We start from the raw sequence: 115,343 nt of genomic DNA on the forward strand, positions 1-115,343 counted from the left end.
GACATCAGGTTGAGTGGTAATCAGTGTGGTAATCGGCAGTTCGCCAATCAGCTTACTATCATCATCAATGACGTATAACGCATCGGTTGCTTCTGGCAGTTCGCCTTTCATGCGTAAGTAGCGCAGGACAACGTCCACATCCACATCACCACGAATGGTGATTACGTCGGTGTTCATCAATCCGCCAGCGGTATCCTCAGGGTAGGATAGCGCCGTTTCGACTCGTTGACGGTCAGCGGTGTCCATCTGGGATAGAACTTCACGTGAGACGTCGTCAGGCAAGCTACGCAGTACGTAAGCCACATCATCAGTGTCCATGCCTTCCGTCGCTTCTGCAAGCGCTTCTGGGGCCATTTTGGACACGAGACTGTCTTTGACGTCTTCGTTTAGCTCGTCAAGAATCTCACCGTAGTCTTCTGGGTCAGTCAGTTGCCAGAGTACTTCACGACTTTTACGTGGAGAGGCTTCTAAAAGGTGGGCGATATCCTCAGGTTCCATGTCCTGCAATTGGCGACGAACATGGACAAAGCGGCCGTTTTCCAGCGCTTCTGTGACTTCTTGGAGGGCTTGGTGAGCTTGGTCGAATTCTATTTGCTCTGCCATTCATTCCCCCTAATTCCTGATATTTACAATGCTTTGAATAATAACTTAATTCTAGGCACCTTTTAATAACAACTTATGAAAGTCGACAAAATTATTTATCGGAATTTAAGTAGGAAGGGGAAGCGATGTGGAATATTTGGGTGTTAAAAATAAAAAAGCGAGTGAATCACTCGCCTTCATCAAACTTATCTTCAATCAAATGACAAACCGCATCAAGGGCTTGCTCTGATTGATCGCCAGTGGCGTGGATCGTCACGTATTGCCCTTGGGCGGACTCAAGCATTAATAGCCCCATAACGCTATCAGCGGTGGCTGTTTTATCTTCTTCGTTGTCGATCGTAATGATCGCATCGTAGCTTTGTGCCAGTTCGACCAGTTTTACCGCAGCGCGAGCGTGAAGCCCTAAGCGGTTTTGGATCAATACCTTACGACTTAATTCCACCGTTATTCCTTAACGTTTTTTTCCAATGAAGTGTGGCGAATTTGTACCTGATGGCCTTTGTCAGCGAAGAACTCACCAATTTTTTGCGTGAGATACACTGAGCGATGTTTACCACCAGTACAACCAATCGCGACAGTTAAGTAACTGCGATTGTTTTTTTCTAGCAGAGGCAACCAAGTCTCGATAAAACTTTCAATTTGATACTTAAGATCGAGTACAGATTGATGTTGCTCTAGGAAGGCTCCAATCGGGGCATCTAGACCTGTAAGAGGGCGCAATGCTGGTTCCCAATGCGGGTTTGGCAAGAAGCGCACATCAAACACGTAATCGGCATCAGAGGGTAGTCCATATTTGAAACCGAAGGATTCGAATACCATCACCAGATCTTTTCGATCTCGCCCTTCAACGCGCATACGTACGGTTTCGCTCAAGTCATGCAGGGATTGACCACTGCTGTTAAGCACTAAGTCCGCGTGTGCTTTTAAGGGCATCAGTATCTCGTGTTCTAACTCAATGGCTTGATCAAGAGATAAGGATTGAGCGCCAAGCGACAGCGGATGGATCCGTCTGGTTTCGCTGTAGCGTTTGAGTAAGGTCTCTTTGTTCGCATCTAAGAACAGCACCGTTACGTCTAACTCAGTTTTGAGTTTTTCGAGAGTGGTGTTCAGCTCTTTGAGTTTCTTTGGGATATTTCGAATATCGATACTTACGGCAACGTTCTGTTTACTGTCGGATACCGACTTTACAAACGCATCAAGCAAGTTAACTGGTAGGTTGTCTACGCAGTAATACCCTAAGTCCTCAAGTACGCGCAGGGCAACACTCTTCCCGGCACCGGAGTGCCCGCTAACAACAATTAATCGCATGGTGATCGCCTCGATTACTGATGAATCATAATGTCGTAGAGTTCTTCATCGCTCTGAGCTTTGCGCAGCATTTTTAACACTTGCTTGTCGCTCAAGCGTTCAGCCATAGAGGATAGTGTTTTGAGGTGTTCTTTGCACTGTTCTTCTGGAACCAGAAGCGCAAAGAGAAGGTCTACAGGTCGGTTGTCGATCGCATCAAACTCAATCGCTTCATCACATTGAAGTAATACGGCAATGGCTTTATCGCTGGATGACATTCTTGCGTGAGGGATAGCAATACCGTTGCCGATACCCGTACTACCCATCTTTTCTCTGCTGAGCATACACTCAAACAGTTCGGTTGAATCTTGGCCCGTGTTTTCAGCAACAATTTGGCTGATCATCTCTAGGGCTCGTTTCTTACTTGTACAATGGACTGCACTTTTGGTGCAGTCCAGTGACAGTATCTCGCTCAATTGCATGATTAATGACTGTTTAGTTTTTCTTTGTGCTTGTTAAGTTGACGAACTAATTTATCCACCAGCGAATCAATTGCTGCATACATACTTTCGTCATTCGATGACGCGTGGATTTCGCCCTGATTTATGTGAAGCGTAGCTTCCGCGATTTGGTTAAGTTTTTCAACTTTTAGTACAACTTGTACTTGGTTTATATGGTCGAAGAATCTATCGAGCTTCTGAAACTTTGATTGAACATAGTCTTGCATTGAATCGGTAAGATCAACGTGATGGCCTTGAATATTGATTTGCATAGACTTTCCTTTTCAGTTGGTGCCTTAAAGTAGGCGTTTACGCTGACTTGAAGGGGCGATACCCAAGGATTCACGATACTTCGCGATCGTACGTCTTGCGACTTGAATCCCTTGGTCAGCCAGAAGAGCAGCAATCTTGCTGTCACTCAATGGTTTAGCGGTATTTTCCGCTGCGACCAACTTTTTGATGAGCGCGCGAATTGCTGTGGACGAACATTCTCCGCCATTGTCTGTACTGACATGACTAGAGAAGAAGTACTTCAATTCAAAAATGCCACGTGGTGTGTGCATGAACTTCTGTGTAGTCACACGAGAAATCGTGGATTCATGCATGTCCACTGCCAATGCTACATCGTTAAGTACCATTGGTTTCATGGCTTCTTCACCATACTCGAAGAAATCTTGTTGATGTTCAACAATACATCTTGCAACTTTGAGAAGCGTCTCGTTTCTGCTTTCTAGGCTCTTAATCAGCCATTTTGCCTCTTGCAAATTGCTGCGAATATACTGGCTATCGGCACTGTTGCCTTTACCCAGTTGCGCATATTGTTGATTTACTTTTAGTTTTGGGATGCTGTCAGGATTAATGGAAACCGTCCATTTGCCATGATCTTTAAAAACGGAAACGTCAGGAATAACGTATTCGGTATCATCTGGAGTAATACGGTTGCCAGGTCGAGGGTCCAATTGCTGAATCAGCTTTAACACTTCACGTAGGTCTGCTTCTTTCAGTTTGGTCTCTTTGATGACGAGCTTGTAATCGCGATTACCAAGATGATCGATATGATCGCTCAGCACCATTTTCGCTTCAGCGAGCCACGGTGTATCTTCTGGGAAGGTCGCTAATTGCAGTAATAGACATTCTTGAAGGTTGCGAGAGGCAACGCCAAGGGGGTCAAATTGTTGAATGCGTTTGCGAACGGCTTCGATTTCATCAAGTTCAACATCTTCGTTGTCGAAGCTTTCATGAATTTCTTCTGGAGAGAGCGTGAGGTAACCGTAGTCGTCAACCGCATCAATGATGGCTAACGCGATGGTGCGGTCGGTTTCGCTAAATGGCGTTAAGTCTAACTGCCACATCAGGTAATCGTGCAGCGATTCAGTGGTTTCACCTTGATAGACCGGCATATCGTCATCAAGCGCTAAGCCTGTGCTGCCAGTGTTCGCGCTGTAAACATCGTCCCAAGTGGTGTCGATTTCTAGCTCAGAGCTGATTTCAGATTTTTCAATCACGTCTGAGCTATCAGGAACATCAATCTCGGCAGTTTCATTGGCACTGTTGTCTGCAGCATCGAGTGCTGATTTGTCTTCACTATTTGCTTGAGGTTCTTCTTGGCCTTCTTCAACTTCCAATAAAGGGTTGGAGTCCAAGGCTTCTTGGATTTCCTGTTGAAGGTCGAGCGTCGACAATTGCAACAAACGAATCGCTTGTTGTAGCTGCGGCGTCATGGCTAACTGTTGACCTAGCTTGAGTTGTAATGAAGGTTTCATTCAGTGTTACTTACCTTGTAATGCTCAGAATCTTACCGTTCCTAATGTAATCATAGACGGAATTGTTCACCGAGATAAACTTGTTTCACCTGCTCGTTATTGAGAACCTCATCCGGAGTTCCTGAAGCAATAAGGTGTCCTTGACTTACGATATAGGCTTTTTCACAAACGTCCAAGGTTTCACGAACGTTATGGTCAGTGATTAACACACCAAGACCACGATCGCGCAAGTGTTCAATGATTTTTTTGATGTCGTTAACCGAAATTGGGTCAACACCCGCGAACGGTTCATCCAACAAAATGAACTGAGGGTTTGCTGCCAATGCACGAGCGATTTCTACACGGCGGCGTTCACCACCTGATAGTGCCATACCCGCACTGGTGCGTATGTGCTGTATGTGGAATTCTTCCAATAAATCTTCAAGCTTATCTTGGCGCTCTTCTCGAGTTAACTCTTGGCGAGTTTCTAGGACGGCCATGATGTTGTCTTCAACCGATAACTTACGGAATATGGAAGCTTCTTGTGGCAAGTAGCCGATACCTAGGCGCGAGCGACTGTGCATCGGTAGGATACTGATGTCTTGATCGTCGATAGTGATGATGCCTTCATCACGAGGTACCAAGCCGACAATCATGTAAAACGATGTGGTTTTACCTGCGCCGTTTGGACCCAACAGTCCCACAATTTGACCAGACTCGACTTCGAGGCTCACGTCCGTAACGACCTTGCGTTTCTTGTAGCTTTTAGCAAGATTCTTTGCGCTCAGTACTGCCATATTAGTTCTCGATTTGGTTCGGTTGCAGGATGGTGGTAACGCGCTCATTCTTCGAGCTGTCAGCAACAAGCTTCTGTTGACCAATTTGGTAGCGAATTGATGAGCCCTTGATGGTGTTACCGTCTTGGGCTAGCTGTGCTTGGCCTTTCATGGTCAATTCGTCAGTAGAAATACGGTAATCCAATTCAGTAGCTTGACCACTGAGTGTTTTACCATCGTCCATTAATTGAGAGAAAGTGGCAGGTTTACCAAATGCTTGAATTTGTTTGATCGCTTCCGTTTTCGGGTCACGAGTTACAACAATTCTGTCAGCATCGATATTGATGCTACCTTGCTTAAGAGATACATCACCTTTAAAGGTCACCTGGTTACTCTTCATGTCCACCTGCTGGGTGTCTGAATTAATGTAAACCGGCTGTTGCGTATCCGACTTAAGTGCCAACGCTTGTGGCGCTGCTAATACCAATGCCAATAGGCTAAGGTGTAACGGTTTCATATCGACCTTGAACTTCATCTGTCAGAGTCGCAGTGTGGGCTTTTAAGTTGCCTTGCATTGCGCCTCCGGTAGTTTCAAATTGTGGTCCAACCAACATTACTTGTTGATCGGCTTTAAAATCACGATTGCTTAAGTTGATGACCAGCTTGTCTGTTGCCATGGTGTCAAAGCTTGCGTCAGGCAATAAGTTTTGCATGAGAACTTTGTCGTATAACGTCAGGATCTGGTCTTCATCAAGTACTGCTCTTGTTGCAGTGACCTTCCACTCAACAACGCTACCTTCACGGTAAACCATCAGTGTTGGGCTATTAAAAATCGTATCTCCACTCTTGGCGTAATGATCCAAGCTGTTAGAGCGAATGATGTAACTGCGGACACCATTTTCACCATAAGTGATATTTTCTAGTCCAGTACCACTGAACATAGGCAGTTCTAAATTAGGTGCAACCTGTATATCTTCATCGCCTTTTGGTGTCAGCAAATAATAACCACACCATGCGACAACGAAGATCAGGAGCAAATAAATAAGGCGAGTAAAACTCATAAAATAAAGGCCTTTATCTTAGCTCAGTACTTCCCTGACCATTGCCTTAATCTGTTAATCAAATTGTGTAAACATTTGTTGATGGATGGATTACATCACACCCGCTTTCAACAAATCGTGCATATTCAGCGCACCAACAATCTTGTTGTTGTCGCACAAGATCAGAGCATTGATGTTTTTATCTTGCATGAGATTCAAACCCTCAACAGCTAACATTTCTGGATGAGCCGTTGTTGGGTTTTGAGTCATCACTTCACCGATTGCTGTGGTGTGAATATCAATACGTTTATCCAAAGTACGACGCAAGTCACCATCAGTGAATATACCAAGCATAGCATCGTGCTCATCGACAATCGCGGTCATCCCTAAGCCTTTCTCTGAAATCTCAAGAAGTGCGTCGCGAATCAATGCATCTGGCGCAACTTTTGGTAGTGCATTACCAAAGTGCATAATATCAGACAGCTTGAGCAGCAATTTTCTTCCCAACGCACCACCAGGGTGTGATAGAGCGAAGTCTTCTGCAGAAAAACCACGAGCTTGAAGCAGGGCAACGGCAAGAGCATCGCCCATGACCAAAGTTGCTGTTGTGCTGCTCGTTGGTGCAAGACCAAGTGGGCAGGCTTCTTGCGGAACGGTGATTTGCAAATGCATATCCGACAATTTGGCCATGTTCGACTCAGGCTTGCCTGTCATGCTGATAATTTTGATGTTCAGACGTTTCAATACTGGGAATAGAGATAAAATCTCGTGAGACTCACCAGAGTTAGAAATCGCAATGACGATATCGCCTTCACTGATCATTCCTAGGTCACCATGCGCAGCTTCACCAGGGTGAACAAAAAACGCGGAGGTGCCTGTACTTGCAAGGGTCGCAGCAATCTTGTTGCCAATGTGACCTGATTTGCCCATCCCCATAACGACGACTTTGCCATTATTGGAAAGAATCAATTCGCAAGCTTGTTCAAACTGCGCATCAAAATACTGGTCCAGTTGTTGAAGTGCGGTCACTTCAATATCAAGAACTTGTTTAGCAGCAGCACGAAAATCAAATTGAGTGGACATATCAGAGCTCCAATTTGTCTTTACTTATTATGTTATTAAGCGGCCATGTTTGCGAATAGGTACACTTGGTAGCCTAAGAAACACACAAACAGGATTGAACCTTCTAAACGGTTGATACTGCGAGATTTACCAAGACACATTGCCACAAGCAGTAGCGATACGCCGAGCATAACCCAAAAGTCACGACCCATCGCAAATTCACTTAGCATTGAAGGATTGATGATGCCCGGTAGGCCCATTACCGCCAAAATGTTGAAAACGTTTGAACCGATGATGTTACCCACAGCCATATCGTCTTCGCCCTTTAGAACGCCTGCTAGAGATGCAGCAAGCTCCGGTAGGCTAGTGCCGATAGCAATGATAGTAAGGCCGATAACGAGATCACTCATACCAAAGTGTTTTGCAATGATGACGGCGTTGTCGACTAACATGCTTGCTGCCAAAGGTAGAAGTATCAGACCGATCACAACCCACATAACGGCTTTTGGATTACTTACACCTTCAGGGACTTCTGATTCTTGTTCATCGACAAAAGCATCGCCCGCTTTTTGTTCTTTGCGGCTGATTTGCAACATGGCAAATAGGAACGCAGCAAAGAGTACAAACAGCAATACGCCTTCGTAGAAACCTAGGTGGTTATCCCAAAGTAAAATACCAGCCAGCACGGTTACTGCTATCATCAATGGCAATTCTCGACGAACCACAGCCGAGCTGATGGAAAGTGGTTTGATGATGGCGGTGATACCAAGAATTAAAGCGATGTTGGCGATGTTCGAGCCAAGAACGTTACCGACAGCTGTGTCGGTTTTACCGTCCCATGCTGCGGTTGCAGAAACCATCATTTCTGGCGCAGAAGAACCCATCGCCAAAATGGTCATGCCGATCACTAAAGGTGAAATACCGACGTTGCGGGCCAGAGCTGCAGAGCCAAAAACAAGTTTATCTGCACTCCATACAAGTATAACAAGACCGACGATAAGCAACGCTACGGCTTCGACCATGATGATTCCTAAGTAATAAAAATAAGTGAAATGAGTAACCGCTAATTTTGACCTTTCACAGCCAAAAATGGAAGATAAACAACAAATAAATTAAAGGTTAGTAACGAAATTGTGTTTAATTGTTGCTCGATCGCGTGTTGTATTTGATACCGCTTATCTGGAGTTGAATTTAAACACCTTCCTTTGATTTCGTCATATTTTATGAAGAATTGCTTGAATTTGGTCGGCTTTATTTAATTGAACAGTGCTTTTAATTCAAGTTCAATGTGCTTATGATTGCAGCCTAATAAGTGTACCGAAGTCACTTTAGGATATTCTCGACGTAATATCTTGAAAACAATCGGGGTTGAGTTGGCTGATGACTCTGTGAGTCAAACTCACAAACAGTAGAAGAGATAGTATGTCGAACAACGATTTAGTTACCGTTAACAATCTCACTTTTTCACGAGGCGAACGTAAGATCTTTGATGGCGTTGATTTACACGTGCCAGAAGGGAAAGTGACGGCCATTATGGGGCCATCGGGGATCGGTAAAACGACACTGTTACGCTTAATTGGCGGTCAGTTGTACCCCGAACAAGGTGAGATCTGGTTTGATGGCGATAACATTCCAACACTCTCACGTAAGAAGCTTTACCATGCTCGAAAGAAGATGAGCATGTTGTTCCAATCAGGCGCTCTGTTCACGGATTTGAACGTTTTCGATAATGTTGCCTTTCCTTTACGTGAACATACAGAACTCTCTGAAGAATTTATCCGTACTATGGTGCTGCTTAAGCTTGAAGCCGTAGGTCTACGTGGTGCCGCAAAGTTGATGCCAAGTGAACTTTCTGGCGGTATGGCTAGGCGAGCTGCTTTAGCACGCGCGATTGCGCTCGATCCCGACCTTATCATGTATGATGAACCGTTTGTTGGTCAGGATCCGATCACCATGGGCGTATTGGTTGAGTTGATCAGTAATTTGAATCGAGCGCTAGGTCTGACTTCGATTGTCGTTTCACACGATGTACCAGAAGTGATGAGTATTGCGGATTGGGTTTATTTGATGGCCGATGGCAAAATCATTGCTTTTGGTACGCCACAAGATCTGAAAGACAATCCAGATCCACGTGTGCAGCAATTCTTGTTGGGTGATGCGGATGGTCCGGTACCGTTCCGATTTCCCGCTCAAAGTATCGAAAAGGATTTATTTGATGGTCGATAGTTTTATTCAATTTGTCGCTTCATTAGGAAGACGCACGTTGGCCATCTGTGAAGCCTTTGGCCGTGCGACACTAATGTTGGTTGGTGCTTTGGTAACCCGACCACAACCGGTCAAAAACTTCCCGTTATTAGTGAAGCAGCTTTACTCCGTTGGTGTGCAGTCTCTGGCTATCATTGTCGTATCGGGTTTGTTTATCGGCATGGTGTTGAGTTTACAAGGCTATGTCGTGCTGGTGGACTACGGTGCGGAAGGCAGTCTCGGGCAAATGGTCTCTCTATCGCTATTGCGTGAGCTAGGGCCTGTGGTAACCGCCTTGTTATTCGCTGGGCGAGCTGGGTCTGCATTAACCGCAGAAATCGGCTTGATGAAAGCCACTGAGCAGCTTTCGAGTATGGAAATGATGGCGGTAGACCCGCTTAAACGCGTTATCGCTCCTCGTTTTTGGGCAGGTGTGATTTCCATGCCACTGTTGGCGATGATCTTCATGGCTATTGGTATCTGGGGCGCTCAAATTGTTGGCGTTGATTGGAAAGGCGTTGACCACGGTAGTTTCTGGGCGGCAATGCAGTCGTCAGTAGAATTAGGCCAAGATATTGGTAACAGCATGATCAAATGTATCGTGTTTGCGATTACCGTTACTTGGATCGCTCTTTTTAATGGCTATGACGCGATTCCGACTTCGGAAGGGATCAGCCGAGCAACGACGCGCACGGTAGTGCATTCTTCTTTAGCAGTACTGGGACTAGACTTTGTACTGACCGCATTGATGTTTGGGAATTAATCATGCAACAAACACGTAAAACTGAATTATGGGTTGGCAGCTTTGTATTGGCAGGAATTTGCGCGATTCTTGTGATGATTTTTCAGGTTGCTGACGTAAAAAGCATTGGCTCTGGCAATACTTATACCCTGAAAGCTGAGTTCGATAATATTGGTAGTTTAAAAGTTCGTTCACCAGTGAAAGTTGGCGGCGTTGTGGTTGGTCGTGTGAGTGATATTACACTTAACCCTGAAAGCCTACTTCCAATTGTGAGCTTGTCGATTAACAGTCAATACAATCAATTCCCAGAAACTTCTAGTTTACAAATTTTGACTTCTGGATTGATTGGTGAGCAGTACATTGGCTTAGTTCCGGGTTTCATCTTTGATGATGAAGAAATGTTAGTTGATGGTGATACCATCGAAGACACCAAGTCTGCCTTAGTTTTAGAAGACTTAATTGGACAGGTGCTATACAGCATCGGTGGCTCCGGCGATTCTGGCAAAACGAGTAAGGAATAACCCATGTTCTCTAGATTATTACTTTCTTTCGTAGCGGCATTTACTGCTTTTGGTGCAGTGGCTGCAGAAGTAGACAAAACTCAGCCTTATCAAATGATGAGACAAGTTGCGGAAGTGACATTTGATCGTTTGAAAGCTGAACAGCCACAAATTAAGCAAGATCCGAATTTGCTTAAGACTATCGTTGAAGAAGAGCTGATGCCTTACGTCAACGATCGCTATGCGGCATTAAAACTGCTTGGTCCGAACTTAAAAGGCGCGAAGCGTGAAGACGTTGGTGAGTTTATTAAGGCATTTCGTTCTTACTTGGTGACGTCTTACGCACAAGTCTTAACGCAATACACAGACCAGCAAATCGAGTTTGGCCCTGAACCTAAGTTAGACCCATCTAAGCGCATTACAAGCATTAAAGTGGATATCATCGACGCTCCGCGTCCGAACATCAAACTTGAGTTTAAATTGCGTAAAGATAAGAAAACCGGTGAATGGTTAGCATTCGATATGGTTGCAGAAGGTATTAGCTTACTTTCAAGCAAGCAATCGGAGTGGAATACAAAGATTCGTCAAGACGGTATCCTAGCGGTAGCAAAAGATCTTGAAAAATTGGCGGCACAGCCAATTCGTTTCGAGGCAGCAAAGTAATGGCGCAGTCTCATTCTCAGTGGCATTTACAATCAGATATTCTTAAGCTTACAGGGGCGTTGGATCGAGATACCGTGCCTTCTTTGTGGGCCGTTGCGCAGCGATGGCAGCCATCTCAAACCGAGCTAGAATGCTCGTTAGAAGAGATTGAGCGCGTCGACTCTGCGGGAATGGTGATGTTAATCCACTTATTAGAGCATGCAAAAAAACAAAACTGTCATATAATGCTCAGTTTCGTGCCGGCGCAATTGCGCACTTTGTTTCAGCTGAGCAACGTTGAATCTTTAGTGGCCAAACATATACAGAATTATCAGGGGTAAATTGTGGATAGCGCAAAAGTACAACAGTTACTAGAAGAAGCACTAAACCTTCAAGAAGTGCATGTAAAAGGTGAAGGTAGCCACTATGAGGTGGTTGCTGTTGATGCTTGTTTCGATGGAATGAGCCGCGTTAAGAAGCAGCAGTTAATTTACGGTCCTCTGATGGATTACATCCAGCGTAACGACATTCACGCGCTATCGATTAAAGCGTTCACTCCAGAAGAGTGGGCTCGTGATAAAAAGCTAATGTCGCTTTAAGGTTTATTGATGGAAAAGTTTCGAGTTATTGGGTCAGATAAACCACTGGTTGGTGAAGTGACCATTTCAGGTGCAAAAAACGCAGCACTGCCGATTTTATTTGCGTCTATCTTGGCTGAAGAGCCAGTAGAGGTGGCGAATGTGCCACACCTTCGTGATATCGATACTACTATGGAACTGCTTAAGCGTTTGGGCGCAAAAGTAAGCCGTAATGGTTCTGTTCATGTCGATCCAAGCAGCATCAACGAATACTGCGCACCTTACGACTTGGTGAAAACCATGCGTGCATCAATCTGGGCACTTGGTCCGCTGGTGGCTCGTTTTGGTAAAGGTCAAGTTTCTCTACCTGGTGGCTGTGCGATTGGCGCTCGTCCTGTTGATTTACATATCACAGGTCTAGAGCAGCTTGGCGCAACGATTACACTAGAAGATGGTTACGTAAAAGCAGAAGTGGACGGTCGTCTAAAAGGCGCTCACATTGTGATGGACAAAGTGAGTGTTGGTGCAACGATTACTATCATGTGTGCGGCAGCGTTAGCGGAAGGTACCACAACGCTAGATAATGCAGCGCGTGAACCTGAAATCGTTGATACAGCAGACTTCCTAAACAAGCTTGGTGCAAAAATTTCAGGCGCGGGCACAGACACCATCACTATTGAAGGTGTTGAGCGTTTAGGTGGCGGTAAGCACAACGTTGTGGCTGACCGTATCGAAACGGGTACGTTCCTTGTTGCTGCGGCTGTTTCTTGCGGCAAAGTTGTGTGTCGTAACACCAACGGTCACTTGTTAGAAGCGGTACTTGCGAAGCTAGAAGAAGCGGGCGCATTAGTAGAGACTGGTGAAGACTGGATTTCTGTAGATATGACGGATCGTGAACTGAAAGCGGTAAGCATTCGTACTGCCCCACACCCAGGTTTCCCGACTGACATGCAAGCACAATTCACGCTATTAAACATGATGGCGAAAGGCGGCGGCGTAATTACTGAAACGATCTTTGAAAACCGTTTCATGCACGTACCTGAACTGATGCGCATGGGCGCAAAAGCGGAAATCGAAGGTAACACAGTCATCTGTGGTGACGTAGATTCTCTAAGTGGTGCGCAAGTAATGGCCACTGACCTACGAGCTTCGGCAAGTTTGGTGATTGCAGGTTGTATCGCGAAAGGCGAAACCATCGTTGATCGTATTTACCACATCGATCGTGGTTACGACAAAATCGAAAATAAACTGTCTGCTCTTGGCGCAAATATTGAGCGCGTGAGTGAGGCGGGGTAAACTGCATCGCAGTTGACTTCGATATAAAGAGAGCCGAAACTCAGGTTTCGGCTTTTTTATGTCGCGCTCTCTTTCATAGCTGATGACTATGTCCAAAGAACCAACAATAGCTGTATCTGGCGTAAAGCCGGTTCCTGGAGAACAACAATGATTGCACTATTACGTGTATTTGCTGTCGCAATTTTCGCAATTGTGATGTTTATTGGTGGTTGTGGTTACTGCCTATTAAGTCCTCGAAATCCTAAGCACGTTTTCACTTTTGGCCGCTTGTTCGGCAAGATGTCTCGTGTGTTCGGAATCAAATTAGAATTACGAATTCCTGAAGATGCTTACTCTCGTGGTCAGCATGTTTACATCGCGAACCACCAAAATAACTGGGATTTGTTTACTGTATCTTCAGCAGTGACACCAAAAGTCGTGACGGTAGGTAAAAAAAGCTTAGCGTGGATGCCACTATTTGGTCAGCTTTACTGGCTAACGGGTAACATTTTAATTGACCGTGGTAACCGTTCTAAAGCTAAGGGCACTATTGATCAAGTAGTTGATAGCATTAAGCAGAGTGACGTTTCAGTATGGATGTTCCCAGAAGGGACGCGCTCACGTGGCCGTGGCTTACTGCCATTTAAAACCGGCGCATTCCATGCTGCTATTGGCGCAGAGGTGCCAATCATTCCGATCGTGTGTAGTTCAACTGATCACATTAAATTGAACCGTTGGAATAACGGTCATGTGATCATTGAAATGCTGCCACCAATCAGCTCTGAAGGCTATGGCAAAGAAGGCGTTCGTGAACTTGCAAACACCTGTCGCGATCAAATGAAAGCGAAGCTAGAAGCGCTGGATGAAGAAGTAAAACAGCGTAATGCCGCTTAAATTGAAATAGAACACTGCAACAAAAAGACAATAAAAAACGGGTAGCCTAAGCTACCCGTTTTTTTATGTTTCTTAGCAAGCGCAATTATTTACGAACGGCGATTGCTTCAATCTCGATGCCAACATCTTTTGGTAGGCGAGCTACTTCGACACAAGAACGTGCTGGGTAGTTTGCTACTTCGTGCTCATCGAAGAACTTGCCGTAAACTTCGTTCACAGTACCGAAGTCGTTTAGGTCTTTAACGAATACCGTCATTTTTACGATGTCAGTGACTTTAAGGCCTGAAGCTTCAACCACTGCTTTCACGTTTTCTAGAGATTGACGTGCTTGCTCTGCGATGTCCGCAGACACTTCACCTGTTGCTGGGTTTACTGGGATTTGGCCAGAAGTTAGAACCATGTTACCTAGATCTACGCCTTGAACGTAAGGACCGATTGCTGCTGGTGCAGACTCAGTGTGAAGTACTTTCGTCATTTGAATTGTTCCATCTGTTTAGGGGAATAAAGAGTGTACTCAAACAATTTGAGCGTTCTTAAGAAGAATCAGTGTGCCTTTAAACATGAAGCACGTAAAGAGCAAAATACCCCGCAGGGCGGGGTATCAGTCAATTTATCGTTAGCAAGAATTGAAGCGGGAAATTAACGTTCAGTGACGATCTCACGAGCGAAGACTTTCTCACAGTATTTACACTTCAGACGGATTTCTTCCTTCTTCTCGAATACTTGGAAGCTGCTCGCAACTGGTTCGTTATGCGTAATGCAGTTCGTGTTTGGGCACTCAAATACGTTGTTGATACGTTCAGGAAGCTCTAGTGCCAGCTTTTTTACCACTTCGTAATTTTCGATTTGGTTAACCGTAGCGTGTGGTGCGTATAGTGCCAATTTGCTTGCTTGCTCTTCGTTGATGAACACGTTCTCGATCTTCAACAAGTCTTTATGACCTAATGCGGATGATGGCAGATTAAGGCCAATCGTCACGCGTTGAGAAGAGTTGTGCATATCGAACAATTTCAACACTTTGATACCAATTTGGGCTGGAATGTGGTCGATTACTGTGCCGTTTTTGATTGCTTCTACCTGCAATTGAGTTTCTTTAGTCATGTCTTTTTCTCCCTCGATTACAGTGTTTCGTTAAGAACCAATGCCAACAATGCTTGGCGCGCGTACACGCCATTTTCTGCTTGTTGGAAGTAGTAAGCGTGCGGTGTTACGTCGACGTCTGTGGTTATTTCATCCACGCGTGGCAGTGGGTGTAGCACTTTCAAGTTCTCACGCGCACCTTCTAGTAGTGCCGCTGTTAGGATGTAAGCTGACTTGATGTGCGCGTATTCAGATTCATCGAAACGCTCTTTCTGTACGCGTGTCATGTACAGAATGTCTAGTTCAGGAATCACGCTTTCCATGTCTGTATGCAGGCTGTATTGAATACCTGCTTCATCGAGTTCTTCACATAGGTAATCAGGCATCGCGAGCGCTTCAGGTGCCACAAAGAAGAAGCGAATGTTATTGAACTTCGCCAATGCTTGAGTCAAAGAATGCACGGTGCGACCGTATTTTAGGTCACCAACGAACGCAACGTTCAGGTTGTCTAGACGACCTTGTGTTTCTGCAATCGTGTATAGGTCGAGTAGCGTTTGTGTTGGGTGTTGGTTGGCACCGTCACCAGCGTTAATCACAGGAACGCCGTTAGAGAACTCGGATGCCAAGCGCGCTGCACCTTCTTGAGGGTGGCGCATAACGAATGCATCGACGTAAGAAGAGATCACTTGAACTGAGTCAGACAGTGTCTCGCCTTTTTTCGCCAGAGAGGTGTTACCACCGTTATCAAAACCAATAACATCGCCACCAATACGTTGAATCGCTGTTTCGAATGACAGACGAGTACGTGTGGATGGCTCAAAGAAACAGCTCGCTACAACCTTGTTTTTAATCAGTTCTGGACGAGGTTCTTTTTTTAGCTGACCTGCAGTTTCTACAATCAGTTCCAGTTCTTCACGTGAAAGCTCTGGAATAGAGATGATGTGCTTCTGGTAAAGCGAGTTCGCCATGATCTTCTTCCCTATAACAGTGGTGACTATCCCCAAAATTACCCTGATGGAATTTCGGACATAAAAAAACCTCCCCAATTGGGGAGGTTTTAAAATTCAATAGAATTAACGAAAATAACAGCACGTAAGCGTAGTCGCTTAGCTAGAGCAAATCGCGTTTTTACGTCAGCAATCGGCGTGGTCATTTCATAATCCTCAGACAAATTGCCGAGCATTATACGCTTAACTTTCGTGAGCGCAAGCGATTACATCATGGTTTTTGTTACCATTTTTAATGCTTTGGTTTAGCTGCCTAACGTTGCCACCATCACGGCTTTAATCGTGTGCATACGGTTTTCGGCTTCGTCGAATACGATAGAGTATTCAGACTCAAACACCTCTTCGGTGACTTCAAGCCCTTTCATTCCGTATTTCTCTGCTACCTCTTTACCCACAGTCGTTTCATCGTTGTGGAAGGCTGGCAGGCAGTGCATGAACTTCACATGAGGGTTACCCGTTTGCTTAATCACATCCATATTGATTTGGTAAGGTGTCATCAGTGCAACACGCTCATCCCAAGCTTCAGCAGATTCGCCCATGGAGACCCAAACGTCGGTGTATAAGAAGTCACAGCCTTTAACGCCTTCTTCAACGTTTTCAGTCAGCGTGATCTTCGCGCCAGTTTGTTGGGCTATCTCTTGGCAAGTTGCGACTAATGCTTCTTCTGGCCAGAAGGCTTTTGGCGCTACAAGGCGAATGTCCATGCCCATTTTGGCTGCGCCAACCATGAGTGAGTTACCCATGTTATTACGAGCATCACCAAGGTAGGCAAACGTCATCTCATGCAGTTGTTTACCGCGCCCGCGCCCGTGCTCTTGCATGGTCAGGAAGTCAGCAAGAATTTGGGTAGGGTGGAACTCATCAGTCAAACCATTCCAAACAGGGACGCCTGCGTAAGTACCGAGCTCTTCAACAATAGATTGACCAAAGCCACGATACTCGATGCCGTCGTACATACGACCAAGAACGCGTGCGGTGTCTTTCATGGATTCCTTATTACCAATCTGCGAACCAGAAGGGCCGATGTAAGAGACCTGAGCGCCTTGGTCAAAGGCAGCAACTTCAAACGCACATCGGGTACGAGTAGAAGATTTCTCAAAGATTAGCGCGATGTTTTTACCTTGAAGTTTCTTCTGCTCTGTTCCTGCATATTTAGCTTTTTTCAGCTCTGCGGACAGTTCGAGCAAGAACTGGATCTCTTTAGTTGAGAAATCCAATAGCTTCAAAAAGTTGCGATTACGTAAATTGAAAGCCATAGCTCGTCCCTTAGGTCGTTTGGTTAATAAAGAATAAAAGCATTAAAACATATAAATGCTTTTATTGTGAATAATTATTTTAATTAAAAACAAAAAAAGGTTGATACATTCACATCAACCTTAGTCTCAATTGGTTTTATTTGGTGGGAGAGGTTTCTCAAATATCGTCACGTTCGATTGGGCAGCTCATACAGCGTGCACCACCACGACCGCGACCAAGCTCGTTACCCGGAATAGTCAGGACTTCAATGCCAGCTTTGTCGTACTTCTCGTTAGTGTAGACGTTACGTTCGTAACCAATCACAACACCAGGTTTCACCGTCAGTACGTTGTTGGCATCGTTCCATTGCTCTCGTTCAGCTTCGTAGCTGTCACCACCCGTTGTGATGATCTTCAATTGATCTAAGCCAAGTGCCGATTCGATGGCATGCAGATAGTTGTGTGATGCTTCGACATGCATTTCACCGTTGCCTTTAGGTGTTAGGCGCCAAGTATCTAAATCTTTACGCATGATTTCTGGGTATACCGAGAAAGTGTCCACATCCATGTGCGTCATGACCGTATCAAGGTGCATGCACGAGCGGTGTTTTGGTAGGTCGATAGCAATCACTTCTTTCGCCTGACCAGATTTAAATAAACTCGCCGCTAAGTTTTCTACACCTTGTGGGGTTGTACGCTCAGACATACCAATCAAAACGGCACCTTTACCGATAACCAGTACATCACCGCCTTCTACGTTTGCGTTGTCATAGTGAAGGTCTTCATCACCGAAGTAATTAATGAAATCTTGACCTGCGAAAGTTGGGTGCCAACGGTAAATCGCGCGCAGATGGTTGGTCTCACGTTGTCGCGCAGGCATCATCATTGGATTAAGAGAAACGCCGCCGTATACCCAACATGATGTGTCGCGGGTAAAGAGGTGGTTCGGAAGAGGTTCGATAACGAAATCCAATGGACGCTTCATTTTTGGTAGCATCGAAGAGGATTTGATGGGTAGTTCAGAGTAGGCCAAACCACCAAGAAAGATAGTCGCAAGATGCTCGTCATCCATTTCTGCAAAGTATTGACGCAAATCACGAGCAAATGTTGGACCGTAGCGGAAATCGGAGATTTGAGTATTCAACAACCATTGTTTTGCTTCAGGAACGGCAAGTGTCTCTACGAGCAAATCGTGTAGCAGTAGCACCTCGACATTTTGCTCTCTTAGTGTACGGGCAAATGCATCGTGCTCTTCCCCTGCAGCTTCTACCGCGAGCACATCGTCAAATAACAGTTCGTGACAGTTTGATGGGGTGAGGTGGGTGAGGGCACGCTCTGGGCGATTCAATAACACTCGTCTAAGTTGACCAACTTCTGATCCAACATACAGCTTGCTCATTTTGTATCCTTACAAATTTTCCAGCCATTAGTTATGACAAGCTTGCCGCAAAGATGCAAGTCCTAGAACTTACTCTATATGTCGATATCTTGCCTTTTATTAGCGATATATTTTGTAAATTAATGCTTTGCATTTTTAAATTCTATATTTAGAGCTTTGTTCATAGTATTTAAAAAGTGCGTTTTTATTCTTTTTACTCGCTTTCAATAGACTCACATTGTTAGTGCATAAAACACGCATAACTATTCTCAAATATGCATTTTTAAAGCTTTCTTTATTCGCTTGCATTTTTAATTGCCTTGTTGGTGTATTCACTTCATAGCCATAAACACGCAATGCACTCTCCTATCTCGACGAATTTACTTGATTAGGATCTTCTGAATATTAAAGATTTCTTGTTTTTGTTAATTTTTTGTTTCTGTGAGCGAGGTTTCGATTTTTGAGAAAGAATATTCGCTAAGAATCCAAGCCGTTTGGTGTTTGTTTGTGGCTTTTCATCGCAATCCGTGCCATATTTCACCGCATTAACATACTCAGTCTTGAGTATAGTGTTTTCATCAAGTAACTAATCTGGAGCCAAAACATGTCTCACGAAGATGAATATCTATCAGTAGAAGAATTAATTGAGATTCAAAAGGAAGAGACTCGCGATATCATTGCAGCATTGCTAGAAGACGGCAGCGATCCAGATTCACTATACGAAATCGAGCACCACCTATTTGCAGAAGACTTCGACACGCTAGAGAAAGCGGTTGTGGAAGCATTCAAAATGGGCTTTGAAGTGCTTGAAGCTGAAGAAACAGAAGATGAAGACGGTAACAAACTGCTTTGTTGTGATGCAACAATGGAATCTGCACTAAACGCAGAAGCGATTGATGCACAGGTTGAGAAGTTGATTCACCTTGCAGAAAAATACGACATCATTTACGACGGTTGGGGTACTTACTACGAAGGCGAAGATGCGCTTTACCCAGACGAAGATGATGAAGACGAAGAGTAATCGACTCATTCATTCTAAGAAGCCAGCGTTTATCGCTGGTTTTTTTTGTGCCTTAAAAATGATAACCGAGGGTGACCATAAATAATTCTCATTGAGTTTGTAGGCTTACTGCCTATAACCCTAAGCCACTTGAGTATATAATGCATGAAAATTGATCTAGCTCAAGGTGTATATGCAACTCTCACTCGCCGGTTTATGGCAAGTCTCTCCACTGACGGACCTTTCTATCCCACAGGATGACATTACTTTCCCTGCTCCTTTGAGTCAGGTGTTGCCTGCAGAACTGACTGAAGAAGCGATTCGTCAGCAAGAGTGGCACCTGATGCACGACATTGAAGTGGACGAATCCATGATGGCATTTCCAGCGGTAGAAATGGTGTTGGGTGGTGTGGATTACCATGCAGAAGTGCGTTTGAACGGAGTCGCATTGTTCGACTGTGACGGCTCACAAAGCGTGTACAAAAAAGACATTCGCCCATTCATGCAGATGGGGCGCAACCGTTTTGAGATCCTGTTCCTTGAGGAAGAAGAAGATCTTCTGTTGGATGAGGATAAACCAGAGTTGTGCTCACTTGCGGATCATGAATACCAAAAGAGTGATGAGCGCTTGGGGGTATGGCAAGAACCGTATCTACAGTTCATTCGCAATGTTCGTTTAGACCGCGTGGCTACCGAGCAGATTTGGCACCACGGTGGTGGTTGTGAGTTTAAAGTCGACTTGTACTATCAAACTTTTGCGCCGGGTCTAGTATCGGCATCGGTTAAGTTTAATGGCATGACTTACCATATTCCTATTGATGTCCGAGCGGATCATGCGAGTGCTTTATTCCAGATCGAAGCGCCAAAGTATGCCGATCTTAACGATCCCGATCCAAAAGATCTCTACGAACTCGTAGTGGAGTTGGATGGGCAACGCCAAGCATTTACAGTGGCACTTAGCCAAGAGCTCTGTGTTACCCATCTTGTACTTTAAGTTTGGGGATAAAACGCTATAACGTCTTAAGCATCACGACTTCACATGCATCATGCCCTGTTTGTCCTAGCGGGGCATCGAGATGCTCAAAGCCTAGCTTTTCATACAAGCCTACCGCTTCTCTTAGACATTCTGTCGTTTCTAAATAGCACTGCTGATACCCAAACTGTTTCGCTAGCTGTAAGCTCAATGCGACGATGCGTTTAGCTAAGCCGTGCCCTCGTGTTTGAGGTAAGAAGTACATCTTTTGCAGCTCACACACATTTGGCTCACCAGCTAAAGGTGCAAAGCCGCCGCCACCCACAATCTTGCCTTGGTACTCTACTACCCAGTAGGCTGCGCCTTGTTGGTCGTAAACTGAGTACATGTCATCAAGCGTTGGATCGGCCACACCATAACCTTTATCTGCGGTTAAACCGTATTCTGCAGAGACTTTACGAATCACGTCCGCAACTTGCGAGTTATCTGCTTTGGTAAGAGGTCGAAGAACGTATTCCTCAGCCTGGCACACTTTCGTTAGCCCTTTTAGGTAAGTCTCTAAACCAAGTTTGATTTGCTCTTGCTCGCTGTCATCCAGTTGGGTAAGCAGTTGTTCAAAGAAGCTGTTTTGCTGTTGGTCTAGTAGCGATAACGCCTGTTGACCTTGCTCTGTAAGCGCCACAAGTTGACTGCGTTTGTCTTTCGGGTTTTCGATACTCTCAACTAAACCTAATTTGATCAGCCCAGTAACGGTGCGGCTTGCATTGGACTTGTCGACATTGAGCTGTTGTGCTAGTTGATTGATGGTCAACGGCTGCAGTTGGATCTCACCTAACGCGTGCGCTTGCACTGGAGTGAGAGCGACGTCGCCACATTGCTTATCGAGCATACCAAGCAATCGGACGGCTTGACGGGAATAGTGTCGGAGTTGACGAGCATTCATTATCACTTACCTCTAAAAATAAAGTTGCGTACCGCAACTAAATTAATTGCGGTACGCAACTTTGTCAATGGTAAATGTCATTTTGCTCGTTAGGAGGCGTATTGAGCCTCCATGTTTAAGCGTGTTGGTGCAGACAGAACTGTGGTGCTTGGTTATCTGATCTACGCATCCATACTTTCTCGTGGAAGTAGTACGCTACTGTATTCAAGCTTGGCTCTAGCATTGCCATGATACCGCCGACAAACGCATCACCTGTTAGTAAGTAAACTACGGTAAAGGCAACACTGAAGTGGATAGTGGCAAAGCTTGCGGTTTTTATTTTGGTCATCCACTGACGAGCTTTAAGCGCAGGGACTTTTGCCCATGCTTTTTCATGAAAGTAGAAAGCGACAGTGTTCACTGAAGGCTCAATCATGGCAATTAAACTACCAATTAGAATGTCGCCAGTAAGCACGTAAGCGACACTAAACGCGATAGTAAAATGGAGTGCTGCAAAGGTTAGTGTCTTTTTCATGATAATTACTCAATTGTTGTGTTGTTTCGATAGGTCTATTATTGAGAATTATTATCATTAAATCTAATGGGCAGTTAAGATTAGTTTGATAGGTAAAAACTATTAAATATGAGGCAGAGTAGGAGAGAGTAGTGAATATCTTTGAAAGCTTTCCGAGCAATAAAATGCAAAAAGGGTTGATGCTTTCACACCAACCCTTTGATTCTTTTATTCTAGCTTTTAGCGATTAAAGTGCAGCGATCGTTGTCTTCTGCTCTTCCAGCTTAGCTAGTGTCTCTTTGTAACCTTCAAGCTTCTCACGCTCTTTAGCAACAACCGCTTCAGGAGCTTTCGCTACGAAGCCTTCGTTACCTAGTTTGCCTTCGATACGCTTGATTTCGCCGTGAGTTTTCTTGATTTCGCCATCTAGACGAGCAAGCTCAGCGTCTTTGTCGATCAGACCCGCCATTGGGATCATCAGCTCAGACTTAGCAACCAAGGCTGTTGCACACGCTGGCGTTTCTTCGTCAGCAGCAAGTACGCGTACAGATTCTAGTTTCGCTAGAGACATCAGAACTTGTTTGTTTGCTTCTAGACGCGCTGCGTCTTCTGCGTTTGCTGCTTTCAGCATAACGTCAAGCGGCTTACCTGGGTTGATGTCGTATTCAGCACGTAGGTTACGGATGCTGGTAATGAACGCTTTCACCCATTCAATATCGTCTAGCGCTTCTTGGTTGAAGTTTGCTTCGTCGAATTGAGGCAGTGCTTGCAGCATGATTGTCTCACCTTCTACACCTTCAACTAGTGGCTTGATGCTTTGCCAGATAGTTTCAGTGATGTAAGGAATCACTGGGTGAGCTAGACGTAGCGTCTTCTCAAGAACTGTGATTAGTGTACGGCGAGTACCACGCTGTTGCGCTTCAGTACCTTTCCATAGAACTGGCTTAGTAAGCTCTAGGTACCAGTCACAGAATTGGTTCCAGATGAATTCGTAAAGCGTGTTAGACGCCATATCTAGACGGAAGTTGTCGATATGGTTGTTGAACGCTTTCGCTGCAAGTTCAAACTGAGACTCGATCCACTTGTCCGCTAGTGAGTATTCAATCTCACCACCGTTGAAGCCACAATCTTGCTCTTCTGTGTTCATCATTACGTAACGGCTTGCGTTCCATAGTTTGTTACAGAAGTTACGGTAACCCTCAAGACGCTTCATATCCCAGTTGATATCGCGACCTGTTGATGCCATTGCTGCAAGAGTGAAACGTAGTGCGTCTGTACCGTATGCTTCGATACCGTTTTCAAACGTCTTACGAGTGTTCTTCTCGATTTTCTTCGCTAGCTGAGGCTGCATCATGTTGCCACAACGCTTCTCTACTAGAGACTCTAGGTCGATACCATCGATCATGTCGATTGGGTCAAGTACGTTACCTTTCGACTTAGACATCTTGTCGCCGTTTTCGTCACGGATTAGACCAGTAACGTAAACTGTCTTAAATGGTACTTGTGGTTTGCCGTTTTCGTCTTTCACGAAGTGCATGGTCATCATGATCATGCGCGCAACCCAGAAGAAGATGATGTCGAAACCAGTTACTAGTACGTCTGAAGGGTGGAATACTTTCAGATCGTCAGTTTGCTCTGGCCAACCTTGAGTACCGAACGTCCATAGTGCAGAAGAGAACCATGTATCCAGTACGTCTTCGTCTTGGTGAAGTTCAATGACTGACTCTAGGTTGTTATTCTTACGAACTTCTTCTTCGTCACGACCTACGTAAACATTACCTTGGTTGTCGTACCAAGCTGGGATGCGGTGACCCCACCATAGCTGACGAGAGATACACCAGTCTTGAACGTCACGCATCCAAGAGAAGTACATGTTTTCGTATTGCTTAGGAACGAATTGGATGTCGCCATTTTCTACTGCTTCAACCGCTGTTTTTGCTAGAGGCGCAGTACGTACGTACCATTGGTCAGTTAGCATTGGTTCGATAACCACGCCACCACGGTCGCCGTAAGGAACTTGTAGATCGTGATCTTTCACTTCTTCAAGTAGACCTAGCTCATCTAATTCAGCAACGATAGCTTTACGAGCAGCAAAACGCTCCATGCCGTGGTATTTAGCTGGTAGCTCTGTGCTGTACGCGTCGCTTGCTTCGCCGTTCGTGTTGAACACCTCAGAAGCAGCACGGATATTCGCGTCGAAAGTCAGAATGTTGATCATTGGTAGCTGGTGGCGCTTACCAACTTCGTAGTCGTTGAAGTCGTGCGCAGGTGTGATTTTCACACAGCCTGTACCTTTTTCCATATCTGCGTGCTCATCGCCCACGATTGGAATGCGACGTTCAACGATAGGAAGGATGATGTCTTTACCGATAAGATCTTTGTAACGTGGATCTTCTGGGTTAACCGCAACACCAGTATCGCCTAGCATGGTCTCCGGACGAGTCGTAGCCACAACGATGTAGTCTTTGCCATCCGCTGTTTTAACGCCATCTGCTAGTGGGTAGCGGAAGTGCCACATGTTGCCTTTAGTGTCTTTGTTCTCTACTTCTAGATCTGAAATCGCTGTGTGTAGCTTTGGATCCCAGTTAACTAGACGCTTACCGCGGTAGATTAGGTCGTCTTCGTATAGACGTACGAACACTTCTTGAACGGCGTTAGATAGACCATCGTCCATCGTAAAACGCTCACGGTCCCAGTCTACAGATGCGCCAAGGCGACGAAGCTGCTTAGTGATAGTACCGCCAGATTCGCCTTTCCATTCCCAGATTTTGTCGATGAAAGCTTCACGGCCGTAATCGTGTTTTGTTTTGCCTTCTTCTGCAGCGATCTTACGCTCAACAACCATCTGAGTTGCGATACCTGCGTGGTCCGTACCTACTTGCCAAAGAGTGTTTTTACCCTTCATGCGCTCACAACGGATAAGTGTATCCATGATCGTATCTTGGAACGCGTGGCCCATGTGTAGGCTACCAGTGACGTTCGGTGGCGGGATCATGATGCTGTATGATTCTTTAGTAGTGTCACCGTGTGGCTTAAAGTAGCCTTGCTCTTCCCAAGTCTGATACAGAGCTTGTTCAATTGAAGTTGGGTTGTATGTCTTTTCCATAGCGCTCTTTTAATGGATACGTTGATGGTTGAATCTAAGTCAATCTTTATAAGTGAGGGATCTTAACAAGATCGCCTTAACTATAAGGATTGACCGTTAAGGATATTGAATTTCGATCGTTTGCAGTTGATAACCTGCTTGACGGTAAATTTTATACCTTTCTCTTGCGACCTGTTTAGCTTTTTCTTCGCAAGGCACGAAGTCTACCACTTGAGCAAACTTGTTCGCAAAGGTTGTCTCATTTTCCGCCAAATTAATTACCAATTGACGATTCCAATTAGGTTTTACACCTTCATGGCCGATCTCAATATTGGTGGCGTATTTCGGTCCTTCACCTACGAGATTATGAGCCATGAACTTATCTGCATCAATTTGCCAAAAAGCCTCGGCCAGTTGTTCGGCGTGCGACTTGTCTTGGCAGTTCAAATACACTTTAGCTCCTTGGCGAGCAAAGTGCTGAGCCAGGAATACGATGTATTGTTCAAAGCCCGTCTTTGTTGCTTGAGGGCTCTCTTCTTTAATGATGTAGAAGGTTGCAGTTTGCATCATTCTCTCACTTGCCATTGGTCTCATCCTTAGACCATTTTACATTCCTATTCTCTCTCAAGAAAATCGGGGTAATAAAAAAGGGCCTTGCGGCCCTTTTAGATAGTGTTCAGAAATTACTCTTCTGTCTCTTGGCCGCTGCGGTTCAAAAGGAATTGGACAAGCATTGAGACAGGACGGCCCGTTGAGCCTTTCGCTGCGCCTGACTTCCAAGCTGTACCCGCGATATCGACGTGTGCCCAGTTGTACTTCTTAGCAAACTTAGACAGGAAGCAACCTGCAGTGATAGTGCCAGCAGGACGACCACCAATGTTTGCCATATCAGCAAATGGACTCTTCAGCTGCTCATGGTACTCGTCTGCCATTGGTAGACGCCATGCACGGTCACTTGCTTGTTCAGAAGCGTTTACTAGCTCATGAGAAAGTGGGTTGTGGTTAGAGATTACGCCGCTGATGTGGTGGCCTAGTGCGATAACACAAGCTCCCGTTAGCGTTGCAACGTCTACTACGCAGTCTGGTTCGAAACGCTCTACGTAAGTCAGTGCGTCACAAAGAACAAGACGACCTTCCGCATCCGTGTTCAGAACTTCTACAGTTTGACCAGACATGGTTGTTAGGATGTCACCTGGACGGTAAGCGTTGCTGCCTGGCATGTTTTCACAGCCTGCTAGAACACCAATAACGTTGATTGGTAGGTTTAGCTTCGCTAGCGCTTTCATTGTACCGAATACAGATGCTGCACCACACATGTCGTACTTCATCTCATCCATACCTTCACCAGGTTTTAGAGAGATACCGCCTGAATCGAACGTCAGACCTTTACCGACGAGAACGATAGGTTTTGCTTCTGACTCTGGGTTACCTTTGTATTCGATAATCGACATCATAGATTCGTTCTTCGAACCACGACCTACTGCTAGGTAAGATGTCATGCCCAGTTTTTCCATCTCTTGCTCACCAATGATCTTGGTGGTTACGGTTTCGTAATCGTCAGCAAGGCGACGAGCTTGAGAGGCTAAGTAAGCTGGGTTTGCTACGTTTGGTGGCATGTTGCCAAGATCTTTTGATGCTTTCACACCAGAAGAAATAGCTAGACCATGGGTGATTGCTTTTTCACCTAGGTTCAGTTCACGACGCGTTGGTACGTTGAACACTAGCTTACGCAGTGGACGACGAGTTTCTGGCTTAACGCTCTTGAACTGGTTAAATGTGTAAAGACCATCTTTAGTCGCTTCAACTGCTTGACGTACTTTCCAGTACGTATCGCGACCTTTAACGTGCAGTTCAGTTAGGAAACATACTGCTTCCATTGAACCGGTTTCGTTAAGTGTGCTGATCGTCTTTTGAATGATTTCCTTGTACTGGCGCTCGCCGAGTTCACGTTCTTTACCACAACCTACAAGTAGAACGCGCTCTGACAAAACACCTGGTACTTGATGCAGTAGTAGCATCTGACCAGGTTTACCCTCTAGATCACCACGGCGAAGTAGTGAACTGATGTAACCGTCACTGATTTTATCAAGTTGTTCGGCTACTGGAGAAAGGCGACGTGGTTCAAACACACCAACAACGATACATGCGCTACGTTGTTTCTCTGGACTGCCACTTTTAACACTGAACTCCATGCGTACTCCTACATCCTGAAGACAAATTGCTCTAAATGTTAGATAATGATCGCTTACTTGTTGAATTTAAGCTCAGGTCTTACCAACAGAGCTGATTTAAGCGCTAACATCTAGTTTATAATTTTTAAAAAAATAAATGGTTCAACGGGAAACTATAGTGATTCGACCAAAAAAACAAGTTTTGTATAGGTAATTTCAGCGTGATTATTGTTAGATATTTGATCCGCGAAACACTCAAGAGCCAATTTGCGATTTTCTTCGTACTTTTTTTGGTGTTTGTGAGCCAGAAGTTTATCAGTGTTCTTGCTGATGCTTCGGACGGGGATATTCCTGCTGGATTAATTTTCTCAGTGGTTGGTTTAAACATGCCAGCCATGGGTTTATTGATGCTGCCATTAAGTTTGTACATCGGCATATTGATCACCTTTGGTCGCTTGTATGCGGAAAGTGAGATCGTGGTAATGAATGCCACCGGTATCGGGAATAAATTCTTGGTACAGGCGGCATTGTACTTAGCTCTGATTACATCAGGTGTTGCTGCGTTTAATGCGTTGTGGTTATCGCCTTGGTCTCAGGACCGTGTCGAGCAACTGTACGAGCAAGTCGCGGCAGAAAACAGCGTTGACCTGCTAAAGAAAGGCCAATTCCAAGGAACGCCAGATGGTTCGTCAGTCGTGTTTATTGACGACATCAAAAACAGCACGTTAAGCAACGTGTTTGTTGCACAGATGCGCCCTCGCGATTCCATTCTACCAAGCGTGATGTTCTCTTCTTCAGGCGATGTAAAAGAACTGTCGGATGGCCGTCAGATCATTACGATGCATGAGGGCACGCGCTATGAAGGTGTGCCGACTCGCGTGGAATACATGATCACCAAGTTTGATGAATATGAAGGCTTGATTGGCCAGCGCGAAGTGAAGCAAAAAGGTCGTGATTGGGAAGCTTACCCAACCGCAGATTTGATCGGCCACCCCGATCCAGAAGCGCAAGCAGAACTGCAATGGCGAATTTCATTATTTGTGTGTATTCCGCTGTTGACGATGTTGGTTATTCCGCTTTCCGCGGTCAACCCACGTCAGGGACGTTTCGCCAAAATGGGGCCTGCCATCTTGATTTACTTGGCGTACTTCCTTGCAATTAGTGCAACGAAATCTGCGTTAGAGGATGGTGCTATACCTGCTGCTATTGGCATGTGGCCTATTAATGCGATGCTGCTTTTGGTCGCTATCCTGGCGAACATGATGGACAGTGTTCCTGCTCGTCGAATGAAAGAAAAATTCCGTAAGAAGAGGCTCGCGTAAGCTGTGTTCAAACTCTTAGACCTTTACATCGGTAGAACGATAATCTCTACCACGGCTTTGGTGTTAGCGACCTTTGTTGGTTTGTCTGGCATCATCAAATACGTAGAGCAGCTGCGTAAAGTCGGCCGTGGTGCATACGACTTAATGCATGCCCTCTACTTTGTGTTACTAAGTATCCCTCGCGATGTAGAAATGTTTTTCCCGATGGCTGCGTTGTTGGGGGCATTAATTGGCCTTGGTATGTTGGCTTCCAGCTCCGAGCTCGTAGTAATGCAAGCAGCCGGCTTTTCTAAGTTGGATATCGGTTTATCAGTGCTTAAAACCGCGGTTCCATTAATGCTAATCGTCATGACGCTTGGCCAATGGGGCGCACCTGAAGCACAAAAAATGGCACGTGATCTACGAGCGTTTGCTTTGTCTGGCGGTAGTATCGTTTCTGTTCGGGCTGGTGTTTGGGCTCGTGATGCCAATGATTTTATCTTTATCGGCAAAGTTGAAGACGACAAACTCTATGGTTTGAACATGTGGCGTTTTGATGATGATAAAAACCTACAGAAAGTCATTTTTGCTGAAGAGGTTGATTACCAACAAGACAACAATTGGCTGATGCGCTACGTGCAAGTTACTGACATGGAGAATGAAAACGTCATTACCAAGCGTGATTTGGAACAAATGGAGTGGCACACCTCATTAGCACCAGACAAACTGGCAGTCGTGACGGTAAAACCAGAAGAGCTGTCACTAAGTGGCTTGTATGACTATGTGACATACCTGAAAGCATCAGAGCAAGATGCTTCACGTTATGAACTGGCATTTTGGCGCAAGCTATCTCAACCGCTTTCTATCGCGGTAATGATGTTGATGGCACTGTCATTTGTATTCGGTCCATTACGTAGTGTGACCATGGGGGCAAGGGTGCTTTCGGGGGTGGTTGCTGGCTTTACTTTTTACATATCCAGTGAATTCTTTGGTCCTCTAACCTTGGTATATGGCATCCCGCCAGTATTCGGTGCACTGGCTCCAAGTCTCGTATTCTTAGCTATTGCGGTATCTCTGCTCAGAAGAAAGCTATAGATTCCCAAAGACAGTAAACATAAAAAAGGAAGGCGCCATGCCTTCCTTTTTCTATTTTGCTTCTGCCATTTAACTATTTAGCTTTCGGTAATACCACGACTTCAGTTTTTGCCCAAATATCATGGAAACCACGTTTCTGTGGGTCAATGGGCACAGTGAGGTTAGCTAAGCCGAAACCAGAGGTTGCTAGGCGAATCAGTGCCTGAGTTACAGAAATAGCTGAGCCATCTTTGCTGTTTCGGATCTGCATCTTCCAAGCTCGCATGCCTAGTGTTTGACCTGCTCGTGTCCAGAAGAAGACAAAGAAATATACCCAGACTGTCGCCAAGTAAAGGGTAAATAGCGGGCTTAATACAGGGTGCTTTCCTAGCATATCCGCTGCATCTGCATATTCTCCATAGCTCAATAATCCTGCTGCATTTAACGCAAAGACGATTGCCATCACTACGCCGGCGGCCATCATTTCAATTGCTAAGATAATCAGCATATCGTAGAACAACGCCGCTAATCGGCGAAATAAGCCCGCTGGTGGAAGAGTTGTAGAAGTCGTCATAGTTCCATCACTTACCTTTAAAATTGTGCGTCAGGATATAGATTCCGCTTGTCGGTGAAAAGAGAGCTAACGCACAGAGTCTCTAATTACGAAGAAATCACCATAGCAGAAGACACTTTATATCCATCGTCTAACTTAACAAAGCTATCCAGTTCAAACTTCGCGTCACCTAACCTGTGAAATCGTCAAACATACGGTACCTTGCTTAGAACATGAGATTACGAATGACGTGATAGAGGTACAAGATGATCGTGATTACCGGCGCGAGCAGTGGACTAGGTGCGCAACTAGCTAAGTTGTATGATGCTCAAGGCGAAGAAACACTGTTAACTGGACGCAGTGAAGAGAAGTTGGCGACTCTTTCTCAACACCTATCTAATAAAGCTCAAGTGCGTAGTTGTGATTTGGTGGATACATCCCAAGTCGAGAATTTGTTTAATGAGCTGCCTAAAGCGCCTTCTACTCTGATTCACTGTGCTGGAAGTGGGTATTTTGGTTTATTAGCTGAGCAAGACCCGCAAGAGATTCAAAAGCTGATTGAAAATAACCTCACTTCGGCGATTAATATTCTTCGAGAGTTGGTCAAACGTTATCAAGAGCAGCCAGTAAATGTTGTGATGGTGATGTCGACAGCAGCACAGCAAGCTAAGGCACAAGAATCGACCTATTGTGCGGTGAAGTGGGCTGTCAAAGGTTTGATTGAATCCGTTCGTATGGAGTTAAAAGGCAAACCAATGAAAATTATCGCTGTGTATCCCGGAGGTATGGCGACGGAATTTTGGGAGACGAGCGGTAAGTCTTTAGACACCAGTAGCTTTATGAGTGCAGGTGATGCAGCGCGGATGATTCATGGTGCGCTTTCTAATATTGGTAATGGTTACGTTTCGGATATTACAGTTAACCGTTTATAGGGCTGAGAGGGAGGTCTTGTTATCAGGTGATATGGCAGACTGAACTGTGATGAGATCTTCTTTGTCACACTTTGTGGCGAAATTATCAGCAAACGATAGTTATTTAAGGTTTTTCTGCTTGCGCAGGTCAAAAGCTTACGTATAATGCCAATCATCAAAGGGCAAGAGCCCAGAGATGCCGGTGTGGTGAAATTGGTATACACGACGGATTCAAAATCCGTTGCCTTCGGGCGTGGCGGTTCAAGTCCGCCCACCGGTACCATACATAGAAAGGTCGCTTTTATAGCGGCCTTTCGTCGTTTTGGGCGTTTGGAAATGGCGGAAGAAAGTTAGCGTTGCCTTCACGGTGGCGTCAGGAGTGCCTGCCCAGTTAAGTCGCCCACCGGTACTATATATAGAAAGGTCGCTTTTATAGCGGCCTTTCGTCGTTTTGGGCGTTTGGAAATGGCGGAAGAAGGTTAGCGTTGCCTTCGCGGTGGCGGCAGGAATGCCTGTCCAATCAACTCTGCCCACCGGTAGCATATTTTAGGACAGAGCCTCGACGAAAGCTGGGGGCTTTGTTGTTTCTGGTTATCCAAAATAAAAAAGCGCGAGGGTATGCCTCGCGCAAACTACTACATGGTGATAGTAGGAACAGCCTATAGAGCTGTGAACAAGGTGTTCTGTGTATTCGGAGTCCAATCCGACTGTGATACATGCGGAATGTTTACGAGGTAGCGAAGACCTTGGTAAGTCACGACATCATCTGCTTCATAAGCAACGTTTAGTGTCCAGTTAGTTGCAGGATCAGCATTTGTCCAAAGGCTAGACGTTGAAGACGGTGCCCAATCCTGTTGTGCGACGTGCGTTGTAACCGCTTTATAAACAGTACCTGAATGTGTTACGTAATCACCAGCAACGTATGCCTGACCAACTTGCCAAACTGGTGTGTAGTTATCCATGGTATCGAAAACGTATCCTGCTTCTTTTGCGATTTGGATAAACTTAGCCAGCTTAGGTAAGTTTTTGGTTGCTCCCATGCCGCGTTTGCCATCTTCGAATAAGAACTCATGTGTTAACACGATAACTTTGTCTGCGTGTAGCGGAGTACCACAAGGGAATTCTTGTGTTTTGGAGTTGATAGGGTTGATCGTCGTTGGCGCGCAACTGTTTAGGGCCGCATCAACATAACCTAGAAACGGTTCTGCTTCCGTCAAACTATTTGCTGGCATTGCAATGCCCCAGTTCTCCGGTGCCCAGTCAAGATCCCAACCATGGGTTTGATATCCCTTATTCGCTAAGATATTTTGAACTTCAATCGAGGCCTTAACGCTGTTTGACGGGTTGTCAGTGTCACAGACGTAGCCAGGTTCCCAAGGTTTTAAGTCATCAGAGGTTGCACATAAGCCATCTGCTTTAAAATTTTTTGTTACACGCCAGCCGTTGGTATATGGCAATCGAGCAAACTCTTCACCGCGATAGTTTGGGTAACTGGAAATATTTGGTAGGTATCGCTCGAGTACAGCTAAGTTTTCGGCAAATGTTAGAGCGTCGTAGACAGGATCTTGGTAAGAGTTAATTTGATGATCGCCCGTCGCATTACATTCTGCACCACTGTTAGGGCCAAATTCTTCCACGCAGTTATGGATCATATGGGCATAACTGTGGTTCGCTACGATATGCCCTGTATCGAGAGCCAGTTTCAAAGCTTCTAAAGCGCGGTCCTCATTTTCATCACCAATCCCATCTAGGTGCCAAGCATTAAAGTAAAAAGTGCCTTTAACCCCTTGTTCATTAAGCACATTAATCACATCGATTGACGCGTTAATAGGGCCGTCATCAAAGGTTAAATATATCGTGCCTTTTGGGTCTGCTTGGGCAAACGAATATTGAGATAGAGCAGTGCCTAAGAGTGTAACCATAGCCAGTTTATTTAATTTCATTCTTTATTCCTTTTAAGAAATTAATTATGACGTTGTCAGTAGTAATATATTGATAGTTATAAATATAAATTTTGTTTTTTATTATTCTGTTGGCTTTTATCCTAGACCTAAATAATTAATAAAAAATAGAGCGTATTTTCTAAAGTGAGATTTAGTTCACGAACAATGCAACCGGTTGCGCTTTTTTGCGTTGGTTATTTTTGCTACAGTTTTTGTAGATTGAAAATTACACAACGGGAGTAAGGCTATGAAAAAGATCCTTTTATGCTGTAGCGCTGGGATGTCGACCAGTATGTTGGTTAGAAAGATGGAGCAAGCTGCTGAAAAGCAAGGTATTGTATGTAAGATTGATGCGTTGTCTGTGAATGCGTTTGATGAAGCAATCAAAGAGTACGATGTTTGCTTGCTTGGACCTCAAGTTCGATTCCAACTAGAAGAATTGCGAAAAACAGCTCAAGAGCACGGTAAAAATATAGAGGCAATTTCCCCACAGGCTTATGGAATGATGAAAGGGGAAGAAGTATTAAAGCAAGCATTAGAACTTATTAACTAATTCAATAGTTTAAAATAAAAAGAACAATCATCAAATATTGATATTTGATGTGGGGTTCTTTTGTCTAAAAATAAGGATGGACTCTATGAAGCTTTATGATGCGATTATAGGAATAGTCGAAAAGCATATAGCCCCAATTGCAGCAAAAGTGGGTAATCAACCTCATGTTAGAGCAATGAGAGACGGATTTATCGTGGCAATGCCGTTTATTATTGTAGGTAGCTTTATCTTAATATTTGCTTTTCCACCATTTGAAGAAGGGACTTCGTTTACTCTAGGTCAAATATGGTTGGACTTTGCGACGACGCATTTCGATACCATTATGATGCCGTTCAATATGTCGATGGGAATCATGACGATATTCGTCTCGCTAGGGGTCGCCTATAGCTTGGCGAAAGCATACAAAATGGATGGGATAACCAGTGCTGTTTTGTCGCTTATGAGTTTCTTATTAATTGCAGCTCCTGCTAAAGACGGCGCTTTGGCAATGAATCATATGGGAGGAACGGGGATTTTTACTGCGGTAATGAGTGCTTTCTTTTCTGTCGAGCTGTACCGCTTTATGAAAAAGCATAACATTACGATTCGCATGCCAGAGCAGGTGCCTCCGGCTATTGCACGATCCTTTGAGGTATTGCTACCTGTCTTAGCGATTTTCGTTACGCTTTACCCTCTGAGTATTTTTGTTCAAATGCAATACGATATGTTGATTCCTGATGCGGTGATGGCAATGTTCAAACCATTGATCAGTGCTTCAAATACGTTACCAGCGATCATTGGCGCCTTGCTTGTTTGTCAGTTATTGTGGTTTGCGGGCATCCATGGAGCGGCGATTGTCGTTGGTCTTCTGTCTCCCATCTTCCTTACTAATATCAGTGCTAACATCGACGCGTTTGTTGCTGGCCAACCTATTCCAAATGTATTCACTCAGCCATTCTGGGACTTCTACATCTTTATTGGTGGTTCGGGTGCAACATTAGCGCTGGTAATGCTTATGTCCTTCAGTCGTTCAGCTCACCTCAAAAGTATTGGACGTATGAGTGCAGTGCCTGGTTTCTTCCAAATTAACGAACCGGTTATTTTTGGTAGCCCTGTGGTGATGAACCCTATTCTATTTATTCCATTCGTATTCGCGCCTATCTTGAATGCCACCATTGCGTATTTTGCTGTGCACCTTGGTTTTGTTGGCATGGGGGTGGCAACAACACCTTGGACTACACCAGCTATTATCGGTGCATCGTGGGGTAGCGGTTGGACATTCTCACCTGTGTTGCTCGTGATAGGGCTACTGATTCTTGACCTGTTTATCTACTTGCCGTTTTTCAAGATGTTTGAAAAGCAAGTATTAGAACAAGAGCTTCCAACAAGCAAAGAAACAAAAGACGCGGAACAACCATCCGGTGAAGGCGTAACAGCATAAAGATGATTGGGCTGTCATTCGATAGCCCTCCCTTTCGGAGAGAAGACATGGAACAAGAATTAGTCGTGATGGAAATTATCTGCAACGCGGGTGAAGCCAGAAGTTTGAGTTATGAGGCATTGCGCCTATCGAGAGAGAAAAACTTTGCAGTAGCGGAAGAAAAGCTTTCTCAAGCGAAAGAGTGCATTAACAAAGCGCACCTGATTCAAACGCAATTGATTGAAGAGGACCAAGGAGAGGGCAAAGTGCCAATGACCTTGGTTATGGTGCATGCTCAAGATCATTTAATGACGACCATCTTAGCGCAGGAAATGGCGGTAGAAATCGTCGCATTGAACAAGCAAATTTCTGAAAAGTAAGGAAGCGACGATGCCGAGAAATGCAATCAAGCTCGCCATTATAGGTGGCGGCAGTAGTTACACTCCGGAACTTGTTGAGGGTGTTATTAAACGTTTGGAGTTCTTACCTGTTAAACAGATGCACTTTGTTGATATTGAGTCTGGGGCGGAGAAGTTAGAGATCATCACTGGTTTAGCGCAACGTATGGTCGATAAAGCTGGTGCTGACATTGAAATTAAAGCGGGTTTTGATCGTCGTGAAGCAATCAAAGGTGCGGACTTTGTTATGACGCAATTCCGTGTTGGTGGTTTAGCTGCGCGAGCGAACGACGAGCGTATTCCTATTGAATATGATGTTATCGGTCAGGAAACTACAGGACCGGGTGGTTTCGCCAAAGCATTGAGAACCATTCCTGTAATTCTCGATATTTGCAAAGATATTGAAGAATTAGCCCCAAATGCTTGGATGTTGAATTTTACTAACCCAGCAGGTTTAGTCTCTGAAGCGGTGAGTAAATATACCAAAGTGAAGAGTATTGGACTTTGTAATGTGCCTGTTTCGATGGAAATGATGATTGCCGAGATGATGGATTGTGAACCAAAAGAGCTGCAACTTGAGTTCGCTGGTTTGAATCACTTGGTGTGGGTACATAAAGCATGGCTTAGAGGAGAGGATATTACTCAAACAGTACTAGAGAAGGTTGGAGATGGTGCCAACTTCAGTATGAAGAATATTTGGGAGGAACCATGGGATCCTGCATTTCTTAAAGCGTTAGGGGCGATTCCTTGTCCTTATCATCGTTATTTCTATCAAACAGATGCCATGCTAGCGGAAGAAAAACAGAGCGCGGGTGAACAAGGCACGCGTGCTGAACAAGTTATGGAGACCGAATCGGCACTATTTAAGCTGTATCAAGATCCTAACTTGGCTCATAAACCAAAAGAGTTAGAAGAGCGGGGAGGAGCTTACTATTCCGATGCATCATTGAACCTAGTGGACTCGATTTATAACAATCGCAATAGTATTCATGTGGTGAACGTACTAAACAATGGCGCAATTAACGGTTTACCTGACAATGCTGTGATTGAATGTAGTGCAGTTATTGGTAGTTGGGGGGCAAAACCGCTCGCAGTAGGGGAGCTCTCGACCAACATAAAAGGACTACTTTACCAAGTTAAGGCTTACGAGCAATTAGCGATTGAAGCTGCGGTTGAAGGGAGTTATGACAAAGCACTTATGGCGTTGACCAATAATCCGTTAGTGCCTGATATTGGGCGAGCGAAATCCATTTTGGACGACATATTGAAAGCGAATGCACCTTACCTTCCTCAATTTAAACTGACAATGCTGTAAAAAGGGATATCACCAATGAAAGTGATTTTTAACGCTGATGACTTTGGCTTAACGCCCGGAGTGAATAACGGAATCATCAAAGCACACCAGCAAGGTGTGGTTCGTTCGACCACCATGATGGTAGGGATGGGGGCCGAGAAGCATGCCGTCGAATTGGCGAAACAAAATTCTAACTTGAAAATTGGTATACACCTTCGTTTTACCGCTGGTGCTCCAATTACGGGGCACCCTAATCTTACCAATGGTAAGGAGCACTTTGTTAGTTATGCCGAGTTATGGAAAAAACAAGATTTCGATTTAAAGGCTGTGTATGAAGAAGCGCAAAGCCAAATAGAGCACTTTCTTGCTTTAGGCTTATCATTGAGTCATCTAGATAGCCATCACCATGCGCACACTCACCCTCAATTGCTCCCTGTTATAAGAGAACTTGCTACAAAATATCGTGTACCTTTACGCGGAAGTGGGTTGTGCCATGTCAGGAATCCTGTTCGATATTTCTTTACTGATGAATTTTATGATCAAAGTGTAAGTCTCGATGGGTTGCTAAGGGGCTTGCTCAGATTAAAGCCTCAGTACGATATTGTCGAAGTGATGTGTCATCCCGCAGAGGCCGATCAACCTCTAATACTTAGCAGCGGTTACGCGCTGCAACGAGAATTAGAGCTGCAGGTTCTGACCTCCCCGATACTTAAGCAAGAACTTGTTCAACATGGTATCGCAGTCACGGATTACTCTGAGCTTATTTCTTCTCACAAAGTTGCCAGTGTATGATTTAGGCCGCCGGCGTCGAACCCTATAATCACCTTACGACTTGCTGGTGGCCGCTTTATCTAGGTTATCTCTTCGAATAAAACATGCAGTTGGATTAAATAGCAATATGGCAAGGATAAAAGATGTCGCAGAACTCGCTGGAGTAAACCGTTCCACCGTTTCTCGCATTATTAATGGCGAAGGCAAGTTCCGTGAAGAGACAAGAAAAAAAGTCGAAGCGGCCATGGCGCAATTAAATTATCGCCCAAGTGCGATTGCCCGCTCCCTAGCGACTTCATCAAGTAACATGGTTGGTTTATTGGTGACGTACTACACAGGTGGATTTTTCGGGGAGATGATGGAGCAAGTTCAAACGGAACTAGACATCCATAAGAAGTTTTTGATTACCGCACAAGGTCACCATTCCGCAGAAGGAGAGCGAGAGGCTATTGAGCGTTTTAATGATCTTCGCTGCGATGGTTATGTGCTTCACAGCCGTTATTTGTCTGATGATGATTTGCGTGAACTAGCAAAGTTACCAACGCCGTTTGTATTACTTGATCGTTATGTAGAAGGTATTGAAGAGCGGTGCGTCACGTTCAATCATCATGATGCGAGTCGAATAGCGGTAGAGCACCTTATCTCGGGGGGGCACAGGCACATTGCTTGTATTACCGGCCCTTCACAGCGTCATAATAGCTTACTTAGAAAGTTAGGTTATGTAGATGCGATGAAGAGTGCGGGCATCGAAATTGATGAAAGCTGGTGTGAAGAAGGTAACTACGGCCGTCAAAGTGGTTATGATGCAATGGCTTCTATATATAGACGGCATCCTGAAATAACCGCGCTTTTTTCTTGTAGTGAGGAGATGACGGTTGGGGCGATGCAATTTCTGCATGAACATAAGATATCTGTCCCAGAACAAATTTCGTTAGTAAGCTTTGATAGTGTCGACCTATGTGAAAGTCTCTACCCTACGGTATCTGCGGTTCATTTCCCAATTAGTGACATGGCGAGAGTGGCAGTGCAAACTCTTATAGGGCTAGTCAAAGATCAACAAATAGAAAGCAAGCCTATCTTTGAAGCTCAACTGAAAATACGTAAGGCCGATAGGTCTTTATGGTAAGTGCTAAAGGTTGAGTGGCCTATAGCCTACTCGTTATTGTCTATTGATGGTAAGCACATCGACGCTTTATACATCGGCCTTATTGATGAATTCATTTACAAAATCCACTACTATTAAAGGCTTATCAAGAAGAACTAAGTCAGTAGTGGAAAAGTGGCAACAATTAAACTTACAGTGGATCGTATTCAGCCCGGCTTACATATCCGTCTCCCACTCAAGTGGAACGAGCACCCCTTCCTATTAAATAGCTTCAAAATCAAAGACCAAGAACAAGTTGAGATGATCCGACACCTTGGAGTTAAGTTTGTTTATTTTAACTCAGAACAGAGCGAAGTATCGCCTCTACCAGCGAATCAGCCGCAAGTAGAAGTAAAGAAGGACGACACTTTAGAGCTGGAAGCTCAGAAGTTATGGCAAGAGAAGCAAAAGCGCATCGAAAAGCTTAGCGCTTATCGCCGTCGAGTCATTCAATGTGAGAAAGAGTTCGAGCGTTCCCTCGCCCGTATGCGCTCTGTGATGACGAAAATACGTAACCGTCCCGCCGCTGCTGTTGATGAAGCCAAACAATTGATTGACGATATCGTTGAGAAGTTGATGTGCGATGATAATGTCACATTACATTTAATGAATGGCAAAAATGAATTTGAAGATATCTACTTCCATTCGTTGAACGTTGCTGTCATTGCTATGATGATTGGACGTGCAAAAGGATACTCCGCAGAGCAGCTTAAAGCGCTCTCTTTTGCAGCGCTCTTTCATGATATGGGCAAAATTAAAATCCCAACGGCTATTTTACGTAAACAGTTGCCGCTCACTGAACCAGAAAGTAACTATCTTAAGCTGCACACCAAGTACGGTTTGGATATGGCGAATCAAATTGATGACTTTCCTGAAAGCGCGAAAAGAGTCATAGCCCAACATCATGAGATGAGAGATGGCTCGGGTTATCCTAAAGGGCTAAAAGGGGATGATATCGATGAGTTGGCTCAAGTGATCATTGTGGCGAATGCTTTTGATAATTTGTGCCATACGCCAGTCCCTTCCGAACAAAAGATACCTTATACCGCGCTCTCTCATTTATATAAGAATTGCAAACATCTATATAAAGAAGAAAACCTTAATATCTTGATCAAGTTTATGGGCGTTTTTCCACCGGGAACGGTAGTACAACTTTCCAATAATATGGTGGGGTTGGTGATCTCAGTAAATGCGTCACACTTGTTGTTTCCTAATGTCTTAGTTTATGACCCTTCAGTTCCGCGTACACAAGCGCCGATTATTGACCTTGCATCAAAAGACTTAAAAATCGTAAACGCGATTCATCCATCCAAACTGCCCGAAAAAATTAGGGAGTACCTAAATCCAAGATCTCGGATTTCCTATTTCTTTGACAGTGATGAGTAGTTATCCACAGGTTTTTGTGGGTAATCTGTAGAAATCTTGGGTGTTATTTATGGGTATTTTTCTGGTTGGATGGAAAGTATCCACTTGGCATGTTTTTTTAGAAAAAATGCATTTTTAGTCTTGCCAAAGAAAATCTTCTCCCTATAATGCGCATCCATCGACACGGCAGACGCCACAAGGCTTCAGCAGAGTCGAGGAGGTAAAAAACTTCTGAGAAAATAAATTGAAAAAAGTGTTTGACACTCTCAATTATCTCGCTAGAATTCACCTCCGCTTTGAGAGAAAAACTTCTCGCAAAGCAAGCTCTTTAAAAATATAGACCTATCAATCTGTGTGGGCACTCGTTGATGATAATCCAATTAGAAACTTCGGTTTCAAATTAGGTTTCAATGAACTGAGTGACCAATCAAGACTTCTTTTGGCAACATTAGGGGACTTGGCACAGTCAATTCATTATCATTCTGTTGGAATGATAATAGCTTTAAAATTACTTCTTACTTTCGAGTAAGGATGAGTTTTGAAGTCAGTATTCGTTGAGCCGAACAAAATCTTAAATTGAAGAGTTTGATCATGGCTCAGATTGAACGCTGGCGGCAGGCCTAACACATGCAAGTCGAGCGGAAACGACTTAACTGAACCTTCGGGGAACGTTAAGGGCGTCGAGCGGCGGACGGGTGAGTAATGCCTAGGAAATTGCCCTGATGTGGGGGATAACCATTGGAAACGATGGCTAATACCGCATGATGCCTACGGGCCAAAGAGGGGGACCTTCGGGCCTCTCGCGTCAGGATATGCCTAGGTGGGATTAGCTAGTTGGTGAGGTAATGGCTCACCAAGGCGACGATCCCTAGCTGGTCTGAGAGGATGATCAGCCACACTGGAACTGAGACACGGTCCAGACTCCTACGGGAGGCAGCAGTGGGGAATATTGCACAATGGGCGCAAGCCTGATGCAGCCATGCCGCGTGTGTGAAGAAGGCCTTCGGGTTGTAAAGCACTTTCAGTCGTGAGGAAGGTAGTGTAGTTAATAGCTGCATTATTTGACGTTAGCGACAGAAGAAGCACCGGCTAACTCCGTGCCAGCAGCCGCGGTAATACGGAGGGTGCGAGCGTTAATCGGAATTACTGGGCGTAAAGCGCATGCAGGTGGTTTGTTAAGTCAGATGTGAAAGCCCGGGGCTCAACCTCGGAATAGCATTTGAAACTGGCAGACTAGAGTACTGTAGAGGGGGGTAGAATTTCAGGTGTAGCGGTGAAATGCGTAGAGATCTGAAGGAATACCGGTGGCGAAGGCGGCCCCCTGGACAGATACTGACACTCAGATGCGAAAGCGTGGGGAGCAAACAGGATTAGATACCCTGGTAGTCCACGCCGTAAACGATGTCTACTTGGAGGTTGTGGCCTTGAGCCGTGGCTTTCGGAGCTAACGCGTTAAGTAGACCGCCTGGGGAGTACGGTCGCAAGATTAAAACTCAAATGAATTGACGGGGGCCCGCACAAGCGGTGGAGCATGTGGTTTAATTCGATGCAACGCGAAGAACCTTACCTACTCTTGACATCCAGAGAACTTTCCAGAGATGGATTGGTGCCTTCGGGAACTCTGAGACAGGTGCTGCATGGCTGTCGTCAGCTCGTGTTGTGAAATGTTGGGTTAAGTCCCGCAACGAGCGCAACCCTTATCCTTGTTTGCCAGCGAGTAATGTCGGGAACTCCAGGGAGACTGCCGGTGATAAACCGGAGGAAGGTGGGGACGACGTCAAGTCATCATGGCCCTTACGAGTAGGGCTACACACGTGCTACAATGGCGCATACAGAGGGCAGCAAGCTAGCGATAGTGAGCGAATCCCAAAAAGTGCGTCGTAGTCCGGATTGGAGTCTGCAACTCGACTCCATGAAGTCGGAATCGCTAGTAATCGTGGATCAGAATGCCACGGTGAATACGTTCCCGGGCCTTGTACACACCGCCCGTCACACCATGGGAGTGGGCTGCAAAAGAAGTAGGTAGTTTAACCTTCGGGAGGACGCTTACCACTTTGTGGTTCATGACTGGGGTGAAGTCGTAACAAGGTAGCGCTAGGGGAACCTGGCGCTGGATCACCTCCTTATACGATGATTACTCACGATGAGTGTCCACACAGATTGATACGGTTTATAAGTAAGAGACGATACTGGGTCTGTAGCTCAGGTGGTTAGAGCGTTCGCCTGATAAGCGAGAGGTCGGTGGTTCGAGTCCACTCAGACCCACCAATTTCCTTGGAAATTGGCACACAGTATCACACTGATGGGGCTATAGCTCAGCTGGGAGAGCGCCTGCCTTGCACGCAGGAGGTCTGCGGTTCGATCCCGCATAGCTCCACCATCTTTAAGTGTTCTTGAAAAAGAACCTTTAAAAATGGTTTCATTAAGAAATCTAGCTCTTTAACAATTTGGAAAGCTGACAAAACAATCTTTAAGATTGTTTGTAAAGTTCTCAATGTTTGTCTTTATGACAAACACCAAAAAACACATTCAAGTGTTCTTGGGAATATCACTTTTACAGTGATTATTCGAAATTGAGTCCGGCAAAATCGAACTGTCTCTCGCTCATTCAAATAATGAGAGACAACTTTGGTGATTTGAACATCAACTCGAAACTCCTTCGGGTTGTATGGTTAAGTGACTAAGCGTACACGGTGGATGCCTTGGCAGTCAGAGGCGATGAAGGACGTATTAACTTGCGATAAGCCCAGATTAGGTAGTAAAAACCACTTGAGTCTGGGATTTCCGAATGGGGAAACCCACTTACATAAGTAAGTATCGCTGCGTGAATACATAGCGCAGCGAGGCGAACCGGGGGAACTGAAACATCTAAGTACCCCGAGGAAAAGAAATCAACCGAGATTCCGAAAGTAGCGGCGAGCGAAATTGGACTAGCCCTTAAGCTTTATATGCGTTAGACGAACGGTCTGGAAAGTCCGGCAATAAAGGGTGATAGCCCCGTAGTTGACAACGCACATTCAGTGAAATCGAGTAGGGCGGGACACGTGATATCCTGTCTGAATATGGGGGGACCATCCTCCAAGGCTAAATACTACTGACTGACCGATAGTGAACCAGTACCGTGAGGGAAAGGCGAAAAGAACCCCTGTGAGGGGAGTGAAATAGAACCTGAAACCGTGTACGTACAAGCAGTAGGAGCACCTTCGTGGTGTGACTGCGTACCTTTTGTATAATGGGTCAGCGACTTATATTCAGTGGCAAGGTTAACCATCTAGGGGAGCCGTAGCGAAAGCGAGTGTTAACTGCGCGACTCAGTCGCTGGATATAGACCCGAAACCAGGTGATCTAGCCATGGGCAGGTTGAAGATTGAGTAACATCAATTGGAGGACCGAACCGACTAATGTTGAAAAATTAGCGGATGACTTGTGGCTAGGGGTGAAAGGCCAATCAAACCTGGAGATAGCTGGTTCTCCCCGAAAGCTATTTAGGTAGCGCCTCGGACGAATACTACTGGGGGTAGAGCACTGTTAAGGCTAGGGGGTCATCCCGACTTACCAACCCTTTGCAAACTCCGAATACCAGTAAGTACTATCCGGGAGACACACGGCGGGTGCTAACGTCCGTCGTGGAGAGGGAAACAACCCAGACCGCCAGCTAAGGTCCCAAATTATTACTAAGTGGGAAACGATGTGGGAAGGCTCAGACAGCCAGGATGTTGGCTTAGAAGCAGCCATCATTTAAAGAAAGCGTAATAGCTCACTGGTCGAGTCGGCCTGCGCGGAAGATGTAACGGGGCTAAGTAATAAACCGAAGCTGCGGCAATGAAGTTTACTTCATTGGGTAGGGGAGCGTTCTGTAAGCCGTTGAAGGTGTGTTGTAAAGCATGCTGGAGGTATCAGAAGTGCGAATGCTGACATGAGTAACGATAAAGGGGGTGAAAAACCTCCTCGCCGGAAGACCAAGGGTTCCTGTCCAACGTTAATCGGGGCAGGGTAAGTCGACCCCTAAGGCGAGGCCGAAAGGCGTAGTCGATGGGAAACGGGTTAATATTCCCGTACTTCTTACAATTGCGATGGGGGGACGGAGAAGGCTAGGTGGGCCTGGCGACGGTTGTCCAGGTTCAAGTGCGTAGGCTGAAGAGTTAGGTAAATCCGGCTCTTCTTAAGGCTGAGACACGACGTCGAGCTACTACGGTAGTGAAGTCATTGATGCCATGCTTCCAGGAAAAGCCTCTAAGCTTCAGATTGTAAGGAATCGTACCCCAAACCGACACAGGTGGTCGGGTAGAGAATACCAAGGCGCTTGAGAGAACTCGGGTGAAGGAACTAGGCAAAATGGTACCGTAACTTCGGGAGAAGGTACGCTCTTGATGGTGAAGTCCCTTGCGGATGGAGCTGACGAGAGTCGCAGATACCAGGTGGCTGCAACTGTTTATTAAAAACACAGCACTGTGCAAAATCGTAAGATGACGTATACGGTGTGACGCCTGCCCGGTGCCGGAAGGTTAATTGATGGGGTTAGACTTCGGTCGAAGCTCTTGATCGAAGCCCCGGTAAACGGCGGCCGTAACTATAACGGTCCTAAGGTAGCGAAATTCCTTGTCGGGTAAGTTCCGACCTGCACGAATGGCGTAATGATGGCCACGCTGTCTCCACCCGAGACTCAGTGAAATTGAAATCGCTGTGAAGATGCAGTGTACCCGCGGCTAGACGGAAAGACCCCGTGAACCTTTACTACAGCTTGGCACTGAACATTGACCCTACATGTGTAGGATAGGTGGGAGGCTTTGAAGCACAGTCGCTAGATTGTGTGGAGCCGTCCTTGAAATACCACCCTTGTAGTGTTGATGTTCTAACGTCGACCCCTAATCGGGGTTGCGGACAGTGCCTGGTGGGTAGTTTGACTGGGGCGGTCTCCTCCCAAAGAGTAACGGAGGAGCACGAAGGTGGGCTAATCACGGTTGGACATCGTGAGGTTAGTGCAATGGCATAAGCCCGCTTGACTGCGAGAATGACAATTCGAGCAGGTGCGAAAGCAGGTCATAGTGATCCGGTGGTTCTGTATGGAAGGGCCATCGCTCAACGGATAAAAGGTACTCCGGGGATAACAGGCTGATACCGCCCAAGAGTTCATATCGACGGCGGTGTTTGGCACCTCGATGTCGGCTCATCACATCCTGGGGCTGAAGTCGGTCCCAAGGGTATGGCTGTTCGCCATTTAAAGTGGTACGCGAGCTGGGTTTAGAACGTCGTGAGACAGTTCGGTCCCTATCTGCCGTGGGCGTTGGAAGATTGAAGGGGGCTGCTCCTAGTACGAGAGGACCGGAGTGGACGAACCTCTGGTGTTCGGGTTGTGTCGCCAGACGCATTGCCCGGTAGCTAAGTTCGGAATCGATAACCGCTGAAAGCATCTAAGCGGGAAGCGAGCCCTGAGATGAGTCTTCCCTGATACTTTAAGTATCCTAAAGGGTTGTTCGAGACTAGAACGTTGATAGGCAGGGTGTGTAAGCGTTGTGAGGCGTTGAGCTAACCTGTACTAATTGCCCGTGAGGCTTAACCATACAACACCCAAGGGGTTTTGATGGACTCAATGCAAGAACGATTGAATGTGTAAGAACTTAGAAACAGCTTTCCGAATTAAAGAATTTGCTTGGCGACCATAGCGATTTGGACCCACCTGACTTCCATTCCGAACTCAGAAGTGAAACGAATTAGCGCCGATGGTAGTGTGGGGTTTCCCCATGTGAGAGTAGGACATCGCCAGGCTTTAAATTTAGTTTTTTCCTTTTTAAAAAGGTGAAGACAAAAGTTAAGAGAGCCCGTTTGTAAAAGCGGGCTTTTTTAGTCCTCACGGACACAGATAATGTGCTGATATGGCTCAGTCGGTAGAGCGCATCCTTGGTAAGGATGAGGTCCCCAGTTCGATTCTGGGTATCAGCACCATTTACTGTTTGTTTTACGCTTTAAATCAAAGCTTAAAACAAAACGTAAAGAATTTTGCTTGGCGACCATAGCGCTTTGGACCCACCTGATTCCATTCCGAACTCAGAAGTGAAACAAAGTAGCGCCGATGGTAGTGTGGGGTTTCCCCATGTGAGAGTAGGACATCGCCAGGTTCTTATTTAGACTCAAGAGTCTAACCAGTGCGGAGCGGTAGTTCAGTTGGTTAGAATACCGGCCTGTCACGCCGGGGGTCGCGGGTTCGAGTCCCGTCCGCTCCGCCACTTATTCCAGACCTCAGCAGAAATGCTGGGGTCTTTTCGTATTTACGATATTATTTTGGTCTGCGACCAACGAGTCCCGCTCGTGTGCGAGTCCAATTGAGCGCAAGCTCAGCCGCTTCAACACTTATCTAGAAATTCAGTCTTCGTGCTAGCTTTCACCGTTTTAGGGAATATGATTTTCGTTTATAGGAAAGTAAGGCTCGCAAGGTTTTGTCTGTAGCCTACAAGCCCAACTATTTATTCAGATATACGCCCCTAGTCTATCCACCCTTATTGAAAATCTACTCTGTCATTTGGTTATGTTTGAGATGCCCTCTAATGCTTTATCTATCAAGGAATGGGGCATTCAATAACACCAAGCTTATGACCCATCAAATGGTTACCTTCTTCAATAATAGCTATCTTTGTTGGTGTTCTCTTATCGGTATCACCGGCTAACCCTACTGGGTCATCACTTCTCATATTTACGCTGAAGAAAACTTTGTTTGCTTTACTCTTATTTGCCAGAAGGATTAACCTAGTAAAGGTTCTTATGGGAGTACAACCTAATGATGCAGCAGATAGAAAGTGAAACGCTAAGAGTCTTATTCGAAAGCCTGTCTTCTCAAGATGGGATTGCCGTTATTAACCCTGCGACTGAGCAAGAACTGATTCGCTTAAAGCCTAGCTCTTTGGATGAGTTAGATGCGCAAATAGAAGCGTGCAAATCGGCTCAAGTTGAGTGGGCAAAACTCAGCGCTAAAGCACGTTCCGCTTCCCTAAAAAAGTGGTTCCAATTGCTTGTAGAGTATACGGAAGACATCGCGAACATCATTACCTTAGAACAAGGTAAACCCCTTACTGAAAGTCGTGGAGAAGTCGCATACGGCGCATCTTTTGTTGAATGGTTCGCAGAAGAGGCTAAACGCACTTATGGTGAGGTTATTCCAGCCCCAGCGGTAGATAGACGCCTCTCTACCATCAAACAACCTGTCGGCGTGTGTACAGCGATTACACCATGGAACTTCCCTATTGCAATGATCACTCGAAAAGCGGCTCCTGCTCTGGCTGCGGGATGTGGGATGATCATTAAACCTTCTGAATTAACGCCTTTGACTGCTCTGGCTGTGGTGGAGCTTGCTCATCGGGCTGGTATCCCTAAAGCTCTATTGTCTACCGTTGTTTCTGAACAGGCGGCAGAGTTCGGTTTGGTATTAAGTACCGATCCTCGTATTAAGAAGATCTCTTTCACTGGTTCGACACGTGTCGGTAAGATCTTAATGAAACAAGCAAGTGATACGGTTAAAGCCGCTTCTATGGAATTGGGTGGTAACGCACCTTTTATTGTTTTTGAGGATGCAGATTTAGAAGCTGCTGCGAATGGCTTAATTGCTTCCAAGTTTCGTAATGCTGGACAAACCTGTGTGTGTACCAACCGCTTGTATGTACATCAGAGTGTGAAAGAGGCGTTCTTAACTAAGCTTCTTGATAAAGTGGCAAGCCTGGCGGTCGGTAATGGTCTTGAGGAAAATACAACTCTTGGCCCTGTTATCACTATGGCTTCTAAGCATCGTCTAGAGGCGGTAGTCGATCAGGCATTACAAGAAGGAGCAACAATACTTAACCAGCCTCAAAAACTCACTGGGTGCTTTATGGAGCCTGTTATCTTAGATGATGTCGAACAAGGTATGGCGATCGTGCAACAAGAGTTGTTTGGTCCGGTTTTGCCAGTCATTAGTTTTGATGACGATGAACAAGTGCTCTCGATGGCGAATGACACCGAGTATGGTTTAGCTTGCTACTTCTATACCGATTGCTTGAAACGCATTATCCGATTTAGTGAAGGTTTGGAATACGGCATGGTAGGGATAAACGAAGGGATTATCTCTACGGAAGTTGCGCCGTTTGGTGGTATCAAAGAATCTGGCATTGGTCGTGAGGGTGCTAAACAAGGTATCGATGAGTACCTAGAGACGAAGTATATCTGCCTTGGAGGTTTGAGCTAACCTTCTCACGAGACAAAGACGGAAGCTGGGTATATCACCTGGCTTTTTGTTTATTGAGATAAAGGTAAATGAAGAGGGGAACTGTGAGTTTTCTTCAGATGCAAAAAAGCCGCATCAAGTGATGCGGCTTTTTATAATATGGCTCCTCCTACTGGACTTGAACCAGTGACCTGCGGATTAACAGTCCGTCGCTCTACCAACTGAGCTAAGGAGGAATTATCTTGTTTAAGAATAAATGGTGCCGACTACCGGAATCGAACTGGTGACCTACTGATTACAAGTCAGTTGCTCTACCTACTGAGCTAAGTCGGCACATTTTCGTTAATAAGTAATCGACTTACTAACTGAAAGATGGCTCCTCCTACTGGACTTGAACCAGTGACCTGCGGATTAACAGTCCGTCGCTCTACCAACTGAGCTAAGGAGGAATTATCTTGTTTAAGAATAAATGGTGCCGACTACCGGAATCGAACTGGTGACCTACTGATTACAAGTCAGTTGCTCTACCTACTGAGCTAAGTCGGCGTGCCGTTATTCTTTTTATTGTTCGTGTAAGACACCAACAATTTCAAATTGTGGTGCCCGGAGGCGGAATCGAACCACCGACACGAGGATTTTCAATCCTCTGCTCTACCGACTGAGCTATCCGGGCGACGAGGTGTATTAAAAGGCTTTTCCGCTTTCACGTCAACAATAAAATTTAAATAAAATATCGTTTGATGAATTTGTGCTCGGAGTGGGCTGTTTTTATGCGTTTTTAACAGGAATGCACCATATTTTAAGCCTTGATTATGATAGGAGCATGAGTTCGCTTGCTAAATAAATACCATAAAAACAAAAAAGCACGTCCGAAAACGTGCTTTTTATTGAACAATTGACTTTAAACTAGTGCTTTACTGAGAACTTGTTCACCCAACCTTCAAGCTCATTCGCTAAAGACGCCAATGTTTGTGTGCTTGATTGGCTTTCTGTGACTACCGTGTTGAGCTGGCTACCGCTTTCTTCGATAAGGTTAATGCGATGCGCAATATCATCACTTACCTGAGTCTGCTCAGCGGCTGCTGTTGCGATTTGCTGGCTCATGGCCGTGATGGACTCTAATGCAGTTACTATCTGTTGTAGCGCTTCTGAGGCGTTCATAGACTCGGTTACTGTGCTTTCGCTAGTTTCGGCACAAATCTCCATCGTATGGATAGCGTTCCGTGAACCTTCCTGAAGGTTAGAAATCATCTGTTGAATCTCTTTTGTGCTGTCTTGTGTGCGTCCTGCTAGGTTGCGAACCTCGTCTGCTACGACGGCAAAACCACGACCTTGTTCGCCTGCCCTAGCAGCTTCAATCGCTGCGTTTAATGCGAGCAGATTGGTTTGCTCTGCAATATCACCAATGACATCCAACACTTTTACAATGCTGTTTACGTCCTGATCTAGGTCTGCCACGGCTTTGCTTGCTGTGTTTAGTTGCGTTGCTAGGCCCTGAATGTTGTCTACCGTACTGTGGATTAATGATTGCGTGTGCTGGCTCTGTTTATCGGCTTCGTCCGTGTTATGCGCGGTATCACTTGCAGAACTGGCGACATGATTGGCTGAAGAGGCCATTTCTGTCATCGCGGTTGCGATCATAGCTGTTGATTGTTGTTGAGACATGGTCAAATCAGCAATAGAGTTAGAGCGCGATTCTACCGCTGATAGCTCTGAACGTAATGCGTGCATTGATGCGTCTAGGTTGGTGACCATCTTAGCTAACGATTGACTCATCTCTTGCACCGCACCATAGATGCTGTTTTTAGGAGCGGTGTATTCAAAGCTGGTCTGGATATCACCTTGAGCGACGGCCTGAACCGCTTCACGAACGTCATTCGGCTCACCACCAAGAAGGTTAAGCATCTTGCGAATAGAGATGATCAAGCCACCTAGGATTGCGCCAGCAATAACAAGACATAGGGTTAGCTGCCATTGTGCAGTAGACCAGAAACGTGCATTTACTTCATTGAATCCAATGCCGGTACCTACAACCCAGTTCCAATGTGGTGTTTTTTCTGCAATCGAGTGTTTTTCTTCGATGGTGCCATCAGGCAATTTTTGTGTCCAGGTGTATTCAACGATTTGGCCTGTCTTACGACCTAGCACGTCCAAGATCAGCTGACCGACACTATTGCCATCACCGTCTCGAAAGTCATGGAAGCTAGTGCCATGCAATTGAGGGTCTAAAGGGGCTGCCACAAATAACATGTTCTCATCAGCAACATAAACGTATTCGTTGTCTTTGTAGATATTGTTGCGAAGTAGGCGAGTCGCGAGTGCTTTAGCCTCATCTTCAGGCATTTTGCCTTCTACCGCCATTTTCTCCACTTCAGTTAGAATGCTATAAGCACTCTTGAATAGCTCAGTCACTCGAGCTTTGTTATCAAGGTTACTTGCGACGCGAAGTGTCCAAAGACCCGTTGCAGTTAATGCAAGCAGGGCAATCAATATGATGGCCGATAATAAATAGGCTTGAGTTTTTAATTTCATAGTTAGCTCACAAAGCGTGTTCGTACTATGCAATGCATAGCTTATAAAGGGGTGTAATAATAAATTCATATTATTGAACTTGTATACACGCGCCTATCTGCGAGTGATGAAACTATGATTTGGATTAAATTTTTAGCGTGAAATAAGTGTTTTATATCAAATGAACTAGACGTTAATAGGGGTGTTTCTTGAAGGCGTTGAGGGAGAAGTTTCGACGGAACTAGAAAATAGGGGGAGAGTTTTGGATATTGCAGATAAGAAAAAAGCCAAGTCCGAAGACTTGGCTTTCTAAATTGGCTCCTCCTGCTGGGCTCGAACCAGCGACCTGCGGATTAACAGTCCGTCGCTCTACCAACTGAGCTAAGGAGGAACTATTCTGTTTGTGTCTTACTGTAAGCAAGTGCACCAAATATGGTGCCTCGAGGCGGAATCGAACCACCGACACGAGGATTTTCAATCCTCTGCTCTACCGACTGAGCTATCGAGGCAAAAGAATGGTGCCGACTACCGGAGTCGAACTGGTGACCTACTGATTACAAGTCAGTTGCTCTACCTACTGAGCTAAGTCGGCACACTTTATTCTTTTTAGAAGAGTTAGACTCTTCATTTTTAGAATCTCATTTACATGAAATTCTAGAAGTTGGCTCCTCCTACTGGACTTGAACCAGTGACCTGCGGATTAACAGTCCGTCGCTCTACCAACTGAGCTAAGGAGGAACTATTCTGTTTGTGTCTTACTGTAAGCAAGCGCACCAAATATGGTGCCTCGAGGCGGAATCGAACCACCGACACGAGGATTTTCAATCCTCTGCTCTACCGACTGAGCTATCGAGGCAAAAGAATGGTGCCGACTACCGGAATCGAACTGGTGACCTACTGATTACAAGTCAGTTGCTCTACCTACTGAGCTAAGTCGGCGTACCGTATTCTTTTACTAACTGTTCGTGCTAGGCACCAACAATTTAGAAATTGTGGTGCCCGGAGGCGGAATCGAACCACCGACACGAGGATTTTCAATCCTCTGCTCTACCGACTGAGCTATCCGGGCAACGGAGCGCTATTAAACGGATTTTCCCGCTTTGCGTCAACCACTTTTTTTAAATAATTTCAAAAAAGTGGTTGTTCGAACGCTTTTTATTCAACTGTCGAGAAAAAGTTTACCCTGCGTTAAATTCCTTTTTGAAATTTGTAACTTTTTCTAGGTATCGGCGTGCTTCAGCGTTCGGGTGTTTCTTTGTTAACGCCCAATAAACTTGATTTGGCTGTAAAGAATTTAAATCTTTCATTGCACGTTTGCGATCGGTGCGATGGAAAGTGTTCAAAACACCACCAGTTCCGCCGTTGTAAGCGGAAATCATGCTGTACTCCAAAGATGTTGGATGCTGGACATCTTTCAAATAACGATTTTTTAGAATGTAAAAGTAAGCCGTTCCGGTATCAATATTGTTTTCTGGGTTAAACAAATATTCAGGACTAGGCTGACCTGACCGGTTCTTCACCAATTTAAAAACATCACGGCCTGCTGTTTTTGGAACTACTTGCATCAAACCATAGGCGTTGGCCCAGCTTACTGCATACGGGTTAAAGCTACTTTCGGTTTTGATGATGGCGTAAATTAGATCTTCAGGGATGTCGTATTTTTTCGACGCACGACGCACGATATCTGCATATTGGTAACTGCGTTGTGAGAAATGGTCTTCCACCATTGGAATTTCAACGTAGTAGGCTTTTTTAAAGTCAACGTCTTTGGTTTTTACTTGGTTAGCAATCAAGTAATCGGCAAAGCGATTCGCGCGCCATGACCATTGAATGGGCTTTTTGTCTTGATCAACGACCTGATTGTAAAGAAATGGCTGTCCTTCTAATTTGATCTCTTTAGAAGAGAATAGATCGACATTGGCTGGATCATCTGGGGTTAAAAGGGTTGTGATGATAGCGTTCTTGAGGTGTTGTTGTGGTTCGGTTGGAGAAACCGTCTCGATAGTAATCACACCTTTTTGGAAATCGACTTCGGCACGGCTCAAATAGTTATCGATATATTTGACGTAATTGCTTTTACCCGCGACTTTAACTTCGCGTTGACCCCATCGCTTTTTGATGTTGCCAGAGAAACTACTGATCAGTGAATCTAAGGCATCGGTGTCTTTTTCAAACTGTCCTGGTAGTTCTGCTAGATTGTTGGCAAAACGGTTGGTCGGCTCGTAATCGACGTCATAAATCTTTTCTACGAACTCACGGCTACAACCTGCCATTAAAAGGGCAGTAGCGATAAAGGCGATTTTTTTCATAACTATTGAGATGGCTTTGTGGTCTCTAATATAAAAATGACACCACAAGTTTGGTTGTGATGTCATTGTTTTAAAACAAGTTTGATTTATTCGCTTGGTGGCGTGTAGCCCTCAATGTGAACCTCTTTGCCTTCGAAAAGGAAGTTCACCATTTCTGTTTCAAGCTGTTTACGGTGCTCTGGATCCATCATGTTGAGCTTCTTCTCGTTGATCAACATGGTTTGTTTCTGTTGCCATTGAGCCCAAGCTTCTTTCGAGATGTTATCGAAAATGCGTTTACCTAGTTCACCTGGGTAAAGTTGAAAGTCTAGACCTTCGCCTTCTTTCTTTAGTCGAGCACAAAAAACAGTGCGGCTCATAATGACTCCTTGCAATTAATTAACGAAGTTCGTGGGGTAGTGCTTCCAGTAGCAGTTTTACTGGTGCAGCTAAGCCGACTTCTTCAGGTTTAGATAAGTTATACCAAAGACCTTTGTTACCTGCCATCACCACATTGGGTTGCTTTGACAGGTCAATCAAAATCGGCGTGATATCGAGGTGATAATGACTGAATGTATGACGAAACGTAATCAGAGTTTCTTGATGTCTAATATCGTCGGCTTGAATACCACGTTGTTCCAGTAGTAATTCAATATCGCTCTCTACATCAATATGCTCCGTTTGTGGGAAACAAAAGAGTCCGCCCCAAATACCCGTCTGCGGTCTTTGTTCTAGCCACACTTCGTGACTATCACCATTTTTGTTATGCAGCATAACGAAACGTGTCTGCTTAACAGGCTTGTCTTTCTTCGGCTTCTTACCCGGGTAATCAAGCACATTACCTTGTTTCTTTGCTACACAAAGTTCGTTGACCGGACACAAGGTGCACTTAGGCTTACTGCGGGTACATATCATGGCACCCATATCCATCATGGCTTGATTGTATTTATCGACGTCAATCTTTGGTGTATGCGTTTCTGCGATTTCCCACAATTGGTTTTCGACTTTCTTTTGTCCCGGCCATCCATCAACAGCAAAGCAGCGTGAAAGCGTGCGCTTTACGTTGCCGTCCAATATCGCATGTGGCTGTTTATAGACAGAGGAGAGTACTGCGGCTGCGGTTGAACGACCAATACCCGGCAGTGCGTTCATTTGCTCAATATCTAATGGAAACTCGCCATTATATTTATGGGCGACTTCTTTAGCCGCTTTATGAAGATTGCGAGCACGTGCGTAATAACCTAAGCCGGTCCAAAGGTGCAGTACTTCATCTTGCTCAGCATTCGCGAGATCGACGACAGTCGGAAAGCGCTCTAAAAAACGCTGGTAATAAGGAATAACCGTAGTGACCTGAGTTTGCTGAAGCATGATTTCAGACAACCAGACACTATACGCGGTCTTGTTTTGTTGCCATGGAAGCTCTTTTCTTCCATATGCGTCATACCATTCTAAGATGGCGTTTGCGAAAGGTGTCACGACTTGCTCTGTATTCTATTATTGGTTAGTAGCAAAATTGCACCACAGATTGTGGTGTAAGTACAACAGATAAACTGTGGGGATATTGTGTCTCGTTTGTTTGCTTTTGGGCTGCCATAGTCCGATAGCTCAACAAATACTTGCACCTAAGTGAATTCTTTGGATAATCCCCGCTTTGATTAATCAATGTGCAGGCAAAATCAATGAGTGAAGTAACCACTAACGAATACAACGAAGACGGAAAAATGATCCGTAAAATCCGCAGTTTCGTGCGTCGCGAAGGTCGTCTAACCAAGGGCCAAGAAAATGCGATGAACGAATGCTGGCCAACAATGGGTATCGATTACAAAGCAGAACTTCTTGATTGGAAAGAAGTATTTGGTAACGATAACCCAGTAGTGCTTGAGATCGGTTTTGGTATGGGCGCTTCATTGGTTGAAATGGCAAAGAACGCGCCAGAGAAAAACTTCATCGGTATTGAAGTTCATAGTCCAGGCGTTGGTGCTTGTCTTGCTGATGCACGCGAAGCGGATATCACGAACCTACGTGTAATGTGTCACGATGCGGTAGAAGTATTCGAACACATGATCCCAAATGGTAGCCTAGCAACGCTGCAATTGTTCTTCCCAGACCCATGGCACAAAAAGCGTCACCACAAGCGTCGTATCGTACAACTGGAGTTCGCTGAAATGGTTCGTCAGAAGCTTATCCCTAACGAAGGTATCTTCCATATGGCGACTGACTGGGAAAACTACGCTGAACACATGATTGAAATCATGAACCAAGCACCTGGTTTCGAAAACATTGCAGAAGGCGGTGATTTCATCCCTCGCCCTGAAGAGCGCCCACTGACTAAGTTCGAGGCTCGTGGTCACCGTCTAGGTCACGGTGTATGGGATATTAAATTCAAGCGCACTGCATAACTAAGGAGCCAGTAGATGTACCACTACGCGATATTAGCGAATCCGGGTCACAACCGTATTTACTTTGATAGCGCAATGACCATTGCATGTTCCGAGCTAAAAGCAATTTTGGCTTCTGAAGGTGTTGAAGTGACTGAAATTGGCAACAAAGACGTCGGCTTACCTGCTGCGCTAGTGTTCTCTTGTGAAGAAGCGTTAAGCGGCCAACAATCCGGTAAGATTGCTGCGTCTTCGATCTACTACGCATTGTTTGAAGTGCGAGAAGATGGTTTGTTACGTCCGATTCAGGCGCCTGCATTCAATACTTTCCCTGAGAGCATGAGCCAGATCCTACGTTACACCGGTAAAACGAATGAACAGTTTACGCGTTTGATGGTGAACTTAGGCGTGAGTGCGTCCAATACGGATAGTGCTCAATTAACGCTGATGGATCCAATGTGTGGTAAGGGTACAACTCTGTTTGAAGGTTTGATCCACGGCTTGAATGTAGTGGGTGTGGAGATCAACCAGAAATGGGTACAAGAGATCCAAACCTTCATCGTTAAGTTTATGAAAAACGGTCGCTTCAAGCACAAAGTGAGCAAAGAAAAGCGCACTTCTGGTGGTAAGAAGGTGGCCGATGGTTTCGTGGTTGAAGCCGCGTCAGAGAAAGAAGAGTACAACAAAGGTAACCTTCAGACGATGAAGCTGTATTCAGCAGACACGCGAATTGCCGATCAAGTTGTTAAGAAGAACTCTGTTGATGTGATGGTGTCTGATTTGCCTTACGGTGTGCAACACGGTAGCAAAAACGCAAAAGACAGCAAATTGAACCGTAGCCCTCTGGAGTTGCTACAAGAAGCTCTGCCTGCATGGAAAGTGGTGCTGAAAAAGCAAGGTTCGGTCGTGCTGTCTTTCAATGAGTTCACTCTGAAATGGAAGGACGTGGCGGCATTATTTGAAGAGCAAGGGTGGAAGGTACTTTCAGAAGAGCCTTACATCGGTTATCTTCACCGTGTTGATCAGTCCATCAACCGCAACATCATTGTGGCAATAAAACCATAATCGACTTGAGTCGAATAAATTCCATGGAAAAGCCAACGTCCGCGTTGGCTTTTTTTACCTCTGAACTCAGCCATTTGGGTTCTTGTGACAAGAAGGTAGAAGATGAAACCTACAGCGCAAATTTTGACAGACATTCTAGCGGAAGTTCGCCCTTTAATTGGTCAAGGCAAAGTCGCCGACTACATTCCCGCATTGGCAAAAGTACCCAATACCAAACTGGGTATTGCGGTATACACCAATGAAGGTGAAGTGATTAAAGCGGGCGATGCAGAAGAGTCGTTTTCGATTCAGTCGATCTCAAAAGCGTTGAGCCTGACTCTGGCTATGTGCTTGTACAAGCAAGAAGAGATCTGGTCTCGTGTAGGTAAAGAGCCTTCTGGTCAGGCGTTTAACTCGATGATCCAGTTAGAGATGGAGCTGGGCATCCCACGTAACCCATTCATTAACGCCGGTGCTATTGTGGTTGCTGATTTGCTGCAAAGTCGTCTCTCAGCGCCGCGTCAGCGTCTATTGGAATTTGCTCGTCAGTTATCTGGTGATACTCATATCGTGTATGACAAAGTCGTAGCGGCTTCAGAAATGATGCATGGCGACCGCAACGCTGCGATTGCTTACCTGATGCGCTCATTTGGTAACTTTGAAAACGAGGTTATTCCGGTATTGCAAAACTACTTCCATGCCTGCGCTTTAAAGATGAGTTGTGTGGACTTGGCAAAGACCTTTAGCTACTTAGCGAATAAAGGCACATCGGTACAAACGGGTAAATCAGTGGTCTCGGCGGTGCAGACAAAACAGTTGAATGCGCTATTAGCCACGTGTGGTTTGTACGATGGTGCTGGTGAATTTGCATACCGCGTTGGTATGCCGGGTAAATCTGGTGTCGGTGGTGGCATCATCGCTATTGTCCCAGGTGAGATGACGATTGCAGTATGGTCTCCGGAGCTTGATGCTTCGGGTAACTCGTTGGCAGGTACTAAAGCGCTTGAGTTACTTTCAGAGCGTATTGGTCGTTCGATTTTCTAAGGAAAAGAAACGAGAAGCGAGAACGGATCGCGTCCTTTGGAATCGCTTCGTTTTAGAGGCTTTAGAGAAAGAAGTGTTACGACGAATAAAAGAAAGGGTTGGCGTTTGTGCGCCAACCCTTTGTTATTTTTAGCAGAGACAAAGGCTGTATTGGCTTGGTCGAATATATCCATAGCCGTTTCAGCGAATCTCTCGGAGTGAAGCGTTCTTTAGGACACAGTCCGTTCCCAAGTCTCGAATCTGCTCTTATTCCTCTTCCACCATAAAGGCTTCAAGCAAATCATTTAGGAACAGCTTACCTTTCTCGGTAATTTGCCAGTGAGTCTCTGTTTCACTCAGATAACTCATCTCAAGCGCCCAATCGATAGTCTCTTGAATTGAGCTCAACGGAAGACCTGTCGTATCGATGTAGTCTTGTTTCGGGCACGCTTCCATTAAGCGGAAACGGTTCATAAAGAACTCAAACGGACGATCTTCATCAGCCACAAGCTGTTCACTATCTAGGTACGGCTTCACCATGTTTTGGTATGCCATCAAATAGCCACGTGGGTGTTTGACCTTAGTGGTACGAACGATGCGACCATCAGCAAAGCTCAGCTTGCCGTGTGAGCCACAGCCAATGCCAAGGTAGTCACCAAAGCGCCAGTAGTTCAGGTTGTGCTGACACTGATAGCTAGGCTTGCTGTAACCAGAAATCTCGTACTGAACGTAACCTGCCGCTGCGAGTTTCTCATGACCTTGTTCGAAGATATCCCACAAGTCATCGTCATCTGGCAAAGTCGGTGGCTTGTAGTAGAACATGGTGTTTGGTTCGATGGTCAGCTGATACCAAGACAGGTGCGGTGGCGCCAACTCAATCGCTTTGTCCAAATCTGCTAAGGCTTGTTCGATGCTTTGATCTGGTAAGCCGTGCATGAGATCGAGGTTAAAGCTGTTCAAGCCGATTTGGTGCGCCAGCTTAGCGGCATTGACGGCTTCGTCTTGACCGTGAATACGCCCCAAACGCTCAAGCTTCTGTTGCTCAAAGCTTTGCACACCGATAGAGATGCGCGTTACGCCAGCCTTGCGGTAACCAGCAAAGCGTTCTGCTTCGATGGTGCCTGGGTTGGCTTCCATGGTGATTTCTATTTCAGGCTTGAACGGAATACGCGCTTCAATGCCTTTAAGTAGACGCTCGATGCCTTCTGCCGAAATCAAACTCGGCGTACCACCACCAATGAAGATTGAATGCAGTGGACGTGGCGCTTCGTTAAGACGGTATTTCTCAATGTCAGTATCCAAGTCTTCAAGAAGGGCATTGATGTACTCTTCTTCTGGGATCTCGGCTTTGAGTGCGTGAGAGTTAAAGTCGCAATAAGGGCACTTTTGTACACACCACGGGATGTGTACATACAAGCTCAGTGTTGGGGGCGTTAACATGGTCTAATTCGCTCGTGATTACTGAGACACTTGCTCAGACAGTTGAGCAAACAACGACTTGAGTGCTTTACCGCGGTGAGACAGTTGTTTTTTACGTGCTGGCTCAAGTTCGGCTGACGCGCAGTTGTCTTCAGGTACGAAGAAGATTGGGTCGTAGCCAAAGCCATTTTCACCGTGTGCTTCAGTTAGAATGCGACCTTCCCACTTACCGTGACAAACGATAGGGGTTGGATCGTTCTCATGACGCATCAAAACCAATACGCAGTGGAAACGAGCGGTGCGCTCTGCTTCTGGTACGCCTTCCATTGCTTTAAGTAGCTTTTCTAGGTTCTCTTGGTCTGAGGCTTTTTCACCTGCATAACGTGCAGAGTAAATGCCCGGAGCTCCTTTCAAGAAATCAACTTCTAAGCCTGAGTCGTCCGCAATCGCAGGAAGACCCGTTTCTTGTGCTGCATGGCGAGCTTTGATGATCGCGTTTTCGATGAAAGTAGTGCCAGTTTCTGCTACTTCAGATACGTTGAATTCACTTTGCGCTAATACTTCAAAACCGAAGTCAGACAGCAGATCTGCCATCTCACGAACTTTGCCTTGGTTGCCTGTTGCTAGCACTATCTTTTTCATGGTCGTCTCTTTCTGTAGCGATAAAGGGAGAACGCAGTGTTCTCCCCGATTAAAATGGTTCTAGGGTCTGTTGACCTTTCGCGGTTAAATTTTGTTCGAGATAAAATCGTTTTAGGTGAGGCAAGGAGTGTGTCGCCTAGTCACTCTAAGCAAATACTCCTTAACAAAGCATAAAACGATTTTAGCCGAACCCTTTGGGCTGCGTTTGTTGGTCATTTCTACTGCGTTATCGACTTCTCATGTAGGCTAGCTACATAGCAAAGTCTCTGCCTTGTATAAATACCCAACAATTCGCTGCAAAAATCAGCTCTAAAGGTCAACAGACCCTAAGGCTATGATGTTCTAAAAGCTTTTAGATCATCACAACCCAATTACTCTTCGACATAAAATTTCTGGGTGAATTTAAGCTTACCTGAGCCTTTGTTTCCAGCTTTAACGTCAATATCGAAGGTAAAAGTTTCTTCGTTGGTAATGCCAAGTTCAGCTAAGTAGTAAATCGCATTACCTTCTTTTACTTCTCGGAAGGTGAGTTTCTGCGTTTGGCCAATCAAGTTCTTCGCTTGGCCACTGATTTTTGCGTCAACTGTTGGTTTACCTAGTGAGGCGCTGTCTAATACGCTGATGTTCACTACTGCATTATAGCCATTACGCTTGATGTCGTAGCTACGAGCGATCTTTGACGTCAGAAAGGTAGAGTTAAACGCAACATAGTGAACTTCGATGTCTTTCATGGTTTTGAACTGACCTGCCATGCTTGGTAAAGATAAAAGGCTGATCAATAGGGCGGTAATCCATTTGCTCATTATTACTTCCTCGAATCGATATTCGTTATTTAATTTGATACGAAAATCGTAAATAAAAAGCCATCAAATGATGGCTTTAATTTCGCTTGGTATTTGTATTGGAGATTCTATCCGAATTTGCTTATGACGTCCCAGTTCACCTTTTTCTATGTGAACCAAGCCCTTAGCAACTTTGAATTGTTTCGCCAAAAACTTAGTTAGGTGTGCATTCGCTTTACCATCGACAGGCGGTGCGGTGATGGCAATTTTAAGCTCTTCACCATGCAAGCCGACGACCTTGTCGCGGCTCGCTTTTGGTTGAATATAGAGTTTGAGAATGACATCCTCGCCATCGAGCCAAACGGCGGCTGACATTATAGTTGGTACCAGATTGGACCAATCACGTCACCCATTAGGAAGTTCGCGAATTGCAGACCGATAAACAATACGAGTACGCTTAAATCAAAACCACCCATCGCAGGTAGGATACGGCGAATTGGTGCGAGCATTGGCTCTGTTAATTGATGGAATACGTACTCGATTGGGCTGCGACCTTGGCTTACCCAGCTTAGAATGGCACGGATCAATAGAACCCAGAATAGCAAGCCACCAGCGGCTTTAACTAATGATAACAAACCTAGGAATAGGAAATCGGCACTGAAAGAAACCGAACCACTTGATGCAATCAGGATCAATGCAACGAACTTAAGTACACACAGTACGTAAGCAAAAAGCACTGTCGCTAGATCGATACCACCGACAGAAGGGATGACTCGACGTAATGGCCCCACAACTGGCTGTGTTGCTTTGACGATAAACTGCGAGAATGGGTTGTAGAAATCTGCACGGGCAGCTTGCAACCAAATACGCAAAATGACGACCATGATGTACAGGTCAAATAGGGTTGAGATGAGAAAACTCATTGAATTCATAAGGTACCCTTAACAAGTAAAGAACGACACGCCCTAGTTGTGCCGTTCAGATAATTAAAACAGTTTTTCCATTTCTTCAGCGCGAGCAACCGCAGCTTGCATTGCTTTCGCCACAATATCAGACAGTTGATGTTCGTTGAACGTGCGCAGAGCTTCTGCTGTTGTACCACCTTTTGATGTCACGTTCTCGCGCAGTGTAGAAAGCTCTGTTTGCGGATTTTCCACTACCATGCTTGCAGCACCCAGTGCCGCTTGCTGAACTAACATGCGTGCGGTGTCTTTATCGAAGCCTTGAGCAATCGCTTCAGCTTGCATCGCTTCCATAAATAGGAAGAAGTACGCCGGTGCACTGCCTGCTGCTGCAATAACGTTGTTGATGCCCGATTCTTGCCCAACCCAACACACCTTACCGCATGCTTGCATTAGTTCTGTTGCGAAGGCTTTGTCTTGTTCTGATACAGATTCAGGCGCATATAGACCACTCATACCCAAACCAAGTTGGGATGGTGTGTTTGGCATCACGCGAACCAAGTTGAGCTTATTCGCTAACATGTCATCCAAACGTGAACAGTTGATGCCTGCTGCGATAGAGATAACCAGTTTGTTGCTGAAGTCGATAGATTGCAGTGGTTTACACACTTCCTCCATCATTTGTGGCTTCACAGACAATACCACCACGTCTGCTTCCGTTGCAGCTGCGATGTTATCGCTGGTGGTACGGATACCAAAGTCTTGCTCAAGAGGTTGGCGGCGCGTCTCAGATGGCGCGGTTGCGACAATGTTTTGAGCAGGGTAGCCATTAGCGACGAGACCCGAGACAATGGCTCTCACCATGTTCCCTGCGCCGATGAAGGCAATCTTTTTATGTTCCATATGTCTGATTTCCAAATATAAATTCTTACAAATTGTTGTGCGCACGGGTGTATAATTGCACCACTTTGCTCTGACTGCCCAAAGAAAGGCCGTCAGACTCAAATTCACAGTGTCTGGCAACAACGCGCTTTTATTGCTGTTTGCCGTAGTCTCGTGCGCCAAAAATAGCGGTGCCGATGCGAACCATAGTACTGCCCGCTTCTATAGCAGCATCCATATCACCGCTCATGCCCATAGAGAGCGTGTCGACATCTGGGTACTGCTGAGCTAGCTTGTGCTTAAGTTCAGATAATTGTTTGAACGCTCGCAGTTGTGATTCGTAATCTGGCACGTTAGCAGGAATCGACATCAACCCTCTTAACGTGAGGTTTGGAAGGCGAGAAATCAACTCAGCCAGCTCGAATATTTCTGCATCGCTGACGCCAGATTTAGAATCTTCACCACTGGTGTTTACTTGAATCAGCACTTGTAACGGTTTTAGCTCACTTGGGCGCTGGTCATTTAAACGTTGAGCGATCTTAGCGCGATCAATGGTGTGAACCCAATCGAAATGTTCAGCGACAGGACGTGATTTATTGGACTGAATTGGCCCAATGAAGTGCCATTCGATTCGATAATCTGGATAATGCTCGGCAAAGTGCTGAACTTTACTGACGCCCTCTTGGACGTAGTTTTCACCAAACGCCACTTGGCCTGATTGGTAGGCTTCGAGAACCGCCTCGACAGGTTTAGTTTTGCTTACTGCTAAAAGTTGCACTGACTCTGGAGAACGGCCACATTTTTGTTCGTCGTGTCGAATTTGAGAGGTGATATGTTCAATGTTTTGTTGAATACTACTCATAGCTGTACTTTAGACTTAAGGATTTTAAATGGATATCACTGAGTTACTGGATTTTAGTGTAAAACATAATGCTTCGGATCTACATCTTTCTGCAGGTGTACCACCAATGGTTCGTATTGATGGTGATGTGAGAAAACTGGGCATTCCAGCGTTTACACACCAAGAAGTGCACCGTTTGGTTTTTGAAATCATGAACGATGCGCAGCGCAGTGAATTCGAAGAAAAACTCGAAGTCGATTTCTCATTTGAATTGCACAATGTTGGCCGTTTTCGTGTCAACGCCTTCAACCAATCTCGTGGCTGTGCGGCGGTGTTCCGTACCATCCCAAGTAGCATTCCAACACTGGAAGAGCTAGAAGCGCCAGAGATCTTCAAAAAGATTGCTAACGCAGAAAAAGGTTTAGTACTGGTTACCGGTCCAACAGGTTCGGGTAAATCGACAACCTTGGCTGCCATTGTTGACTACATTAACCGTAATCACAACAAGCATATCCTTACAATTGAAGATCCTATTGAATTTGTTCACAACAACAATAAGTGTTTGATCAACCAACGTGAAGTACACCGTGATACGCATAGCTTCCAAAATGCGCTTCGCAGCGCGCTACGTGAAGACCCGGATGTCATTCTAGTTGGTGAGATGCGTGACAAAGAAACCATCAGTTTGGCGCTGACGGCTGCTGAAACGGGTCACCTTGTTTTCGGTACGCTGCATACTAGCTCAGCAGCGAAAACCATCGACCGTATTATCGACGTATTCCCAGGTAGTGACAAAGACATGGTGCGTTCGATGCTGTCGGAGTCGTTGCGTTCGGTTATTGCGCAAAAGCTGCTTAAGCGAAATGGTGGAGGCCGTATTGCTTGTCATGAGATCATGATGGCAACGCCAGCAATCCGTAACTTGATCCGCGAAGATAAAGTGGCGCAGATGTACTCGATCATTCAAACCGGTGCGGCACATGGCATGCAAACCATGGAACAAAATGCCCGTCAGTTGATGGCTCAAGGTATGGTATCGCGTGAAGAAGTCGACAAGAAAGTCGAAATCGAAGCGCAGCAATTCTCGTAACGATCACATAGGTAATAGCGAACCCGGAAGATGGATCTGAATAAATTTCTCGAAGGCATGCTGGCGTTAAAAGCGTCGGATCTTTATATCACGGTTGGTGCGCCGATCTTATTTCGTGTGGATGGCGAACTGCGTCCGCAAGGGGATAAGTTGAGTGAAAATGACGTAGCCATGCTGCTCGATAGTGCAATGGATCCAGAGCGACGTCAGGAGTTTCGTAAAAGTCGAGAATCAAACTTTGCGATTGTCCGAGATTGTGGCCGCTTCCGTGTTAGTGCTTTCTTTCAGCGAGAATTACCTGGTGCGGTGATTCGTCGTATCGAAACCAACATTCCTACGTTTGAACAGCTTAAGTTGCCTTTAGTGTTGCAAGATCTTGCGATAGCGAAACGTGGCTTGGTGCTGGTGGTTGGTGCTACAGGTTCCGGTAAGTCGACCACTATGGCGGCGATGACGGGTTACCGTAACAGCAATAAAACAGGTCACATTCTGACAGTTGAAGACCCAATCGAATTTGTGCACGAGCACAAGCGTTGTATCGTGACTCAGCGTGAAGTGGGATTGGATACCGACAGCTATGAAGTAGCGTTAAAGAACTCATTACGCCAAGCGCCTGACATGATTTTGATTGGTGAGATCCGTAGCCGCGAAACGATGGAATACGCGATGACCTTTGCTGAGACTGGTCACTTGTGTATGGCTACATTGCACGCGAACAACGCAAACCAAGCACTTGAGCGTATTTTGCACCTAGTGCCAAAAGATCAGAAAGATCAGTTCCTGTTTGATCTGTCGATGAACTTAAAAGGCGTAGTAGGTCAACAGCTGATCCGTGATAAAAACGGTCAAGGACGTCATGGAGTGTTTGAGATTCTGCTAAATAGTCCACGAGTTTCTGATCTGATCCGTCGCGGTGATCTGCATGAGTTAAAAACCACCATGGCACGCTCTAATGAGTTCGGTATGCTGACGTTTGATCAGTCGCTCTATAAATTGGTGATGCAAGGCAAGATCAGTGAAGAAGATGCATTGCACAGTGCGGATTCAGCTAACGATCTGCGTTTGATGTTGAAGACGCAACGCGGTGAAGCCTTCTCTACAGGCACGCTGGCGAACGTTAAGATCGATATGGATTAATCCTTTCTAGATATGAAAAAGGTTGGCAGAAGCCAACCTTTTTTCTTTGTGCTTGAATGTCTACTCACCCCAAAGGTTTTCAAACCAACTTTCAAGAATCACCACCGCTGACTGACAGTCGATGTTACCCTTCGATAACGCTTTGTAGCCACCCATACTGAATAAATCAGCACGAGCCTCTGCTGTCGACAGACGTTCGTCATGCAACTCAACAGGTAAGCCATATCGGCCTTGAAGGCGGTTGGCGAACTTTTTCGCTCGTGGCGTAATGGTTTCTAGATCTTTCCCGTGCAGGTCAGTCGGTAAGCCAACAACCAATAAGTCTGGTTGCCATTCTTTGATTTGTTTTTCGATATCATCCCAGTTTGGAATGCCATCATTGGCTTTAAACGCTTTTAATGGTGAAGCGGTGCCAGTAATTTCTTGGCCAATCGCGCTACCAATACTCTTGGTGCCAAAATCAAAGGCCATAACAGTGCGTGACATAATGTGTCTCGAATCTCAATTGGGTGGAAAACTTAACGTATTACGCAAGTGGGTTATGCATGTCCGGCGTCAGAAGACAACTGGCTCGGATCGATACCTAGCTTTTCGACGGCTTTTTTCCAACGATCGATAATCGGAGTATCGAAGATGATCTCTGGTGTGGCTTCAATCGTCAGCCATGAGTTTTCAGCCAGTTCGGTTTCTAACTGACCGGCACTCCAACCTGAATAACCTAACGCAACAAGATAGTCACTTGGTTCTGCCTCTGTGCCGAGTACCGACAGGATGTCTTTGGAAGTGGTGACAGCCAGCTCGTCAGTCATTTGAATGCTCGATTCGTAGTAATCTTTTGGTTTATGCAAAATAAAACCACGATCTTCAGAAACAGGGCCGCCATTATAAACAGGCCTGTCCAAACTTGCTTCAAACAGGCGCGGGTGAACAGGTTGTACTTCGACCTGCTTGAGCATGCTACCTACTGTAATATCAACCGGAGCATTGATCATTAGCCCCATCGCACCTTCTTCATTGTGCTCACAGACATAGATAACACTATTCTGAAAGTAGGGGTCTTTCATTCCCGGCATAGCAACTAAGAAATAGTTTGTGAGGTTCATTCTCATTTCGACCTTTCAGTAGGTACTTAAGCAAACGTCACGCACTGATATGTGCATGAGTTTGCTTAAGTTAATGTTCAACGCTCTCTATTAACTGTACTACAGTTTGAGTTATTCGCCTTTGATACGACGTTCGATCGCATCCATGAGCTTACCAGTGATAGAAATATCAAATGCTGCTTCAATTTCACGAATACACGTTGGGCTGGTGACGTTGATTTCCGTTAGCTTGTCGCCAATCACGTCAAGGCCAACAAAGATAAGACCTTTTTCTTTCAATGTTGGTGCGACGGCTTGTGCGATTTTTATGTCAGTTTCACTCAGTGGACGAGCTTCACCGGTACCACCAGCAGCCAAGTTGCCGCGCGTTTCGCCTTTTGCAGGGATACGAGCTAGGCAGTAAGGCATTGGTTCACCATCAACCACAAGAATACGCTTGTCACCATTGCTGATGTCAGGTACGAAGGTTTGCGCCATTGCGTAGTTTTGGCCGTGGTTAGTCAGCGTTTCGATGATCACAGATACGTTTGGATCGTTCTCTTTTACGCGGAAGATAGATGCACCACCCATGCCATCAAGTGGTTTTAGGATCACATCACCATGCTCTTCACGAAAAGCTTTAATCTTCTCTGCTTTTCGCGTCACGATAGTAGTTGGTGTGAGTTCAGGGAACCAAGCCGTGAACAGTTTCTCGTTACAGTCGCGTAGGCTTTGTGGTTTGTTAACGATCAGTGCACCTTGTTCTTCAGCACGTTCAAGGATGTAAGTCGCGTAGATGTACTCAGTGTCGAATGGAGGATCTTTACGCATCAGAACCGCATCTAACTCAGAAAGCTCGATCGTTTGCTCTGATTTGAATTCGTACCAGCCAGTTGGATCTTCTTTTAATTCAACCACTTTGGTATCCGCAATTGCTTTACCTTGGTCTAGATGAAGATCATTCATTTCCATGTAGTGGATTTCGTAACCGCGGCGCTGCGCTTCAAGCATCATGGCAAAGCTAGAGTCTTTCTTGATGTTAATGGACGAGATTGGGTCCATAACAATACCGAGTTTGATCATTGTTTTTCTCCGTTTTAACCAAGATCGCCGAAACGAACTTGTAAGGCTGTAATTGCGGTAAGAGCCGCGGTCTCGGTGCGCAGTACGCGAGGACCGAGTAACGTTTCTTCAAATTGATGTTCGCGTGTCATGCCGATTTCTTCTGAAGATAGGCCGCCTTCAGGGCCAATCAATAGCCGTACTTTTTCGACAGGCGTTGGCAGGGTATTGATTGAGTACTTCGCTCGTGGGTGAAGGTTCAGTTTTAAACCGTCGTACGCTTCTTGACACCACTCTTCCAAACTCATGATTGGACGGATCTCAGGCACGACATTGCGACCACATTGTTCACAAGCGCTCACTGCGATTTTTTGCCATTGAGCGAGTTTCTTCTCGAAGCGTTTTTGATCTAGCTTTACGCCACAACGTTCAGAGATAAGAGGTGTGATTGTATTAACACCAAGCTCAACAGACTTTTGGATCGTGAATTCCATCTTATCGCCGCGAGAAATAACCTGACCAAGATGCAGATCTAAAGGTGACTCAATGTTGCTTTCTACACGCTCGGTTAATTCAACCATCACATTCTTTTTCGTGACTTCACTAATCACGGCTGGAAATTCTGCGCCACTGCCATCGAAAAGGAGGACTTCTTGTCCCTCTTTCATGCGAAGGACTCGGCCAATGTGGCCTGCTGCATCTTCACTTAAAGCGAGTGCGCCAAGTTGTTGAATGGTTTCTGGATGATAAATTCGAGGGATACGCATCGTGTTTCGATTTCCTGCATACGCGAGTGTTTAGACACTAACATGGATGCTTTCCACCGAAAAAACAAGGGGCAAGAGGCGTTTCCATTTGCAGTAAATAGTTACGCCTCAATTAGCACAAGTTTGCCGCTGTATTTTTGAGGGGAATTACAGTGCTCGACAAGCCTCTTGTACAAATGGGTTATGGTTGCCTTGAACCTTTGAAATGCGCTCGTCACGCTCACATTCCCACTTGTCGACAGGGTAGGTTTTGTTCCACGCACTCATTAACTGAGTTTGTTGCTTAGACAGTTTGAAGCCGTACTCTTTGCTCATGTATAGGTAGGTGCGAGCAATCGAGCCACGAGCGCGGTCTGGTGGCATGACTTTACGTTGCTTGAAGTTAACCTGCATTTCGCAGCGGCCATAGCTGACACCGTCCATACCATTCCACTGACTGAAATTGTAATTAGAACGATCGCCGTTCACTTCCCCAATAGCTGGTGTCAGGTTATGAAGGTCGGCTTCCATTGATTTGAAAACTTTGTCGTTTCTTGTGCAGTTTTTGCGTCCGCCATCTTGCCAGCACTGACGCTGGTGGCCGAATTGCCAAGCTGGGACCACGTGTTCCCACTCGATGCGAGAAGCACGTTTTTCTTGTTTACGCACTTGGTAGCCACAAGAAGCAAGGTCCGGTACACCTTTCTTACCTTGCCAGTTGATATCACAGCCACAGTAGAAACTGGTTGGGTGATCTTTGTATATTTTAACCGCTTCACGTTTTGCCGCAGAGAAAGAGGTCGGTGGCGCAGCAATTACGGCACTAGAAAGCGCAAACAGGAATAAAGAGAACAGGTATTTCATGATTAAAGTCTTTATAAAGTATGACTTTATTCATTCTAACACGCAGAAATTAGCTTTAGTGATGAGTGTGTTAACAATAATGGGCAAAAAGAAGCCGTTTGAGAACGACAATCTCTGTTTTAGGAATCTGAATATTTCTATCGAGGAGAGTTAAGAGAGCTGAGTGCCAGTGAAGCTTAATGGTTTTCGACACTTTTGGCAGGAATAGACGGCCTCTTTACGCATGACTTTATTGTGGCGTCGAATTGAGAGCGGATAGGCGGTGCAAGCGCAGCGGTACTCAAAGGTCTTACCTTGCACAGAGGCGATATCGAAGCTGTGAGTTGTTTTAGCTGGCACGTTAAAAATGGCTTCCATCACACCTTGCCATTCTTTACCGTGAGGGCGAACACGACCGTATACTTGGTACGTAATGAGATGCGCTACTTCATGTGGTATCACTTCTTTTAGAAAAGCTTGCGGGTTTTCTTTAAAAAGCTTTGGATTTAGACGAACTTCATTCAATTGCAGATAAGCTTTGCCTGCCGCTTTACCACGAACATTAAATGTGACTGCGGGCACCGGAAAAGAACGTTTGAATGCTTGCTCCGCCTTCGTGATGCAACCTGCCATCACTTGTTTGGCTTTGTAGCTCAGCTCTATATCCACACTTACCTCATCATATTTAATAAAAAGCCCCCGCGTTTGCGAGGGCAGGATCATAACATCAGTTTTCTAAGGCGTGTGTTTTTTCTTAATCGTCGCATGGTAAGCATGCCAAGTACCATAACCGAGGATTGGCATGGTGAAGAGCATACCTATGCCGTACGTTGCAAAGCCAATTAAGATACCGCCACAAATGATGGCTGCCCATACGATCATCGCAGGAATGTTGGACTTCACAGCGTTAAAGCTGGTAAAGACGGCGGTCATCATGTCTACACGCCTTTCCATCATTAAAGGAATAGAAAAAGCAGAAATACTGAACACGATGCACGCTAATACCAAGCCAACTAGAGAGCCAATCACTAGGAAAGGCAAGAAGTCAGTCAGTGGCGCGCCTTGAACGGACGGATAAAGTGCATGAAGCAGAGCGGCAATTCGCATCCAGAAAATCATACATACCGCGAGCATTACAGCGAATGCCCATTGAGAAGTCGAATTTCGTCCAATGGCTTTCATTGAATGGAACAAGCTTGGTTTGTGTCCACGCTCTCTCTCCCAACTGGCGTCATATAAGCCTAGTGCTAGGAATGGGCCGATTAGCATGTAGACAATCAGACTCGGCATCACCACTAAGTGTGTGCCTTGCCATTGAACCAGAAGCACGATACCAATAGCGGCGGCCATAAAGCAGATGCCGTAAAAGGCACTAATGACTGGCATACGAACGAAGTCGTGCAGACCTAGTGAGAGCCAATGGAATGGGGCCGAAAGATTCACGGTATTGCACGGAATGGTTCTGGCATATTCGTTATCTGGGACTTCCTTTCGTTTATTTTGGAAGTCAGACGGATTCACGGTACGAGGCATAACTCCTCCTTGATTTATTCCCACGATGGCACCTAGGCCATAAAGGATGCCTGACTGACGTTTTCATTACTCTTTTCATCACGTGAGTCCGCATCTTATCTCTATACGTTATATGCGTCGGAAAGTGCATTTAACATTATGTTAACTATTGGCGGAGTTAGGGCAATTTACAAATAAATGCTGAATTTTTGTTCAAGAAAGAGATAGAAAAGAAAAAGGGAGGGGGAAACAAAAAGCCCCCGCCAAAGGCGAGGGCTTGATCGATTCTTGCGTGGCTCGATTACTTGATGCCAGCGAAATCGCGTAGAAGTGCTGCTTTATCAGTTGCTTCCCATGGGAACTCTTCGCGACCGAAGTGACCGTATGCTGCCGTCTGCTTATAGATAGGTTGAAGCAGGTTAAGCATTTCTTGTAGACCGTATGGACGTAGGTCGAAGTTTTGACGAACCGCTTCAATGATGATGTCGTGTGATACTTTCTCAGTACCGAACGTTTCAACCATGATAGACGTTGGATCAGCAACACCGATAGCGTATGAAAGTTGGATTTCACAACGGTCAGCCATGCCAGCTGCTACGATGTTTTTCGCTACGTAACGTGCCGCGTAAGCTGCTGAGCGGTCTACTTTTGATGGATCTTTACCAGAGAATGCACCGCCACCGTGACGAGCTGCACCGCCGTAGGTATCTACGATGATTTTACGACCAGTTAGACCACAGTCACCCATTGGACCACCGATAACGAAACGACCGGTTGGGTTGATGAAGAAGTTCGTGTCTTTAGTGATCCACTCTGAAGGCAATACTGGCTTGATGATCTCTTCCATCACTGCTTCACGTAGGTCTGGTGTTGTTACTGAATCACAGTGCTGAGTCGAAAGAACAACCGCATCAATACCAACAATCTTACCTTGGTCGTATTGGAACGTTACTTGAGATTTTGCATCTGGACGAAGGAAGTCTAGTTTACCGCTCTTACGAACTTCAGCTTGCTTCTTAACAAGTAGGTGAGAGTAAGTAATTGGAGCTGGCATTAGGATTTCAGTTTCGTTTGTTGCGTAACCAAACATGATGCCTTGGTCGCCCGCGCCTTGCTCTTTAGGGTCTGCTTTATCAACACCTTGGTTGATGTCTGGAGACTGCTTACCGATGGTGTTTAGAACCGCACACGAGTTCGCGTCGAAGCCCATATCAGAGTGAACGTAACCAATTTCACGAACAGTTTCACGAGTGATTTCTTCAATATCAACCCATGCCGACGTTGTTACTTCACCGCCAACCATAACCATGCCGGTTTTAACGTAAGTCTCACAAGCAACACGTGCTTTTGGGTCTTGCTCAAGAATTGCATCAAGAACTGCGTCAGAGATTTGGTCTGCGATTTTATCTGGATGACCTTCTGATACCGACTCAGAAGTGAACAGGTGCTTAGCCATGATAGCTCCAATCTTAAGGTTTACTCATGGCCAACTAACGCAAGCTTGCCACGAAAAATACAATACAGTTTGTAGGTGTTTCTACATCTAGACGTCTATTTTAAATTGCCGTGTTCGAATTACAAGTTCTTTTTCCAATCCAATTCATCTGACTTATTACCCAATCGTTTGCTTGAAGGATGATGAATTTATAGAAAAATGCAGACAATCAGCGAAAAGATTGAGTTAAAACCTCAAAAATGGTGAGTAAAACGTTTGCAGTCGGAATTTGGCTCTGAGAGAATATTGCGGCGCTTTTATCCCTTCTTAGTAAGATAAAAGCGCCCACATTCCTTTATCAATTCGCTTAATGCACTCAGGAGCAGACATGTCTTCTCGTAAACATCTGGCAAATGCAATCCGCGCTCTTAGCATGGATGGTGTTCAACAAGCTAACTCTGGCCACCCAGGCGCACCTATGGGTATGGCTGATATCGCTGAAGTTCTTTGGCGTTCTCACCTAAACCACAACCCAGCTAACCCAGAGTGGGCAGACCGCGACCGTTTCGTGCTGTCTAACGGCCACGGCTCTATGCTGATTTACTCTCTACTGCACCTGAGCGGTTACGAGCTGTCTATCGACGATCTTAAAAACTTCCGTCAGCTTCACTCTAAGACTCCTGGTCACCCGGAGTACGGCTACGCACCAGGTATCGAAACAACGACTGGTCCTCTAGGTCAAGGCATCACCAACGCGGTTGGTATGGCAATGGCTGAGAAAGCGCTAGCGGCACAGTTCAATAAAGAAGGTCACGACATTGTTGACCACTTCACTTACGTGTTCATGGGCGACGGCTGTCTAATGGAAGGTATCTCGCATGAAGCATGTTCTCTTGCAGGTACACTAGGTCTAGGTAAACTGATCGCATTCTGGGATGACAACGGTATTTCTATCGACGGTCACGTAGAAGGTTGGTTCTCTGACGATACACCTAAGCGTTTTGAAGCGTACGGTTGGCACGTTATCCCTGCTGTAGATGGTCACGATTCTGAAGCGATCAATGCTGCTATTGAAGCGGCAAAAGCAGACCCTCGTCCTACGCTGATCTGTACTAAAACCATCATCGGTTTTGGTTCTCCAAACAAATCAGGTTCACACGACTGTCACGGTGCGCCACTAGGTGCAGACGAAATCGCAGCAGCACGTGAGTTCCTAGGTTGGGAACACCCTGCATTTGAAATCCCAGCAGACGTATACGCTGAGTGGGATGCAAAACCAGCAGGTTCTGAGAAAGAAGCGGCTTGGAATGCGAAGTTTGAAGCATACGCAGCGGCTTACCCAGCAGAAGCGGCAGAGCTTAAACGTCGTTTAAACGGCGAACTTCCTGCAGAGTGGGAAGAAAAAGCGAGCCAAATTATTGCGGATCTTCAATCTAATCCAGCGAACATTGCATCACGTAAAGCATCTCAAAACGCACTAGAAGCGTTCGGTCAAATGCTTCCTGAATTCATGGGTGGCTCTGCTGACCTAGCGCCTTCTAACCTAACCATGTGGTCAGGTTCTAAGTCTCTAGATGCGAACGACTTCTCTGGTAACTACATCCATTACGGTGTACGTGAGTTCGGTATGACAGCGATCATGAACGGTATCGCGCTACACGGTGGTTTCGTTCCTTACGGCGCAACATTCCTAATGTTCATGGAATACGCTCGTAACGCTATGCGTATGGCTGCTCTGATGAAAGTTCAGAACATCCAAGTTTACACGCACGACTCTATCGGCCTTGGCGAAGATGGCCCAACTCACCAACCGGTTGAGCAAATGGCTTCACTACGTCTGACTCCAAACATGAGCACATGGCGTCCATGTGACCAAGTTGAATCTGCAGTAGCATGGAAACTGGCGATTGAGCGTAAAGATGCGCCAACTGCACTTATCTTCTCTCGTCAAAACCTAGCGCAACAAGATCGTGATGCTGCGCAAGTTGCGAACATCGCAAAAGGTGCTTACATCCTGAAAGACAGCGATGGTAAGCCTGAGCTAATCCTAATCGCGACAGGTTCTGAAGTTGAGCTAGTAGTGAAAGCTGCTGAGCAACTAACGGCTGAAGGTAAGAAAGTACGCGTTGTTTCAATGCCATCAACAGATGCATTCGACAAGCAAGACGCTGCTTACCGTGAATCTGTACTACCATCAGACGTAACGGCACGTATCGCGGTAGAAGCGGGCATTGCTGACTTCTGGTACAAGTACGTTGGTTTCGACGGCCGCATCATCGGTATGACAACCTTCGGTGAGTCTGCGCCGGCTGACCAGCTGTTCGAAATGTTTGGTTTCACTGTAGAAAACGTAGTGAACACAGCACAAGAATTGCTAGCGTAATTTCGCGTTATAAATGAAAAACCGAGCGTTAATGCTCGGTTTTTTTGTGCCTATTCAAATTCTTTTCCCCAGTTGTCTTTCTTTTTGTGTCCACATTCCTTACAGGTGACATAGCGATCCATATCGTAATAGTGGCCGCCATTTAGCAAGGTATGAGCCCAAAGCTTTAACGTTCCAAGAATCGATTTATCCGTATCATAAACTACTTGGCTTACGGACCAGCACTTCAGAGTGTGGTGTTTCTCTATTGCATCGCTTACAAAAGTGAGCAGCGGGAAAACCTGACATACGCATTTCCTTTTGGTGGTAAAACAAGGAGTTAAAGTGCCAAGTGAAATACGCGAGGTCAGAAATGAATATATTGGCAATGTGAATATATCGTGAAGTGAAAAGATAGTTTACCGCGAGTGAGATCACTTACTTAATGCGTTCTGCCTTCGTATCAGGTACTATCTGTGACACGAATTTTTGGTGAGGCGAGGGAGAAATGCTAAAGGTTGCGATCAATGGATTTGGACGTATCGGTCGTAATGTACTGCGAGCAGTATATGAGAGCGGTAAACACCAACAAATTAAGGTTGTCGCTGTCAATGAGCTTGCACAACCAGAAGCAATGGCCCATCTTCTGCAATATGACACCAGTCATGGCCGCTTCGGAAAGAAAATCTCTCACGATCAAGAACATCTTTATGTTCATCATGACAGTGGTGAATATGACCCCATTCGAATCCTTCACCTCGCTGAAATTGACCTGTTGCCATGGCGCGATTTAGAGGTCGATATTGTCTTAGACTGCACTGGCGTATTTGGCTCACAAGCGGATGGCTTAGCTCATATTGAAGCAGGTGCAGAGAAAATCCTGTTTTCTCACCCTGGTGCAAATGACCTCGACAACACCATCATTTATGGCGTGAACCATGAAACGTTAAAAGGCGAGCATCGCATTGTTTCTAATGGCTCGTGTACGACGAATTGTATCGTTCCAATTATTAAAGTCTTAGATGAAGCCTTTGGCATTGAGTCGGGCACCATTACTACTATTCACTCATCAATGAACGATCAGCAGGTGATTGACGCTTATCATAATGATTTACGTCGTACTCGTGCTGCCAGTCAATCCATCATTCCTGTCGATACTAAGTTGCATAAGGGAATTGAAAGAATCTTCCCGAAATTTTCCAACAAATTCGAAGCCATTTCGGTTCGAGTTCCGACAGTTAACGTCACTGCGATGGATTTAAGTGTCACAATTAGTACAAATGTGAAAGTTAATGACGTAAATCAAACCATTGTTAACGCATCTCAGTGTACATTACGTAACATTGTTGACTATACTGAATCGCCGCTCGTTTCCATCGACTTTAACCATGATCCCCACAGTGCCATTGTGGATGGAACTCAGACTAGAGTGAGCAACGGGCAACTCGTAAAAATGCTTGTTTGGTGCGATAACGAATGGGGCTTTGCTAACCGGATGCTGGATACCGCTTTAGCAATGCAAGCTTCTTCACAAGTGGAGCCTTAATGGTGAGGAAGCGATGGAGAAATTTTTTATTTTAAGCCTTGAAATAAATCTGACGTATCTCCATATCAATAACCAGTTTGAAGAATTAACGGGCTTGGCAGGATTGCCGAGTTTTTAAAAACTTTAATTATTTAATATTTGAGAGGACACATCATGTCTGTAATCAAGATGACTGACCTGGATCTTGCAGGTAAACGTGTATTTATCCGTGCTGACCTAAACGTGCCAGTAAAAGACGGTAAAGTAACTTCTGATGCACGTATCATCGCATCTCTTCCAACTATCAAGCACTGTCTAGAAGCAGGCGCTAAAGTAATGGTTACTTCTCACCTAGGTCGCCCAACTGAAGGTGAATACGCTGAAGAGTTCTCTCTACAACCAGTAGTTAACTACCTAAACGACGCACTAGATTGCGAAGTTAAACTAGCGAAAGATTACCTAAACGGTCTAGAACTAAACGCTGGTGAGCTAGTTGTTCTTGAAAACGTTCGCTTTAACAAAGGCGAGAAGAAAAACGAAGAAGAACTGTCTAAGCAATACGCTGCTCTATGTGACATCTTCGTAATGGACGCATTCGGTACCGCTCACCGTGCACAAGCATCTACTCACGGTGTAGGCATGCACGCAGACGTAGCATGTGCGGGTCCTCTACTAGCTAACGAACTAGAAGCACTAGGTAAAGCAATGGACAAGCCTGCTCGTCCAATGGTTGCTATCGTAGGTGGTTCAAAAGTTTCTACTAAGCTAACGGTTCTTGAGTCTCTATCTAAAATCGCTGACCAACTTGTTGTTGGTGGCGGTATCGCTAACACATTCATCGCAGCTGCTGGCCACAACGTTGGTAAGTCTCTATACGAAGCAGACCTAGTAGAAACAGCTAAGAAGCTAATGGATGAGTGTGCAATTCCAGTAGCAACTGACGTTGCATGTGCAAAAGCATTTGACGAGAACGCAGAAGCTGAAATCAAGCACGTTTCTGAAGTACAAGACGACGATATGATCTTCGACCTTGGTCCAGACTCAACTGCTGAACTAGCAGAAATTCTGAAGAACGCTAAAACTATTCTATGGAACGGTCCAGTAGGCGTATTCGAATTCAAGAACTTTGAAGCAGGTACTAAAGGTATCTCTGAAGCTATCGCATCTTCTGAAGGCTTCTCTGTTGCTGGTGGTGGTGACACGCTAGCGGCTATCGACAAGTTCGGTATCAAAGCTGACGTATCTTACATCTCTACTGGTGGCGGCGCTTTCCTTGAGTTCGTAGAAGGTAAAGTTCTTCCAGCAGTTGAAATGCTAGAAGCACGCGCTAAGTAATATTCAGTAAAGCGGGAGTCCTCTCCCGCTTTCTTGTTTGCTGCAACGCGAGAGGAACTCTGTTAAAATAGCCTCAGTTGTGAGCAAACGTTTGCAAGATTTTCAATTTAACAAGTTTTGTTTATAAAACGACAGATAAATAGGATTACATCCATGTCTAAGATCTTCGACTTCGTAAAACCAGGTGTTATCTCTGGCGATGACGTTCAGAAAGTATTTGAAGTAGCAAAAGAGAACAACTTTGCACTTCCAGCAGTAAACGTTGTTGGTACTGATTCTGTAAACGCAGTACTTGAAGCAGCTGCAAAAGTTAAAGCTCCAGTTGTTGTTCAGTTCTCTAACGGCGGCGCAGCTTTCTTCGCTGGTAAAGGCGTTAAACTTGAAGGTCAAGGTGCACAAATCCTTGGCGCTGTAGCTGGTGCTAAATACGTTCACGCTGTAGCTGAAGCTTACGGTGTACCAGTAATCCTACACACTGACCACGCTGCTAAGAAACTTCTACCATGGATCGACGGTCTACTAGACGCTGGTGAAGAGTTCTTCGCTCAAACTGGTAAGCCTCTATTCTCTTCTCACATGCTAGACCTTTCTGAAGAGTCTCTAGAAGAGAACATCGAAACATGTGCTAAGTACCTAGAGCGCATGGCTAAAATGAACATGACAATCGAGATCGAACTTGGTTGTACTGGTGGTGAAGAAGACGGCGTTGATAACTCTGATATGGACGCATCTGAGCTTTACACTTCTCCAGAAGACGTTGCATACGCATACGAGAAACTAAGCGCTGTTAGCCCACGTTTCACTATCGCAGCATCTTTCGGTAACGTACACGGTGTATACAAGCCAGGTAACGTTGTTCTAACTCCAACTATCCTACGTGACTCTCAAGCATACTGTGCAGAGAAGTTTGGTATTGCACCAAACGCTCTAAACTTCGTATTCCACGGTGGTTCTGGTTCTACTGAAGCAGAAATCCAAGAGTCTATCGGCTACGGTGTTATCAAAATGAACATCGATACTGATACACAGTGGGCTACGTGGGATGGTATCCGTGCATACGAAGCGGAAAACCGTGATTACCTACAAGGTCAAATCGGTAACCCAACTGGTGAAGACGCTCCTAACAAGAAGTACTACGATCCACGCGTATGGCTACGTGCTGGTCAAGCTTCAATGGTAGCTCGTCTAGAGAAAGCATTTGCTGACCTAAACGCAGTAGACGTACTATAATTCGTCTTACCTGAGTTTCTAAAAACCCGCTCTTAGAGCGGGTTTTTTTATGTCTAATCAATGAGACTGCGACCATTCTCTTTCTTTCAGCAATTGATAACTCAATCAACTGCTATATGATCACCGCACTTCATATCCCTTCAGTTTTGGCGCAAATTTCGAAACCCAGCTTATTTCCGCACCAAGTGGTATAAAACCAAGCAAAAAGTGTGGCGAAATGTAAATCCATTGCGTACTCTGTAACAAGCCAATATCAGAAGTTTCTTATAAATCTTTGTTTTGCATGTCTTTGCGAAACTCTGACTTTGAAAAATTTCAGAATTGAGATATTGTGCCAAAAATCTGACACTGTTCAGTAAAACAATAGGGATGTTGTTGTAGATAAGAACCTATAAAAAACAAGGTTCATAAGTTAACGGCAATTAGATTTTTATATCTTTATTTTGAGGATACGAATTATGGCAGGTGAATCGATGGGTATCGATACCTCTTTAACGGATGGTTTGAGCAAAGCTGAAACATGGCTAAACAGCAACTCAGATCTTCTTATTCAGTACGGTGTGAACATCATTTCTGCACTGATTATTCTGTTCATAGGTAACATTATTGTAAAAGCAGTAGCGAACAGCGTTGCGAAAGTTCTTGATAAAAAGAACATGGATAAAGCGGTTGTTGAATTTGTTCACGGTCTTGTTCGTTATTTATTGTTCGTAATTGTTCTTATTGCTGCACTTGGGCGTGTTGGCGTTGAAACGGCGTCTGTAGTAGCGGTAATCGGTGCGGCAGGTCTTGCTGTTGGTCTTGCCCTTCAAGGCTCTCTATCTAACTTCGCTGCTGGCGTACTGATTGTTGCATTCCGTCCATTTAAGTCTGGTGACTACGTGGAAATCGGCGGTGTAGCTGGTAGCGTTGAAGCAATTCAAATCTTTCAAACTATACTAAAGACACCCGACAACAAAATGGTTGTTGTGCCGAACTCATCAGTTATCGGCGGCGCAATCACTAACTACTCTCGCCACGCTACGCGTCGTGTAGACCTAGTTATCGGTGTTTCTTACAGCGCTGATCTTAAGCAAACTAAGCAAGTTATCCGTGACGTGCTAGAAAAAGATGAGCGTATCCTGAAAGATCCTGCAATCCAAATCGGTGTCCTAGCACTAGCAGACTCTTCAGTGAACTTCGTGGTTCGTCCATGGTGTAAAACGTCTGATTACTGGGATGTTTACTTCGATTCAACTCAAGCAATCAAAGAAGCGTTGGACGAAGCAGGCATCGAAATTCCATTCCCACAAATGGATGTTCATTTGAACAAAGTAGAAGCTTAATCCCTTCGATTGAGAACATGAAAAAGCGAGGCAATGGCCTCGCTTTTTTTATATCCAGATTTTCTAAAGTTCTAACAGAGTGTTACTGCCAACAAGGAGCAGACGTTTAAGTTCGCTACCTGCAAAGCCAAAGGTTAATTCGGGTAAACCTGGTGTATAAAGCAACTCATCATGCTGGTAGAGCGCCGTATCGACGATAATGGTGACATGCCTAGGTAAGCCAATAGGACAAACTGCGCCGGGTACACAACCTAGCTGCTCAATCATTTCATCGTCGCTGCAAATAGAAGGCCTTTTACCAGTCATCATTTTGATTTGTTTGGAGTCTAAACGAGAGTCTTTGTCGGTCAGGTATACAGCATAACCTTGTCCTTTTAGCTTGAGAAAAAGACTCTTAGTATGAGTGCCTGTCCAACCGAGTTGTGCGGCAACTTTGACATCGGTTTCGAAGTCGAGAATGGCTTCATGTTGCCACTCTCGAAAGGGGATGGAGAGCGCGTTGAATCGCTCTCGATTGATTTGATGGATTTTTTCCAGTGACTCCATGTCGTGTTTCTTTCCTATTTATCTTTACCAGTATTTGGTGACTAACTCATTCGCAAGTACAAAAGCGATAGTAAACATCATAGTGGCAACCGCAATATCGATGCCTTTTTTCACTTTTGGTTTTGAGAGCGTTGGCCCCAATTTTGCCGCACCTAATGAGAGCGTGTAGAACCATACAAAGGAAGCCATGATGGTGCCCATAGCGAATGCGATGCGATCATTACCTTCAAACTGACCACCAATTGAACCTAAGATCACTACGGTATCTAAGTACAGGTGCGGGTTCAACACTGTGACGGCAAGCGCGCCAAGAATTACGGTACGACGGCCTCGTGCGACGACTTCACCATTCGATTCAGAGGCGTTTGCTGCTTTGAATGCACTTTTTAGTGACAGTAAACCGTAAACACTTAAGAAGGCAATACCACCTAAAGTGACTGAGGTAAGTAGGATTTCATTTTGCGAGAGAATCGCGCCGCCACCAAAAATACCGAGCGAGATAAAAATCATATCTAGGATGCTACAGATAGTCGCAGTCGTTAGATGATGTTGACGCTTAATGCCTTGGTTAAGTACATACGCATTTTGCGCACCGATTGGAATGATCATGGTCGCACCTAAACCGAATCCTTGTAATAACACCCAAAAGCTCACAACACACCTCAACATTAGTAATAGAACAACAGAGGAAGGGAAGATAAAGCTTTTCATTAAATAAGTATAATTAATGATTTTAATATATTATTAGTATTACTTATTTGGTGTTGTTGGCGTTTATTAGGGAGGAAAAACACGTGCGAGGATTGGATTATAAATGGATAGAAGCGTTAGATGCGGTAGTTCATCAGGGCAGTTTTGACCGAGCTGCTGAGCACCTTTTTGTTTCGCAATCAGCCATTTCCCAACGTATCAAACAGCTTGAGAAGTACCTTGCCCAACCGGTACTTATACGCGAGCAACCGCCAAAGCCAACACCAATTGGTAAGAAGCTACTCGGGCTTTATCGCCGTGTCAGATTGCTTGAGCATGAAATCCTTCCTGAGCTAAAAAACGACACCACAACTCGCCCCGTTCAACTCTCACTCGCGACTAACGCCGACAGCTTAGCAACGTGGTTGCTACCGGCCTTACAAGATGTGATGAAGCATCGCCAAGTTGAACTTAAATTGACGATCTACGGAGAATCACGTTCGATTGAAAAGCTCAGAAGTGGTGAGGTCGCAGGGGCCATCAGTTTAGAGTCACAAGCCATACCGAGTTGTCGAGCGGATTACCTAGGGCGCATCGATTATGTTTGTGTCGCTAACCCTGAGTTCTATCAGCGCTATTTTACCGAAGGCGTGAACAATCAAACGTTAGCTAAAGCACCAGCGGTTTCCTACGATCAGTACGATGATCTGCATAAGAAGTTTTTAACTGAGCACTTTAACGTCAGACCGGATAGTGTCATCCATCACAACATTAGTAGTTCTGAAGCTTTCCTCAAAATGGCGTTAGCTGGAGTAGCTTATTGTTTGATTCCTCGACTACAGATCACCGATGAACTGGAGAAAGGGGAGCTTATCGATATTACACCTGGCTTTTTGATGTCTTATCGCATTTATTGGCATCACTGGCAGTTGGAAACCGGAGTGCTGCAAGAGATCTCGCAAGCAATTGTGAGTTATGCTCAAAAACACTTACCGCAATAAGTTCCCACTTCGCTTGCGTTTTGAGTCGAAATTACCACGAAGTTACACAGTCAAAGTTGTGTTAGAAGTCGCTTAAGATGCTTGGATAATTGCCAGAAGTTTCTATGATGAGTCTATATACACTCCTGTTCATTGCTGTTTTATCTATTTGCTAACGCAAGACAGCAACTTATCTGCCATGGCTTTCATCGAGTATCTCGCCTTGAACTCAGGCAACTGGAGTGATCTTAGTCTTTCAATACGGATGGATTTGTCGAATGAAACTGTCTTCATGTTTACTTGCTTCAGCCCTAAGCCTTACCAGTATTTCTGTGTTTGCGAATGATGTGCCGAATTTTGCTCATTTATCAACCACTGGCTACGGTGAAGTTGTCGCGACGCCAGATATGGCGACTTTTTCTGTAAAGGTTGTTGATACGACCATGACGGCAGAACAGGCGAAGCAATCTGTCGATAATACGGTTGATGAGTTTCTTAAGAGCTTAGCTGATGCCGGTTTGTCGAAAGACAATATTACCAGCTCAAATCTGTACCTTGCTCCCCAGTACCACTATCCTAAATCGGGTAAAGCGGAACTTGTGGGTTATCGAGCTTCACGCAGCATTGATGTGACTGTGAGTGATTTGGCGAACTTGAATGAGTACTTGGATATGGCGCTAAAGGCGGGCATCAACCAAGTTGACAACATTCAGCTTAAAGTAAGCAACCAATCTGAGTACCAACAAAAAGCACGCATGGCAGCGATCAAAGATGCGCAAAGCAAAGCGGCTTCTTTAGCGACAGGTTTTGATAAGAAGTTAGGTGATGTGTGGCAGATTAACTACAACCAAATGCACGCACGCCCAGTATTGATGCGCTCTATGGCGATGGATGCAAGAGAGAGTTCAAATAGCTATCAAGATTCAACGTTGGTGATTCGTGACCAAGTGGACGTCGTATACAGGCTTAAATAGTACAGATAACATTACGATTCATAGAATGAGAAAAGGCAGGGAAGTCCCTGCCTTTTTTGCATTTGTAAGTCAGTGATCAGTGAAGGATTCGGGCACGAATGGTGCCTTCGATGCCTTTTAATTTAACTAATGCTTCTGCTGCGCGAGAGGTTTCTACGTCAATCACTACGTAGCCGATCTCAGCTGCGGTTTGTAGGTACTGGCCGGCGATGTTGATGCCGTCTTCTGCGAAAATGGTGTTGATTTGCGTCAGGATACCAGGACGGTTTTTGTGGATGTGGAGTAGACGTGAACATTCACGATGCTCTGGCAGTGATACTTCTGGGAAGTTCACGCTCGATAGTGTTGAACCATTGTCTGAGTACTTCGCCAACTTACCCGCAACTTCTACACCAATGTTCTCTTGTGCTTCTTGTGTTGAGCCACCGACGTGTGGCGTTAGGATAACGTTGTCGAACTTCTGTAGTGGAGACTCAAACGCATCGGCGTTGGTTTTTGGCTCTACAGGGAATACGTCGATAGCTGCTCCAGAAATATGGCCTGATTCTAGGCTGTGGCATAGAGCCGGAATATCAACAACAGTACCGCGCGCCGCATTGATAAAGATAGCGCCTGGCTTCATGCGCGCGAACTCTTCCTCACCCATCATGTTTTTGGTTTCTGGCGTCTCTGGTACGTGCAAAGAAACGACGTCACATTTATTTAGTAACTCACTCATGGTGAGCACTTGTGTCGCATTACCTAGAGACAGTTTGTTTTCAATGTCGTAGTAGTAAACGCGCATGCCTAGGTTTTCGGCAATGATACCTAATTGCGTACCAATGTGACCGTAACCGATGATGCCCAGACGTTTCCCGCGAGCTTCGTAAGAACTGTCTGCACTCTTTTTCCAAATGCCACGGTGCGCCAGTGCGTTCTTTTCTGGAATGCCACGAAGAAGCAACAGGATTTGACCTAGAACCAACTCTGCGACGCTGCGCGTGTTTGAGAAAGGTGCGTTGAATACAGGGATACCACGCACTGAAGCAGCGTTGAGGTCTACTTGGTTGGTACCAATACAAAAACAGCCAATCGCAACCAACTTATTTGCCGCATTGATCACGTCTTTCGATAGGTTCGTTCGGGAGCGGATACCGATGAAGTGTACGTCTTTTACTGCTTCAATCAGTTCTTCCTCAGAAAGGGAACCTTTGTGATATTCAATGTTGCTGTAGCCAGCTGCTTGAAGAACTTCAACTGAAGAAGGGTGGAGTCCCTCTAGCAAGAGGATCTTAATCTTTTCTTTTTCCAGTGAAACTTTGGCCATTTTTCTCGTCCTTAAAATGGAAAGGTGGGCTAATGTGGCGCACATAAAGCAAAACCATTAAAAAGGGGATAATTAACAGTTTTGTTGGAAGACAAACGTTTCCCTGTGCGTCTTCTGTTCAATAAAGTAACAAAAAATTTTTGCTTTGGGTAAGAAAATTACGGAATAAGGCATGCTTTTCTTAGAAAAAGGAAGAAAAAACGGCGCCCTAGGGCGCCGTCTGTAATGAAATAACAGAAAATTTAAGTCAACTAGTGACTTATTCTTCTATTTTTGCACCTTCTGGTGTGCCAGTGATAACCACATCTGCACCACGGTGAGCGAATAGACCCACAGTCACAACACCCGCGATGCCGTTGATCTTATCTTCCATCTCTTTTGGGTTAGTGATTTGCATGTTGTGTACGTCTAGGATCACGTTGCCGTTGTCCGTCGTTACGCCTTCACGGTATGCAGGGTCACCACCTAGTTTTACCAATTCACGAGCTACGTAAGAGCGTGCCATTGGGATAACTTCTACAGGAAGTGGGAATTGGCCCAGTACGTCAACTGCTTTTGTGCCGTCAACGATACATACGAATTTGTCTGAAATCGCTGCAACGATTTTTTCACGAGTCAATGCAGCACCGCCGCCTTTGATCATATCGCGTGTTGCATTGATTTCATCTGCACCATCAACGTAGACATCTAGCTTCACTACGTCGTTACACTCGAATACTTCAATACCAAGCTCTTTTAGGCGCTCAGTAGAAGCAATAGAGCTAGACACTGCACCTTTGATATCGTCTTTGATACTGCCTAGGGCATCGATGAAGTGATTCACGGTAGAGCCAGTACCAACACCGACAATGCTGTCTTTCTCAACATATTTAAGTGCTGCCCAACCAGCCGCTTTCTTCATTTCATCTTGAGTCATGCCAATCTCCTGAATAGATGTTCGTTAACGTTTGCGGCGTGATTATAGCGGGTAAGTTCTACTTTTCCCATTGCCAGATCTGGCTTGGAGTCACGATCTTAGGTAATGGGATGTCCCAACTCTCTGTTGGAAGGCGTTCGACATGCTGACAATCATGAGCAATGCCGATTGGCTTGGCGCCCTCGCCAGTACTAAACCAGCGTGAGAGTGTCCGGTCATAGTAGCCTCCGCCCATACCTAAGCGATGGCCGGTACTGTCAAAACCAACTAATGGTGTGCAGATCAGGTCGAGATCTCGAACGGGCTTTAGGTAGGTGATATCGAGTTTGGGTTCTAAGATTCCATACTTATTAAACACCAACTGGTCATCGTTTACGTAATGAAGAAACAACAATTGGCCTTGCGAGAATGGGTGAATCACTGGTAGGTAAATCGACTTACCTTGTTGCCATAGCCACTCAATTAACGGTTTTGTATCGAGCTCTCCGTCGGCGGAAAGATAAATGGTGATGTGATCTGAAACTTGGATTTCTGGCAACTGTGAAAACTGTTTAATTAGATCGAGCCCTGCTTGAAACTGAGTATCACTGCACAGGCTGTTACGTTTTTCACGGATGAGTTTACGGAATTCTTGTCGAGATAGGTTTGACATAGAGAGGATACCCCAGGGTGCCGTTGAGGATTGTGGCCCTTGAACCAGCTGGTTCAAGGCGGATCAGCAATGATAACCGTAGGCTTCTCGGTGCATGCCAAGCTTGCTCAATAGCTATCAAGTACTAACCCTTCGGTATTGCTTATCGGCTCAGGGACTTAAATCCAACTGACGAACACCCCAGGGTAAATTTGGTATCTACTGCTGTCCTTGCGTTACATTCTTAAGTGCGTTCTCTAGCGACGCAGTGAGCTTTTCCATTCGCTCCGTAATTTCTTGTTGCTGACCGTTTGATTCGTATGACTTGGTATGCAATTCATGACAAATATTTAATGCAGCAAAAGTCAGTAGCTGAATTTCATTGGTTACCTTAGTACGGTCTGTCATCTCTTTCAATCGACGATCGAGATCTTTAGCCGCTGTAATCAGTGACTCTTCTTGACCCGGTGGACAATTCACTCGTGTCATTTTTCCAAGGATTTCAACGTCGACCGCTTGATTGCTCATGATGAATAAACTCTATATTCGCGCTATCTAAGGTATTGCTTTGTACAACTACCGAGGAGGAAACTATAGGAAAACCGCTATTAAGATTCAAGCATTTCCCACCCTAGATAGAAAAATGGTGAAGTGATCACACAGGAATTGGACAAATTGAGTAAATGCTGTCCAAATTTGAATTTGATAGTCGTTTCAGCCGAGTAGGCTTGATGGTAGGATAGAACGATACATTATTACGCAAGAATGAGCCCAGTTATGAGTGAAATCACCCTTCCAGAATATCAATCTATTGCTGTTGAACTTAAATCCGCAAGCATTGCAGTGACGCCTGCTGAGTTACACGGGTTACTTGTCGGCATGCTAAGTGGTGGATTGGCGATTAACGATCAAACCTGGCAACCAATTTTGTTTGATTACACCAATGATGGCATGGGGTGGCCAACTACTGCACTGGCTTTTGCACAAAGCATTTTTAAAGTGACGGTAAATGAGTTGACAGGCACCTCGATGGAATTGTCTCTGTTGTTGCCTGATGAGCCAGGTGAAGAAGGCTTGTTCGCATTGGCTGATGGCCTATCTGATTTCGTTAACCATTTTATCTCAGGTTTGGGATTAGCTGGTATCGCCATGAATAAAGCGTCTGACGATGTGAAAGAGGCGTTAGCAGATCTTGAAGAGATCGCTAAGTTAGGCATTGATGAAGATGACGACCTAGGTGAGCAAGCTCAATTGCTAGAGCAAGTAATCGAACACGTCAAAGCATGCGTATTAACTATTCATGCCGAGTTTGGCGCTCGTCCTGAAAGCAACGATAGTAAACCGACGATTCACTGATCGTCGGTACCATTAATTGAATAGTTTCTAGAGGTTAGCATGAGGCAATATGACGTTGTAATTGCTGGTGGAGCCATGGCGGGAGCCACACTTGCTTTAGCGATAGATCGCTTATCGAAAGGACAACTTCGTGTTGCCGTTGTTGAGCCGTTTAAAGCGCAATCTAATGAGCACCCTGGTTTTGACTCTCGTTCCATTGCCTTATCCTACGGGACCGTCAACACCTTACGCCATTTGCAGTTGTGGGCGGCGGTTGAGCCTTTTGCAACTCCAATAGAGCACATTCATGTGTCCGATCGTTCTCATGCGGGGATGACTGAGATTACCAAGCACGAAGTTGGTGTTGAAGCACTTGGTTACGTAGTGGAACTCGCCGATGTTGGTCGCGTCTATCAAGAGCTCTTAGATAAGAGTGAGGCGATCAGTCTGTTTTGCCCGGATTCGGTCGTGAACATCGAGCGTGAGCAAGGCAAAGCACACATTGAGCTGACGAGCGGTGAGAAGCTGGAAGCTAAGTTGCTCGTTGCTGCCGATGGCGCAGTATCGCAATGCTGTCAGCAAATCGGTTTAGAGTTGTCTGAGCATGATTTTGACCAAGTGGCAGTGATTGCGAATATCGTGACGCAAGAACCTCATCAAGGTCGTGCCTTTGAACGCTTTACCGAGAATGGCCCAGTCGCACTGCTGCCTATGAGTGACAACCGCATGTCTCTGGTTTGGTGTTTGCGTCCTGAAGAGGCGCAATCCGTTGTGAATTTGTCCGATGAAGAGTTCCTTGAGCGCCTCCAAAGCGACTTTGGTTGGCGTTTAGGTGAGATGCAAAAAGTCGGGCAACGTGCGAGTTATCCGTTGCTATTACGTTATCGTAAACAAAACATTTCGCACCGTTTTGCTATTGTTGGTAATGCAGCGCAAACCCTGCATCCAATCGCAGGGCAAGGTTTCAATCTTGGTATTCGCGATGTGGCATCGTTAGCGGAAGAGGTGGTGAAGCAAAGTGAAGATGCAGGTCGTTACCAAGGGTTAATGCGTTTTAGCCAGCGCCGTGAAGGCGATCGCAGCGAAACGATTTGGTTAACCAGCTCTCTAGTGCATATTTTCTCAAATGATTTACCGGCGATGCGAATTGGGCGCAACCTTGCTCTCGCAACGATGGATAACCTTTCTACTTTTAAGCAGCCGCTGCTACGCCACACGCTTGGTCTAGTGAAACGATAAACGGCAACGAATTAGGTAACAAAAGCAATGATGCAAAGTGTAGATATCGCCATTATCGGCGGTGGTATGGTTGGATTGGCGTTGGCTGCCGCTTTTAAAGACAGTGACCTACGTGTTGCTGTTATTGAAGGCTCTGTGCCGGACGATACGTTGAGTGAACTACCGGACGTTCGTGTATCAGCGCTAAGTCGCTCTAGTGAAACGATGTTGCGTAAACTCGGAGCTTGGCAAGGTATCGAGCAACGTCGTGCTTCTCCGTATTATGCAATGGAGGTATGGGAGCAAGACAGCTTTGCTAACATCGCGTTTGATGCGCAAAGCATGGCTCAGCCAGATCTTGGCCATATTGTTGAAAATCGCGTAATTCAATTGGCGTTGCTAGAGCAAGTTCAAAAGCTGGATAACGTGACGCTGTTTATGCCTGCACGTTGTGCAACGTTAGCGGTTGGTGAGCAAGAAAGCTGGCTCACGCTCGACAACGGTCAAGCCATGACTGCGAAGTTAGTGGTTGGCGCCGATGGTGCAAACTCTTGGCTGCGCAACCAAATGGATATTCCATTGACGCATTGGGATTACGGTCATAGCGCACTTGTCGCGAACGTGAAAACCGCTGATCCACACAACAGCGTTGCGCGTCAGATCTTTACACCGGAAGGTCCATTGGCTTTCCTTCCGATGTCTGATCCGCACATGTGTTCGATTGTTTGGTCTACCGAACCAAATCGTGCCGAGCAACTGCTGGCGATGAATGAGCAAGAGTTCAATAAGGCATTAACTAGCGAATTTGATGTGCGTTTAGGTTTGTGTGAAGTAGTTGGTGAACGTGCGGCGTTCCCACTTAAGATGCGTTATGCGCGTGACTTTGTGGTTGAACGCGTGGCGTTAGTTGGTGATGCAGCACATACCATTCATCCACTGGCAGGGCAGGGTGTGAACCTTGGCTTGCTAGATGCTGCTAGCTTGGCACAAGAGGTGCTAACATTGTGGAAACAAGGGCAAGACATTGGCACTAAACGTAACCTGCGCGGTTACGAGCGTTGGCGTAAAGCGGAAGCGGCGAAGATGATCGCGGCGATGCAAGGCTTCCGTGACCTGTTCTCTGGTGAGAATCCTGCTAAAAAATTGGTACGCGGAATTGGTTTGAGCCTAGCTAGCCAACTACCAGGAGCAAAAGACGAGATAATGAAACGCGCATTAGGTTTGAAAGGCAATTTGCCGGAACTTGCGCGTCAATAACGAGCTTATTGCTTTACGAATAGAAGACACAAAAAAGGCTGGTTAATCCAGCCTTTCTTTTTACATCGATGTTGTCGCTAAGCGTATGCGCATCTGAGCTTCATAATCTCTTGGTTAATTTCTTTAACCGCTTGAAAGTGGCGCCTTTCCGCTTTCTCTGGCAGCATTAATTTTCCATTATCAAACTCAAATTTACCGACTCCGTAAATATAAATTCTTCCTTTAAAAAGACGACTTATGTGTTTAGCAATCATACCTGGTGTATAGCGCTTAAACAGTCTCATATTTACTTTTCCTTATCTCTTACCTAGCTCAGTTATCTTACGTTTTTGGCGTAAAAATTATTGTGACAGCAATGGTATTAAGTACAGATGAGTTGTATCGCTTTAGAGATTTGTGCTGCCATAGACAAATTGACAGGGTCATATCTCAAATAGCGTGAGGATTACCTCAAAAAAACACTAGCGAAGGAACCGTTCCTTATCTCCTTCTGTTGTTACGTGGTGCATTAAGCAACTATTTTGTTACAGAATTAAGAATAGAAGGAAAATAATTGTTTGCTAAATGTTTTTACTCAATTGATTGCATTTTTATCGTTTTGCCGGATTAAGGGCTTAATACATGGCTTTCATCGAGTTAGAGGGAAGAGGCGCAGAAAAGTTCCGTGCAAAAAAAAGCCCGCTTCGGCGGGCGAATAGTCACAGATGCATTACACAAAAGTGGACGACTGACCGCGTGGCAGAGGCCAATTCAGTCAGCAGTTTCACTTTATGTTGATTAAGTTGTTGTTGAAAACTTAACCAACAAATTCAGCATATACGAGTTTCTTACGTGTGACTATTTATGTTTTAAAAATGATTAAAAATTCCACTTTGTATGTTGGGAGATATGAGTGAGATCACGTAGGTGTGAGAAAGCCTGCGTGTTATTACATTTTTACGAAGGTTAACGGCAGATATCGGCCAAGGTTGGTTGGCACAATTGCAGTAAATCATCGATAGATAATGCTAATCCAGCCATACGATCACCACTGCTGATAGTGATTTCTTTTTCTTCCAATAGGCTCGGGTCGAATACGATTGGCATATAGCGCTTTAAAAGTAGCGGCGTGACAGTACCGATCTTATATCCGGTAATCGCCTCTACGTCCGCTTGATCAACACAGGTCATGCGACGACATTGCAGTAGTGCGCGTACTTTCTTTGGGTCAACGCTACGATCACCTGGCGTGCAGGCAAGTGCATATTGGCTACCCATATCGCGCAAAAGAATCGCTTTGACCATTTGAGAAGGACGAATGCCGCGTTGTTGCGCGGCATCCTCAATGGTTGTTGCTGGTCTTTGATGAGGAAGAAGGCGGAATTCGATGTTCTGATCCGCTAAAAACTGCATCAAAGGGGTATGAATGGTATTACTCATCGTCAAGGCTGTACGGCAGTGCTGCGATTTCCCATTCACACTCTGGTTGAGCAACCAAGCGTAGACGAGTGTCATCGTCTAGGTTGTTTGGCAGTACAATGAGCCCGATCGCTTGGTTGTCGCTGAATTGGTAATGCGTGAGCAATGCTCCGACTGAACGCCAGTTTTCACCGACACTACGCTCCAATTCAATCGCACCTTCACCTAAGGCTTCAGCAGTAGCACCTTTAACAATGTACATTGCACGTTTGTTGGTGCCGCGGTATTTCGCGCGCGCTACAGTTTCTTGACCTGTGTAGCAGCCTTTCGTAAAGCTGATACCACCAAGCGCTTGTACGTTTAGTGCTTGTGGAATGTGTTCGTTTTGCGCGTCTGCTACCACGTATGGCAGTGCTGCTTCAATATCGAAACGGGTCCAAAGCTCATGGGTTGTCAGTGTTGCTTGGCTATCTTCCACTAATGATTGTGCTGCTTCTGCTGTAAGCGCAAGCAACCAGCGATTCGGAGCTACTTTGACCGCAGTGCCGCCTTCAATCGCACGCACGTCGCCAGAATCAGCATTTAGCGTTGAGATGAACGCATCTGCATTCTCACCAGCAACACCCAGTACCACGTCGCTTGATTCTTCGATGGTCACTTTCGAGAACACCGCGTACTTTTTAATTTCTTTCAGTTCCACTTCAATTGCTGAATTTGGCTGAACCATTGCGTAGCCATCGTTATGGTGGAATAGGCGGAAGACACTCCACACTTTACCTTTCGCGTCACAATGTGCACCCAACATTGATTGGTCTTTCTCAAGAGAAACCACATCGCAGGTAACTTGACCGTGTAGGTATGATTTTTTGTCGTCCCCGACCATGGTGATCATGCCCAGGTTATCCAATAGCGAGATAGACAGCTCCGGTAGCGCGTCTTGTGTCGATAGGTTCAGTGGTGAAAAGCGAGTTTGCCATTCCATGAGTACGATGCCTTTTGAAGATATTTTTCAGCTATGTTAATTGCAGATTCGACATTTGTCAGCACTCAATATGTCCACTCAATTTTAAGATGTTTGGCTCAACTGAACGTTTGTTTATTAAATGCGATCAGGATTTGCAGTGACTTGGCTACATATTGTGACCCGCACACTAGTGGCGTTGAACATCCCTTGTTACACTCCGCACTAAGAACAAGACATCTATGAAGGAATACTGAATGTACACTGCGGAAGAAAAGGCGCGTATTAAATGGGCTTGTCGTCGTGGCATGCTTGAGCTTGACGTGGTGATTATGCCGTTTTTTGAAGAGTGCTTCGATGCACTAGGTGAGCAAGAGCAACGTGATTTTGTTTCGTTGCTAGAATGTGATGATCCAGATTTGTTTACTTGGGTCATGGGGCATGGTCGCAGCGAAAACCTTGGTCACGCTTCGATGGTCGATAAAATTGTCGCACACAACCTCAGCAAGGTTCGTTAATCTTACTGTTTCTAAATCTCTAAACGCCCAAGCGCTGCATTACTTGATTCTTTTCGGTTTAGCTTGGGCGGTTATCTTCTCTGATATTCCACTCGTCTTATCTAGTTATCTGTTACTACTGATCTATCGTAGCCATACCCAAGGTGGATTCGTCATGCCGTCAACTGTCGGGAATTGGTATTTTCATCGTGATGGAACGGTTCGAAATGACGCTCAGACTTCACTGTTATCAGGAGTTGATCTTTTCGCTTCTGTTTTCAAGGTGACGTTTAAGTTGGTATCTGGGGATAAGGTAACCGTTTGGCGAGACAGTTGTGATGATGTGTCGTATCGTCAATTGAATATGATATTGCGTCAATGGAAAATGGGAGCCGAAGCCCCATTTGATATTGTGTCTGACTCTTTCTTACTTGGCGTCAGATTTACTTGTTTGGTGTCAGAATCGTCGGTCCGCTGTTCTCTTGTTGGTTTGGATAATCCAAGGTGTAGTGTAGACCGCGGCTCTCTTTACGCTGCATCGCACAGCGCACCATCAGTTCAGCTACTTGAAGTAGGTTACGCAGTTCTAGCAAGTTGTTTGAAACACGGAAGTGACTGTAGTACTCATGCGTTTCTTGCTGAAGCATTTGAATACGGCGTAGTGCGCGTTCTAAACGTTTGTCCGTGCGAACAATGCCCATGTAATCCCACATAAACAAGCGAAGCTCATGCCAGTTATGCTGGATGATAACCTCTTCATCACTGTTGGTGACTTGGCTTTCATCCCAACAAGGTACTCGGGGTGCTAACTCGACCTTCGTGTGGTGCTTTAGGATATCTTTGGCGGCTGCCCATGCGTAGACCACACACTCAAGTAGTGAGTTTGAAGCCATGCGGTTTGCACCGTGTAGACCGGTGTAACTGACTTCGCCAATGGCATATAGATTCTTCAAGTCCGTATTGCCGTTTTGATCGACCATCACGCCACCACACGTGTAGTGTGCGGCCGGAACAATTGGGATCGGCTCTTTGGTCATATCGATGCCAAGATCCATCAAACGAGAATAAATGGTTGGGAAGTGCTTGGTAATGAATTCCGCAGGTTTGTGGCTGATGTCTAAATACATGCAGTCTGCACCTAGGCGCTTCATTTCAAAGTCGATGGCACGTGCGACGACATCACGCGGCGCAAGTTCTTTACGCTCATCAAAATCCGGCATAAAGCGTGAGCCATCAGGGCGTCGCAGATAGGCACCTTCACCACGCAAGGCTTCTGTGAGTAGGAAGTTACGTGCTTCTGGGTGGAACAGGCAGGTAGGGTGGAATTGGTTGAATTCCATATTTGCTACACGGCAGCCTGCGCGCCAAGCAATCGCGATACCGTCACCAGAGGAAACGTCAGGGTTTGACGTATATTGGTAAACTTTGGAAGCACCACCAGTCGCAAGAACAACAAATTTAGCGCGAACGGTTTCTACCTGTTCTTCATTTCGGTTCCAAATATAAGCACCAATGATCTTATTTTTGTCGCCGCCGATTTTATCTTCAGTGATCAAATCCAGAGCATTGTGACGTTCAAGAACATGAATGTTTGGGTGGCTGTGGGCGTTGTCTTGCAGTGAGGTTTGCATTGCCATACCTGTTGCATCCGCAGCATGCAAAATTCGGCGTCGACTGTGACCACCTTCGCGAGTTAAGTGGTAACGAGGTTCTTCATCAGAGTCGTCTTCTTCACGATCAAATGGCACACCGCCATCGATGAGCCATTGCACGCATTCTTTTGAATTTTCAGCGATAAACTTAACCGTTTCTTCATCGCAAATGCCATCACCAGCAATTTGTGTGTCTTCAACGTGAGACTCGATGGTGTCAGATTCATCGAAGACCGCAGCGATACCACCTTGCGCGTAAAACGTCGCGCCTTCGCTGCGTGGGCCTTTACTCAACACCATCACTTTACAGTGGTTTGCTACGCGCAAAGCTAACGACAAGCCCGCGGCGCCACTCCCTACCACTAACACATCACATTCATGTTCACGATTCGTGTTCATATAACTTTTACAATCCCAAGCTAAGGTAACAAGGCTACCTTGTGTATATTTTGCACACCATGTGCATCCATTAACGCGACATCCGTCGCTAAGGGCTAAGTTGGGAGGTATCTAAATCACCGCAACTCTGGTGACTTGTGCCACTCTTATCTTTGCATGTCGATGACATGCGAATGCTTCCTGAGTTTTATTTTAAACGCGTTGTTCAGATAGCCATTAGCCGTGCCAACAAAAAGTAATAGTTTGTCAATGCCATTGCTTTTCTAGGCTCTACCCAGCACAATCTGGGACAGAGATCATCCATTATACCCATTTCCCCATCACTATGCTCGCTTGTCAAAACGAGACGTAATTCAGACGTGGCGAGGGATTTGGCTAGTGACATCACACTGTGAAAAAACAATGACAAAAAATTTGAGAAACCATGGAACTTTCTCATTCACGTCGGAGTCACAATAGTGCTCAAGTAAGCAGTGGTGTCAATACTACGTTTTGCATAATTAGTACCCATATCTGAGAAGAGTAGGGGCATAACAAATAGGAGTATCCGCTCGAATGAACGAGCAGCTGACCGATCAAGTATTGATTGAGCGAGTTCAGAATGGAGATAAGCAAGCATTCAACCTGCTGGTAACGAAGTATCAGAACAAGGTATGTAATCTTATTTCCAGATACGTAAGTAATCCTGGCGATGTTCCAGATGTAGCACAAGAAGCGTTTATCAAGGCTTACCGAGCTATCCCTAGCTTTCGCGGGGAGAGTGCGTTTTACACTTGGCTGTATCGCATTGCAGTGAATACTGCGAAGAATCATATCGTTGCTCAGGGTCGTAGACCGCCTGCGACGGACGTTGATGCTGAAGATGCTGAATTTTACGAAACAGGTAATGCATTGAAAGAAATTTCGAACCCTGAGAACTTAACGTTGTCCAAAGAATTGCAACGGGTAGTGTTCAGCGCAATCGAAGCCTTACCTGAAGATTTAAAAACGGCAATGACTCTGCGTGAGCTTGATGGCTTAAGCTATGAGGAAATTGCTGAAGTAATGGATTGCCCGGTGGGAACGGTACGATCACGTATCTTCCGTGCTCGTGAGGCGGTGGAAAAGAAAATCAAACCTCTTTTACAGCGCTAGTACAAGTGATAACTATGGTGAAAACAATGGCTGACAAAGAAAAACTTTCAGCTCTCATGGATGGAGAATTGGTCGATAAGGCTTTAATTCAAGAATTAGAGCAAGACCAAGAAAGCCGTGACGCTTGGCAGAACTATCATCTTATTGGTGATGTGATGCGAGGCGAAGCGCCAGCAAAACCTGAGTGGAATATTGCTGAAAGCGTGGCGTTAGCGTTAGAAGACGAGCCTGTGCATCGTGCTATCGATTCACGCAGTGCTAACGTTATTTCAATTAATGACGCGCCAAAAGAGTCGCAACCAGAGCCACAAAAAGCCAAGCGCCAGTTGCCTGCATGGCTGACTCAGTTTGGTCAGGTTGCCGTTGCTGCGTGTGTGTCACTTGCCGTGATTTTAGGTGTGCAACAATACGGTGGTAGCGACCCAATGTCGCCACAAGCCGATCAACTTCCTGTGCTTCAAACAGTGCCATTTGCTGGCAGTGCAGAACCAGTAAGTTTGACTCGTGAGTCCGTTGAGCGCTCGGTTGGCGAAGCAAATATGCAAGAGCAACGTAAACGCGTTCATGCTATGCTTCGTGACTACGAATTGCAGTTAAGAATTAACAGTGATGCGTCTCAGCAAGATGCAAATCTGACTCCGGATATTGAATGAAAAAATTTCTGATCAGCGCTTGCGCTCTGTTCAGTCTGATGTCTACTCAAGCCTTTGCTGGTGATAAACCAGCGGAGGCTTTATTGCATCAAATGAGCGAGGCGAGCAAAAATTTAAGCTACGAACTCTCTTATATCCTCATCAAAAAGAACAGCATTGAACCTTTGCTGTACCGTCATGCGACTCACGATAAAGATCAGTACGCACATCTTGTGTATTTGAGTGGTCCAGTTCGTGAAGTAATTCGTCGTGGTACTGAAGTGAGTTACATCGAAACCGGTGCAGAGCCGTTTACGATTGAATCTGGCAAGATGGTCGCACCAATCATGCCGATGCTGAACACCAATATCGATGAATTGAACCTCTATTACGACTACGTCAAAGTCGGTCGTGCCCGTGAAGCTGGCGTTCCGACTCAGGTGTTACGTATTGTGCCTAAAGACGGTTTGCGTTATTCGTACGTACTTTGGATTGATGAGAAAAGTAAGCTACCACTGCGTGCTGATCTGGTTGACCGTGATGGAGAAATGCTAGAGCAATACCGTACGATCTCATACTCGGTGAATCCAAAAATTGGCGAGTTGATGAGTGGTTTGGCGGATGTGCAGTTGCCAGCAGTATTGACGATGCCAAAAGGCGATATCGGTACGAGTGACTGGAACGTAGGTTGGATTCCTGAAGGTTTCCATCCAAATGAGTTAAATCGCTACCGAATGGCGGTAACTGACCAAATGGTTGAAAGCCAGCTTTACTCGGATGGTTTATTCAGTTTCTCTGTTTATGTCGCAAGCAAAGATGAGCATTCTCTGAAAGGCCAATTGGTTCGCCAAGGTCGTCGTACTTTGCATAGCTTTGTAAGTGGTGATCATGAGATCTCTGTTGTGGGTGATATTCCACCGGCAACTGCTCAGCGTATTGCACAATCTGTTACGTTTGATGTAGCAAAGAGTAAAGCGCAATGATGACCGCATTAGCAACCGTGACGGGTGTTCATCGTCACGGTCAGCAATACGATATCGATTTAAGCTGCGAGCAACAAACCAGTTGCAGCAGCTGTTCTTCGCAAAAAATCTGTGGCACTGGAGTGGTTACTAAAGCAATTGGTAACAAAACATTAGCATGGCATCTGCGTACAAAAACATCCGTCAAAGTTGGTCAGGTGGTAGAAATCGGCTTTCCTGAGTCGAGTCTGATCAAATCCGCAATGGCGGTTTACCTTCTTCCTCTGTTTGGTCTGATTGTTGGTGCCGTGATTGGCAACTTCCTTCTTGTGCCTTTAACCACAGGCGGCGAGGGCATTACCATCTTAGCTTCGGTTTTGTTCGCTGCTGGTGGTATGTGGCTCGCTAAACGTGTGTCACGACCTTTAGAAGATGAATCAAAACGCCAAGTCACCCTCATTCGAGTTCTCGGTGAGCCTATCCAGTAAGTACGTACCTCGAGGTTGCTAAGGTATATACTTTAAATAAGGTGCGCCCGTTAACGAAATTGGGTAGAATCTGCCAACTTGATTGAAATGCCGTCAGCTGATGGCTTTCTTACTGTCCCTATTTGTAAAGAGTTAGTCACCCTAAATCTATGAAGCACATTCGTAACTTTTCGATTATCGCCCACATCGACCATGGTAAGTCGACCCTATCAGACCGTCTAATCCAAGTATGTGGAGGATTAAGCGATCGTGAAATGGCCGCACAGGTTCTGGATTCTATGGATCTTGAACGTGAGCGTGGTATCACCATTAAATCTCAGAGTGTAACGTTAAACTACACTGCTAAAGACGGTGAAACCTACCAGCTGAACTTCATCGATACTCCGGGACACGTTGACTTTGCGTACGAAGTATCACGCTCTCTAGCCGCTTGTGAAGGCGCGCTATTGGTGGTTGACGCAGGTCAAGGTGTAGAGGCTCAAACGCTTGCTAACTGTTACACCGCGATCGAAATGGATCTAGAGGTTGTGCCAATCCTTAACAAGATTGACCTACCTGCCGCTGATCCTGAGCGCGTAGCAGAAGAAATTGAAGAAATCGTTGGTATCGATGCAATGGAAGCTACCCGCTGTTCTGCTAAGACAGGTATCGGTGTAGATGACGTTCTAGAAAACATCGTATCAGCAATTCCAGCACCAGAAGGTGATCCTGAAGCACCACTTCAAGCATTGATCATCGATTCATGGTTCGATAACTACCTTGGCGTTGTTTCTTTGGTTCGTATTAAAAACGGCTCACTGAAGAAAAACGACAAGATTAAAGTAATGAGCACAGGCCAAACTTGGGGTGTAGACCGTCTAGGTATCTTCACACCTAAGCAAGTCGATACTGATGTTCTTAATACCGGTGAAGTAGGTTGGGTAGTTTGTGGTATCAAAGACATCCTTGGTGCTCCTGTTGGTGATACGCTAACCCTAGCGAAAAACGGCAGTGAGAGCCCTCTACCTGGCTTTAAAAAAGTAAAACCTCAGGTATACGCGGGTCTATTCCCAGTATCATCTGATGATTACGAAAACTTCCGTGACGCGTTAGGCAAATTGAGCCTGAACGATGCATCGTTGTTCTATGAGCCAGAAAACTCAGCGGCACTAGGTTTTGGTTTCCGTTGTGGTTTCCTTGGCATGCTGCACATGGAAATCATCCAAGAGCGTTTAGAGCGTGAATACGATCTAGACCTGATTACAACAGCGCCTACTGTAGTCTACGAAGTCGTAGAAACTGACGGTACGCTACTTTATGTTGATAGCCCGGCCAAACTGCCAGCGGTAAACGACATTGAAGAAATTCGCGAGCCTATCGCACGTTGTAATATTCTTGTGCCATCGGATTACCTTGGTAACGTAATCACACTGTGTGTAGAAAAGCGTGGTACTCAGGTTGATATGGTTTACCACGGCAACCAAGTTGCTGTGACGTACGATATCCCAATGGCAGAAGTTGTTCTGGACTTCTTTGACCGTCTGAAGTCAACGTCACGCGGCTACGCATCTTTGGATTACAACTTCCAACGCTTTGAAACATCGAACATGGTACGTGTAGATGTACTTCTGAATGGCGACAAGGTTGATGCGCTAGCACTGATTACGCACAAAGATCAGTCTCAGACTCGTGGTCGTCAGTTGGTTGAGAAGATGAAAGAATTCATCCCTCGCCAAATGTTTGATATCGCGATCCAAGCGGCAATCGGTAACCACATCATTGCGCGTTCTACTGTGAAACAGCTACGTAAGAACGTAATCGCGAAATGTTACGGTGGTGACGTGAGCCGTAAGAAGAAACTTCTGAAGAAACAGAAAGAAGGTAAGAAACGTATGAAGCAGATCGGTAACGTAGAGCTGCCTCAAGAAGCGTTCCTAGCTATTCTTCACGTTGGTAAAGACTAGAGTTGAACTATCTCTTACTCTTGTCTGTCATAAGACGTTAGATAGTAAAATAAGTGAAAGGGTTTCGGCTCTTTCACTTTCGTATTTTTAGATAAGGGAATTTAATGGCGAATACATTCTCACTGATTCTAGTTATCGTGACTTTGGTAACTGGCGTAGTTTGGCTACTGGAAAAGCTGGTGTTTGCAAAAAAACGTCAAGCGAAAGTAGAAGAGATTCAAGCACAGACAGCTAATGGCCTGGACGCGGTAACACTACAGAAAGTAGAACGTCAGCCATGGTGGATTGAGAATAGCGTGTCTATTTTCCCTGTAATTGCATTCGTTCTTGTATTGCGTTCTTTTATCTATGAACCGTTCCAAATTCCTTCAGGCTCAATGATGCCCACCTTACTAGTAGGCGACTTTATTCTGGTGGAGAAATACGCTTACGGATTGAAAGATCCTGTTTGGCGTCATCAGCTAGTGGAAACTGGCAAACCAGAGCGTGGTGATATTGTGGTATTCAAATACCCACCTCAACCAAACATTGACTACATTAAACGTGTTGTTGGCTTACCTGGCGATACGGTTCGTTACTCAAGTGACAAGCAAGTATGTATTCAATCGCAAGGTGATTCGGTTTGTAAGCCAGTTAAATTGAGCAATGTTGAAGAAAGTCCGTTCATCCAAAACGGTATTCCTCTGATTCAGATGAATGAAAAACTGGGTGAAGTGGAACACCAAATCTTGGTTAACCCATTGGCTCGTGACCGTGTGCAGAACTACCAGCCACGTCCAGGAGTTAACGAATGGGTTGTACCACAAGGTCAGTACTTTGTTATGGGTGATAACCGTGATAACAGTGCTGATAGCCGTTACTGGGGCTTTGTTCCAGAAGCAAACTTAGTCGGTAAAGCTGTCGCGATTTGGATTAGCTTCGAGTTTGATCGTGGCGCAGACAGCGTTCTACCTTCATGGATTCCAACTGGTGTGCGTTTTAACCGCGTCGGTGGTATTCACTAACCATTACATATCGAGAGAGTATGAATTCTCCAATTGATAAACTAGAGAGAAAGCTCGGCTACCAATTTAAGGATGCTGGGCTTATCAACTTGGCGCTGACTCACCGCAGCGCCAACAGTAAGCATAATGAACGTCTTGAGTTTCTGGGCGATTCAATTTTAAGTTTTGTCATCGCTGATGATCTGTACCATCGTTTCCCGAAAGTGAACGAAGGTGACATGAGCCGTATGCGCGCTACTTTGGTACGTGGGCACACATTGGCGGAACTGGGTCGTGAATTCGATCTAGGAGATTATTTAAAATTAGGTCCAGGTGAATTGAAGAGTGGCGGATTCCGCCGAGACTCTATTCTAGCCGATGCGGTAGAAGCCATTATTGGTGCGATTTACCTTGATAGTGATATTGAAGCCGTGCGCGGTATTGTACTGAGCTGGTACAACTCGCGTCTTGAAGCCATCAAGCCTGGCGTATCACAAAAAGATCCAAAAACTCGCCTACAAGAGTTCCTGCAAGGCAGAAGAAAACCACTGCCTGTCTACACAGTGACTAATATTAAAGGTGAAGCGCACAACCAAGAGTTCACGGTTGAGTGTGACGTAGCAGGTGTGGATAAGCCTGTCATTGGTAAAGGCACCAGCCGCCGCAAGGCAGAACAAGCGGCTGCTGAAACAGCACTTGAGCAATTAACAAATGGCTGATAACGAATTCGATATCGATGCATTTTTTGCATCAAACGGTGAAGTAAGTTCACCAGAAAACCAGCACTGTGGCTTTATTGCGATTGTTGGTCGCCCAAACGTTGGTAAATCGACGCTTCTAAACAAAATTCTTGGTCAGAAGATTTCGATAACATCTCGTAAACCGCAAACGACTCGTCACCGCATCATGGGTGTGGACACTGACGGCGATTACCAAGCGATCTACGTAGATACACCAGGACTTCACATTGAAGAGAAGCGTGCGATCAACCGTTTGATGAACCGTGCGGCGAACTCATCGCTCAGTGATGTAAACCTAGTATTCTTCTTGGTTGATGGTACGCACTGGACCAAAGACGACGAGATGGTGCTGACTAAGCTTCAAAAGTCGAACTTCCCTGTAGTACTTTGTGTGAACAAGGTAGACAACGTGCAAGATCGTAACGAAGTGATGATGCACATGGCCGACATGTCTAAGAAAATGGACTTTGTTGACGTTGTGCCAATCTCTGCGAAACAAGGCAAGAACATCGACGTACTACGTAAGCACGTTCGCGATCACTTGCCGGAAGCAACACATCACTTCCCTGAAGAATACGTAACAGACCGTTCTCAGCGTTTCATGGCGTCTGAAATCGTGCGTGAAAAGCTGATGCGTTTTACTGGTGAAGAATTGCCTTACTCGGTAACGGTTGAAATTGAACGTTTTGACTACAACCCAGAAAATGATGGCTTCCACATCAATGCCTTAATTCTTGTTGAACGTAACGGTCAAAAGAAAATGGTCATTGGTAAAGGCGGTGAGAAGATCAAGACCATTGGTCGTGAAGCGCGCTTAGATATGGAAGAGTTGTTCGGCCGTAAGGTTTACCTAGAGACTTGGGTAAAAGTGAAATCTGGTTGGGCAGACGACGAACGTGCATTGCGTTCACTTGGTTACATCGACGACCTATAAGCTTGGTTGCGAAGTTGCTTCGTTCCAACATCGATAAAAACTAAATATCGATTAGAATAAGGAGCCAATTGGCTCCTTATTTTTTTATTCACACTTCTTAGGCACACTGACGAGATGAGCAACCAGTCTTCAGAAGGCTTTCAACGCTGCTTTGTATTGCATCGACGCCCTTACAGTGAATCGAGCTTAATCCTTGATGTATTCAGCGAGGAGTATGGTCGAATTACATTGATGGCAAAAGGTGCTCGCGGTAAACGCTCCAATCTTAAAGGCGCATTGCAGCCCTTTACCCCTCTATTGCTGAAATGGTCAGGGAAAGGCTCGATGAAGACGTTACGTCAAGCAGAGCCCATCAGTTTAGGTTTGCCTTTGACAGGAATAAACCTTTACTCCGCCATGTACGTAAATGAATTGATTGGAAGGGTGTTGATGGCAGAAGTGCCGATGCCAGCTTTATTTCATGACTACTTACATGCCTTAACGGAACTGGCTCAAAGTGATAACCCTGAACCGGGCTTGCGTCGTTTTGAATTAGCCCTGCTGTCTTCTATGGGGTATGGCGTCGATTTTTTGCATTGTGCTGGTACTGGTGAACCCGTCGACCCTGACATGACTTACCGCTATCGCGAACAAAAAGGATTCATCGCGTCAGTAAGGCGAGATAACCTCACTTTTTTGGGGAATGAATTGATTGCAATTAGTGAACGGCGATTCATCACTAAAGAGCAATTAAAAGCGGCGAAACGCTTTACACGACTGGCATTAAAGCCGTATCTTGGCGGCAAACCTTTAAAAAGTCGTGAATTATTCATTCAGACATACAGAGCACGGAGTAATGGAAAATGAGCTCAATCTATTTAGGCGTTAATATCGACCATATTGCCACTCTACGTAATGCGCGTGGTACTAAATACCCAGATCCAGTTCATGCTGCTGAGATCGCAGAGCGTGCTGGCGCAGACGGTATTACTATTCACCTACGTGAAGACCGTCGCCACATTCTAGATCGTGACGTGCGCATCCTACGTGAAACCATTCAAACTCGTATGAACCTTGAAATGGCAGTAACAGACGAGATGGTTGAGATTGCACTACAGACTAAGCCTGAGTTCGTGTGTCTGGTTCCTGAAAAACGTGAAGAGTTGACAACAGAAGGTGGTCTTGACGTTGTAGGTCAGCTTGAGAAAGTGAAAGCTGCAACGCAAAAACTGACGGAAGCGGGCATCAAAGTCTCTCTATTTATTGATGCTGACCGTCAACAGATCGATGCGGCAAAAGCATGTGGTGCACCGTATATCGAACTTCACACTGGTCACTATGCGGATGCGGATACTGAGGAAGACCAACAAGACGAGCTTAAGAAGATTGCTGCAGGTGCAAGCTACGCTGATGACCTAGGTATCATCGTTAATGCTGGTCACGGTCTGACTTACCACAACGTTGCGCCAATCGCTGCATTGCCTGAAATTTACGAACTGAATATTGGTCACTCGATCATCGGTCGTGCGGTATTTGATGGCCTAGAAAAATCAGTGGCAGAAATGAAAGCCCTGATGGTCGCTGCACGTAAGTAATCCGTTTCAATCATGGCAATTTTAGGATTAGGAACCGATATCGCCGAGATTGGGCGAATAGAGAAAGCACTAGAACGCAGTGGTGAGCCATTTGCAAAGCGCATTCTATCGGCTCAAGAAATGGCAAAATTTGACGAACTAAAACAAAAAGGTCGTTATCTAGCAAAGCGTTTCGCGGTAAAAGAAGCGGCATCAAAAGCGCTAGGCACGGGCATTGCGAAAGGCGTGACCTTCCATGACTTTACCGTTTCGAATGATGAGTTCGGTAAACCGATGTTGACGCTTTCTGGTGTGGCAAAGCAAATCGCCGAGTCGATGGGTGTGAATCATGTTCATCTATCGATTTCTGACGAGCGTCATTACGCGGTCGCGACGGTGATTTTTGAATCCTAATTTGTCTGATTACGGATTAATAACCGAATACGAAAAAGCCAGAGTCGATGCTCTGGCTTTTTTATTGTGTTGATTTCCCGAATTATTCTCTACTGTTCAAGATAGAACTTCGCCGTCGTGGTGACTTTAATCATCTCATCTTGCAGTTCGAACATTTCCGGTTCGATGTCTTCAATACTCGCACCTGAACGCAGCGCCTGTTCCAAGGTTGCACACAGTGACTTCAACCTCGGTACGCCACAGTAAGAGCTACTGCCGTGAAGTTTATGCACCACATGGATAAGGTCATCGCGCGAAAAGTCTTCTTGCTCTATGGCTTGATCGACCACTTCTTCCACTTCTGGAATAAAGTCTATCAACATGCGTAGCATGTCCTTAGCTAGGTCTTCTTTGTTTGCGCTCTGTTTTAAGGCCGCTTGCCAGTCGATAATCATATCTTGCTGCGGTTTTTCCGGCTCTGGTGGTGCAACTTCCACTGCAGGCTCCACGTAAGATGGTGCGATCTTATCGACACTGTCAGTGCAAGTATTTGGGTTCCAATGAACCAAAACCTGTTGCAACACATGTTCCTCAATTGGCTTGGTTAGGTAATCATCCATGCCCGCTGCCAGCAGTCGGTCACGCTCACCTGCCATTGCGTGTGCGGTCACCGCAATCACAGGGGTGTCTTTGTTCAGCTCTAGCTCTTTAATGTACTGACAGGCGGTTACGCCGTCCATCAATGGCATTTGAATGTCCATGAAGATCAGATCGTATTTCTTCTCTGTTGCGAGGTTCACTGCTTGTTGACCGTTGCTGCATGCCGTTACTGTTTCGACACGCTCTCTCAATAGCGCAGAGATCAGCTTCAAGTTGGCAGGGTTATCATCAACCGCAAGCACCGTTAATGGCAGTCTTTCGCTCTCTACAGGTTCAACCGGAGGCAGGGCAACCTGAGGCATTTCTATATGGTCAGTGATCAGGCTCTGTAGCAGTTTACGACGCGATAATGGCTTGGTCAGACATTGGATCTGATGATCGTTCATCACTTGGTCTGCTAATGCTAGCTCCGTACTTGGCGTACCCATGATGACACTTGGAGCCATACGCTTCGCCTGCTCAATCCACGCTGAGACGGATTGGTCGTCATAAGTTTGGTTTGCGCCCAAGTTCAACAATACGTAGTCGTAGTGTTCATCGTTCTCTGGTAGCGATGAACGGTAGGTCACTAGAATGCCTTCTTGACTCAAGACTTGTTGAGTCACTGATGCCGCTTGCATGTTTGGTTCAACCAGCAGCAGCTGCTTACCAGATAGCAGTTCTACTTCAATTAGATCGCTCATTGGCATTTCTGTTGAATGTAGGCGCAGCGTAAACCAGAAGGTAGAACCTTGGTGGAGACGGCTGGTTAAGCTGATTTCGCCGCCCATTTGGCTAACCAGTTTTTGGGTGATAACCAGACCTAAACCAGTACCGCCGTATCGGCGTGAAATACTCGCATCTGCTTGGCTAAAGGCTTGGAACAATTGCGCTTGCTGGCGCTCTGAAATACCAATGCCTGTATCGCGAACCATAAATTGCAGTTCAATGGAATCACTGGATTGGGAACGCATTTCAACACTGATGTCGATGTTGCCGCGCTCGGTAAATTTGATTGAGTTACCGACCAAGTTAGTAAGGATTTGCTGGATACGCAGTGGGTCACCGACCAAGCCTGGCGGGATCTTCGGATCCACTTTCAGGGTGATCTCCAATCCTTTCTCGTGTGCGCTGGTCGCTTGTAAGTTAATAACTTCTTCCAAGCTTTCTCTGAATTCAAATGGAATGTTTTCTAGGGCTAACTTACCCGCTTCCAGTTTCGAGAAGTCGAGGATGTCGTTGATGATGTTGAGTAGGTTGTTTGCCGACTTCTCAATGGTCTGCAAGTAATCCGTTTGGCTGTTCGACAACTGAGTTTTAAGCATCTGACGCGTAAAGCCAATCACACCGTTCAGTGGCGTACGAAGCTCGTGCGACATATTGGCTAAGAATTCAGATTTCACTCGCGCCGCTTCTTGCGCACGTTTCTTCGCGATGTCTAACTCCACGTTCTGAATTTCTAGCTGTTCAAGGGTTTCACGCAAGTCCGATGTCGCTTGGTCTATACTGTGCTGCATCTCAACGTGGTATTCCGACAGCGAGACTGCCATGGCGTTGATACCGTTTTTCAGTTGGTCCAACTCACCGTGCATTTTACCTTCGATACGCACGTCAAGGTGGCCACGACGAATTCGGTCCACAACGTTCTTCATGTGGGTGATCGGCTGGGTAACGTCATGCATGAGGCGAGAGGCGAACACGCTCGCGAGACCAAGGCCGAGAATCAACACCAAGAATGCTGAGAAGACTTCTTGGTACTGCTGTAAACGAAGTGACGAAAGATCCATTTCCACCGCGATGTAGCCAATGGCTTTTGTTCCCTGATTCTCATTTGAAAGCTCAGAAAGATAATGGCCTTCTGATAGAATCGGCACACGCAGAATAAGCGAGTTATCGAAGATTTCTGAGTCCCCTAATTGAGGAATCGGTTTGTCCTTCGGGAACATCAGCGCTTCAAAATTTGGGTGGAAGTTAGAGGTGACAAAAAGCTCATGGTTTTCATCAAACACCGCGATACTGCGAACCAATTTCGAGTTTTTACGGTGGGCGTAGCTGATCAGGCGACGGACGGCTTCACGACTTTCAGAAAGAAGGTGCGTTTCGCTGGCAATAGCAAGTGGTTCGATAATGCTATTACCTGTCGTGATGACTTGTTTTTCGAGGTCTTGGTAGCGGTTAAATGAGAAAAAGCCGCTCAGTAATAAACCAATAATGAGTGTGGGAGCGAGAGTTAGTGTAATTACACGTGCTCGTAAGCCATATCTGGTCATGTTATCTAATTACATCGGAGTCTGGATATGGGAAAATAACGCATTATTTCTCAAGCGCGCGATAAAGCCTTGAGTAAAGAAGTGACGTCACCGGATAAACGGTAAGCATAATCAAGTCACTCGAATCACACAACGGCTGCAATCAAGAATAGTGAAGCCGTAGAGCAATTAGACACAAATCAGGCACAGAGCATGGCACGTATCTTTCAACCTAAAAAGAAAACGCAATTAAATACTCGTCACCAAGCGGTACAAGTGGAGCGTTTGGATCACCACGGCGCAGGCATTGCTTACCTCAAGAAGAAACCATTGTTTATTGATGGTGCACTACCGGGTGAGGAAGTGGTAACCCAATTGGTGGAAGAAAAGAGCAAATTCGCTCGTGGTAAGTTGATTAAAATCCTTAAACCGAGTGAAACGCGCGTTGACGCCTTTTGTCCGCATTACCATGAATGTGGAGGCTGCGACCTGCAACATTTGAACTATGACCAACAGCTGACGCACAAGCAGCAAACGCTTCGTCAGTTGATGCGAAAATTTGCCGGTAGTGATATCGAGTTGGATGCACCTGTGTTGGGTGACTCTCATGGTTATCGTCGCCGTGCTCGCGTGAGCTTATTCGTGGATAAAAAGACCCGTCAGCTGCACTTTGGTTTCCGTAAGAAACAAAGTAAGCAAATCGCACAAGTGACGGACTGTCCTGTGCTTGCGCCTGAGTTGAATGTGTTACTGCCAGAAATCTACTCGACGTTAAAAGCGTTTAAGAAGCCAGAGCAATTGGGTCACGTAGAGTTAGTATTGGGCGACAATGGTCCTTGTATTACATTGCGCCACCTAAGCAAACTGACTGAAAAAGAAACTAACACGTTGGTGGAATTGGCGAAGCGTCATCATGCATCGCTCTACCTGATGCCAGAAACGGACCAACTTGATTTGATTGAAGGTGAAGTGCCTTTCTATCAAGAAGCCGGTGTCACCGTACCATTCACGCCAAACAACTTTATTCAAGTGAACCAAGCGGTGAACCAGAAAATGGTCGCTCAGGCAGTGGCGTGGTTAGACCCACAAAGTGACGAGCGAGTGTTAGATTTGTTCTGTGGTCTAGGTAACTTCAGTTTGCCAATTGCAAAACGTGCAAAACATGTGGTTGGCGTAGAAGGCGTGGCAGAAATGGTAGAAAAGGCAGCAAATAATGCATCCTTGAACCAAATCAATAACGCACAATTTTATCACGCTAACCTTGAGCAGGATTTTGAAGGGCAAGTTTGGGCGGCTGAACAATTCGACAAAGTGCTGCTTGATCCGGCACGTGCAGGCGCGAGTGGGATCATCGATCAAGTTTCTGCGCTTGGCGCACAGCGTGTAGTTTATGTTTCGTGTAATCCTGCTACCCTTGCAAGGGATAGTCAGAGCTTGCTGGAGCAAGGCTACCAATTGACCAAATTAGGTATGCTGGACATGTTCCCTCATACCAGCCATCTAGAATCGATGGCGCTGTTTGAAAAGTCCTGATAATTGGGACTTTGTTGATCACTTACACGTGGTGGGTGGTCAATAAGCCAACGTTTAAGGCTTGGCATAAGAACTAACCTGGATGGTGTTAGTCAAACCACACAAATATAATAATTAGGATGATGAGATGGTTGCGGTAAGAAGCGCGCATTTAAACCAAGATGAACAGTTTGAACTCGAAACCTGGGTGGCTAGTCTAGGGCAAGAGAAGAACACAGCGAAACGCTTAATTGAAGTGTATCGTGATTGCCAGTCGATTTTGGCGAACCACGAGCAGGCGGAGCTTTTGTTGTGGCGTGGACGAGAGATGATCGAAATCTTGATCACCTTGTCGATGGACAAAGCGACACTCGTCGCAGCGCAACTGTTCCCTTTGGTCTCAAGCGGTGCTTTTGATAGAGAGCTCCTTGAGGAAAAATACAGCAAAGAAATCATTAAGCTGATCGATGGCGTCGACGAAATGGCGGCAATTGGTCAACTGAATGTAACAATGGATGGTGGTGCTGCCTCGTCTCAAGTAGATAACGTTCGTCGTATGTTGTTGGCCATGGTGGATGATTTCCGCTGCGTGGTCATCAAGCTGGCGGAACGTATCTGCAACCTGATTGAAGTAAAAAAAGCGCCGGACGAAGTTCGTCGTGCAGCGGCAAAAGAGTGTGCAAACATTTATGCGCCTCTGGCAAACCGCCTTGGTATTGGTCAGCTGAAGTGGGAAATCGAAGATTACGCCTTCCGCTACCAACAACCAGAAACCTACAAGCAAATCGCGAAGCAATTGGCTGAGCGTCGTATTGTCCGTGAACAATACATCAAAGACTTTGTCGACGACCTTACCCAAGAAATGACCGTATGCGGCATCAACGCAGAAGTCAGTGGTCGTCCAAAGCACATCTACAGTATCTGGCGCAAAATGCAGAAGAAGAGTCTGGCGTTTGATGAATTGTTTGACGTACGTGCGGTACGTATCATCGCTGACAAACTTCAAGACTGTTATGCCGCTCTAGGTGTGGTTCACACCAAATACAAACACCTGCCAAGCGAGTTTGACGACTATGTAGCAAACCCGAAACCAAATGGCTATCAGTCCATCCATACCGTAATTCTTGGCCCTGAAGGCAAGACCATCGAGATCCAGATTCGTACTAAAGAGATGCACGAAGACTCGGAGCTAGGTGTTGCAGCGCACTGGAAATACAAAGAAGGCGCAAGCAGCCGCAGCGGTTACGATGAGAAGATCACGTGGCTACGTAAGCTACTGGATTGGCAAGAAGAGATGTCCGACTCTGGCGAGATGTTGGATGAGCTGCGTAGTCAGGTATTTGATGACCGTGTGTATGCCTTTACCCCACGTGGCGATGTTGTCGACCTACCAATGGGTGCAACCCCGTTAGACTTCGCTTACCACATTCACTCAGAAGTGGGGCATCGTTGTATCGGTGCCAAAGTAGCGGGTCGTATCGTACCGTTCACCCATAAACTGCAAATGGGCGATCAGGTTGAAATCATCACCCAGAAAGAACCAAACCCTTCACGAGACTGGTTAAACCCGTCGCTAGGCTTTGTTACTTCAAGCCGAGCGCGTGCGAAGATCAACGCATGGTTCCGCAAGCAAAGCCGTGAGAAGAACCTAGAAGCGGGTCGTGAAATTCTAGAGCACGAACTAGCGAAAATCGGCGCGACACTGAAAGATGCTGATAACTACGCGCTGAAACGCTTTAACGTTAATAGTGCCGATGAATTGTATGTTGGTATTGGTAGTGGTGACTTGCGTATCAACCAAATCATCAACCACATCAACGCATTGGTAAACAAACCAACCGCGGAAGAGGAAGACCAGCAAGCGCTAGAAAAACTTCAAGAAGCAGAAAATCGCGCGCCAGCACAAAGTCGTCCGAAGAAAGATGCGGTCGTAGTCGAAGGTGTCGATAACCTAATGACACACCTAGCACGTTGTTGTCAGCCGATCCCAGGTGATGAGATTGCAGGTTACATCACCCAAGGTCGCGGTATTTCGGTCCACCGCAGTGACTGTGAGCAACTAGAGGAGCTTCGTCATCACGCACCAGAGCGTATCATTGATACCGTTTGGGGCAGCGGCTTTGTCGGCTCTTACATCTTGACGGTTCGTGTTGAAGCAATGGAACGTGGCGGTCTGCTAAAAGACATCACAACGCTATTTGCGAACGAGAAAATCAAAGTCACCAGCATGAAGAGTCGTGTCGATTACCGCACGCAAATGTCGATCATGGACTTTGACCTTGAAGTGACCAATCTTGAAGTGTTCTCACGCGTTTCGAAACGTGTTGAGCAGATCAAGGATGTAATGTCGGTAAAACGCCTCGGCTAAAATTCTCGTCATACTTGAAGCTGATAGCGTTGTTGCCTGCGCTCACTCGCTCCATCACATAGGCAAGCTATGCTCAGGAGTCTCGCTCGCTTGCCGCCTAGCTACAGCTTCAATTATTTAGAGAATTGATCAACATATAACAAAGGTGAGTGGTTTTGGCTGCTCACCTTTTTCTTTAGATAGAAAGGTTTAAAGGAACAGAGAAAATGAGTCATCCAATTGAACAGTTAGAACAAATCATGGCGAAGTTGCGTGACCCAGACGGCGGTTGCCCATGGGACTTAAAGCAGACCTTCGACACCATTGTTCCGCACACCATTGAAGAAACCTACGAGGTGGTGGATGCGATTCAAAACCGTGATTGGCCGAACTTGCAAGAAGAGTTGGGTGACTTATTGTTCCAAGTGATTTTCTACAGCCAAATGGCAAAAGAACAGGGGCTGTTTGATTTTTCTGACGTCGTCGAAACTGTGAATGAAAAACTGACTCGTCGTCATCCTCATGTTTTTTCTGATGTTGAGTTTGAATCTGATGAAGAAATTACCGCTAATTGGGAGGCGGAAAAAGCCAAAGAAAAAGCACAAGTAGGCAAAGCTGAAGAAAGTATTCTAGACTCAATACCGAACTCTCTACCTGCGCTTTCTCGTGCTACAAAAATTCAAAAGAAATGCGCTAAATATGGTTTTGATTGGGACTCTCTGGGTCCTGTAGTCGGGAAGGTACAAGAGGAAATTGAAGAAGTGATGGAAGAGGCGCTTCAAGTCAACCCCGATGAAACCAAGGTAGAGCTTGAGTTGGGGGACTTATTATTTGCGACCGTCAACCTATCTCGTCACTTAGGCAAAGACCCTGAAGTCGCTTTGGCCAAAGCAAATCTAAAGTTCTCAAGACGCTTTAAAGGCGTGGAAACTAAAGTTGCAGCGCACGGTAAGCAACTCACAGACTTTACTCTAGATGAACTCGATTCGATGTGGGATGAAGTGAAACGAGAAGAGCAAAGCTGAAATTGCATGAATACTCGACTTTGATTTGAAGCAAAAAATAAAAAATTCCGGTGTGATAGATTTCACGTTGTGGCGTTAAGGAGCTTCTGGTATATTTACGTCCCGTCCAGAAGCACTCCATTTCCCTCATTCAACCAATTTCAGGTTAAACATGACGACAAATTACATTTTTGTTACTGGCGGGGTTGTATCCTCTCTAGGTAAAGGTATTGCAGCAGCATCTCTTGCCGCTATTCTAGAAGCTCGTGGTCTTAAAGTGACTATGATGAAGCTTGACCCTTACATCAACGTTGATCCAGGCACAATGAGCCCAACTCAACACGGTGAAGTGTTCGTTACGGAAGATGGCGCAGAGACTGACCTTGACCTTGGTCACTACGAGCGTTTCATCCGCACCAAGATGACTAAGCGTAACAACTTCACTGCAGGTCGTGTTTATGCAGACGTACTACGTAAAGAACGTCGCGGCGATTACCTAGGTGCAACCATTCAGGTTATCCCTCACATCACTAACGCTATCAAAGACCGCGTAATCGCAGGTTCTGAAGGCCATGATGTTGCTATCGTTGAAGTCGGTGGTACGGTAGGTGATATCGAATCACTACCATTTATGGAAGCTATTCGTCAGCTTGCTGTAGAACTAGGCCGTGAACGCGCAATGTTCATGCACCTAACTCTAGTTCCTTACCTAGCAGCTGCGGGCGAAGTGAAAACTAAGCCAACTCAGCACTCTGTTAAAGAGCTGCTATCTATCGGCATCCAACCAGATATTCTAGTTTGTCGTAGCGATCGTATGATCCCTGCTAACGAACGTAAGAAAATTGCTCTTTTCTGTAACGTACAAGAAAAAGCAGTTATCTCAATGAAAGATGTAGATTCTATCTACAAGATCCCTCAGCTAATCAAAGCTCAAGGTCTAGACGATCTTGTTTGTGCTCGCTTTGGCATCAATGCGCCAGAAGCTAACCTGTCTGAGTGGGAACAAGTAATTTACGAAGAAGCTAACCCAACGGCAGAAGTGACGATTGGTATGGTTGGTAAGTACATTGAACTACCAGATGCATACAAATCAGTAAACGAAGCGTTGAAACATGCTGGTCTTAAGAACCGTCTGAGCGTTAAGATTCAGTACGTTGATTCTCAAGACGTAGAGAACAAGGGTGTTGAGATCCTAGAAGGTCTAGACGCAATCCTTGTTCCTGGCGGTTTCGGTGACCGTGGTATCGAAGGTAAGATTCGCGCAGCTCAATACGCTCGTGAAAACAACGTTCCTTACCTAGGTATCTGTCTAGGCATGCAAGTGGCACTGATCGAATACGCGCGTAACGTAGCGGGTATGGAAGGTGCACATTCAACAGAATTTAACAAAGAGACGAAGTACCCTGTGGTAGGTTTAATCACAGAGTGGGTTGATGGCGAAGGTAAAGTTGAAGAACGTACCGAGAAGTCTGATCTTGGTGGTACTATGCGTCTTGGTTCACAGCTATGTCACCTAGAAAAAGGTACGAAAGCTCGTGAACTATACGGCAACGCGACAATTCATGAGCGTCACCGTCACCGTTATGAAGTGAACAACAATCTTCGTCCGCAAATCGAAAAAGCAGGCCTTAAAGTATCTGGCTTGTCAGCAGACAAGAAACTGGTAGAAGTAATTGAGAACCCAGCTCACCCATGGTTCGTAGCGGCTCAATTCCACCCAGAGTTCACATCAACACCGCGTGATGGTCACCCATTGTTCGCAGGTTTCGTGAAAGCAGCTGGCGAATACCAGCGTGGCGATTTCGAGAAGTAAGTAAGGAATACAGGCAGTAACGTAAGCTGTGTTGCTGCCTTTAATTTTGACATTATATATTCAACGAGAAGGAAACATTCAATGTCTAAGATCGTTAAAGTTCTAGGTCGTGAAATCATCGATTCACGTGGTAACCCAACTGTAGAAGCTGAAGTACACCTAGAAGGCGGTTTCGTAGGTATGGCTGCTGCTCCATCTGGCGCATCTACTGGTTCTCGCGAAGCTCTTGAGCTACGTGACGGCGACAAAGCACGTTTCCTAGGTAAAGGTGTTCTTAAAGCTATCGAAGCTGTAAACGGCCCAATCGCTGAAGCTCTAGTTGGTAAAGACGCGAAAGATCAAGCTGCAATCGACGCAGTAATGATCGACCTAGACGGTACTGAAAACAAATCTAAATTCGGTGCGAACGCTATCCTAGCTGTTTCTCTAGCAAACGCTAAAGCAGCAGCTGCTGCTAAAGGCATGCCTCTATACGAGCACATCGCTGAGCTAAACGGTACAGCTGGTCAGTTCTCTATGCCTCTACCAATGATGAACATCATCAACGGTGGTGAGCACGCTGATAACAACGTTGACATCCAAGAGTTCATGATCCAACCAGTTGGTGCTAAGACTCTTAAAGAAGGTCTACGTATCGGCGCTGAAGTATTCCACAACCTAGCTAAAGTTCTTAAGTCTAAAGGCTACAGCACTGCAGTTGGTGACGAAGGTGGTTTCGCTCCTAACCTTAAGTCTAACGCTGAAGCTCTAGAAGTTATCGCAGAAGCTGTTGCAGCTGCTGGTTACGAACTAGGTAAAGACGTTACTCTAGCTATGGACTGTGCTGCATCTGAGTTCTTCGACAAAGAAGCTGGCATCTACAACATGAAAGGCGAAGGTAAAACTTTCACTTCTGAAGAGTTCAACCACTACCTAGCTGAGCTAGCTAACCAATTCCCAATCGTTTCTATCGAAGACGGTCTAGACGAGTCTGATTGGGCTGGCTTCAAGCATCAAACTGAACTACTAGGTGACAAGCTTCAACTAGTAGGTGATGACCTATTCGTTACTAACACTAAGATCCTTGCTGAAGGTATCGAGAAAGGCGTAGCTAACTCTATCCTTATCAAGTTCAACCAAATCGGTTCTCTAACTGAGACTCTAGCTGCAATCAAGATGGCTAAAGACGCAGGTTACACAGCAGTAATCTCTCACCGTTCTGGCGAAACTGAAGACGCAACTATCGCTGATCTAGCGGTAGGTACAGCTGCAGGTCAAATCAAGACTGGTTCTATGAGCCGTTCTGACCGTGTTGCTAAGTACAACCAACTTATCCGTATCGAGGAAGCTCTAGGTGAGCGCGCTCCTTTCAACGGTCTTAAAGAAGTTAAAGGTCAATAATTTAGGTTTCTAAATTATTAGCTTAACGCTTTAAAAAAACGCCTCGCATTTGCGGGGCGTTTTTGTGTCTGGAGTACGGAAACGCTTCGCTTAGATAGATGGGAGCTAACTTTGCTTTTTGATGTCTTTCGTTAACGTTCATTTGTCATCCCCTAGAACGACGAAGGAGAGAGTAGGGAATCTCTTTGTTTCATTTTGCTGCTTTTTTCCTGTAAGGAGCGTGTGAGTCTCTTTTTCTGCCCTAGAGCCAACCACGCATTTATGCTATATATGTCACCTTATCTAATCCCTTCCGGTACAGAATGTTAGCAGCGATATGCGAATCTTTGTTTTAGCC

The 115,343-nt window shown here is 45.5% G+C and carries 108 protein-coding genes, 17 tRNA genes, 4 rRNA genes, 1 other RNA gene and 1 pseudogene (2 of these 131 cut by a window edge); 63 read left to right on the top strand and 68 right to left on the bottom strand.

The window, feature by feature from the left end:
* The 11 genes from mgtE to C1S74_RS13085 form a co-directional block, all read right to left on the bottom strand.
* Positions 1–603, bottom strand: partial view of a magnesium transporter gene (gene mgtE, locus C1S74_RS13035; protein WP_038864521.1) — the beginning only. 753 nt of this gene lie to the left of the window's left edge; 603 of the gene's 1,356 nt are visible here — the first part of the coding sequence; the start codon lies at positions 601–603; the stop codon falls past the left edge of the window.
* Between the two features lie 166 nt (positions 604–769).
* A complete protein-coding gene (locus tag C1S74_RS13040) occupies positions 770–1,045 on the bottom strand; it encodes an HPr family phosphocarrier protein (RefSeq protein WP_038879700.1) in 276 nt (91 codons plus the stop codon).
* Positions 1,046–1,047: 2 nt separating this feature from the next.
* Positions 1,048–1,911: an RNase adapter RapZ gene (gene rapZ, locus C1S74_RS13045; RefSeq protein WP_038864517.1), complete on the bottom strand. Its 864-nt coding sequence runs from the start codon at positions 1,909–1,911 to the stop codon at positions 1,048–1,050.
* Between the two features lie 14 nt (positions 1,912–1,925).
* Complete coding sequence (gene ptsN, locus C1S74_RS13050) at positions 1,926–2,372, bottom strand: PTS IIA-like nitrogen regulatory protein PtsN (protein WP_038864515.1); 447 nt, start codon at positions 2,370–2,372, stop codon at positions 1,926–1,928.
* Between the two features lie 2 nt (positions 2,373–2,374).
* Positions 2,375–2,662 carry a ribosome hibernation promoting factor gene (hpf, locus tag C1S74_RS13055; RefSeq protein WP_039975697.1) on the bottom strand — a complete coding sequence of 96 codons (288 nt, stop codon included), beginning with the start codon at positions 2,660–2,662 and terminating at the stop codon, positions 2,375–2,377.
* Between the two features lie 24 nt (positions 2,663–2,686).
* Positions 2,687–4,153, bottom strand: coding sequence for an RNA polymerase factor sigma-54 (locus C1S74_RS13060; protein WP_045400531.1), 1,467 nt, complete (start codon positions 4,151–4,153; stop codon positions 2,687–2,689).
* Positions 4,154–4,203: 50 nt separating this feature from the next.
* Positions 4,204–4,929 carry an LPS export ABC transporter ATP-binding protein gene (lptB, locus tag C1S74_RS13065; protein WP_038864508.1) on the bottom strand — a complete coding sequence of 242 codons (726 nt, stop codon included), beginning with the start codon at positions 4,927–4,929 and terminating at the stop codon, positions 4,204–4,206.
* Between the two features lies 1 nt (position 4,930).
* On the bottom strand, positions 4,931–5,425 hold the full coding sequence (lptA, locus tag C1S74_RS13070) for a lipopolysaccharide transport periplasmic protein LptA (RefSeq protein WP_038864506.1): 495 nt from the start codon (positions 5,423–5,425) through the stop codon (positions 4,931–4,933).
* On the bottom strand, positions 5,406–5,969 hold the full coding sequence (lptC, locus tag C1S74_RS13075) for an LPS export ABC transporter periplasmic protein LptC (RefSeq protein ID WP_038864505.1): 564 nt from the start codon (positions 5,967–5,969) through the stop codon (positions 5,406–5,408). Before lptC ends, lptA begins: the two co-directional genes overlap by 20 nt.
* Before the next feature lie 90 nt (positions 5,970–6,059).
* The gene (gene kdsD / locus C1S74_RS13080) at positions 6,060–7,031 is read right to left on the bottom strand and encodes an arabinose-5-phosphate isomerase KdsD (protein ID WP_039975700.1); all 972 of its coding nucleotides are present in this window, start codon (positions 7,029–7,031) and stop codon (positions 6,060–6,062) included.
* A gap of 35 nt (positions 7,032–7,066) precedes the next feature.
* Complete coding sequence (locus C1S74_RS13085; protein WP_045400534.1) at positions 7,067–8,032, bottom strand: calcium/sodium antiporter; 966 nt, start codon at positions 8,030–8,032, stop codon at positions 7,067–7,069.
* 400 nt (positions 8,033–8,432) lie between these two features.
* Here C1S74_RS13085 and mlaF point away from each other — a divergent pair, with 400 nt between their 5' ends.
* The 8 genes from mlaF (at position 8,433) to C1S74_RS13125 (ending at position 13,885) form a co-directional block, all read left to right on the top strand.
* Positions 8,433–9,236, top strand: coding sequence for a phospholipid ABC transporter ATP-binding protein MlaF (gene mlaF, locus C1S74_RS13090; protein ID WP_045400537.1), 804 nt, complete (start codon positions 8,433–8,435; stop codon positions 9,234–9,236).
* Positions 9,226–10,017 (top strand): lipid asymmetry maintenance ABC transporter permease subunit MlaE, encoded by a 792-nt coding sequence (mlaE, locus tag C1S74_RS13095; RefSeq protein WP_038879694.1) that lies wholly within the window; start codon positions 9,226–9,228, stop codon positions 10,015–10,017. Before mlaF ends, mlaE begins: the two co-directional genes overlap by 11 nt.
* Before the next feature lie 2 nt (positions 10,018–10,019).
* Positions 10,020–10,517 carry an outer membrane lipid asymmetry maintenance protein MlaD gene (gene mlaD, locus C1S74_RS13100; RefSeq protein ID WP_038864498.1) on the top strand — a complete coding sequence of 166 codons (498 nt, stop codon included), beginning with the start codon at positions 10,020–10,022 and terminating at the stop codon, positions 10,515–10,517.
* Between the two features lie 3 nt (positions 10,518–10,520).
* A complete protein-coding gene (mlaC, locus tag C1S74_RS13105) occupies positions 10,521–11,159 on the top strand; it encodes a phospholipid-binding protein MlaC (RefSeq protein ID WP_038864496.1) in 639 nt (212 codons plus the stop codon).
* On the top strand, positions 11,159–11,479 hold the full coding sequence (locus tag C1S74_RS13110; RefSeq protein ID WP_038864494.1) for an STAS domain-containing protein: 321 nt from the start codon (positions 11,159–11,161) through the stop codon (positions 11,477–11,479). The genes mlaC and C1S74_RS13110 overlap by 1 nt, the downstream gene beginning before the upstream one ends.
* Before the next feature lie 3 nt (positions 11,480–11,482).
* A complete protein-coding gene (gene ibaG, locus C1S74_RS13115) occupies positions 11,483–11,737 on the top strand; it encodes a BolA family iron metabolism protein IbaG (RefSeq protein WP_005432865.1) in 255 nt (84 codons plus the stop codon).
* A 9-nt stretch (positions 11,738–11,746) separates the two neighbouring features.
* Positions 11,747–13,012 carry a UDP-N-acetylglucosamine 1-carboxyvinyltransferase gene (murA, locus tag C1S74_RS13120; RefSeq protein WP_045400539.1) on the top strand — a complete coding sequence of 422 codons (1,266 nt, stop codon included), beginning with the start codon at positions 11,747–11,749 and terminating at the stop codon, positions 13,010–13,012.
* Positions 13,013–13,159: 147 nt separating this feature from the next.
* Positions 13,160–13,885: a 1-acylglycerol-3-phosphate O-acyltransferase gene (locus C1S74_RS13125; RefSeq protein ID WP_038864490.1), complete on the top strand. Its 726-nt coding sequence runs from the start codon at positions 13,160–13,162 to the stop codon at positions 13,883–13,885.
* An 85-nt stretch (positions 13,886–13,970) separates the two neighbouring features.
* Here the strand turns inward: C1S74_RS13125 and C1S74_RS13130 are convergent, their stop codons facing one another.
* The 6 genes from C1S74_RS13130 to arcA all read right to left on the bottom strand — a co-directional run bounded on the left by C1S74_RS13130 (position 13,971) and on the right by arcA (position 18,606).
* On the bottom strand, positions 13,971–14,360 hold the full coding sequence (locus C1S74_RS13130) for a RidA family protein (protein ID WP_005432832.1): 390 nt from the start codon (positions 14,358–14,360) through the stop codon (positions 13,971–13,973).
* A 164-nt stretch (positions 14,361–14,524) separates the two neighbouring features.
* Positions 14,525–14,986 carry an aspartate carbamoyltransferase regulatory subunit gene (gene pyrI, locus C1S74_RS13135; protein ID WP_038864489.1) on the bottom strand — a complete coding sequence of 154 codons (462 nt, stop codon included), beginning with the start codon at positions 14,984–14,986 and terminating at the stop codon, positions 14,525–14,527.
* 17 nt (positions 14,987–15,003) lie between these two features.
* Positions 15,004–15,933 (bottom strand): aspartate carbamoyltransferase, encoded by a 930-nt coding sequence (gene pyrB / locus C1S74_RS13140; RefSeq protein WP_005441998.1) that lies wholly within the window; start codon positions 15,931–15,933, stop codon positions 15,004–15,006.
* 89 nt (positions 15,934–16,022) lie between these two features.
* Positions 16,023–16,148 (bottom strand): hypothetical protein, encoded by a 126-nt coding sequence (locus C1S74_RS27075; RefSeq protein ID WP_005432831.1) that lies wholly within the window; start codon positions 16,146–16,148, stop codon positions 16,023–16,025.
* Positions 16,149–16,217: 69 nt separating this feature from the next.
* Positions 16,218–17,228: an ornithine carbamoyltransferase gene (locus C1S74_RS13150; protein ID WP_045400543.1), complete on the bottom strand. Its 1,011-nt coding sequence runs from the start codon at positions 17,226–17,228 to the stop codon at positions 16,218–16,220.
* A gap of 157 nt (positions 17,229–17,385) precedes the next feature.
* Positions 17,386–18,606: an arginine deiminase gene (arcA, locus tag C1S74_RS13155; RefSeq protein WP_045400546.1), complete on the bottom strand. Its 1,221-nt coding sequence runs from the start codon at positions 18,604–18,606 to the stop codon at positions 17,386–17,388.
* A gap of 583 nt (positions 18,607–19,189) precedes the next feature.
* Between arcA and rraB the strand changes: the two genes are divergently transcribed.
* Positions 19,190–19,606, top strand: coding sequence for a ribonuclease E inhibitor RraB (rraB, locus tag C1S74_RS13160; protein ID WP_038864481.1), 417 nt, complete (start codon positions 19,190–19,192; stop codon positions 19,604–19,606).
* Positions 19,607–19,778: 172 nt separating this feature from the next.
* Complete coding sequence (locus C1S74_RS13165; RefSeq protein WP_017187889.1) at positions 19,779–20,579, top strand: glycosyl hydrolase 2 galactose-binding domain-containing protein; 801 nt, start codon at positions 19,779–19,781, stop codon at positions 20,577–20,579.
* 16 nt (positions 20,580–20,595) lie between these two features.
* Here C1S74_RS13165 and C1S74_RS13170 read toward each other — a convergent pair whose 3' ends face one another.
* From C1S74_RS13170 to pepA, 5 genes are all read right to left on the bottom strand, one after another.
* Positions 20,596–21,501: a bifunctional helix-turn-helix transcriptional regulator/GNAT family N-acetyltransferase gene (locus C1S74_RS13170; RefSeq protein WP_082039055.1), complete on the bottom strand. Its 906-nt coding sequence runs from the start codon at positions 21,499–21,501 to the stop codon at positions 20,596–20,598.
* 115 nt (positions 21,502–21,616) lie between these two features.
* Positions 21,617–22,015, bottom strand: a complete 399-nt coding sequence (locus C1S74_RS13175; protein ID WP_042601054.1) for a DUF2061 domain-containing protein — start codon at positions 22,013–22,015, stop codon at positions 21,617–21,619.
* Positions 22,016–22,241: 226 nt separating this feature from the next.
* Positions 22,242–25,100: a valine--tRNA ligase gene (locus C1S74_RS13180; protein ID WP_045400549.1), complete on the bottom strand. Its 2,859-nt coding sequence runs from the start codon at positions 25,098–25,100 to the stop codon at positions 22,242–22,244.
* Between the two features lie 96 nt (positions 25,101–25,196).
* The gene (locus C1S74_RS13185) at positions 25,197–25,646 is read right to left on the bottom strand and encodes a DNA polymerase III subunit chi (protein ID WP_038864600.1); all 450 of its coding nucleotides are present in this window, start codon (positions 25,644–25,646) and stop codon (positions 25,197–25,199) included.
* A 116-nt stretch (positions 25,647–25,762) separates the two neighbouring features.
* The gene (pepA, locus tag C1S74_RS13190; protein ID WP_010450385.1) at positions 25,763–27,271 is read right to left on the bottom strand and encodes a leucyl aminopeptidase; all 1,509 of its coding nucleotides are present in this window, start codon (positions 27,269–27,271) and stop codon (positions 25,763–25,765) included.
* A 200-nt stretch (positions 27,272–27,471) separates the two neighbouring features.
* Between pepA and lptF the strand changes: the two genes are divergently transcribed.
* Together lptF and lptG are read left to right on the top strand one after the other, a co-directional pair.
* On the top strand, positions 27,472–28,572 hold the full coding sequence (gene lptF / locus C1S74_RS13195) for an LPS export ABC transporter permease LptF (RefSeq protein WP_038864471.1): 1,101 nt from the start codon (positions 27,472–27,474) through the stop codon (positions 28,570–28,572).
* A 3-nt stretch (positions 28,573–28,575) separates the two neighbouring features.
* Complete coding sequence (lptG, locus tag C1S74_RS13200) at positions 28,576–29,646, top strand: LPS export ABC transporter permease LptG (RefSeq protein WP_038879670.1); 1,071 nt, start codon at positions 28,576–28,578, stop codon at positions 29,644–29,646.
* A 73-nt stretch (positions 29,647–29,719) separates the two neighbouring features.
* On the opposite strand, the gene C1S74_RS13205 is transcribed toward lptG, so the two are convergent.
* Entirely contained in the window at positions 29,720–30,199 is a 480-nt protein-coding gene (locus C1S74_RS13205; protein WP_039975711.1) for an RDD family protein, read from the bottom strand.
* A 245-nt stretch (positions 30,200–30,444) separates the two neighbouring features.
* Between C1S74_RS13205 and C1S74_RS13210 the strand changes: the two genes are divergently transcribed.
* Both C1S74_RS13210 and C1S74_RS13215 read left to right on the top strand, forming a co-directional pair.
* Positions 30,445–31,110 carry an SDR family NAD(P)-dependent oxidoreductase gene (locus tag C1S74_RS13210; protein ID WP_045400552.1) on the top strand — a complete coding sequence of 222 codons (666 nt, stop codon included), beginning with the start codon at positions 30,445–30,447 and terminating at the stop codon, positions 31,108–31,110.
* A gap of 177 nt (positions 31,111–31,287) precedes the next feature.
* A tRNA-Leu gene (locus C1S74_RS13215) sits at positions 31,288–31,372 on the top strand.
* A gap of 376 nt (positions 31,373–31,748) precedes the next feature.
* Here C1S74_RS13215 and cod read toward each other — a convergent pair.
* Entirely contained in the window at positions 31,749–33,032 is a 1,284-nt protein-coding gene (cod, locus tag C1S74_RS13220) for a chitin oligosaccharide deacetylase (RefSeq protein ID WP_045400554.1), read from the bottom strand.
* A gap of 247 nt (positions 33,033–33,279) precedes the next feature.
* Here cod and C1S74_RS13225 point away from each other — a divergent pair, with 247 nt between their 5' ends.
* The 16 genes from C1S74_RS13225 to C1S74_RS13305 all read left to right on the top strand — a co-directional run bounded on the left by C1S74_RS13225 (position 33,280) and on the right by C1S74_RS13305 (position 48,165).
* Complete coding sequence (locus tag C1S74_RS13225) at positions 33,280–33,585, top strand: PTS sugar transporter subunit IIB (protein ID WP_063345294.1); 306 nt, start codon at positions 33,280–33,282, stop codon at positions 33,583–33,585.
* Positions 33,586–33,670: 85 nt separating this feature from the next.
* Positions 33,671–35,005, top strand: a complete 1,335-nt coding sequence (locus C1S74_RS13230; RefSeq protein ID WP_038864463.1) for a PTS sugar transporter subunit IIC — start codon at positions 33,671–33,673, stop codon at positions 35,003–35,005.
* A 47-nt stretch (positions 35,006–35,052) separates the two neighbouring features.
* On the top strand, positions 35,053–35,364 hold the full coding sequence (locus C1S74_RS13235; protein WP_045400557.1) for a PTS lactose/cellobiose transporter subunit IIA: 312 nt from the start codon (positions 35,053–35,055) through the stop codon (positions 35,362–35,364).
* Positions 35,365–35,374: 10 nt separating this feature from the next.
* Complete coding sequence (locus C1S74_RS13240) at positions 35,375–36,697, top strand: 6-phospho-beta-glucosidase (RefSeq protein ID WP_045400559.1); 1,323 nt, start codon at positions 35,375–35,377, stop codon at positions 36,695–36,697.
* Between the two features lie 15 nt (positions 36,698–36,712).
* Entirely contained in the window at positions 36,713–37,468 is a 756-nt protein-coding gene (chbG, locus tag C1S74_RS13245) for a chitin disaccharide deacetylase (protein ID WP_045400561.1), read from the top strand.
* 106 nt (positions 37,469–37,574) lie between these two features.
* Complete coding sequence (locus C1S74_RS13250; RefSeq protein ID WP_045400563.1) at positions 37,575–38,573, top strand: LacI family DNA-binding transcriptional regulator; 999 nt, start codon at positions 37,575–37,577, stop codon at positions 38,571–38,573.
* Positions 38,574–38,726: 153 nt separating this feature from the next.
* Positions 38,727–39,977, top strand: a complete 1,251-nt coding sequence (locus tag C1S74_RS13255; RefSeq protein ID WP_045400566.1) for a cyclic di-GMP phosphodiesterase — start codon at positions 38,727–38,729, stop codon at positions 39,975–39,977.
* A gap of 552 nt (positions 39,978–40,529) precedes the next feature.
* A 16S ribosomal RNA gene (locus C1S74_RS13265) occupies positions 40,530–42,082 on the top strand.
* Positions 42,083–42,147: 65 nt separating this feature from the next.
* A tRNA-Ile gene (locus C1S74_RS13270) sits at positions 42,148–42,224 on the top strand.
* 36 nt (positions 42,225–42,260) lie between these two features.
* Positions 42,261–42,336: transfer RNA gene (locus C1S74_RS13275), tRNA-Ala, on the top strand.
* Between the two features lie 290 nt (positions 42,337–42,626).
* Positions 42,627–45,517, top strand: a 23S ribosomal RNA gene (locus C1S74_RS13280).
* Between the two features lie 88 nt (positions 45,518–45,605).
* Positions 45,606–45,722 (top strand): 5S ribosomal RNA (rrf, locus tag C1S74_RS13285).
* Between the two features lie 101 nt (positions 45,723–45,823).
* Positions 45,824–45,899: transfer RNA gene (locus tag C1S74_RS13290), tRNA-Thr, on the top strand.
* A gap of 57 nt (positions 45,900–45,956) precedes the next feature.
* A 5S ribosomal RNA gene (rrf, locus tag C1S74_RS13295) occupies positions 45,957–46,072 on the top strand.
* The 16S, 23S and 5S rRNA genes sit together here with 4 tRNA genes alongside, the layout of an rRNA operon.
* Positions 46,073–46,103: 31 nt before the next feature.
* Positions 46,104–46,180, top strand: a tRNA-Asp gene (locus C1S74_RS13300).
* A gap of 548 nt (positions 46,181–46,728) precedes the next feature.
* A complete protein-coding gene (locus tag C1S74_RS13305) occupies positions 46,729–48,165 on the top strand; it encodes an NAD-dependent succinate-semialdehyde dehydrogenase (RefSeq protein ID WP_082039044.1) in 1,437 nt (478 codons plus the stop codon).
* Between the two features lie 139 nt (positions 48,166–48,304).
* Here the strand turns inward: C1S74_RS13305 and C1S74_RS13310 are convergent.
* The 16 genes from C1S74_RS13310 to mutY form a co-directional block, all read right to left on the bottom strand.
* A tRNA-Asn gene (locus tag C1S74_RS13310) sits at positions 48,305–48,380 on the bottom strand.
* A gap of 21 nt (positions 48,381–48,401) precedes the next feature.
* A tRNA-Thr gene (locus C1S74_RS13315) sits at positions 48,402–48,477 on the bottom strand.
* A 40-nt stretch (positions 48,478–48,517) separates the two neighbouring features.
* Positions 48,518–48,593: transfer RNA gene (locus C1S74_RS13320), tRNA-Asn, on the bottom strand.
* Between the two features lie 21 nt (positions 48,594–48,614).
* Positions 48,615–48,690: transfer RNA gene (locus C1S74_RS13325), tRNA-Thr, on the bottom strand.
* A 51-nt stretch (positions 48,691–48,741) separates the two neighbouring features.
* Positions 48,742–48,817 (bottom strand) — tRNA-Phe (locus C1S74_RS13330).
* 233 nt (positions 48,818–49,050) lie between these two features.
* Complete coding sequence (locus C1S74_RS13335) at positions 49,051–50,676, bottom strand: methyl-accepting chemotaxis protein (protein ID WP_045399187.1); 1,626 nt, start codon at positions 50,674–50,676, stop codon at positions 49,051–49,053.
* A gap of 294 nt (positions 50,677–50,970) precedes the next feature.
* A tRNA-Asn gene (locus C1S74_RS13340) sits at positions 50,971–51,046 on the bottom strand.
* Between the two features lie 42 nt (positions 51,047–51,088).
* Positions 51,089–51,164 (bottom strand) — tRNA-Phe (locus C1S74_RS13345).
* Positions 51,165–51,171: 7 nt separating this feature from the next.
* A tRNA-Thr gene (locus C1S74_RS13350) sits at positions 51,172–51,247 on the bottom strand.
* Positions 51,248–51,317: 70 nt separating this feature from the next.
* Positions 51,318–51,393: transfer RNA gene (locus C1S74_RS13355), tRNA-Asn, on the bottom strand.
* A gap of 42 nt (positions 51,394–51,435) precedes the next feature.
* A tRNA-Phe gene (locus tag C1S74_RS13360) sits at positions 51,436–51,511 on the bottom strand.
* A 7-nt stretch (positions 51,512–51,518) separates the two neighbouring features.
* Positions 51,519–51,594, bottom strand: a tRNA-Thr gene (locus tag C1S74_RS13365).
* A gap of 54 nt (positions 51,595–51,648) precedes the next feature.
* A tRNA-Phe gene (locus C1S74_RS13370) sits at positions 51,649–51,724 on the bottom strand.
* Positions 51,725–51,833: 109 nt separating this feature from the next.
* Entirely contained in the window at positions 51,834–52,964 is a 1,131-nt protein-coding gene (gene mltC / locus C1S74_RS13375; RefSeq protein WP_045397696.1) for a membrane-bound lytic murein transglycosylase MltC, read from the bottom strand.
* 86 nt (positions 52,965–53,050) lie between these two features.
* Positions 53,051–53,323 carry an oxidative damage protection protein gene (locus C1S74_RS13380; RefSeq protein WP_005436530.1) on the bottom strand — a complete coding sequence of 91 codons (273 nt, stop codon included), beginning with the start codon at positions 53,321–53,323 and terminating at the stop codon, positions 53,051–53,053.
* A 19-nt stretch (positions 53,324–53,342) separates the two neighbouring features.
* Positions 53,343–54,419 carry an A/G-specific adenine glycosylase gene (gene mutY / locus C1S74_RS13385; protein ID WP_045397698.1) on the bottom strand — a complete coding sequence of 359 codons (1,077 nt, stop codon included), beginning with the start codon at positions 54,417–54,419 and terminating at the stop codon, positions 53,343–53,345.
* A gap of 203 nt (positions 54,420–54,622) precedes the next feature.
* Between mutY and trmB the strand changes: the two genes are divergently transcribed.
* The 3 genes from trmB to glsB all read left to right on the top strand — a co-directional run bounded on the left by trmB (position 54,623) and on the right by glsB (position 57,409).
* Positions 54,623–55,342, top strand: a complete 720-nt coding sequence (gene trmB, locus C1S74_RS13390) for a tRNA (guanosine(46)-N7)-methyltransferase TrmB (protein WP_045397700.1) — start codon at positions 54,623–54,625, stop codon at positions 55,340–55,342.
* A 15-nt stretch (positions 55,343–55,357) separates the two neighbouring features.
* Positions 55,358–56,386, top strand: coding sequence for a TRM11 family SAM-dependent methyltransferase (locus tag C1S74_RS13395; RefSeq protein WP_045397701.1), 1,029 nt, complete (start codon positions 55,358–55,360; stop codon positions 56,384–56,386).
* Positions 56,387–56,488: 102 nt separating this feature from the next.
* Positions 56,489–57,409 carry a glutaminase B gene (gene glsB / locus C1S74_RS13400; protein ID WP_038873199.1) on the top strand — a complete coding sequence of 307 codons (921 nt, stop codon included), beginning with the start codon at positions 56,489–56,491 and terminating at the stop codon, positions 57,407–57,409.
* Between the two features lie 246 nt (positions 57,410–57,655).
* On the opposite strand, the gene hemW is transcribed toward glsB, so the two are convergent.
* The 7 genes from hemW to C1S74_RS13440 form a co-directional block, all read right to left on the bottom strand.
* Positions 57,656–58,828, bottom strand: a complete 1,173-nt coding sequence (gene hemW, locus C1S74_RS13405; RefSeq protein WP_045397703.1) for a radical SAM family heme chaperone HemW — start codon at positions 58,826–58,828, stop codon at positions 57,656–57,658.
* Between the two features lie 18 nt (positions 58,829–58,846).
* Positions 58,847–59,449 carry an XTP/dITP diphosphatase gene (locus C1S74_RS13410; protein ID WP_005436525.1) on the bottom strand — a complete coding sequence of 201 codons (603 nt, stop codon included), beginning with the start codon at positions 59,447–59,449 and terminating at the stop codon, positions 58,847–58,849.
* Between the two features lie 371 nt (positions 59,450–59,820).
* Positions 59,821–60,252, bottom strand: coding sequence for a DUF4426 domain-containing protein (locus C1S74_RS13420; RefSeq protein WP_045397705.1), 432 nt, complete (start codon positions 60,250–60,252; stop codon positions 59,821–59,823).
* A gap of 63 nt (positions 60,253–60,315) precedes the next feature.
* Entirely contained in the window at positions 60,316–60,606 is a 291-nt protein-coding gene (gene yggU, locus C1S74_RS13425) for a DUF167 family protein YggU (protein WP_038873189.1), read from the bottom strand.
* Positions 60,606–61,163: a YggT family protein gene (locus C1S74_RS13430; RefSeq protein WP_038873187.1), complete on the bottom strand. Its 558-nt coding sequence runs from the start codon at positions 61,161–61,163 to the stop codon at positions 60,606–60,608. The genes yggU and C1S74_RS13430 overlap by 1 nt, the downstream gene beginning before the upstream one ends.
* 54 nt (positions 61,164–61,217) lie before the next feature.
* Positions 61,218–62,036, bottom strand: coding sequence for a pyrroline-5-carboxylate reductase (proC, locus tag C1S74_RS13435; RefSeq protein ID WP_045397706.1), 819 nt, complete (start codon positions 62,034–62,036; stop codon positions 61,218–61,220).
* Between the two features lie 130 nt (positions 62,037–62,166).
* A complete protein-coding gene (locus tag C1S74_RS13440) occupies positions 62,167–62,877 on the bottom strand; it encodes a YggS family pyridoxal phosphate-dependent enzyme (protein ID WP_045397709.1) in 711 nt (236 codons plus the stop codon).
* A gap of 28 nt (positions 62,878–62,905) precedes the next feature.
* On the opposite strand from C1S74_RS13440, the gene C1S74_RS13445 reads away from it, so the two are divergent.
* Positions 62,906–63,946: a type IV pilus twitching motility protein PilT gene (locus C1S74_RS13445; protein ID WP_038873181.1), complete on the top strand. Its 1,041-nt coding sequence runs from the start codon at positions 62,906–62,908 to the stop codon at positions 63,944–63,946.
* A gap of 30 nt (positions 63,947–63,976) precedes the next feature.
* A complete protein-coding gene (locus C1S74_RS13450) occupies positions 63,977–65,083 on the top strand; it encodes a PilT/PilU family type 4a pilus ATPase (RefSeq protein ID WP_038873178.1) in 1,107 nt (368 codons plus the stop codon).
* 60 nt (positions 65,084–65,143) lie between these two features.
* On the opposite strand, the gene ruvX is transcribed toward C1S74_RS13450, so the two are convergent.
* The 8 genes from ruvX to metK form a co-directional block, all read right to left on the bottom strand.
* Positions 65,144–65,569 carry a Holliday junction resolvase RuvX gene (gene ruvX / locus C1S74_RS13455; protein ID WP_038868128.1) on the bottom strand — a complete coding sequence of 142 codons (426 nt, stop codon included), beginning with the start codon at positions 65,567–65,569 and terminating at the stop codon, positions 65,144–65,146.
* A gap of 53 nt (positions 65,570–65,622) precedes the next feature.
* Entirely contained in the window at positions 65,623–66,186 is a 564-nt protein-coding gene (locus C1S74_RS13460) for a YqgE/AlgH family protein (RefSeq protein WP_038868129.1), read from the bottom strand.
* Between the two features lie 111 nt (positions 66,187–66,297).
* Positions 66,298–67,248: a glutathione synthase gene (gene gshB / locus C1S74_RS13465; protein ID WP_045397711.1), complete on the bottom strand. Its 951-nt coding sequence runs from the start codon at positions 67,246–67,248 to the stop codon at positions 66,298–66,300.
* 14 nt (positions 67,249–67,262) lie between these two features.
* Complete coding sequence (gene rsmE / locus C1S74_RS13470) at positions 67,263–67,994, bottom strand: 16S rRNA (uracil(1498)-N(3))-methyltransferase (RefSeq protein ID WP_038868134.1); 732 nt, start codon at positions 67,992–67,994, stop codon at positions 67,263–67,265.
* 147 nt (positions 67,995–68,141) lie between these two features.
* Positions 68,142–68,837: a deoxyribonuclease I gene (gene endA, locus C1S74_RS13475; protein ID WP_038881140.1), complete on the bottom strand. Its 696-nt coding sequence runs from the start codon at positions 68,835–68,837 to the stop codon at positions 68,142–68,144.
* A 150-nt stretch (positions 68,838–68,987) separates the two neighbouring features.
* Positions 68,988–69,485, bottom strand: a complete 498-nt coding sequence (locus C1S74_RS13480; protein WP_045397713.1) for a SprT family zinc-dependent metalloprotease — start codon at positions 69,483–69,485, stop codon at positions 68,988–68,990.
* Between the two features lie 66 nt (positions 69,486–69,551).
* Entirely contained in the window at positions 69,552–70,349 is a 798-nt protein-coding gene (locus C1S74_RS13485; RefSeq protein ID WP_038868141.1) for a DUF2189 domain-containing protein, read from the bottom strand.
* 280 nt (positions 70,350–70,629) lie between these two features.
* Positions 70,630–71,784: a methionine adenosyltransferase gene (gene metK / locus C1S74_RS13490; protein ID WP_045397715.1), complete on the bottom strand. Its 1,155-nt coding sequence runs from the start codon at positions 71,782–71,784 to the stop codon at positions 70,630–70,632.
* A gap of 367 nt (positions 71,785–72,151) precedes the next feature.
* Between metK and tkt the strand changes: the two genes are divergently transcribed.
* Positions 72,152–74,146, top strand: a complete 1,995-nt coding sequence (tkt, locus tag C1S74_RS13495) for a transketolase (protein ID WP_045397716.1) — start codon at positions 72,152–72,154, stop codon at positions 74,144–74,146.
* Between the two features lie 50 nt (positions 74,147–74,196).
* Here tkt and C1S74_RS13500 read toward each other — a convergent pair.
* Positions 74,197–74,434 (bottom strand): annotated as a pseudogene (locus C1S74_RS13500) (hypothetical protein).
* 199 nt (positions 74,435–74,633) lie between these two features.
* Here C1S74_RS13500 and epd point away from each other — a divergent pair.
* The 4 genes from epd (at position 74,634) to mscS (ending at position 79,540) form a co-directional block, all read left to right on the top strand.
* A complete protein-coding gene (gene epd, locus C1S74_RS13505) occupies positions 74,634–75,671 on the top strand; it encodes an erythrose-4-phosphate dehydrogenase (RefSeq protein WP_045397719.1) in 1,038 nt (345 codons plus the stop codon).
* Between the two features lie 153 nt (positions 75,672–75,824).
* Positions 75,825–76,985, top strand: a complete 1,161-nt coding sequence (locus C1S74_RS13510; RefSeq protein ID WP_045397721.1) for a phosphoglycerate kinase — start codon at positions 75,825–75,827, stop codon at positions 76,983–76,985.
* A 153-nt stretch (positions 76,986–77,138) separates the two neighbouring features.
* Positions 77,139–78,215, top strand: a complete 1,077-nt coding sequence (gene fbaA, locus C1S74_RS13515; RefSeq protein WP_005436482.1) for a class II fructose-bisphosphate aldolase — start codon at positions 77,139–77,141, stop codon at positions 78,213–78,215.
* Between the two features lie 458 nt (positions 78,216–78,673).
* Positions 78,674–79,540 carry a small-conductance mechanosensitive channel MscS gene (mscS, locus tag C1S74_RS13520; RefSeq protein WP_045397723.1) on the top strand — a complete coding sequence of 289 codons (867 nt, stop codon included), beginning with the start codon at positions 78,674–78,676 and terminating at the stop codon, positions 79,538–79,540.
* Positions 79,541–79,603: 63 nt separating this feature from the next.
* Here mscS and C1S74_RS13525 read toward each other — a convergent pair whose 3' ends face one another.
* Both C1S74_RS13525 and C1S74_RS13530 read right to left on the bottom strand, forming a co-directional pair.
* Positions 79,604–80,086 (bottom strand): YbaK/EbsC family protein, encoded by a 483-nt coding sequence (locus C1S74_RS13525; RefSeq protein ID WP_045397724.1) that lies wholly within the window; start codon positions 80,084–80,086, stop codon positions 79,604–79,606.
* Between the two features lie 24 nt (positions 80,087–80,110).
* Positions 80,111–80,740, bottom strand: coding sequence for a LysE/ArgO family amino acid transporter (locus tag C1S74_RS13530; protein ID WP_039976408.1), 630 nt, complete (start codon positions 80,738–80,740; stop codon positions 80,111–80,113).
* Between the two features lie 140 nt (positions 80,741–80,880).
* Here C1S74_RS13530 and C1S74_RS13535 point away from each other — a divergent pair, with 140 nt between their 5' ends.
* Both C1S74_RS13535 and C1S74_RS13540 read left to right on the top strand, forming a co-directional pair.
* Positions 80,881–81,777 (top strand): LysR family transcriptional regulator ArgP, encoded by an 897-nt coding sequence (locus C1S74_RS13535; RefSeq protein ID WP_038870328.1) that lies wholly within the window; start codon positions 80,881–80,883, stop codon positions 81,775–81,777.
* Between the two features lie 257 nt (positions 81,778–82,034).
* Positions 82,035–82,730 carry an oxidative stress defense protein gene (locus C1S74_RS13540; RefSeq protein ID WP_045397728.1) on the top strand — a complete coding sequence of 232 codons (696 nt, stop codon included), beginning with the start codon at positions 82,035–82,037 and terminating at the stop codon, positions 82,728–82,730.
* A gap of 76 nt (positions 82,731–82,806) precedes the next feature.
* On the opposite strand, the gene serA is transcribed toward C1S74_RS13540, so the two are convergent.
* The 5 genes from serA to C1S74_RS13565 all read right to left on the bottom strand — a co-directional run bounded on the left by serA (position 82,807) and on the right by C1S74_RS13565 (position 86,111).
* Positions 82,807–84,036 carry a phosphoglycerate dehydrogenase gene (gene serA / locus C1S74_RS13545; RefSeq protein ID WP_038870325.1) on the bottom strand — a complete coding sequence of 410 codons (1,230 nt, stop codon included), beginning with the start codon at positions 84,034–84,036 and terminating at the stop codon, positions 82,807–82,809.
* Positions 84,037–84,295: 259 nt separating this feature from the next.
* Positions 84,296–84,952, bottom strand: a complete 657-nt coding sequence (gene rpiA / locus C1S74_RS13550; protein ID WP_038881162.1) for a ribose-5-phosphate isomerase RpiA — start codon at positions 84,950–84,952, stop codon at positions 84,296–84,298.
* A 58-nt stretch (positions 84,953–85,010) separates the two neighbouring features.
* On the bottom strand, positions 85,011–85,604 hold the full coding sequence (locus C1S74_RS13555) for a 5-formyltetrahydrofolate cyclo-ligase (protein WP_045397731.1): 594 nt from the start codon (positions 85,602–85,604) through the stop codon (positions 85,011–85,013).
* Positions 85,605–85,609: 5 nt separating this feature from the next.
* Positions 85,610–85,794: non-coding RNA, 6S RNA (gene ssrS, locus C1S74_RS13560), on the bottom strand.
* Between the two features lie 8 nt (positions 85,795–85,802).
* Positions 85,803–86,111 carry a cell division protein ZapA gene (locus C1S74_RS13565; protein WP_038870320.1) on the bottom strand — a complete coding sequence of 103 codons (309 nt, stop codon included), beginning with the start codon at positions 86,109–86,111 and terminating at the stop codon, positions 85,803–85,805.
* Positions 86,112–86,360: 249 nt separating this feature from the next.
* Here C1S74_RS13565 and C1S74_RS13570 point away from each other — a divergent pair, with 249 nt between their 5' ends.
* The 3 genes from C1S74_RS13570 to C1S74_RS13580 are packed head-to-tail and all read left to right on the top strand — an operon-like array spanning position 86,361 to position 89,393.
* Positions 86,361–86,939, top strand: a complete 579-nt coding sequence (locus C1S74_RS13570) for a YecA/YgfB family protein (protein ID WP_038870319.1) — start codon at positions 86,361–86,363, stop codon at positions 86,937–86,939.
* 39 nt (positions 86,940–86,978) lie between these two features.
* Entirely contained in the window at positions 86,979–88,157 is a 1,179-nt protein-coding gene (gene ubiH, locus C1S74_RS13575; protein WP_045397734.1) for a 2-octaprenyl-6-methoxyphenyl hydroxylase, read from the top strand.
* 27 nt (positions 88,158–88,184) lie between these two features.
* Entirely contained in the window at positions 88,185–89,393 is a 1,209-nt protein-coding gene (locus C1S74_RS13580; RefSeq protein ID WP_045397736.1) for an FAD-dependent 2-octaprenylphenol hydroxylase, read from the top strand.
* 77 nt (positions 89,394–89,470) lie between these two features.
* On the opposite strand, the gene C1S74_RS13585 is transcribed toward C1S74_RS13580, so the two are convergent.
* The 3 genes from C1S74_RS13585 to ygfZ form a co-directional block, all read right to left on the bottom strand.
* Positions 89,471–89,677, bottom strand: a complete 207-nt coding sequence (locus C1S74_RS13585; protein WP_038881174.1) for a DUF1107 domain-containing protein — start codon at positions 89,675–89,677, stop codon at positions 89,471–89,473.
* A gap of 661 nt (positions 89,678–90,338) precedes the next feature.
* Positions 90,339–90,812, bottom strand: a complete 474-nt coding sequence (locus C1S74_RS13590; protein WP_045397738.1) for an aminoacyl-tRNA deacylase — start codon at positions 90,810–90,812, stop codon at positions 90,339–90,341.
* Positions 90,805–91,773, bottom strand: coding sequence for a tRNA-modifying protein YgfZ (gene ygfZ / locus C1S74_RS13595; protein ID WP_045397739.1), 969 nt, complete (start codon positions 91,771–91,773; stop codon positions 90,805–90,807). The genes C1S74_RS13590 and ygfZ overlap by 8 nt, the downstream gene beginning before the upstream one ends.
* A gap of 236 nt (positions 91,774–92,009) precedes the next feature.
* Here ygfZ and C1S74_RS13600 point away from each other — a divergent pair, with 236 nt between their 5' ends.
* On the top strand, positions 92,010–92,270 hold the full coding sequence (locus tag C1S74_RS13600; RefSeq protein ID WP_038870312.1) for an FAD assembly factor SdhE: 261 nt from the start codon (positions 92,010–92,012) through the stop codon (positions 92,268–92,270).
* A 422-nt stretch (positions 92,271–92,692) separates the two neighbouring features.
* Here C1S74_RS13600 and nadB read toward each other — a convergent pair whose 3' ends face one another.
* Complete coding sequence (gene nadB / locus C1S74_RS13610; RefSeq protein ID WP_045397744.1) at positions 92,693–94,300, bottom strand: L-aspartate oxidase; 1,608 nt, start codon at positions 94,298–94,300, stop codon at positions 92,693–92,695.
* A gap of 555 nt (positions 94,301–94,855) precedes the next feature.
* On the opposite strand from nadB, the gene rpoE reads away from it, so the two are divergent.
* From rpoE to acpS, 11 genes are all read left to right on the top strand, one after another.
* On the top strand, positions 94,856–95,434 hold the full coding sequence (gene rpoE / locus C1S74_RS13620; protein WP_005436461.1) for an RNA polymerase sigma factor RpoE: 579 nt from the start codon (positions 94,856–94,858) through the stop codon (positions 95,432–95,434).
* 26 nt (positions 95,435–95,460) lie between these two features.
* Positions 95,461–96,087, top strand: a complete 627-nt coding sequence (locus C1S74_RS13625) for a sigma-E factor negative regulatory protein (protein WP_038870308.1) — start codon at positions 95,461–95,463, stop codon at positions 96,085–96,087.
* Positions 96,084–97,049 carry a sigma-E factor regulatory protein RseB gene (rseB, locus tag C1S74_RS13630; protein ID WP_045397746.1) on the top strand — a complete coding sequence of 322 codons (966 nt, stop codon included), beginning with the start codon at positions 96,084–96,086 and terminating at the stop codon, positions 97,047–97,049. Before C1S74_RS13625 ends, rseB begins: the two co-directional genes overlap by 4 nt.
* A complete protein-coding gene (locus C1S74_RS13635; RefSeq protein WP_045397748.1) occupies positions 97,046–97,516 on the top strand; it encodes a SoxR reducing system RseC family protein in 471 nt (156 codons plus the stop codon). Before rseB ends, C1S74_RS13635 begins: the two co-directional genes overlap by 4 nt.
* Before the next feature lie 149 nt (positions 97,517–97,665).
* Complete coding sequence (lepA, locus tag C1S74_RS13640; protein ID WP_045397750.1) at positions 97,666–99,459, top strand: translation elongation factor 4; 1,794 nt, start codon at positions 97,666–97,668, stop codon at positions 99,457–99,459.
* A 104-nt stretch (positions 99,460–99,563) separates the two neighbouring features.
* A complete protein-coding gene (gene lepB / locus C1S74_RS13645) occupies positions 99,564–100,463 on the top strand; it encodes a signal peptidase I (RefSeq protein WP_038881188.1) in 900 nt (299 codons plus the stop codon).
* Between the two features lie 20 nt (positions 100,464–100,483).
* Complete coding sequence (gene rnc / locus C1S74_RS13650; RefSeq protein WP_005436448.1) at positions 100,484–101,161, top strand: ribonuclease III; 678 nt, start codon at positions 100,484–100,486, stop codon at positions 101,159–101,161.
* A complete protein-coding gene (gene era, locus C1S74_RS13655; protein ID WP_038881191.1) occupies positions 101,154–102,116 on the top strand; it encodes a GTPase Era in 963 nt (320 codons plus the stop codon). The genes rnc and era overlap by 8 nt, the downstream gene beginning before the upstream one ends.
* Positions 102,117–102,230: 114 nt before the next feature.
* Positions 102,231–102,962, top strand: coding sequence for a DNA repair protein RecO (recO, locus tag C1S74_RS13660; RefSeq protein ID WP_045397752.1), 732 nt, complete (start codon positions 102,231–102,233; stop codon positions 102,960–102,962).
* Positions 102,959–103,690 carry a pyridoxine 5'-phosphate synthase gene (pdxJ, locus tag C1S74_RS13665; protein ID WP_045397753.1) on the top strand — a complete coding sequence of 244 codons (732 nt, stop codon included), beginning with the start codon at positions 102,959–102,961 and terminating at the stop codon, positions 103,688–103,690. The genes recO and pdxJ overlap by 4 nt, the downstream gene beginning before the upstream one ends.
* A gap of 12 nt (positions 103,691–103,702) precedes the next feature.
* Complete coding sequence (gene acpS / locus C1S74_RS13670; protein ID WP_045397756.1) at positions 103,703–104,083, top strand: holo-ACP synthase; 381 nt, start codon at positions 103,703–103,705, stop codon at positions 104,081–104,083.
* 89 nt (positions 104,084–104,172) lie between these two features.
* On the opposite strand, the gene barA is transcribed toward acpS, so the two are convergent.
* Entirely contained in the window at positions 104,173–106,971 is a 2,799-nt protein-coding gene (gene barA / locus C1S74_RS13675; RefSeq protein ID WP_045397758.1) for a two-component sensor histidine kinase BarA, read from the bottom strand.
* Positions 106,972–107,163: 192 nt separating this feature from the next.
* Here barA and rlmD point away from each other — a divergent pair, with 192 nt between their 5' ends.
* From rlmD to ftsB, 6 genes are all read left to right on the top strand, one after another.
* Positions 107,164–108,483: a 23S rRNA (uracil(1939)-C(5))-methyltransferase RlmD gene (rlmD, locus tag C1S74_RS13685; RefSeq protein ID WP_045397760.1), complete on the top strand. Its 1,320-nt coding sequence runs from the start codon at positions 107,164–107,166 to the stop codon at positions 108,481–108,483.
* 127 nt (positions 108,484–108,610) lie between these two features.
* Complete coding sequence (gene relA, locus C1S74_RS13690) at positions 108,611–110,830, top strand: GTP diphosphokinase (protein ID WP_038870285.1); 2,220 nt, start codon at positions 108,611–108,613, stop codon at positions 110,828–110,830.
* A 206-nt stretch (positions 110,831–111,036) separates the two neighbouring features.
* Positions 111,037–111,834 carry a nucleoside triphosphate pyrophosphohydrolase gene (gene mazG / locus C1S74_RS13695; protein ID WP_045397762.1) on the top strand — a complete coding sequence of 266 codons (798 nt, stop codon included), beginning with the start codon at positions 111,037–111,039 and terminating at the stop codon, positions 111,832–111,834.
* 151 nt (positions 111,835–111,985) lie between these two features.
* Entirely contained in the window at positions 111,986–113,626 is a 1,641-nt protein-coding gene (locus tag C1S74_RS13700) for a CTP synthase (RefSeq protein ID WP_038870283.1), read from the top strand.
* Between the two features lie 81 nt (positions 113,627–113,707).
* Positions 113,708–115,006: a phosphopyruvate hydratase gene (gene eno, locus C1S74_RS13705; RefSeq protein ID WP_038870282.1), complete on the top strand. Its 1,299-nt coding sequence runs from the start codon at positions 113,708–113,710 to the stop codon at positions 115,004–115,006.
* 316 nt (positions 115,007–115,322) lie between these two features.
* On the top strand, positions 115,323–115,343 hold the 5' portion of the coding sequence (gene ftsB, locus C1S74_RS13710; RefSeq protein ID WP_038870281.1) for a cell division protein FtsB. The gene runs 261 nt beyond the window's last position; 21 of the gene's 282 nt are visible here — the first part of the coding sequence; the start codon lies at positions 115,323–115,325; its stop codon lies off the right edge, out of view.

The organism is Vibrio hyugaensis (assembly GCF_002906655.1).
Classification (GTDB): domain Bacteria; phylum Pseudomonadota; class Gammaproteobacteria; order Enterobacterales; family Vibrionaceae; genus Vibrio; species Vibrio hyugaensis.

Excerpts from the sequence above, each read along its gene's own strand:
- rapZ (WP_038864517.1), bottom strand. The coding sequence starts at position 1,911 with ATGCGATTAATTGTTGTTAGCGGGCACTCCGGTGCCGGGAAGAGTGTT.
- ptsN (WP_038864515.1), bottom strand. The coding sequence starts at position 2,372 with ATGCAATTGAGCGAGATACTGTCACTGGACTGCACCAAAAGTGCAGTC.
- hpf (WP_039975697.1), bottom strand. The coding sequence starts at position 2,662 with ATGCAAATCAATATTCAAGGCCATCACGTTGATCTTACCGATTCAATG.
- C1S74_RS13060 (WP_045400531.1), bottom strand. The coding sequence starts at position 4,153 with ATGAAACCTTCATTACAACTCAAGCTAGGTCAACAGTTAGCCATGACG.
- lptB (WP_038864508.1), bottom strand. The coding sequence starts at position 4,929 with ATGGCAGTACTGAGCGCAAAGAATCTTGCTAAAAGCTACAAGAAACGC.
- lptA (WP_038864506.1), bottom strand. The coding sequence starts at position 5,425 with ATGAAACCGTTACACCTTAGCCTATTGGCATTGGTATTAGCAGCGCCA.
- lptC (WP_038864505.1), bottom strand. The coding sequence starts at position 5,969 with ATGAGTTTTACTCGCCTTATTTATTTGCTCCTGATCTTCGTTGTCGCA.
- kdsD (WP_039975700.1), bottom strand. The coding sequence starts at position 7,031 with ATGTCCACTCAATTTGATTTTCGTGCTGCTGCTAAACAAGTTCTTGAT.
- C1S74_RS13085 (WP_045400534.1), bottom strand. The coding sequence starts at position 8,032 with ATGGTCGAAGCCGTAGCGTTGCTTATCGTCGGTCTTGTTATACTTGTA.
- mlaF (WP_045400537.1), top strand. The coding sequence starts at position 8,433 with ATGTCGAACAACGATTTAGTTACCGTTAACAATCTCACTTTTTCACGA.
- mlaE (WP_038879694.1), top strand. The coding sequence starts at position 9,226 with ATGGTCGATAGTTTTATTCAATTTGTCGCTTCATTAGGAAGACGCACG.
- mlaD (WP_038864498.1), top strand. The coding sequence starts at position 10,020 with ATGCAACAAACACGTAAAACTGAATTATGGGTTGGCAGCTTTGTATTG.
- mlaC (WP_038864496.1), top strand. The coding sequence starts at position 10,521 with ATGTTCTCTAGATTATTACTTTCTTTCGTAGCGGCATTTACTGCTTTT.
- C1S74_RS13110 (WP_038864494.1), top strand. The coding sequence starts at position 11,159 with ATGGCGCAGTCTCATTCTCAGTGGCATTTACAATCAGATATTCTTAAG.
- murA (WP_045400539.1), top strand. The coding sequence starts at position 11,747 with ATGGAAAAGTTTCGAGTTATTGGGTCAGATAAACCACTGGTTGGTGAA.
- C1S74_RS13125 (WP_038864490.1), top strand. The coding sequence starts at position 13,160 with ATGATTGCACTATTACGTGTATTTGCTGTCGCAATTTTCGCAATTGTG.
- C1S74_RS13130 (WP_005432832.1), bottom strand. The coding sequence starts at position 14,360 with ATGACGAAAGTACTTCACACTGAGTCTGCACCAGCAGCAATCGGTCCT.
- pyrI (WP_038864489.1), bottom strand. The coding sequence starts at position 14,986 with ATGACTAAAGAAACTCAATTGCAGGTAGAAGCAATCAAAAACGGCACA.
- pyrB (WP_005441998.1), bottom strand. The coding sequence starts at position 15,933 with ATGGCGAACTCGCTTTACCAGAAGCACATCATCTCTATTCCAGAGCTT.
- C1S74_RS27075 (WP_005432831.1), bottom strand. The coding sequence starts at position 16,148 with ATGCTCGGCAATTTGTCTGAGGATTATGAAATGACCACGCCGATTGCT.
- C1S74_RS13150 (WP_045400543.1), bottom strand. The coding sequence starts at position 17,228 with ATGGCTTTCAATTTACGTAATCGCAACTTTTTGAAGCTATTGGATTTC.
- arcA (WP_045400546.1), bottom strand. The coding sequence starts at position 18,606 with ATGAGCAAGCTGTATGTTGGATCAGAAGTTGGTCAACTTAGACGAGTG.
- rraB (WP_038864481.1), top strand. The coding sequence starts at position 19,190 with ATGTCTCACGAAGATGAATATCTATCAGTAGAAGAATTAATTGAGATT.
- C1S74_RS13165 (WP_017187889.1), top strand. The coding sequence starts at position 19,779 with ATGCAACTCTCACTCGCCGGTTTATGGCAAGTCTCTCCACTGACGGAC.
- C1S74_RS13170 (WP_082039055.1), bottom strand. The coding sequence starts at position 21,501 with ATGAATGCTCGTCAACTCCGACACTATTCCCGTCAAGCCGTCCGATTG.
- C1S74_RS13175 (WP_042601054.1), bottom strand. The coding sequence starts at position 22,015 with ATGAAAAAGACACTAACCTTTGCAGCACTCCATTTTACTATCGCGTTT.
- C1S74_RS13180 (WP_045400549.1), bottom strand. The coding sequence starts at position 25,100 with ATGGAAAAGACATACAACCCAACTTCAATTGAACAAGCTCTGTATCAG.
- C1S74_RS13185 (WP_038864600.1), bottom strand. The coding sequence starts at position 25,646 with ATGCAAACTGCAACCTTCTACATCATTAAAGAAGAGAGCCCTCAAGCA.
- pepA (WP_010450385.1), bottom strand. The coding sequence starts at position 27,271 with ATGGAGTTCAGTGTTAAAAGTGGCAGTCCAGAGAAACAACGTAGCGCA.
- C1S74_RS13205 (WP_039975711.1), bottom strand. The coding sequence starts at position 30,199 with ATGACGACTTCTACAACTCTTCCACCAGCGGGCTTATTTCGCCGATTA.
- C1S74_RS13210 (WP_045400552.1), top strand. The coding sequence starts at position 30,445 with ATGATCGTGATTACCGGCGCGAGCAGTGGACTAGGTGCGCAACTAGCT.
- cod (WP_045400554.1), bottom strand. The coding sequence starts at position 33,032 with ATGAAATTAAATAAACTGGCTATGGTTACACTCTTAGGCACTGCTCTA.
- C1S74_RS13225 (WP_063345294.1), top strand. The coding sequence starts at position 33,280 with ATGAAAAAGATCCTTTTATGCTGTAGCGCTGGGATGTCGACCAGTATG.
- C1S74_RS13230 (WP_038864463.1), top strand. The coding sequence starts at position 33,671 with ATGAAGCTTTATGATGCGATTATAGGAATAGTCGAAAAGCATATAGCC.
- C1S74_RS13235 (WP_045400557.1), top strand. The coding sequence starts at position 35,053 with ATGGAACAAGAATTAGTCGTGATGGAAATTATCTGCAACGCGGGTGAA.
- C1S74_RS13240 (WP_045400559.1), top strand. The coding sequence starts at position 35,375 with ATGCCGAGAAATGCAATCAAGCTCGCCATTATAGGTGGCGGCAGTAGT.
- chbG (WP_045400561.1), top strand. The coding sequence starts at position 36,713 with ATGAAAGTGATTTTTAACGCTGATGACTTTGGCTTAACGCCCGGAGTG.
- C1S74_RS13250 (WP_045400563.1), top strand. The coding sequence starts at position 37,575 with ATGGCAAGGATAAAAGATGTCGCAGAACTCGCTGGAGTAAACCGTTCC.
- C1S74_RS13305 (WP_082039044.1), top strand. The coding sequence starts at position 46,729 with ATGATGCAGCAGATAGAAAGTGAAACGCTAAGAGTCTTATTCGAAAGC.
- C1S74_RS13335 (WP_045399187.1), bottom strand. The coding sequence starts at position 50,676 with ATGAAATTAAAAACTCAAGCCTATTTATTATCGGCCATCATATTGATT.
- mltC (WP_045397696.1), bottom strand. The coding sequence starts at position 52,964 with ATGAAAAAAATCGCCTTTATCGCTACTGCCCTTTTAATGGCAGGTTGT.
- C1S74_RS13380 (WP_005436530.1), bottom strand. The coding sequence starts at position 53,323 with ATGAGCCGCACTGTTTTTTGTGCTCGACTAAAGAAAGAAGGCGAAGGT.
- trmB (WP_045397700.1), top strand. The coding sequence starts at position 54,623 with ATGAGTGAAGTAACCACTAACGAATACAACGAAGACGGAAAAATGATC.
- C1S74_RS13395 (WP_045397701.1), top strand. The coding sequence starts at position 55,358 with ATGTACCACTACGCGATATTAGCGAATCCGGGTCACAACCGTATTTAC.
- glsB (WP_038873199.1), top strand. The coding sequence starts at position 56,489 with ATGAAACCTACAGCGCAAATTTTGACAGACATTCTAGCGGAAGTTCGC.
- hemW (WP_045397703.1), bottom strand. The coding sequence starts at position 58,828 with ATGTTAACGCCCCCAACACTGAGCTTGTATGTACACATCCCGTGGTGT.
- C1S74_RS13410 (WP_005436525.1), bottom strand. The coding sequence starts at position 59,449 with ATGAAAAAGATAGTGCTAGCAACAGGCAACCAAGGCAAAGTTCGTGAG.
- C1S74_RS13420 (WP_045397705.1), bottom strand. The coding sequence starts at position 60,252 with ATGAGCAAATGGATTACCGCCCTATTGATCAGCCTTTTATCTTTACCA.
- yggU (WP_038873189.1), bottom strand. The coding sequence starts at position 60,606 with ATGTCAGCCGCCGTTTGGCTCGATGGCGAGGATGTCATTCTCAAACTC.
- C1S74_RS13430 (WP_038873187.1), bottom strand. The coding sequence starts at position 61,163 with ATGAATTCAATGAGTTTTCTCATCTCAACCCTATTTGACCTGTACATC.
- proC (WP_045397706.1), bottom strand. The coding sequence starts at position 62,036 with ATGGAACATAAAAAGATTGCCTTCATCGGCGCAGGGAACATGGTGAGA.
- C1S74_RS13440 (WP_045397709.1), bottom strand. The coding sequence starts at position 62,877 with ATGAGTAGTATTCAACAAAACATTGAACATATCACCTCTCAAATTCGA.
- C1S74_RS13445 (WP_038873181.1), top strand. The coding sequence starts at position 62,906 with ATGGATATCACTGAGTTACTGGATTTTAGTGTAAAACATAATGCTTCG.
- C1S74_RS13450 (WP_038873178.1), top strand. The coding sequence starts at position 63,977 with ATGGATCTGAATAAATTTCTCGAAGGCATGCTGGCGTTAAAAGCGTCG.
- ruvX (WP_038868128.1), bottom strand. The coding sequence starts at position 65,569 with ATGTCACGCACTGTTATGGCCTTTGATTTTGGCACCAAGAGTATTGGT.
- C1S74_RS13460 (WP_038868129.1), bottom strand. The coding sequence starts at position 66,186 with ATGAACCTCACAAACTATTTCTTAGTTGCTATGCCGGGAATGAAAGAC.
- gshB (WP_045397711.1), bottom strand. The coding sequence starts at position 67,248 with ATGATCAAACTCGGTATTGTTATGGACCCAATCTCGTCCATTAACATC.
- rsmE (WP_038868134.1), bottom strand. The coding sequence starts at position 67,994 with ATGCGTATCCCTCGAATTTATCATCCAGAAACCATTCAACAACTTGGC.
- endA (WP_038881140.1), bottom strand. The coding sequence starts at position 68,837 with ATGAAATACCTGTTCTCTTTATTCCTGTTTGCGCTTTCTAGTGCCGTA.
- C1S74_RS13485 (WP_038868141.1), bottom strand. The coding sequence starts at position 70,349 with ATGCCTCGTACCGTGAATCCGTCTGACTTCCAAAATAAACGAAAGGAA.
- metK (WP_045397715.1), bottom strand. The coding sequence starts at position 71,784 with ATGGCTAAGCACCTGTTCACTTCTGAGTCGGTATCAGAAGGTCATCCA.
- tkt (WP_045397716.1), top strand. The coding sequence starts at position 72,152 with ATGTCTTCTCGTAAACATCTGGCAAATGCAATCCGCGCTCTTAGCATG.
- epd (WP_045397719.1), top strand. The coding sequence starts at position 74,634 with ATGCTAAAGGTTGCGATCAATGGATTTGGACGTATCGGTCGTAATGTA.
- C1S74_RS13510 (WP_045397721.1), top strand. The coding sequence starts at position 75,825 with ATGTCTGTAATCAAGATGACTGACCTGGATCTTGCAGGTAAACGTGTA.
- fbaA (WP_005436482.1), top strand. The coding sequence starts at position 77,139 with ATGTCTAAGATCTTCGACTTCGTAAAACCAGGTGTTATCTCTGGCGAT.
- mscS (WP_045397723.1), top strand. The coding sequence starts at position 78,674 with ATGGCAGGTGAATCGATGGGTATCGATACCTCTTTAACGGATGGTTTG.
- C1S74_RS13525 (WP_045397724.1), bottom strand. The coding sequence starts at position 80,086 with ATGGAGTCACTGGAAAAAATCCATCAAATCAATCGAGAGCGATTCAAC.
- C1S74_RS13540 (WP_045397728.1), top strand. The coding sequence starts at position 82,035 with ATGAAACTGTCTTCATGTTTACTTGCTTCAGCCCTAAGCCTTACCAGT.
- serA (WP_038870325.1), bottom strand. The coding sequence starts at position 84,036 with ATGGCCAAAGTTTCACTGGAAAAAGAAAAGATTAAGATCCTCTTGCTA.
- rpiA (WP_038881162.1), bottom strand. The coding sequence starts at position 84,952 with ATGACTCAAGATGAAATGAAGAAAGCGGCTGGTTGGGCAGCACTTAAA.
- C1S74_RS13555 (WP_045397731.1), bottom strand. The coding sequence starts at position 85,604 with ATGTCAAACCTATCTCGACAAGAATTCCGTAAACTCATCCGTGAAAAA.
- C1S74_RS13565 (WP_038870320.1), bottom strand. The coding sequence starts at position 86,111 with ATGAGCAATCAAGCGGTCGACGTTGAAATCCTTGGAAAAATGACACGA.
- C1S74_RS13570 (WP_038870319.1), top strand. The coding sequence starts at position 86,361 with ATGAGTGAAATCACCCTTCCAGAATATCAATCTATTGCTGTTGAACTT.
- ubiH (WP_045397734.1), top strand. The coding sequence starts at position 86,979 with ATGAGGCAATATGACGTTGTAATTGCTGGTGGAGCCATGGCGGGAGCC.
- C1S74_RS13580 (WP_045397736.1), top strand. The coding sequence starts at position 88,185 with ATGATGCAAAGTGTAGATATCGCCATTATCGGCGGTGGTATGGTTGGA.
- C1S74_RS13585 (WP_038881174.1), bottom strand. The coding sequence starts at position 89,677 with ATGAGACTGTTTAAGCGCTATACACCAGGTATGATTGCTAAACACATA.
- C1S74_RS13590 (WP_045397738.1), bottom strand. The coding sequence starts at position 90,812 with ATGAGTAATACCATTCATACCCCTTTGATGCAGTTTTTAGCGGATCAG.
- ygfZ (WP_045397739.1), bottom strand. The coding sequence starts at position 91,773 with ATGGAATGGCAAACTCGCTTTTCACCACTGAACCTATCGACACAAGAC.
- C1S74_RS13600 (WP_038870312.1), top strand. The coding sequence starts at position 92,010 with ATGTACACTGCGGAAGAAAAGGCGCGTATTAAATGGGCTTGTCGTCGT.
- nadB (WP_045397744.1), bottom strand. The coding sequence starts at position 94,300 with ATGAACACGAATCGTGAACATGAATGTGATGTGTTAGTGGTAGGGAGT.
- rpoE (WP_005436461.1), top strand. The coding sequence starts at position 94,856 with ATGAACGAGCAGCTGACCGATCAAGTATTGATTGAGCGAGTTCAGAAT.
- C1S74_RS13625 (WP_038870308.1), top strand. The coding sequence starts at position 95,461 with ATGGCTGACAAAGAAAAACTTTCAGCTCTCATGGATGGAGAATTGGTC.
- rseB (WP_045397746.1), top strand. The coding sequence starts at position 96,084 with ATGAAAAAATTTCTGATCAGCGCTTGCGCTCTGTTCAGTCTGATGTCT.
- C1S74_RS13635 (WP_045397748.1), top strand. The coding sequence starts at position 97,046 with ATGATGACCGCATTAGCAACCGTGACGGGTGTTCATCGTCACGGTCAG.
- lepA (WP_045397750.1), top strand. The coding sequence starts at position 97,666 with ATGAAGCACATTCGTAACTTTTCGATTATCGCCCACATCGACCATGGT.
- lepB (WP_038881188.1), top strand. The coding sequence starts at position 99,564 with ATGGCGAATACATTCTCACTGATTCTAGTTATCGTGACTTTGGTAACT.
- rnc (WP_005436448.1), top strand. The coding sequence starts at position 100,484 with ATGAATTCTCCAATTGATAAACTAGAGAGAAAGCTCGGCTACCAATTT.
- era (WP_038881191.1), top strand. The coding sequence starts at position 101,154 with ATGGCTGATAACGAATTCGATATCGATGCATTTTTTGCATCAAACGGT.
- recO (WP_045397752.1), top strand. The coding sequence starts at position 102,231 with ATGAGCAACCAGTCTTCAGAAGGCTTTCAACGCTGCTTTGTATTGCAT.
- pdxJ (WP_045397753.1), top strand. The coding sequence starts at position 102,959 with ATGAGCTCAATCTATTTAGGCGTTAATATCGACCATATTGCCACTCTA.
- acpS (WP_045397756.1), top strand. The coding sequence starts at position 103,703 with ATGGCAATTTTAGGATTAGGAACCGATATCGCCGAGATTGGGCGAATA.
- barA (WP_045397758.1), bottom strand. The coding sequence starts at position 106,971 with ATGACCAGATATGGCTTACGAGCACGTGTAATTACACTAACTCTCGCT.
- rlmD (WP_045397760.1), top strand. The coding sequence starts at position 107,164 with ATGGCACGTATCTTTCAACCTAAAAAGAAAACGCAATTAAATACTCGT.
- relA (WP_038870285.1), top strand. The coding sequence starts at position 108,611 with ATGGTTGCGGTAAGAAGCGCGCATTTAAACCAAGATGAACAGTTTGAA.
- mazG (WP_045397762.1), top strand. The coding sequence starts at position 111,037 with ATGAGTCATCCAATTGAACAGTTAGAACAAATCATGGCGAAGTTGCGT.
- C1S74_RS13700 (WP_038870283.1), top strand. The coding sequence starts at position 111,986 with ATGACGACAAATTACATTTTTGTTACTGGCGGGGTTGTATCCTCTCTA.
- eno (WP_038870282.1), top strand. The coding sequence starts at position 113,708 with ATGTCTAAGATCGTTAAAGTTCTAGGTCGTGAAATCATCGATTCACGT.